Below are 115,343 nucleotides of genomic sequence, written 5' to 3' on the forward strand. Positions count from 1 at the left end.
TATTGGTCGGGGCCTTCGACGTTTTCACGAGGGTATAGCCCGGCCACTACGGCCGGGCTTTCGACGTTCTCCAGCATTGACCGGTAGGCCTGGCCCTGGCTGCCGGCGGTCGGCGTTTCAGGGGTTGGATGGTGAAGCCCGGCCAGTGCGGCCGGGAGTTCGAGGTTCCACGGGGTTGATTTCATGAGCCCGGCCATCGCGGTCGGGCTTTCTGCGTTTCTGGCCACCTCTCATGCCTTCTGGGCACACAGGCATCAATGACCCCAGGAGTATCCCCGCCACCGGCCGGCGGGGACGATCTCCGCTGGCTCCGCTCCGAGGAGGAGGCCCGGCAAACGTCCTCGGTGGCGTACAGGGCAATCTGCGCAGTCTGCGCTCTCCGGCCACGGCCAGACTGGGCGGATTGTCTAGGTTGAGCTGCGGATACTTGCTCTTCTGCCTCCCTTCTTGTTGTCATTTGTAGATGTTTGAGGAAGCGCAGTACTTCGCTCCTGTCGCCGCCAACGAGGACGGGTCTGTCACCGTTGAGCTCGCCAGGAGCCATCCGGGGTTCGCCGACCCCGTATATCGGGCGCGGCGTAACGCCATCGCCGGGCATGCCGTGGGTTACCGGCGTGGGGAGCCGATTCCGCACGCCGAGTACACCGACGAGGAGCAGGAGGTCTGGACTCTCGTCACGCGGGAGCTGGCCGCCAAGCACCGGAAGTACGCGATCAAGGAGTTCCTCGACGCCGCCGAGGAGCTCGGGCTGCCGAAGGATCGGATCCCGCAGCTCGAGGAGGTCAGTGAGCTGCTGAAGCCGCTCACGGGGTTCCGCTACCTGCCGGCCGCGGGGCTGGTGCCGCTGCGGGAGTTCTACGGGGTGCTGGCGGACTCGTACTTCCACTCGACGCAGTACATCCGGCATCACTCGGTGCCGTTCTACACCCCGGAGCCCGACGTCATCCACGAGGTCATCGGGCACGGCAACACGCTGGCCTCCCCCCGGTTCGCCGCGCTCTACCGGGTCGCCGGGGAGGCCGCCCGCAGGGTGGAGACCAACGAGGCGCTGGAGTTCGTGTCCAAGGTCTTCTGGTTCACCCTGGAGTTCGGCGTCATGCGGGAGGGCCGCGACCTGAAAGCCTACGGGGCCGGGATCCTGAGCTCGTACGGCGAGATCGAGGAATTCCGGGGCATGGACATCCGGCCCCTGGACGTGACGGCCATGGGCACGACCGCCTACGACATCACCAAATACCAGGACGTCCTCTTCGAGGCGGCCTCCTTCGACCACCTCGAAGACGTCGTCGGTCAGTTCTGGGCGAGCTGCGATGACGAGATGATCGCCAAGCTGCGTACTACGGCCTGATCAGCAGGGCGTCGCCGACGGCGCGCTCCGCGCCGTCCGAGGGCCTGTTGACGACCTTGCCCTTGACGACCATGGCGCTGGAGCCGCCGCCGTCGAGGTTGATGGCGTCGCGGGCGCCGAGCCAGCGCATGACGCTGGCGGCCTCGTGGTAGGAGGCGCCCACGGTGTGGCCGGGGTCGCGTCCGTCGATGACGGCCAGGATCAGCTTGCCGTTCTTCGTCACGCCCGCGAGGGTGCGCGGGTGGCGGCGGACGATCATGTTGATGTTGGCCATGCCGTCGGCCGAGGCGGTGATCCAGGTCTTGCCGTTCTTCACCAGGCCGACGCCGCCGCCGACGATGTGGGTGTCGGGCGTCAGCGGAACGGTCCGCTTCTTGCGCAGGTCGGTGACGGTCGTCTTGATCTGGACGGTGCCGCCCTCCGGGGCGTAGGCGGCGAGCCAGTCGGCGGCGGTGCCGGCGCCCTGGAGCACGCGCATGCCCTTCATGATCTTGGCGCCGGGTGAGCGCATCGCCTGGACGACGCCGTTGGCGTCGATGACGACCTCGGTGGTGCCGACCTTCGGGGTGCTGGCGCCGAACTCCTCGGTGTAGAGGACCAGTTCGCCGTCCTTGGCGACCCGGTTCACCCCGGCCACGGGGGCCTGCGCGCCGCCGGCGGCCACGGTGACCGACGACTTCAGCTCGGTGATGCGGGCGCTGCGGCCCTTGAGGACCACGCCGGTGCGGCCTTCGACGGCCTCGCTGAGCAGCCGGCCGCCCACGACCGAGATGCCGGTGGGGTCGCCCCGGTAGGCGGCGCCGGTGTGGATGTCGAAGAAGCCGCCGTTGACCCCGGCGATCGCGCCGGCGCCCTTGGCCATGTCGGTGACGCGTTCCCGGACGGCGGTCTTCTTGCCGAGGCTGGCGGCGAAGCTGCCCCGGAAGGTCCGCGGGTCGACCATGAGGATCTTCATCGACCACGGGCCGGCGGTGACGAAGCCGTCGTCGCCCGTGTAGTCGGTCTTGGCGCTGATGCCCGCCTTCTTGAGCTCCTTGACGACCTTGTCGGCCTCTTTCGCCTTGCTGAAGGGCCACTGGCCGATCCGGACCATCCAGTAGTCCAGGGCGGGGTAGTCGGCCACGGCGGGGCGGGTGAACTTCACGATCACCGGCTCGAACCCGGCCGTCTGCACGGCCAGGGCCTGCTTCTCCGCGGTGCGCTGGGTGTACGCGTCCTTACCCGCGACCAGCACCGTGACGGTGTAGCCGTCCTTGTTGGAGCCATGCCGCAGGGTGATGAGCTCGATGCCAGGGACGACCATTTTCGACGACGTCTTCGCCACCGCGGGAACACCCAGCGGGAAACTCGACGTCGGAAGTGCGGTGGTCTTCTGGCTGTCAGCAAAAACCGGCAAAACGGGCAAAAGGGTTGCCGCTGCGGTAATTGCGACGGTCAGACGGCCTCTCATATGGTCTCTCCCCAATAGTGGTCGTGAGTGACCATCGTGGCGAGAATGGCGCATTTAGGGGGGCGAAACACGCCAATCAGTATGAGAAATCTCGACCGAAACGGGTATTGAGCCAGGTCAATACCCGGTCGTGGCCTGACGGACGAACTCCTGCGGGGAGAGCGCCTCGATGAAGCCGATGCGGCCGTCGTCGAAACGGCGCAGGCCCCAGTAGTGGCCGGTGGCGGAGCCGTACCAGATGCTCCAGTGGGGGAAGCGCGCCGACAGGGCGCGCACGATCGCGCGGTGGTCGGGGGCCGGGAAGGCGCGGGCGGGTGTCTCGGGCTCGGTTATCGTCACGGTCCGAGACAACCACGTCCCGGAGGGTGAACCCGGAATGCCCGGTTCGCGGGGTGGGGCAGGTTTTACACATGGAGCAAACGCGGCTTATCGCGCCTTGTCGCGGGGCGTCGGATTTACCCCCGGGCCAGTAGGGACGCCAACCGGGCCCCGTCAAGTCCCTCCACCGTGAGCCCCCGGAACCCCGTCATGGGGCCCGCCGCGACGAGCGCGTTGACGATCGCCTCCTCGGTGGCCTCGATGACGGCGTGGTAGAGCGGGTCGAGGTGGTCGTCGGCCATGACGGTGACCGGATAGGTCTTCGGGGTGACCGCGTCCAGGACGTTCAGCGGCAGGTCGCGGTTGCCGGTGCTGAAGCAGAGGAAGCCGTCGCCGCTGGAGTTCTCGCCCGCGCCGCCGGTCCGGCCGACGCCGAGCGAGGCGCGGCGGGCCAGGCGGGCGCACTGGTGCGGGAGCAGCGGCGCGTCGGTGGCCACGATGCCGATGATCGACCCGGCCCCCTCGTGGGGGACGCCCGAGGTTCCCAGGGAGCGGCCGACGTTGACGCCGTTCACGGTGAGCCGGTCGCGGTGGCCGTGGTTGGCCTGCACCAGCACCCCGACCGTGAGGCCGTCGACGACGCGGGAGGCGGTGCCGACGCCGCCCTTGAAGCCGTGACAGATCATCCCGGTGCCGCCGCCGACCGAGCCCTCCGCCACCGCGCCTCCGGAGGCGGTCGAGAAGGCGTCACGCACGTGCCCGGACGTCACATGGCGGCCCGCGATGTCGTTCAGGGAACCGTCCCAGGTCTCGCCGACCACGGGGAGCGACCACCCCTGGCCGCCGGGGTCGAGGGCCGCCAGGGTGTCGCGGACCACGCCGACCGACGCGGTCGAGGTCAGGCCGATCGGGGAGGCGAGCATGCCGAGTTCGCGCAGGTAGGCCATGCCGGTGAGCTCGCCGTTGCCGTTGAGCCAGTGGTATCCGGCGAACACCGGCTCGGCGAACGGCTCGCCGTCGTGCGGCACGATCACCGTCACGCCGGTCCGCACCGAGTCCCCTTCGATCAGGGTCGTGTGCCCGACGCGGACGCCCGGCACGTCGGTGATCGCGTTCCAGCGGCCCGTCTCGGCAAGCCCGATCACGATCCCGTGGTCACGTGCCCTCATCGGTTCTCCCGCCGGAACGACTCCAGCGCCATCAGCGCCACGTGGAGGGACAGGCACGACTCGACGTCGTCCAGGTCGGTCGACAGCACCCGTTCCAGGCGGCGCAGCCGGTCGTAGAAGGCCGGGCGGGACAGGTGGGCGCGCTGGGCGGCGACCGCCTTGTTGCGGCCGGCCTCCAGGTAGATCCGCAGGATGCGGGTCAGGTCGGTGTTCCGCTGGGCGTCGTGGGCCAGCAGCGCGCCGAGCTCGCGTTCGGCGAACGTCTGGAGCCGGGCGTCGTCGCGCAGCAGGTGGAGCAGGCCGCGCAGGCGCAGGTCGGGCAGCCGGTAGTAGGGCCGCCCGTCGGGCTGGCGGACGGCCACGTCGGCGACCTGTTCGGCTTCGAGGAAGCTGCGGCGTACGTCCCGGAGGGAGTCGACCGTCGAACCGGCGGCGAGGACGGCCCCGGCGGCGCGGAGCCGCTCGGCCAGCGTGGTGAGCGCGGCCTCGGCGCTCACCCGGGGCGGCAGCGGGAGCAGCACGCCGACGTGGGTCTGCCCGAGCGCGCCGACCAGGGCGGGCAGGCGGGCGTCGCGGCAGGCGACGGCGGTGAGGTCGGCCAGGTCGGCGAGCCTGATCTGTTCGTCGAAGGTGCCGTCGCCCGGGGTGATCGGCCTGATCGCGATGCTGACGAGCTTGCGGCCGGTCAGCGGCACGCCCACCGCGCGGGCGCGGGCGGCGGCCTCGTCGGGGTCGGCGTAGGCGTGGGTGAGGATCCCGGTGAGGATCGTGCCGTGGGCCTGGCGCTCCAGGGAGAGCTGGTGGCGTTCGAGGAGACGTCCGAGAGCGAGGGTGGTCGCGGCCCGTTCGGCCAGCACGATGTGGCGCGGACCCGGCGGCCGGTCGGTGAGCAGGATCAGCCTTCCCCAGTCCTGGCCGCGCGCGCCGACCACGGTGACCAGCCAGCCGGCCGCCTCGTCGTAGGCGGTGCGGCCCTCGGGGGAGACGGCCCGGGAGCGGGTCTCCCAGCTGGCCAGCAGCGCGCCGACGTCCTGCCCGGCCGAGTCGCAGGCGAGCACCTGGTGGGCCAGGTTCTCCAGCATCACCGGGCGGCCGGAGAACCGCGCCACCTGGGCGAGCACCTCGGCGGGCGAGGCGCCCTCGACCGAGAGCTCGGTGAAGATCTCGTGGAGCTGCTCGGAGGCGCGCAGCTCCTGGATCTGCGAGTCGATGATCATGTTGTGGACGGACTCGGTGATCTGCACGAACGGCGTCTCGCGGGCCAGCGTGATCAGCGGCAGCCCGTGGTCCTCGGCCGAGGCGACGACGGCGGCGGGCAGCTCGCTGACGAACCGGCGGCCCAGTTCCACCACCAGTCCGGAGGCGCCCACCTGGGCCAGGTCGGCCACGTAGTCGGCCAGTTTGTCGGGCTCGGGCGGCAGCGCCACGCCGGTGGTGAGCACCAGTTCGCCGCCGCGCAGCAGGGGCGCGATGTCGGTGATCTCGCCCACGTGCACCCAGCGGACCCGGCCGTTCAGCCGGTCGGCGCCCGCGACCACGGTGGGGTCGCCGCGCCGGACCGTGTCGAGGGAGAGCACGTCCGCGACAGTGGGGAGCATGTCAGCGAGACTAGCCGTTCAATGTGTCAGTTTGTCGCCTGGTTTGCTGACATGTCGGGGTTGCGGGTGAGCTTCATGGCCAGGCCGTCGAGCACCGCGAGCAGCCCGAAGTCGAAGGACAGCTGCCGGTGGACGAGCGGGTCGATCGACGATCCGGCGGACTCCTGGAAGCGCGCGTGGATCTCGGGGTGGGCGCGGGTGGCCCGCTCGACCGCCGGCGCGAGGTCCCGGTTGGCCTCCGCCATGGTCAGGCCCCGGCTCTTGAGCGCCGAGGTGTAGGCGGCCTCGGGTGCGGTGGCGCCGATCGTGTACGACAGCACCGCCGCCCCGGCGTAGTCGATGTCGGTCCCGGTGAAACCGGCGCGCGCCAGGGCCGCGCAGAGCGTCGCCGAGCAGTTGAGCGCGTTGGGGCCGAGGGCGGGGAGGGTGCCCAGCACGAAGGTGAACCAGGGGTGGGCCATGATCGCGGCCCGCAGCCCCCAGGCCACGTTGCTGGTGACCTCCCGCCAGCTCTCCGACTCGGGGATGCGGACCGCGCCGAAGACCTCGTCCATGGCCAGTTCGAGCAGTTCGTTCTTGTTGGCGACGTGCCAGTAGAGGCTGGTGGCCCCGGCGCCCAGCTTCGCGCCGAGCTTGCGCATGCTGAGCGCCTCCATGCCCTCGTCGTCGAGCAGCTCGACCGTCGCCCGGACGATCTGCTCGCGGCTGAGGCCCTGCTGCGCGCGGCGGGGCTTGGACTCCCGCGTCCACACGCTGGTGAAGCGCTGTTCCGGCATCCCTCCACAGTAAATCGCTCGCACACTGTTCGAGAATCGTCGTACAGTGTGCGAGTGACCTCGAACACTGTACGAGACCCCCGGCGTTGGTGGATTCTCGTCGCCCTCTGTCTCGCCGTGCTGGTTCTGGTGGTGGACAACACCGTGCTGAACCTGGCCATCCCGGCGCTCATGCGCGACCTCGGCGCCACGCCCGCCGACGTCCAGTGGATCATCGACGGCTACATCCTGGTCTTCGCCGGGCTGCTGCTGACCGCCGGATCCCTCTCCGACCGCTACGGCCGACGCAAGGCCCTGGTCTTCGGCCTGGTGATCTTCGGCGCGGCCTCCGGCCTGGCCATGCTCGCGACCGAGCCCTGGCACCTCATCGGGGCCCGCGTCCTGATGGGCGTGGGCGGGTCGTTCATGATGCCCTCGACGCTGTCGATCCTCATCACGGTCTTCGACGAGGAGGAGCGCCGCACGGCCATCGCCGCCTGGAGCGCGGTCGCCGGCGTCGGCGTGATCGCCGGGCCGACCCTGGGCGGCTTCCTGCTGCACAACTACTACTGGGGGTCGGTCTTCCTCCTCAACATCCCCATCGCGATCGTCGCGATCATCGCGGCGTTCCTGCTCATGCCCGAGTCGAAGGGCGAGCCCCGGGGCTTCGACCCGGTCGGCGTGGTGCTCTCGATCACCGGGCTGAGCTCGGCCGTCTGGGTCGTCATCATGCTGCCGCAGGAGGGTTTCGACCCGATCATGACGGCGGTCGCGGTGCTGGCGATCGGCGGGTTCGTGCTGTGGGAGCGCCGGGCGAGGCATCCGCTGCTGCCGCTGGAGCTGTTCCGCGACCGCTCCTTCTCCGGGGCGTCGTTCTCGATCGTGCTGCTCTCCTTCGGCGCGGGCGCGCTCATGCTGGCGCTCACGCAGTACCTGCAGTTCGTCCTCGGGTACGAGCCCCTCCGGGCCGGGCTCGCCCTCGTCCCCTACGTGGTGGCGTCCTTCGTCTTCAGCGGCGTCGGGGCGGCCCTGGGCAAGAAGGTGTCCAACAAGACCCTGATCGTGGTCGGCCTGACCGTGCTCGCCGCCGCCTTCGGCCTGCTGTCCACGCTCGACGTCGCCGACGGGTACGGCTTCCTCATCGCCTGCCTGGTCGTCATGGGCGTCGGCGGCGGCCTGGCCGGTCCGGCGGCCTACGCCACCCTGATGGGCGCGGTGCCGCCGCAGCACGCCGGGGTCGGCTCGGCGCTCAACGACACCGTGCAGCAGGTCGGCGCGGCCCTGTCGATCGCGGTGCTGGGGAGCGTGCTGGCGGCGGCGTACACGGCGGCGATGCCGGCCGACGCGCCGGAGGCCGCCCGGGAGTCGGTCAACGCGGCGCTGGACAGCGGGGTGGCCGGGCTCGTCCAGGCGGGCAAGGAGTCGTTCCTGTCGGCGATGTCGATCGGGTCGTGGGTCGGGGCCGGGTTCACGCTGCTCGCGGCCCTGGTCGCGATGGTCGTGCTGCCCCGCAAGGCCCCGGTTCCCGAGCCCGTCGCCGAGCCCGTCAATATGTAAGGCGATGCGTGGATGGTCCGACATGATGTGGGTATGGCCCGACCTTATGAGCCGGGATACTCAAGGCATGTCGGACCTTCTTGCCCGCCACCGCGCGGTGATGCCCAACTGGCTGGCCCTCTACTACAACGAGCCCATCGAGATCGTCGGCGGCAAGGGCAACCGCGTCGTGGACGCGAGCGGGAAGTCCTACCTCGACTTCTTCGCCGGCATCCTGACGAACATGATCGGCTACGACGTCGCCGAGGTCCGCGACGCCGTGGAGCGCCAGATCGCCACGGGGGTCGTGCACACCTCGACCGTCTACCTGCTGCGCGGCCAGGTCGAACTGGCCGAGAAGATCGCCCGCCTGTCGGGCATCCCGGACGCCAAGGTCTTCTTCACCAACTCCGGCACCGAGGCCAACGAGACCGCCCTGCTGCTGGCCACCTACGCGCGCAGGACCGACCAGATCCTGGCCATGCGCCAGAGCTACCACGGCCGCTCGTTCGGCACGGTCGCGGTCACCTCGAACCGCTCGTGGAAGAACAACTCGCTGTCGCCGCTCAACGTGCACTTCCTGCACGGCGCCGACCGGCACCTCACGCAGTTCAGGGGCATGAGCGACGAGCAGTACATCGCGGCCTGCGTCGACGACCTCAGGCACGTGCTGGCCACCGCGACCGGCGGTGACGTCGCGGCGATCATCGCCGAGCCGATCCAGGGCGTCGGCGGCTTCACCATGGCGCCCGACGGGCTGTTCCGCGCCTACCAGGAGGTGCTCGCCGAGCAGGGGATCCTGTTCATCTCCGACGAGGTGCAGACCGGCTGGGGCCGCACCGGCTCGGCGTTCTTCGGCATCCAGAACCACGGCGTGACGCCCGACATGATGACCTTCGCCAAGGGCCTGGGCAACGGCTTCGCCGTCGGCGGCGTCGTCGCGCGCGGCGACCTGATGGACAACCTGCACGCCGTCGGCCTGGCCACCTTCGGCGGCAACCCGGTCGCCATGGCCGCCGCCAACGCCACGCTCGACTACGTGCTCGACCACGACCTCCAGGCCAACGCCGCCAGGACCGGCGCGATCATCATCGACGGCCTGCGCGAGGCGGCCCCGCGCCTGCCGGTGGTGGGCGACGTGCGCGGCAAGGGCCTGATGTTCGCGGTCGAACTGGTCGCCCCCGACGGATCGCCGTCGCCGGAACTGGCGGCCAAGTTCATGGAGGAGACCAAGAAGCTCGGCCTCCTGGCGGGCAAGGGCGGCCTCTACGGCCACACCATCCGCATGGCCCCGCCTCTCACCCTGACCGAAGAGGAGGCCCGAGAGGGACTGGGCATCATCATCACCGCCCTGGAGAACCTATGAGTGACAAGCGCATCACCCACTGGATCGGCGGAGCCCCCCGGGACTCCGAGCGGTCCGGCGACGTGTACAACCCGGCCACCGGCGAGGTGAGCGCCCAGGTGGCGCTGGCCTCCGCCGACGACGTCGACGCCGCGGTGGCCGCCGCGAAGGCCGCGTTCCCCGCCTGGCGGGACGCGTCGCTGGTCAAGCGCGCCCACGTGCTCTTCAGATTCCGGGAGCTCCTGTACGCCAACCGCGACGCCCTCGCCGCCCTGATCTCGGCCGAACACGGCAAGGTCCACTCCGACGCCCTCGGCGAGGTCGCGCGCGGCCTGGAGGTCGTCGAGTTCGCCTGCGGCATCCCGCACCTTCTCAAGGGCGGCTTCTCGGAGAACGTCTCGACCAACGTCGACTCGTTCTCCCTGCGCCAGCCGCTCGGCGTGGTCGCCGGGATCACCCCGTTCAACTTCCCGGCCATGGTGCCGATGTGGATGTTCCCGGTCGCCATCGCGTGCGGCAACGCGTTCGTCCTGAAGCCCTCCGAGCGCGACCCCTCGGCCTCGCTCCTGATGGCCGACCTGTGGAAGCAGGCGGGGCTGCCCGACGGCGTCTTCAACGTCGTCCAGGGCGACAAGGTCGCGGTGGACCGCCTGCTCGACCACCCCGACGTGAAGGCCGTCAGCTTCGTCGGCTCCACCCCGATCGCCCGCCACGTCTACGAGACCGGCACCGCCCGCGGCAAGCGCGTCCAGGCGCTGGGCGGCGCGAAGAACCACATGCTGGTCCTCCCGGACGCCGACCTCGACCTGGTCGCCGACTCGGCGGTCTCGGCGGGCTTCGGCTCCGCGGGCGAGCGCTGCATGGCCATCTCGGTCGTCCTCGCCGTCGACCCGGTCGGCGACGAACTGGTCGAGAAGATCGCCGCCCGCGCGCGCAAGATCAAGGTCGGTCCGGGCGACGACCCGGCCTCGGAGATGGGCGCGCTGGTCACGAAGGTCCACCGGGACAAGGTCGCCTCCTACCTGGACCTCGGCGAAGGCAAGATCGTCGTGGACGGCCGGGAGAACCTCCCCGACGGCGGCGGCTTCTGGCTCGGCCCGACCGTCGTCGACCATGTGCCGCCCGGCTCGCGCACCCACCGCGAGGAGATCTTCGGCCCGGTGCTGTCGGTCATCAGGGTGTCGTCCTACGAGGAGGGCCTGACCCTCATCAACGAGGGCGAGTACGGCAACGGCACCGCCATCTTCACCAACGACGGCGGCGCCGCCCGCAGGTTCCAGAACGAGGTCGAGGTCGGCATGGTCGGCGTGAACGTGCCGATCCCGGTGCCGATGGCCTTCTATAGCTTCGGCGGCTGGAAGGCCAGCCTCTTCGGCGACACCCACGTGCACGGTGTCGAGGGCGTCCACTTCTACACCCGTGGGAAGGTCGTCACCTCACGGTGGCTCGACCCTTCCCACGGGGGCGTGAACCTGGGCTTCCCGACGAACGGCTAACGGGACTTGCGGGCCAGGAACACCAGCGCCACGACGATGGAGACGGCCATCAGCCCGGCTCCCACCAGGAAGACCGCGCTGTAGCCCGCCTTCGGGGCGTCGAAGGTCGCCGCGACGGTGGCCAGCGCGGCCAGCCCGAGCGAGCCGCCCACCTGCCGGGACGCCCCGAGCAGGCCGGAGACCAGCCCCGACTCCTCACGCCGCACCCCGTTGGTCGCCAGCACGACCAGCGGGGTGAACGCCAGCCCGGCGCCCGCGCACATCAGGATGCCCGGGATCATCACGCCCAGGACGTAGCCGTCGAGCATGGCCGCCTGGAGCAGCATCCCGGCGATGGACACGACGGTCGCCCCGAGCAGGAGCGTGCGCGGGGTCATCCGGCGCAGCAGGTAGGGCGCTCCGCGCCCGGTGGCGATCAGGGTCAGCGCGTGGGGGAGGAATCCGAGGCCCGCCTGCAGCGGCGAGTAGCCGAGGTCGCCCTGAAGGTAGAGCGACAGGAAGTACCACATCGCGAAGAAGATCCCGCCGGACAGGATCTGGATGATCGTGGTCCCGGCCACGGTCCGCCGGGTCAGCAGCGAGAGAGGCACCAGCGGGCTGGCCGTCCTCGACTCGACCAGCACGAACACGCCGAGCCCCAGCACGCCCAGGACCAGCGGCACCAGCGCGACCGGCGACCCCCAGCCGTGTTCGTGGGTCTCGACCGTGCCGTAGGCGATGGCCGTCAGCGCGCCGGTGACCAGCACCGCTCCGGGCAGGTCGAGCCGGGAGGAGCCCTCGGGCCGGTCGCGGGCGATCACCCGCAGGCCGGTGACCACGATGGCCAGCCCGATCGGCACGTTGATCAGCAGCGTCCAGCGCCAGGACAGCAGCTCGGTGAGGGTGCCGCCGAGGATGCCGCCCGCCGCGCCGCCGGCCGCGCCGACGGCGTTCCACGCGGAGATGGCGGCGGTGCGGCGCGGACCTTCGGAGAACGTCGTGGTCAGGATCGTGAGGGTGGTCGGGGCCAGCACGGCCGCGCCGACGCCCTGGAGCACCCGCGCCGCGATCAGCAGCCCGGGATCGGTCGCCAGGCCGCCGAGCAGGCTGGCCAGGGCGAAGACCGACACGCCGGTCAGGAAGACGCGCTTGCGGCCGAACAGGTCGGCGGCCCGGCCACCGAGCAGCATCAGCCCGGCGAACGTCAGCGCGTAGGCGTTGACCACCCACTGGAGGCCCGTCTCGGTGAAGCCGAGCTCGGCGCGCATGGCCGGGAGCGCCACGTTCACGATCGAGACGTCGAGCACGACCATGAACTGGCCGAGACAGGCCAGCACGATGACGGCGATCGCGGTGCGGCCGAGGGGCGGGTCTTGGGTGACGCCGGGAGCGGGGGAGACGGCGGCGCTCACGAGGCCGCCCCTGAGAGCGGCTGGAGACGGGTCGCTCCCGCTGTTCGGCCGGGTGGCGGATCCTCGGTGACGCCCGGGGTCGCGGTGGTTCGGTCAAGGGGTGTGTCGCCGGGGTCGCCAGGTGTCCGGGAGGGGGTGGAGCTCATGAGCTCGACTCTATTGATGCGCACCGACAGAACTCACTCGGATATTGGTCCTAGGACCTGCGAGTAGGCTTCCGGGGAGTCCGGTTCCAGGCGGTGGAGGATCGTTGGCGTCGCGTCGTGTTCTTCGGGACAACTCCACAGCCCGCCCGCGGCAGTCCACGTCGCGCTTTCTCCGGGGCAGTTCCACAGGCGCTCTGCGGCTGACCGGTTCTCGCCTTCCTCAAGGCGGGTTCGCTGTGCGAGCCACGACCGTCGCGGGGGTCGCCGCCGTCCTGCTGCTGGCCGGTTGCGGCCGGCAGGTCGCCTCCGCGCCGGTCGCCGGGCCGGTGCGGTCGGCGACGCCGTCCGCGTCCGCCGTGTCCGCCACGCCGTCCGCCTCGCCGACGCCGTCCCCCGCCGCTTCGGGGACGGGTGAGGGGGCCCTCACCGTCCTGGCGCCCCGGGGGTTCGTCGAGTGGGGCGGCAACGACCGCAAGGTGAACTGGGTCGCGCCGTTCGAGCAGGAGACCGGCTGCCGGGTCACCTACCGGCCGTGGGAGTACGTCGCGGGCAACCCCGTCAACGTCGACACCTTCGACGTGGTCGCGGCCGGGCCCGACCTGGCCGGGAAGCTGGTCGCCGAGGCGGGCGCGGCCCGGATCGACACGGGCAAGGTCGCCGGATACTCCTCGCTGCCGAAGTGGGCCCGCGAGCTGGTCGGCGACCACGGCGTGCCCTACGTGTGGGACACCACCGTCGTGGCGGTGAAAGACGGCGCCAAGGGTTCGATCTTCGAGACCGACGGCCCCGTGCTGCTCCGCGACACGCCGCTGACCATCGCCGACGCCGCCCTGGCGCTCGGCTTCGACGACCCCTACCAGCTCAGCCCCGCCCGGCTCGCCGAGGCCGTGGCGCTGCTGGAGAAGCACAAGGACGGCCGGACCTACTGGCGCGACCCGGTCCAGGTGATCGAGGGGTTCGCGGGCGGCGCCACGATGGGCCAGTCGACGCCCTACGTGCTCGACGGCATGGCCGGGGCCGGGGTCGACGTCACCCGGGCCGAGGGCCCGGCGACCGGCTGGGTCATGTCGTGGATGGTCTCGGCCCGCGCCGCCCATCCCGAGTGCGCCCGCAGCTGGCTGGAGTACTCGCTGCGGCCCCAGGTGCAGCGCGAGGTCGCCTGGTGGACGGGCACCGCCCCGGCGAACACGAAGGCGTGCGCCTACCAGGACCCCGCGAAGACCCCGCCGCCCGACGAGGGCGTCAAGCGGAGCCGGATCGCGACGCTCTGCGACGAACACCGGAGCAAGGGTGTGGTGTTCGCCACCTTCCCGGCCAGGGACTGCGGCGGCGACGCCGGTTCTTGCACGGCATACGAGGACTGGATCAAGGCCTGGGACGCTCTCAAGGAGCAGTAGGTCCCGCGATTCACTGATTGGTGGACCAGTCGAATTCGTCCATCTTATTGAATGGTCAACCAGTCAGCTGTTAGCCTGCTCTCCATGCGGATCCTCCTTGTTGGCGCTGGTGGCGTCGGTTCGGCCATGCTGGCCATCGCTTCGCGGCGCAGTTTTTTCGACCACATCGTTGTTGCTGACTACGACGTCAACCGGGCCGTTTCCGCATGTGCCCGGATCGAAGACCCCCGTTTCTCGGCGATCGCCCTCGACGCCTCCGACGCGACCGCGGTCGAGGCGGCCCTGCGCGCCCATGAGTGCGACGTGCTCTTCAACGCCGTCGACCCGCGCTTCGACATGCCCCTGTTCACCGCCGCGCTGAACGCCGGCGTGACCTACCTCGACATGGCGATGTCGCTCAGCGCGCGTCACCCCCAGCGCCCGTTCGAGGTGCCCGGCGTGAAGCTCGGCGACGACCAGTTCGCGCTGGCGGCCAAGTGGGAGGAGCGCGACCTGCTGGCGCTCGTCGGCATGGGCGTCGAGCCCGGCCTCGCCGACGTGTTCGCCCGCTACGCCGCCGACCACCTGTTCGAGCGCATCGACGAGATCGGCATCCGCGACGGCTCCAACCTGTCCGTCGACGGCTACGACTTCGCCCCCACCTTCTCCATCTGGACCACCATCGAGGAGTGCCTGAACCCCCCGATCGTCTGGGAGGACGGCGACTGGCACACCACCGAGCCGTTCAGCGAGCCCGAGGTGTTCGACTTCCCCGAGGGCATCGGCCCGGTGGAGTGCGTGAACGTCGAGCACGAAGAGGTGCTGCTGGTGCCCCGGTGGGTCGACACCCGCCGGGTCACCTTCAAATACGGCCTCGGCAACGAGTTCATCGAGGTCCTGAAGACCCTGCGCAAGCTCGGCCTCGACTCCGCCGGGACGGTGAAGGTCAAGGGCCTGGCCGTCTCACCGCGTGACGTCGTGGCGGCCTCGCTGCCCGACCCCTCGACCCTCGGCGACCGGATGCGCGGCAAGACCTGCGCCGGCACCTGGGTCAAGGGCCTCGGCAAGGACGGCCGGGAGCGCGAGGTGTACCTCTACCACGTGGTCGACAACGAGTGGTCGATGCGCGAGTACGGCTGCCAGGCCGTCGTCTGGCAGACCGCGGTGCACCCGGTCGTGGCGCTGGAGCTGCTGGCCAACGGGGTCTGGAAGGGCAAGGGCGTGCTCGGCCCGGAGGCGTTCGACGCGGTGCCGTTCCTCGACCTGCTCAACGACTACGGCTCTCCTTGGGCGCTCCGCGAGCAGTGAGCTGCCGCTCGCCGCGTCTCGGGACGACCGGGAGAAGGGCTTCGGCGCACTCGTCACACGCGTGGACGGTGGTGTCGTCGGGCAGCCGGCCGACTCGGACGCGGGGGCGGGGCCATTTCTTGTGGCAGACCACACAGGCGTCCCCGTCACGCTGGACGGATGTGAGACCTGCCGGGTCGAACGTCAGCAAACCTGTCCGCCTCCTCGGTCATGTGTCGGAACCGTTATAACGCGACTACCCGGTGTGATCGACTAGTGCGACGCCAAGTCAGGGTTAAATGAGTGGCATCCGACCGGTCGTACAACAACAAAACGGGCACCCGGCCACAAGCCGGGTGCCCGCTTTGATATGAATCACACCTCAGTGACCACTTTTTCGAGGATGGTCAAACCCTCATCGAGCAGGTGGTCCGGAATCACCAAAGGCGGGAGGAACCGGAGCACATTGCCGTAGGTCCCAGCGGTCAGCACGACCAGCCCCTCGGCGTGGCACCGCTTGGCGATCTCGGCGGCGGCGGCCGGATTGGGGTCCTTCGTCCCCGGCACGACCAGCTCGATCGCGGTCATCGCGCCACGTCCCCGGACGTCCCCGATGATCCCCGAGCGCTCCTGGAGGGCGCGCAGGCGCGGCAGCATCACCTCGCCGATCACGCGGGCCCGCTCGACCAGGCCGTCCTCCTCGATCGTCTCCAGGACGCCCAGGGCCGCCTCGCAGGCCAGCGGGTTCCCGCCGTAGGTGCCGCCCAGGCCGCCCGCGTGGACGGCGTCCATGAGCTCGGCCCTGCCGGTCACGGCGGCCAGGGGGAGGCCGCCCGCGATGCCCTTGGCGGTGGTGATGATGTCGGGCACGACGCCCTCGTCCTCGCAGGCGAACATCTGGCCGGTGCGGCCGAAGCCGGTCTGGATCTCGTCGGCGATGAACACGATCCCGTTGGCCTCGCAGAACTCCGCGATGCGCGGCAGGAATCCCTTGGCCGGCACGATGAAGCCGCCCTCGCCGGCGATCGGCTCGATGATCACCGCCGCCACGTTGTCGGCGCCGATCTGCTTGGTGATCTGGTCGATGGCCTGGGCGGCGGCCTCCTCGGCGGCGTTCTCGCCCGGCCACCGGAACGGGTAGGCCAGCGGCATCCGGTAGACCTCGGGGGCGTACGGCCCGAAGCCCTGCTTGTAGGGCATGTTCTTGGCCGTCAGGGTCATCGTCAGCAGGGTGCGGCCGTGGTAGCCGTGGTCGAACGCCACGACCGCCTGGCGGCCGGTCGCCGAGCGGGCCACCTTGACGGCGTTCTCCACGGCCTCGGCGCCGCTGTTGACCAGGAACGTCCGCTTCTCGTGGTCGCCCGGGGTGATCGCGTTGAGCTTCTCGCAGACGGCGACGTACGACTCGTACGGCGTGATCATGAAGCAGGTGTGGGTGAAGTCGGCGACCTGCCTCTGGACCCGCTCGACCACCCTCGGGGCGGCGTTGCCGACGTTCGTGACGGCGATCCCGGAGCCGAAGTCGATCAGGGAGTTGCCGTCGGCGTCGACCAGCACGCCGCCACCGGCCTTCGTCACGAAGACCGGCAGCGTGGTGCCCACACCGGCGGGCACCGCCGACTGCTTGCGGGCGAACATCTCCCGCGACTTGGGGCCGGGGATCTCGGTGACGAGGCGGCGCTCCTGCGGGAGCCCGGGGCCGCCGTGGGTCGGTGTGGTCATGTGTCCGACGCTACGTCCCCCCGTGCGAAGTCTCGATGCTCCGACGTGGCAGAATCGGGGATCGCCACGTGCCAGGTTGGACAAACAGGTGGACAAACGGGTGGACAAAGGGGGGCCGACGGTGGCGCCGTCCCTGCGCAGGATCGCCTCGATGGCCGGGCTCCGGGTCCTGGTCGGGGCCGGTGCGCTCGACCGTCCGGTGCGCTGGGTCGCCGTGAGCGAGCTGGAGGACCCGACGCCGTTCCTCGAAGGCGGGGAACTGGTGCTCACCACCGGGATGCGGACCGCCTCGTGGCGGCCGTACATCAACCGGCTCGTGCACCGGGGCGTCGCGGGCCTCGGCTTCGGTGTCGGCCTCAGCCACGCGCGGGTCCCCGCCGACCTGGTCACCGCCGCCTCGGAGGCGGGGCTGCCGCTGGTCGAGGTGGCCCAGGAGACCCCGTTCATCGCCATCGGCAAGGCCGTCAGCGACCTGCTGGCCGCCGAGCACTACGAGGAGATCAGGGGCGCGTTCGAGGCCCAGGGGCGCCTCACCAGGGCCGCCCTGCGCGGTGACGGCGCGGCGGCGGTGGCCGACCGGCTGGCCCGCGAGATCGGCGGCTGGGTGGTGCTGCTCGACGAGACCGGCACGGTCCGCCACGCCACCCCGCCCGAGGCGGGCGGGCGCGCGGCCGGGCTGCGGGGGGAGTTCGCCCGGCTCAAGAGCGGCGCGGCGGCGATCGCGCTGGCCGGGCCGGAGGAGAACGTCGTCGTCCAGCCCCTCGGCGGGCGCGGCTTCTTCGCGGTGGGCGCCGGCCACCCGTTCACCCCGATCTCGCACGCGATCGTCAACGCCGCCGCCTCGCTGCTCACCCTGGCCCTGGAGCAGGGCACCGCGCCCGAACGGCTGCGCTCGGCGGTGCTCCGCCTGCTGATCGCGGGGGAGACCGGCACGGCCCGCGAGGTCCTCGCCGACGTCGGCGTGACGCTGCCGGACGACCCCGTGGTGGCCCTGGCCGTCAGCGGGAGCGGCCCCTTGCGGGCCTTCCACGCGCCCCACGGCGACCTGACCGTCGTGATCTGCGCCGAATCCGAGCTGCCGGACGTGCTCGACGCCCTCGACGAGCCGGTGGGCATCAGCCTCCCCGGGCCGCTGACCTGCGTGGCGACCGCCGTCGACCAGGCGGTCCGGGCCTACCGGGCCGACCGGGGCAAGCTCGGCTTCGCCGACCTCGCGGGCCAGGGGCTGCTCGGCCTGCTCGACGCGGGCGCGGTCCGGGCCTACGCCGAGGTACTGCTGGCCCCTCTCGGCGAGCGGCGCGGCGACCTGCGGGAGTCGCTCCAGGCCTATCTGGCCTGCAACGGCCACTGGGACGCCGCCGCGCAGCGGCTCGGCGTGCACCGGCACACCCTGCGCTATCGCATGAAGAAGGCGGCCGAACTGCTGGGGCGCGACCTCGACGACCCGGCGGCGCGGGCCGAGCTGTGGATCGCGCTCAGTGCTCCCGGGTCACCAGGAACTGGTTGATCGTGGCGTTGGTGACCACGGTGTAGGTCTGGGCGTCCGGCAGATGACCGGCACGTTCCAGAGAGATCGCCCCCTGGGCGGCGGCCCAGAGCGCGTCGGCGACGCGGCGCGGCTGGGTCGGGATCAGGTAGCCGGCCGAGATGCAGTCGGCGATCACCCGGTCGAACAGGTTGAGCGCGGCGCGGGCGAGAGTGCGGGCCCGCTCGGAGGGGACGAAGCCCGGGATGGCGCACTCGAACATCAGGCTGTAGTAGCCGGGCTCGGCTAGGGCCGCCTCGCGGTAGGCCGGGCCGAGCGACTGGAGGTACTCGAACGGGTCGGTGCGCTGCGGCACGGCCGCCAGGCGGCGCTGGAAGCGCTCGAACCCCTCAAGGTAGAGGGCCTCGGCGAGGCCTTCCTTGCTGCCGAACATCGTGTAGATGACGGTGGTCGCGCAACCGGCCTCGGCGGCGATGCGGCGCACGGTTAGGCTCTCGGGCCCGGCGGTGATCAGCAGTTCGCTCGCGACGTCGAGGAGTTTGGTGCGGAGCTCATCGTAGGTACTCCGCTGGCCGAGAGCGTATGCGCCCTGCAATCCGAGCGGGACCGGCGTGGCCATGAGCGACGAGCCCTTCTCATCAAGGGGTCCTCGCATCGGACCCGAACCTTGACTTAACCACGCCACTCAGTCTTCAAACCGCCCCGCAATGGAAAACATCCTGAAATTGCGGCGCAACCGTGACATGGGCTTGGAACGCGGACACTTGTCCGCAATGGCCACGTGATTGCGGCCGATTGTGCGATGCGGAGTAAGGCCCGTCACACGATAGTGGCATAGCGTCGGATCTATGACCGAAGCCATGCCTTTCTGGATCGCCGGCCGTCCCGCGACGGGGGAGGCCGAGCTGACCGTCACCAACTCCCACGACGGCCGGACCGTCGGCGTCACCTCCGTGCCGGCCCCCGATCAGGTCGAGGAGGCCGTGGCCGCCGCCCACGCCGTGGCGCGTGAGGCCGCCGCGCTGCCGATCCACGTGCGCGCCGAGGCGCTGGCCCACGTGTCCCGACGGCTCGCCGAGCGGGCCGACGAGATCGCCGCCCTGATCAGCGGTGAGAACGGCAAGCCGATGTTCTGGGCCAGGGGAGAGGTGAGCCGGGCCGTCTCCACCTTCCGGTTCGCCGCCGAGGAGACCCGCCGGTTCAGCGGCGAGGTGGTGCGGCTCGACACCGAGGCCGCCGCCACCGGCCGGATGGCCTACGTCTCCCGGGTGCCGCGGGGGCCGATCCTGGCGATCTCGCCGTTCAACTTCCCCCTCAACCTGGTCGCCCACAAGGTCGCCCCGGCCATCGCGGTCGGCGCGCCGGTGATCGTCAAGCCCGCCCCCAAGACGCCGCTGTCGGCGCTGGTGCTGGGCGAGATCCTGGCCGAGACCGACCTGCCCGAGGGCATGTTCTCGATCCTGCCGGTGCCCAACGAGCGGGCGTCCGCGCTGGTCGACGACCCGCGCCTGCCGGTGGTGTCCTTCACCGGTTCCAGCCCCGTCGGGTACGCGATCATGGACCAGGTCCCCCGCAAGCACGTCACCCTGGAGCTCGGCGGCAACGCCGCGGCCCTGGTCCTGGCCGACGCCGACCTCGACTGGGCCGCCACCCGGATCGCGCTGTTCTCCAACTACCAGGCCGGGCAGAGCTGCATCGCCGTCCAGCGGGTCATCGTCGACGAGAGCGTCGCCGACGCCTTCGAGAGCAAGCTGGTCGCGGCCGTGGGCACCCTGGTCACCGGCGACCCCGCCGACGAGAAGACCCAGGTCGGGCCGCTGGTCTCGGTCGAGGCGGCCGAGCGGGTGGAGGCCTGGGTGACCGAGGCGGTCGCCTCCGGCGCCAGGGTTCTGGCGGGCGGCACCCGCGACGGCGCCACCTACGCCCCGACCGTGCTGACCGACGTGCGCAAGGACGCCAAGGTCGTCCGCGAGGAGGTCTTCGGGCCGGTCCTGGTGATCTCCCGGGTCTCCGGCCCCGACGAGGCGTTCGCCGAGGCCAACGACTCGGCCTACGGCCTCCAGGCCGGCGTCTTCACCCGCAGCCTCGACCTGGCCTTCAGGGCCAACCGCGAGCTGGAGGTGGGCGGCGTGATCATCGGCGACGTGCCGTCATACCGGGCCGACCAGATGCCCTACGGCGGCGTGAAGGACTCCGGCGTCGGCCGTGAAGGGCTGCGTTCTGCCATGGACGATTACACCTACGAGAAAGTCATGGTCCTTACAGGCTTGACGATCTGACGAATTTTGGGTGACAAAAACGGGCATAGGGGATTGGGTCTTCCGTTTCAGGTAAAGGCTTCGGCTATGAAGGCGGATGATGTCGTGGACCTCCTGGGCCGCACCCCAGGGCTGTGGGTCAATGACGAAGACGGCGACGACGACCCCGTGCTGCTGCGCTCCGACGGCAGCCCGGTCGACACCTGGCGTGAGCACTACCCCTACGACCAACGTCTCGAGCGGCCCAGCTACGAGCGGGACAAGCGCCTGCTCCAGATCGAACTGCTCAAGCTGCAATATTGGCTGAAGGACACCGGTGGCCGCCTGGTCATCCTGTTCGAGGGCCGCGACGCCGCCGGGAAGGGCGGCACGATCAAGCGCTTCATGGAGCACCTCAACCCCCGCGGCGCCACCGTGGTCGCGCTGGAGAAGCCCAGCGAGCGCGAACGCACCTCGTGGTACTTCCAGCGCTACATCAGCCACATGCCCGCCGCCGGGGAGATCGTCCTGTTCGACCGGTCGTGGTACAACCGGGCCGGCGTCGAACGGGTGATGGGCTTCTGCACCGACGAGCAGTACGAGGAGTTCATGGTCCAGGCCCCGATGGTCGAGCAGCTGCTCGTCCGCGACGGGATCAAGCTGGTGAAACTCTGGTTCTCGGTGTCCCGCGCCGAGCAGCGCACCCGGTTCGTCATCCGGCAGGTCGACCCGGTGCGCCAGTGGAAGCTCTCCCCGATGGACATCGCCTCCCTGGACAAGTGGGACGAGTACACCCAGGCCAAGGAGCGCATGTTCGTCAGCACCGACACCGACGACGCCCCCTGGACGGTCATCAAGTCCAACGACAAGAAGCGCGGCCGCGTCGAGGCGATGCGTCACGTGCTGAGCCTGTTCGACTACGACGACAAGGACAAGACCATCGTCGGCACCCCCGACCCCCTGATCGTCCGCAAGGCGGCCGACATCGTCGACGAGGACATGTCCGAAGAGGGCGACGAGTTCAGGTACTAGGCCTTCTCCGCCATGTCGAACACCTGCTTGGCGGCGCTGCCGAAGTAGGGGCCGTACATCATCGTGTTGTCGTCGCTGTACTTGAAGCTGCTGACCGACGTCACCGTGCCACGCCCCGTGGCCGGGTCGAAGCCGGACAGCCACGGCCCCCCGCTCGCCCCCGCCGTCAGATCACACCGGAGCCCCTGGTCGTGGGTCTGGCTGTGGGGGTCGGGCCTGGCCGCGCCCGCGCAGTACATGAGCCGCTCGCCGTCGTAGGGCGGGTCGGCCGGGTAGCCGAAGCCGTGGGTCTGCTGGCCCCGCTTCACCCCGAAACCGATCTCCAGCGCGCCCGCCACGTCGTTGACGTGGCGGCCCAGCTGGGCGTTGAGGGCGACCATGCCCACGTCGTAGCTGTCGTCGGCGGCCCTGGACCAGGGCCCGGCGACGAACATGCGGCGGGCCGAGAACGTGCCCAGCGGGCGGGCGCCCTCGTCGTAGGCGGGCACGAACACCCAGTTGCGGGCCCACGCGCCGGTGCCGTCCTTGACGCAGTGCCCGGCGGTGACCACCACGTCGCGGTTGGCCGACCGGACCGACCCGGCCGAGCAGACGAAGTCGACGCCGTCCATGGTCAGGAAGACCCGGCCGGCGGCCCGCCCCACCAGGCCGCCGGACTGCCACCGCGCCGAGGACGTCGGCGCGGCCTGACGGGCCCGCGCCGGCGCCGCCTGCCTGCGCCTCTGCGGGCCCTGCCGCTCCTCCGGCCCGATGCCGGAGGTGAGCTTCCGCACCACTTCCAGGAGCCCTATGGGCAGGGCCTTCGCCATCCGCTCCTGGGTCCAGTAGTTCTCCGGGACGGCCGCCGCCCTGTGGTGAGCGACATCGTGGTGGACGACATCGGGCGGCGGCGCGGCGGCCGGGGTGAGCGAGGCGAGGGCGAGCGTCAGAGCGGCCAGGACGGGGGTCATGGCCCCAGATTCTGGACCACGCAGAGTGTGCAGATGACTACTTTTGGTAAATCAGGTGAGCGAGGTCCGCTGGGCGGCGTTGTAGAGCGCCTGCGCCTCGCCGCCGAAGTAGGGACCGAACATCCAGAAGCTGGCGAAGTTGTACTTGAAGCTGTTCACCGAGTTCAGCAGGCCCGCGCCGGTCTTCTCGTTGAAGCTGGAGAACCAGGGGCCACCCGAGGAGCCGCCGGTCATGTCGCAGTCGAGGCCGAGGTCGTCGGACAGCAGGAAGTCGTCGAAGACCCGCCCGCTGCAGTAAGTGAGCTTCGAGCCGTTGTACGGCGCCGCCGCCGGGAAGCCGAAGGCGTACATCTGGCGGCCGCGCGGCTGGTTGAAGGCGATGCCCTGGCCGCCGACCACGTCGGTCAGGTACTCCCCGTCGAGCGGGGCCACCACGGCCGCCGCGACGTCGTGGTTCATGTCCTCGCTGCGGCTCCACTGCGGCGTGGTGAGCAGGGTGGTGGCCACCCAGGTGCCATAGGGACGCTTGCCGTTGTCGTAGCCGGGCACGAAGGCCCAGTTCTTGTGGAACGCTCCACCCAGGCGCACACAGTGACCCGCGGTGATGACCACGCTCTTGTTGGCGCTCGTCACGGCGTTGCCCGAGCACGAGGCGTTCTTCCCGGCGCTCGCCCCCGACGCGACGGTGAAGAAGACCCGGCCCGAGGTCTTCACGACGGCGCCGCCGCCGTTCCAGGGGGCTCCGTCGGACTTGGGCGAGGCGGCGTCGGCGTCCCCGGCGGCCGCGTCGGCCGTGAGGGTGGGCTTGACGGAGGCGGGCTTGGCGTCGGGCAGGTCGAGGAAGGCCGCCGCGCCGCTGGCGAACCGCTGCGCGCTGGCCGCCGGGGCGTCGAGCGGCTTGGCCGCCTCCATCCGGGCCTCGGTCCAGAAGTTCTCCACGGCGCGCTGCTCGCTCTTGCTGTCGGCGGCCGCCACGACGACGGGCTTGGGCTCCGCGCCCTGGGCGGCCGAGGCCGGCAGCAGCGCGGCCACGACCGGGACGGTGACTAAGGGAGCCAATCGGATCAGGCGGCGGGGCGCCGAGCCTTGCATGCGTACCTCCGTTGACGGATGTCCTGACGGGCGAAATTAGCGACCCCGGTGTCCCTCTTTCTCCTTTATGTACATACGGATATAGCTGGATTTGGGCATAGATAACGTGGAATCACCCTGGGCTCAGGCGTACCGGGACGTGGCGCACAATGGTGCGGTGAACCGACCGGACATCTCCCCTCGCTCGATCATGGTGCTCGGCTCCACCGGATCCGTCGGCACCCAGGCTCTCGACGTCATCGCCCGCAACGGTTTCCGCGTCGCCGGGCTGGCCGCCGGCGGGGGCCGTCCCGACCTGCTGGCCCGGCAGGCCGCCGAGTTCGGCGTCCCCGTGGTCGCGGTGGCCGACCCGGCCGCGCTGCCCGCCCTCCGCGAGGCGCTCTCGGCGCTCGGTCTCGCGCCCGAGGTCCTGGTCGGTCCCGAAGGGGTGGCCGAGCTGGCCTCCCGGCCGTGCGACATCGTGCTCAACGGGATCACCGGGGCCCTCGGGCTGACCTCGACCCTGGAGACGCTGAAGGCCGGGACCACCCTGGCGCTGGCCAACAAGGAGTCGCTGATCATCGGCGGCCCGCTGGTCAAGCGGCTGGCCGCGCCCGGGCAGATCCTGCCGGTCGACTCCGAGCACTCGGCGCTGGCGCAGTGCCTGTGGGCGTCCGGTCCCGCCGGTCACCGGCCCGAGGCCGTGCGCAAGCTGGTCGTCACGGCCAGCGGCGGGCCGTTCCGGGGGCGGCGGCGGGCCGACCTGGCCGACGTGACGCCCGAGATGGCGCTCAACCATCCGACCTGGAACATGGGGCCGGTCATCACGATCAACTCGGCGACCCTGGTGAACAAGGGCCTGGAGGTCATCGAGGCCCACCTGCTGTTCGACATCGGGTTCGACCGGATCGAGGTGGTCGTCCATCCGCAGTCGATCATCCACTCGATGGTCGAGTTCGTCGACGGGTCGACGGTCGCGCAGGCCAGCCCGCCCGACATGCGGCTGCCGATCGCGCTGGCCCTGAGCCACCCCGGCCGCTTCCCGCATGTGTCCTCGCCGGTCGACTGGACCCGGGCCCACACGTGGACGTTCGAGCCGCTCGACGTGGAGGCGTTCCCGTCGGTGCCGTTGGCCCGTCACGTGGGCGAGCAGGGCGGCACCGCCCCCGCGGTCTACAACGCGGCCAACGAGGTCTGCGTCGAGGCCTTCCAGAAGGGGACGCTCCCGTTCCTCGCCATCGTCGACACGGTGGCCGCCGTCGTGGCCGAACACGAGGTCGGCCGGGCCGAGTCGATCGAGGAGGTCCTGGCGGCCGACGCCTGGGCCCGCGTCAGGGCGGCTGAGCTGACGGCTTAGACGTCGCGGCGCCCGGCCCGCGCGGCCGGTCGGCGCCGGGGGCGGGCCTTCGCCGGTGGCGGTGGTCGAGGTCCGGGCAGGCGGAGCCGTAACGGAGAAAGCAGGGAGAAGGCCCGGGGCGGTCAGATCCCCGGGCCTTCTCAGATCACATCAGGTCACGCTGCGGTGCAGGTGAGGGTCGGGATCGGGTTGGTGCCCGACTGGGAGGCGAGGAAGCCGAATGTGGCTGTGGCGTTCGCCGCCAGGTTGCGGTTGTAGGCCTCAGGCACGGCCGTCACCTGGCCGCCCGAAGAGGTCTGGGTCGCGCCCCACATCTGGCTGATGGTCTGGCCGTTGGCGAAGGTCCACCTGACCGTCCATCCCTGGATGGCGGAGTTGCCGGCCTTGACCGTCACCGAACCGTTGAAGGCCCCCGGCCAGAAGCTGGCGATCGAGTACGTCGCCGTGCAGCCGCCGTTGCCGCCGCTGGGCGACGGGGAGGGGGTCGGCGACGGGGACGGGGTCGGCGACGGGGACGGGGTGGGCGACGGGCTCGGCGTCGGGTTGGGCGACGGGCTGGGGTTGCCGCCGATGCCGGTCACCTGGCCGTTGCCGCCGTCGAAGACGACGTCGGAGCAGCCGTAGAACGTCTCGTTGCTGTCGGAGCGCTGCCACACCGAGTAGATGATGTGACGGCCGCTCTTGCCCGACGGCAGGTTGGCGTTCCAGTAGTAGTAGGCGTTCTCGTTGCCCGGGTTGCCGACGCTCGGCGGGTTGGTCGACGAGTCGAACGGGGCCGACTCCAGGTCGCTCCACGCCAGCGGGCGGGTCGGGCTCCAGGAGTCCTTGGTGATGTAGAGACGGAACGTGCCCGGGTGGGCGGCCCACTTGTTGTACCGCATCTGGATGCTCGCACCCGAGGTCAGGTGCGTCACCGGCCAGTCGTTGCGGGCCAGGTCGAAGCCGCTGAAGTTGTAGACGACCGCCGCGCCGGAGCACAGGGAGCCGTCAGGGATGAAGCCGGACATCCGGCCCGCGCCGTCCGAGCGCAGCGTCGCGAACCAGTTGTAGAGGGAGTTGGTCCCGCTCTGGGCGACCGCCGCCGCGCAGGCGGGGTTCTTGGGCTGGATGGCGCCGCTTCCGTTCAGGCCGTCCTTCCAGCACAGGTAGGTGCGACTGCCCGGCACCATCAGCGCGCCATGGGCCTGGGCGGGGCTGGAGACCAGCACGGTCACCGCCGTGGCCGCCAGTGCCACGACTGCGGTGGCGATGGCGGTGAGTCTGAATCTGATCGTTCTCTTACGTGGTCCGACCACGGATGTCCCTTTCACCTGGCCATGGCTGCCGGGGCCGGAGGCCTTCCGGCCGCTGCCAGCCTTTTATGAAGCGGCCAAACGCCGCATTGCCGCGGGAGCGCTCACGCGATTCGGAATGTAAACCGGGGATTTCCGGGTGCCCAGGTCACGGCGGCCGGATGCGGCTTTTGCCCAGGTGGGGGATGAATCATTCATCGGAAGCTGGGGCTGCGGGTGACCGCGCGGGTTTGGGTGATCCGCCGCCTGCCTAGACTGAGGGACGTCAGGGACGACCCTTAGCGCAAGGTGCTGAAATGTCTGTTGATCTCGGGATTCCCTCCCTACCGGTCAAGCCGATCTCCCCCCGGCGCCGCTCGCGTCAGATCATGGTGGGCTCGGTTCCGGTCGGCGGTGACGCCCCGATCTCCGTGCAGTCCATGACCACCACGCTGACCTCCGACGTCAACGCCACGCTCCAGCAGATCGCCGAGCTGACCGCCTCGGGGTGCCAGATCGTCCGGGTCGCCGTCCCGTCGCAGGACGACGCCGACGCCCTCCCCGCGATCGCCCGGAAGTCCCAGATCCCGGTCATCGCCGACATCCACTTCCAGCCGAAGTACGTCTTCGCCGCCATCGAGGCGGGCTGCGCGGCGGTCCGGGTCAACCCCGGCAACATCAAGAAGTTCGACGATAAGGTCGGCGAGATCGCCCGCGCCGCCAAGGACGCCGGCGTGCCGATCCGCATCGGCGTCAACGCCGGCTCCCTCGACCCCCGGCTCCTGGCGAAATACGGCAAGGCCACCCCCGAGGCGCTCGTCGAGTCGGCGCTGTGGGAGTGCTCCCTGTTCGAGGAGCACGACTTCCGCGACATCAAGATCTCGGTCAAGCACAACGACCCGGTCGTCATGATCAAGGCCTACCGGCTGCTGGCCGAGAAGTGCGACTACCCCCTCCACCTGGGCGTGACCGAGGCCGGGCCGGCCTTCCAGGGCACGATCAAGTCGGCGGTCGCGTTCGGCGCGCTGCTGGCCGAGGGCATCGGCGACACCATCCGGGTGTCGCTGTCGGCGCCGCCGGTCGAAGAGGTCAAGGTCGGCAACCAGATCCTCGAGTCGCTCAACCTCAAGCAGCGCGGCCTGGAGATCGTCTCCTGCCCGTCGTGCGGCCGGGCCCAGGTCGACGTCTACACCCTCGCCGACCAGGTCACCGCCGGGCTCGACGGGCTCAAGGTGCCGCTGCGGGTGGCCGTCATGGGCTGCGTCGTCAACGGCCCCGGCGAGGCCCGCGAGGCCGACCTCGGCGTCGCCTCCGGCAACGGCAAGGGCCAGATCTTCGTCAAGGGCGAGGTCGTCAAGACCGTGCCCGAGTCGCAGATCGTCGAGACCCTGATCGAAGAGGCGCTGCGCCTGGCCGAGGAGATGGGCGTCGACGTCGACCTCGACGACGACGACGCTCCTGGGCCGCAGGTCATCGTCCGCTAATGATTCGGTAATCCGCCACGGCGACTCGCTGTAATCGCCCCGTCACTTAGGGGAAGCTGGCCTCTGTCTTGTGAGCAGAGGAGAGAGCGCGTGAAGCGAGTCGTCGGGGTGGTCTCGGGTGTCACGATCCTGTCCACCGGGTTGGTGACAGCACTGATGGCGGAGCCCGAGAAGGCCGATGCCGCGCCGGCGCTGCCCCCGCAGCGGATCGTCTGGGGGCCGTGCGCCGCCACCGGCCCCAAGCTCGCCCCTCCGGCCACGCTGGCCGAGATCCTGAAGGAACTCACCGGGAACGGCGTCGGGCAGAGCATGCCGGTCCGGCGGGCCGGGACCCCCGAGTGCGCCAGCGTCCGGGTGCCGCTCGACCCGGCCCAGCCCGGCGGGCAGCAGATCACCATCGCGATGAACCGCATCAAGGGCACCGCGCCGCGCGACGGCAACCACCTGGGGCCCCTGCTGGTCAACCCCGGCGGTCCCGGGGCCTCCGGGCTGGCGCTGGCCCGCCACGTCGCGGCCTCGCTGCCGCCCGAGGTGGCCGCCCGCTACGACGTGATCGGCTTCGACCCGCGCGGCGTCGGCGCCAGCAGGCCCGCGCTGACCTGCGTCGACCCCAAGCGCTACTACGCGCCGCCGCGCCCCGACAACGTGCCGGCCGACGAGGCCGCCGAGCGGGTGCTGCTGACCCGGGCCGAGACCTACGCCGCCGGGTGCGGCAACAAGTTCGCCTGGCTGCTGCCGTACATGACCACCGAGAACGCGGCCCGCGACGTCGACGCGATCCGCCGCGCCATCGGCGAGGAGAAGATCAGCTGGCTCGGCTACTCCTACGGCACCTACCTCGGCGCGGTGTACGCCACCCTGTTCCCCGACCGGGTGCGCCGGATGGTGCTCGACAGCGTGGTCGACCCCACCAAGGTCTGGTACGCCGCCAACCTCGACCAGAACGTCGCCTTCGACGAGCGCCACCGCGACTTCCTGGAGTGGGTCTCCGACAACAACGACATCTTCCGCCTGGGCAACACCGAGGAAGAGGTCTCCTTCGCCTGGTACGGCATGCGCAAGCGCCTGGCCGAGCGCCCGGCCGGCGGCGTGGTCGGCCCCAGCGAGCTCGACGACACCTTCACCGTCGGCGGCTACAGCGACGCCGTCTGGGCCACCTTCGCCCGCGCCTTCTCCGACTACGTCCGCAAGGGCGACGTCACCGCCCTGGTGAACGCCTACCGCCAGCACGGCGAGACCGACGCCGCCGACGAGAACAACTACGCCGTCTACCTGGCCACCCAGTGCCGGGACGCCGCCTGGCCGCGCGACTGGAGCACCTGGCGGGCCGACGCCCGCCGCATCTACGCCCGGTCGCCGTTCATGACCTGGAGCAACACCGTCTACAACCTGCCCTGCGCCTTCTGGCCGAACGCCGGGGGCACGCCGGTGAACGTCCGGGGGGCCAAGAGCTTCACCCCGGTCCTGATCCTCCAGTCGCGCCGCGACGCCGCCACGCCGCTGCGCGGGGCGCTGACCGTGCGCGACCGGTTCCCCTCGGCCCGGATGATGCTGGTCGGGGGCGGCAACCACGGGGTCAGCTTCGGCGGCAACCCCTGCGTCGACCGGCAGGTCGCGGCCTACCTGAAGGACGGCGTGCTGCCCGGGCGGCGGCGCATGGGCGGCGAGGGCGACCTCACCTGCCCCTCCTCCGACGCCCGCACGGCGACCCGGATGGCCTCCACCGGCGGAGGTAACGATCACGCGCGGTTGACCGAAGTGCTCCTCGGTCGCTGACCAATCGGGGGGTCTGGCGTAGGCTGGGCGGGTGATGCTGCGTACGTCGGCGTCGCGCGTGCTGGACGACAACGATCGTGACGAGGTGCTCCGGATCCTCGACGCCGATCCGGTCGCCAACGTCTTCGTCGCCTCCCGGGTCAGGTCGGTCGGCCTGAGTCCCTCCCGGCTGGGCGGCCAGATGTGGGGGTTCGGCCCGCGCGGCGGGCTGACCTCCCTCTGCTACGCCGGTGCCAATCTCGTGCCGGTCAACGCCTCTCGCGAGGCCGTCCACGCCTTCGCCGACCGGGCCCGCAAGCAGGGCCGCCGCTGTTCCTCGATCGTCGGGCCGTCCGTGGCGGTGGAGCACCTCTGGGAAAGACTGGAGCCCCACTGGGGCCCGGCGCGGGCGATCCGCTGGGCCCAGCCGGTCATGTCGATCAGCGCGGCGCCCCTGGTGGAGCCCGATCCGCTGGTCCGGCGGGTGCGGCCCGAGGAGTTCGGCACCGTCCTGCCCGCGTGCGTGGCGATGTTCACCGAGGAGGTCGGCGTCTCGCCCGACAACGGCGACGGCGGCGCGCTCTACCGGTCACGGGTCGCCGAGCTGATCCGCATCGGCCGCTCCTACGCCCGCGTCGACGAGGGCCGCGTGGTGTTCAAGGCCGAGATCGGGGCGGTCACCCCGCAGGCCTGCCAGATCCAGGGCGTCTGGGTCGACCCGCTCTACCGGGGGCGCGGCCACGCGTCGTCGGGCATGGCGACGGTGGTCGAGCAGGCGCTCAAGTTCTTCGCCCCCGTGGTGACCCTCTACGTGAACGACTACAACCTCCCGGCCCGCGCGGCCTACCGCCGCGTGGGCTTCCGCGAGGTCGACACCTTCACCTCGGTGCTCTTCTAGATTCTGACGAGCCGGTCGAGCAGCCGGATCAAGGATTCCTCCGGATCCTCCGTGAGACCCGCGTGGACCGGGCCGGTGCGCACGATGGTCGAGCGTGGCGCGGTCAGCCAGCGGAACCTGCTGCCCAGCGGCTCTTGGTGGAGGGGGCCGTCTTCGGCCGAACAGCTCAGCTCATAGGCCGTCAGCGAGTGCAGCACCCCGGGCAGGTTCGCCGACGGGCACAGGGTCTGGAGGCGGGCGGCGTCGAGATCGGTGCGGGCGCAGAGGTAGTCCCTCGGCTGGCAGTAGACGATCACGCCGGCGTTGATCAGTTCGCCGCGCTCGATGTCCGGGACGACCTGGATCAGCGCGTACTCGTAGACGTCGCGGGTCATGAGCGCCAGAATCCGCCGATCGTGTTGGTCCGCACGGGAGTCTTGGGTGCCGCGGTCAGGTCGGGATACCAGGCCGTCGAGGCGGCTCTCGTCAGCAGGTGGTCGACGTAGGCGTCGCGGGAGTCCTCGCCCAGCCACTCGCCGGGGACCTGGGCCACGGCATGGCGCAGCAGATCGCCGGTCACCTCCGACGGCACCAGCTCGGTCGCGAAGCGGGTCATGATGTGGTCGCTCGCGTCGAAGGGCCGCAGCGGGTCGGCTCTGGGCCAGTTGTGGTGGAACCAGAGGGCAGCGCCGTGGTCGATCAGCCAGATGGCGTCGTGCCAGACCAGCAGGTTGGGGTTGCGCCACGAGCGGTCGACGTTGTGGATCAGGCCGTCGAACCAGATCAGCCGCCCCGCGAACTCGGGGTCGGGGTTCCAGACCGGCGGGTCGAAGCCCAGCGCCCCGGGCAGGAAGTCGATGGCCAGGTTGTCGCCCGCGCTGGCGTTGAGGAGGTCCTGGATCTCCTCGTCGGGCTCGCGACGGCCGAGCTGGGGATCGAGGTCGATCACCTTCAGGTCGGGGGTGGCGAAGCCCAGGCCACGGGCGAGCTCGGCGCAGATCACCTCGGCGACCAGCACCCGGCGGCCCTGCCCGGCGCCCCGGAACTTGACGACGTGGGTGCCGAGGTCGTCGGCCTCCATCACACCGGGCAGCGAGCCGCCCTCGCGCAGCGGTGTGACGTAACGCGTCGCCGTGATCCGTTCCAGCACGCCGGACAGGGTAGCGGACGGGCGGCCGCAAGGGAGACGGGCGCCCAGGGGGTGGTCAGCCGGGTGTCACCGGTCCTGCGGCCGGTCGTGGGCGGGGATCCACCACATCCGGCCGTCGGACACCTCGTGGTAGACGTCGAGCAGGTCGCAGCCGGTGACCTTGCTGCGGGACTCGGCGGCGGCCCAGGCGTAGACGCCCCGGGCCATCGCGCCGCGTTCCTGCTGGACGCGGAGGGCGTACACCCTCGCTCTGATCTCGTGGATCTTGTGGTCGTCGGGCTCCGCCTGGACGGCGAGCTCGGCCAGCTGGCAGGCCAGCCGGAGATCGCCCTCCGCCGCGGCGACCACCGCGCGCCCCGCCACGGTCCCGGCGCCCGCCGCCAGGTCGGCGATGGCCCTGGCGAAGACGGCGTCCGGGGCGGGCTTGAGGCTCGCCGGGTTGCCGTCGTGCCAGCCGCCGTGCAGGCGCCAGATGTTGCGCACGATGAACTCGGGCTCGTCGTAGTAGGGCTGCAGGTAGGGGCGCTGCGACAACTCCAGCGGTGGCTTCACGGTGTGCAGGATCTCGTCGAGGCGCGCGCCCGCGTTCATCAGGTCGAGCGTCTGCTCGACCAGACTGTCGAGGTAGTCGGCCGTGTCGATCAGGGCCCGGCGCACCCGCAGCGCGCCGGTGATCGGCAGGCCGTGGCCGGGCAGCAGGATCTCCGCGTCGAGTGTGGCCATCGTCCGCAGCGCGACGGCCCACTCGTCGGGGTAGCGCTGCACCCGCTGCGGGTTCCCGGCGCTGGGGGTCACCCAGACGAACAGGTCGCCGGTCAGCAGGATGTTCCGTTCGGGGATGTGCGCCCACGTCGCGTCGTCGGTCTCGCCGCGCGCGTGGTGGAGCTCGAAGGTGACGTCGTCGAGCGTCAGCGTCAGCCGGTCCTGGTAGGTCAGGTCGGGCACCCGGTAGGTCGTCGGCCACTGGGTGTGGCCGAACCCGAACTGGCGCTGGTTGATGACCGCGTTGTAGCCGGCGGTCCGTGCGTATCGGGCGAACCGGTTCGCCACGCCCTCATGTGCGACGACGATGGGCCGCGTCCCCTGCTCGTCGTCGAAGCACTCCATTCCCCCCACATGGTCGAAGTGCCCATGAGAAAAGACGGCGTAGCGAACCGGTTCCTCCGACCAGGCCCGGATGGCCTGGTGCATGGCAGGGGCGTCGATGGCGTTGCCCGTGTCGAACAGCGCCAGCCCGGTCTCACCCTTGATCGCGTAGACGTTGCCGAACGCGGGCCACATGGCCACGCCCTCGGCGACCTCCTGCACGCCGTCGGCCCGGAGCTCGGCGAGGGGCACCTCGTGCGCCCGCACCGCTCCGCGCCAGACCTTGTCGGCGTACTCCAGGATCCCCATGGAGCAGATCCTGGCGTGCTGACTTCGTTTGTCGCAGTAGGGAGCTCCCTACAGCTCCCCGCGCTCCACGGCCAGGGCCACTTCGAGGCGCGAGCGCAGGCCGGTCTTGGCGTAGACGCGGCTCAGGTAGACCTCGACGGTCTTGCGGCTGTAGTGCAGCTCGTCGGCGATCTGCGGGTTGGAGCGGCCCTCGGCGACGAGTTCGATGACGCGGCGTTCGGCCTGGGTGAGGGTGGCGCTGGGCGCGGGCGCGATCCCGGCCTCGCGCATGTGCTGGAGCGTGCGGTCGCGCCACGGGACCGCGCCGAGCGCGGTGAACGCGGTGTGCGCTTTAGCGAGCTGCGCCGGGTCGGCGTACAGACCCAGCAGGAGGCGGGCGCGGGCCTCCTCGTAAGGGAGGCCGCGGGCCTTCTCCAGCGCCGCCTGCGCCCGGTCGGCGTCGCCGAAGGCCCAGGCCATGCCGAGGTCGGCGGCCATCTTCGTGCGCGGGGTGCCGTTGCGGGCGGCCTCGTCGAGCCGTTCGGCGGCGGGCCGGCCGCCGACCTCGTCGCCCGCGACGGCGTGCCAGAGGACCTCGACCGCCAGCGCCCGGTGGAGGACCTCGGGCACCTCGGTGGCCTTGGCCCGCTCGATCGAGCGCAGCGAGGCGGCCCGGTCGCCGGTGCCGAGGAAGAGCCGGGCGTTGTACATGTGGCGCAGGCCCTCCTGGGTCGCGCTCGCCGGGGGCGCGTCGGCCAGGATCGCCCGCGCCTCGTCGTAGCGGCCCTGGTCGAGCAGGATGTCGGCCTCGACGTTGCGCAGCAGCGCGTGGTTCTCCAGCAGGCCCGCCTCGGCCAGCGGCCCGGCCGAGGCGCGGATGTCGGCCAGCGCCTTCTCCCACTCGCCGTTCAGGCGGCGGACCACGGCGGTGGTGCGGGCGTTCTGCCCGGCGATGTCGTGCCAGCCGAGGCCGCGGTGGATCTGCTCGGCCTCCTCCAGCAGCTTCAGCGGCCGGGCCAGCTCGCCGCCGGTCGCCAGCACGTGGGCGGCCGACTCCAGCGCGGCCAGTCGCGCGCCCGGCGGCATCGCGGCGGCGAACGTCAGCAGGAACGACACCGCCCGTTCGGTCTGCGGCCAGTCGCCCTCGACCAGCGCCCACATGGCCAGCGCGCCGGCCGTGATGGCACGGTCTTCGGGCGGGCAGCTCGCCAGGCCCGCCCACGCGAGGCGCGCGGCGTCCTGCGGCGGGCGGCGCAGCTCGGCCAGCAGCAGCGCCCGCTGGGCCTGCATCGCGGTCGGGTCGTCGGCCCGGGGGAGCTGCCTGTCCAGGATGGCGAGTGCGACGTCGTACCAGCCCATGGCATGGGCGGCGCCGGCGGCGACATAGGAGGTCCGGGTGTGGCGGCGGCCCGGGGGCAGCAGCGCGAGCGCCCGCTGCGCGGAGTTCAGCGCCAGCGCCGGGCGCGAGCCCTTCCAGTAGGAGAGGGCCTGCAGCGCCAGCAGGCCGCCCTTGTCCTCGGTGATCTCGGCGGCCCGGCCGAACCAGTGGGCGGCCGACAGCGGGGCGGTCCAGCGGGTCACCTCGGCGGCCCTCAGCATCGCCGTGCGGGCCTCGTCGGGGGCGCCGCCCTCAGCCATGTGGGTGGCCCATTCGAGGACCCTGCGGGCGCCGCTGAGGCCCTGCCGCTGCAGCATGGCGGCGATGCGGGCGTGCAGGCGGCGGCGTTCCCCGGCGTTGAGGTCGGCGTGCAGCGCCTCGGCCACCAGAGGATGGGCGAAGGCGTAGCCGTCGCCGGTGTCGACCAGCACCTCGTCGCGCACCAGGGCGACCAGGGCCCGCTCGGCGGCGCGCTCGTCGAGCCCGGCGAGCTCGGCCACCGCCTCCAGGGTGCCCGGGGTGTCGATCGCGGTGGTGTCGCGGGTGCGGCCCAGTGTCGCCAGCACCCGCGCCAGGTCGCGGCCCGCCTTGTCGCGCTGGAAGATGCGGCTCAGGATCGCGCCCCGGCGCGCGCCCGGGTCGGGGGAGCGGACCGCCCCGCCCTGGACGAGCGAGAGCACCGCCTCCTGCACGAACCAGGGGTTGCCCTGGCTGTCGGCCAGCACCCGGTCGAGCATGCTGTCGCTGGGCGCCCGGTCGAGCAGCGACGCGATCAGGTCGCCGACCTCGGCGCGGGACAGCGGGTCGAGCGTCACCGCCATGTCGACGTCGAGCGCCGGGGGCCGCCGCCCGGTCATCACGATCGCCAGACCCGGGCAGCCGCGCGGCAGCGACTTGAGCAGCCGGATCGTGTCGGCGTCGGCGTGGTGCACGTCGTCGATGGCCAGCAGGGTGCGCCCCGGTAAGTCGGCGAGCAGCTGGGCGGCCAGCGCTCCCGGCGCGGCCACCGGGTGACCCGCCTGATGTCCCAGCGCGGCCCGGTCGATGGCGTCGTAGAGCTCCCAGAGGCGCTGCTGCGCCCTCGGCTCGCGGCCGAGCGACTCCAGGGCGTCGACCAGCGGCGCGTAGGCCAGACCCTCGTCGAGCTCGCGGGCCCGGCCCTTGAGCACGCGGAAACCCGCCGCCTGCGACGTCAGCTCACCCAGCAGGTGGGTCTTGCCGAGACCCGCGGCACCGGTGATCAGAATGGTGCGCGGCGTTTCCCGCAGAGCCGATTCCAGCTCACGCAGGAGCTGGACACGGCCGAGGCCCCTGTTGACGGGACGTCACCCCCTTCACGTGCGTCACAGAACTGACGCGGTGATGTGGTTGCACGTTCACCCGAGATGTGCAGAAATCGTAGATTGCCATGGCGGTCGTGACCAGAGCGACGGCCTCACTGTCAGATTCGGCGATTAGTGACATGGCGGACGGGGCGCGCCGGAACGTACATGTCGAGACGTGGCTTTCACCGATGAGCAGCTCGGCCTGGCCGCCGTGGTCCGGGCCGCCCTTTCCCCGTTACCGAAGGACGTGCGGCTTCCCGGGTGGGACGCCCTGACGGCGACCGGTTTCCTCGGCTGCCTGGTGCCCGTGGAATCGGGCGGGCTGGGACTGCGGTTCGCCGACACGGTGCCGGCGTTCGCCGAGACCGGCCGGGTCGCGCTGCCGGGTCCGCTGGTGGAGACGTGCGTGCTCGGCCCGCTGCTGCTGCCCGAGCGCTTCCACGGCCCCATCGCCCGCGGCGAGGTGCGGGTCTCGGCCCGCATCGGCGACACCGTGTACGCCCCCGACGCCGACGCCGCCGACCTCCTCGTGGCCGAACGCCCCGGCGGCCTCCTGGAGGCCGTTCCCTCCTCTTCTGTACGGCTCACGCCGAGCCCCGGCCTCGACCCGCACCGCCGCCTGTTCAGCGTGTCGATCGAGCACCCCGGCATCCCCCTGGGCACCCGCACCGCCGCCCTGCCCGCCCTGCGGATCGCGACGGTCGCGGTGGCCGCGCAGCTCGTGGGCCTCGCCCGGCACCTGTGCGCCGCCACCGGCCTGCCCACGGGCGGGGCCGACTGCGCGGGCTCTCTCGTGTACGAGGCCGCAGTCATCGCCGGCGACCACGAGTCCAGGACCGAGAGCGAGGTCGTCAGGGCGGTCAGCGCCGCCAAGGCCGCGGCGGGAGAGGCGGCGGCCGAGGCGGCCCACGCGATCCTGCGGCAGGGAACGCGTGGGCACGACCTCTGGGTCGCGAGGGTGTGGTCACTCGGGTCGGCGTACGGGGACACCGGTCTGCACCGGGCGCGGCTGCGCGCCGCGAGCCTGGGGAACCCGGAGCTCTACCGCCGGTGACGGCCCCGATAGTCCTTCGGCGTCGAGGAGCGCGCCGGGCGCCGGTGGTTCATCAGGAAGACCACCGCCAAGAGCACCACCAGCAGCGGCGCCACCAGTCCCTGCGCGCTCAGGGCGAGCGGGGCGGACTGGTGCGACATCTGCCGGGCCGCGGCCACCGGGAGGGTGCTGATCTCCGGAGCCGTTTCGGTGTGATTGGTGAGAGGCGACTCCGCCGCCATCTCCTTGAGCAGGATGACCTTCGGAACGGGCCCCCGATGCACGGGCTGCCCTTCGGCGGGAAGCGAACCGTTGCCGGTACAGCCACCCTTGTCCGCCCCGGGACACCCGCCGTTGTCGGACGTCAACCCGGGCCGACCCTCGGGCCCCGTGTCGGACCCGTCACCGGGCCCCAACTCCGAGCCCCCACCTGACCGGGTGTCGGCCCTGGGCCCGAACTGTGAGCCTCCACCTGACTGGGTGTCGATCCTGGGCCCGAACTGTGAGCCTCCGCCTGACTGGGTGTCGGTCCTGGGCCCGAATTGTGAGCCTCCACCTGACCGGGTGTCGACCTTGGGCCCGATCTCGGATCCGAGGCCGGACCGGGAAGCGAACCCAGGGCCGGTTGTGTGCTCGTATCCGGAGTCGGATCCCGTGTCGGATCCCGGTCGCGGCCCGATGCCGGTGCTGATGCCCGCGCCGGTGTTGGTCCGGATACCGGGCCCGATGTCGGTGCCCGTTCCGGTACGGGTGCCCGGCTCGTTTCCGGTACCCGCGCCGGTGTCAGTGCCAGCACCTGTCCCAGTGTCGGTACCTGTTCCGGCGTCGGTACCTGTGCCGGTTCCAGCTCGTGTGCTGGGCTCGGTGCCGGTACCCGCGCCGGTGTCAATGCCAGTGCCGGTACCTGTTTCGGTGCGGGGACCGAGCTCGGTGCCGGTTCCCGTCCCGGAATGGGAGAAGGGGCCGGTGCCGGTTCCGCTCTCTGATCCGGTGTCGGACCTGAGCTTGGGGCCGATATCGGGCCTGGCGAAAGGCCCGGGGTCCGAGCCCGTGTCAGCGCCGGTTCCCGGCTTGGCGTCCGAGCCGGAATCGGATCCGATGCCGGGCTTGGCGTCTGTCCCCATGCCGGGCTTCGTGTCGGTCCCGGGCCGTGTGCCGGTTCCGATCCCGGGCGGTGTGTCTGGTCCGGTGCCGGGGCGTGTGTCCGTTCCGAGGCCGGGTCGGGTGTCTGAGCCGTGGTCCGGTCGTGGGCCGTGGCCGGTGTCCGGCTTGTCGGTCCCGGGCCTTGTCTCGGTGTCGGTGCCGTTGGTGGTTCCGGGCTCTGTGTCGTCGCCGGTGTCGGTGCCGGGGCGGTTGTGGGAGCCGCCGCCCTGTCTCGTGTCGGCTCTGTCGTTCGAGTCCGTGCCGGACGCGGTGGTGGTGGAGGTCCGGTCGAGGATCTCCTCCGGGTAGCCGAACCCGACGACCGTTCCCATGTCGTGGGACCGCTCCATCACCTGGTTGCTCGTGTTGCCCTCGATCGAGGTGAACGTGTCGCCGTTCACCTTCGTCACCAGGCCCACGTGGTCGATGCCGTCGACGCTCCCTCCGCCGCTCCAGTCGAAGAAGACGACCGCCCCCGGTTCCGGTTCGCGGCCCCAGGCCCCCCGTGCCTGGAACCACTGTGCGTGGGCGACCGTGTAGGAGAACTCTCCGAACCAGTCGCTGTAGCCGAGGTGGTTGGCCCCCCATGAGAGGAACATGTCGCACCAGGGCTGGTCGGAGTAGTCACTGTCCGTCTCGACGGCGTTGTACCAGTCCCCGAACTTGGTGTAGCCGCCGGCTTGCTCTTTGTAGCCGATCTCCTGTCTGAGCAACGTGATGAGCTTCTGCATCTCTGGGGTCATATGGGACATCCATTACGCTTCGGGGTAAATCTGCGTGAAATGGATGTTCAAGGACCTTTAAGGCACAGGTCAACTCACTTTACTTAAACATGACCAAACTGGACATTGGGATGACGGTGCAGGTCAGAGGGCCCGGCCGGGCTCGGAGTCCGTGGGCGCAGGGGTTTCCGACTCCTCCTCGGTCGGGCAGGCGGCGGCGTCGAGCGTGATGGTCCGGGTGGCCGAATCTCCTCCGGGTGAGGCGCTGACGCTCACCTGGCGGACGTCCCGCGTCCCACACGGAGCGGCCCGGTAGCCGGTCTGGAAGTCCCGGCTGTACTCCTTCGAGCCGCTCAGGTCGGCCGTCGAGGTCGTCACGATGGGGTTGGTCTCCCGCTCGCCCGACCGGATCGTCCGGGTGAACGTCACGGTCAGCGTCACCGCCGCGGTGGTGCCCGAGGTCACCCTGACGCTGGCCACGGTGCCGTTCCACCCCTCCAGGCTGACCTTCGGGGGCGCGCACTCGGGCCCGGTGACCCGCCGCTCGGCCGACACGGGGCCGTTGGCCGCCTTGGGTTCCGTCGTGATCTGGACCGAGTAGGTCATCGTCTGGCCGCACGGCGGCTCGCCCAGGTCGGTGCGGGCGGTGAAGGAGTATTCGCGGTGGCCGGAGAGCGACGTGCTGGCCGATTTGGTGAGCTTGCCGTCGCGGCCGAACCTGGCCAGCACCTTGACCGGGCCGGTGCCGCTCGCCTTCAGCCGCACGCCGGCCGCCTTGCCGTCCCAGCCGGAGATCGTGACCTCCTCGACCGCCGGGGGCGGGCACGGGCCGCCCTTGACCGAGACGGTCTTCGCCGCCGCCTTGCCCGCCGACGGTGAGGTCTCGACGGTGATGCGCCGGTAGGAGGTCGTACCGCAGGCGGGTGGGGTGAAGGCCTGCTGCACGACGGGGGCGTAGGCGGTCGCGCCCGCGAGCGGGACCACCTGCGGCGGCAGCGTGGTGAGCGACGACTCGTCGGCGCCCTCGGCGAAGCGGACCGTCATGGTCACCTGCGCCGGGGTGTTGGTCACGATCCGGACCGTGGCCGACTGCCCGTCGAACGCGTGGATGCCCAGGCTGGAGACCTTGAGCGGCGGCGGGGGCGCGGTCGCCGTGGCGGTCGCCGTCGCGGTCACCGTGGGCGTGACGGCGCCAGGCGGCTGGACGGTCGACGGCTGCTCGGTGGTGGCCTCCTCCGACGGCCCCTCCGTCGTCGCCTCCTCCTCGGAGGTGGCGGGCGCGGTGGACTCCTCCGTCGGCAGGACCGGCGGCGCCGGCTCCGTGGGGGTCGGGGTCTGGGTGGGCGGGCGTAACGTGGTGCCGCCCGCGACCGGGGTCTGGCCGTTGGCCGCCACCACGATCGCGATCACGGCCGCCGCGACCAGCGACCCGGCGATGGCGAACCTCGGCGCGAACCGGGTAAGCCGCTGGCTCAGGATCGTGCGCGCCAGCGACGTGTTCACCTGGGGCGTCGGCGTCGACTTGGCCAGCGGGAACATCAGCGCCATCAGCGTGGCGAGCTCGGCCAGGTGCCGCCGGCCGCGCTCCTCCCAGTCGCGCCCGTAGGCGGCCAGCGCCGCGAGCTCCAGATCGGCGACGAACTGGTCGGCGGTCGGAGGCCGGGCCATCGGGTCCTTGGCCATGCCGCGCCCGACCAGCGCCCGGACCGACGCCGGGACCTCCATCGTCGGGATCGGCGCCCCCTGGTGGGCCCGCCGCAGCAGCCCCGCGTCGAGCGAGGCGAAGGGCCGGTGGCCGGTCAGGCACTCGAAGAACACGCAGGTCGCGGCGTAGACGTCGGTCGCCGGGCTGGCCGGGTTCCCGGCCCACTGCTCCGGAGCCATGTACGACGGCGTCCCCGTCGCCTGCCCCGCCTCGCCGACGTGGCTGGCGATGCCGAAGTCGGCCAGCTTGCTGGCGCCGTCGGCCTGGACGAGCACGTTCTCCGGCTTGTAGTCGCGGTGCACCACGCCGTGGGCGTGCGCCGCGGAGAGACCGAGGAGCGACCCCTTCAGCACGACCAGCGCCGCCTCGGGCGAGGTGTTGCCGTGCTCGGCCAGGATGGCGCGCAGCGACACGCCGTCGACCAGCTCCATCACGATGGCGGCGTCGCCGTGGGGGGACTGCACGTATTCGTACAGCCGCACCACGTTGGCGTTCTCCAGCTCGACCATGAGCCGGGCCTCGCGCTGGAAGCTGGCCAGGAAGCCGGGGTCGCGTCGCAGCGTCTCGCTCAGATACTTGATCGCGACGTAGGCTCCTGTGGTCTCATACGTCGCCAGCACGACCCGGCCGCCGCCCCCGGCACCGAGTTCGCGTACCTCCCGGTAGCCCGGAACCGTCCACGTGCTCAACTGCGAAGCCCCCTCCTTCGGGCACCCGGCGCGAAATGTCACCTAACGCCGCGTACTCATACGAAGGTCTCACCGCATCGTCAGCTTGTCACCGGACTAGAAATGTCACCTTGTCGCTGCAAACCCGTTGGGCATAAGGCGTAACCGAGCGTCGCCACAGCTCTGACCTGGGACGTTGGCGGAAACTTGACGAACACGGCTCCAGCATGGATGTCCGTTGGTGATACTGGATGTCAGAGGTGACCGGTATGCCCGGTCCGCGTCATGGACGCGCGTAAATAGCGAAAAAGTTCGTCCGGATATCCCCTTGTCGAGGGCCGTATCGCGTGTCCAGAATCTAATTTTGGGGGTGGGACACCATGATCAGAGTCGCAGTCGCCGATGATCACCCGCATGCACAGGCCGGGATCCGCCGTCTGCTGGCCCGGATGCCCGAGGTGGGGTCGGTCGTCGCCGCCCCCTCCGCCGAGGCGCTGGCCCGCACCGGCGCCGAGGTCGACGTCCTCCTGCTGGCTCTCTACCGCGTCGACCGCGAGCCGGCCCTCGCCGAGATCGAGGACTGGACGTCCCGCGCCCGCGTGCTCGTCTTCTCCCACTCCCTCGGCATGACCGGCGACCCCGCCGACGTCGTCGCCGCCCTCCAGACCGGCGCCTCCGGCTACCTCCTCAAGAACACCCAGCCCGACGAGTTCCGCGACGCGGTCCTCCACGTCGCGGCCGGCGGATTCGTCCTGGGCCAGGGCCTGGCCACGGTGCTGCGCGGCCAGTTCGCCCTGGCCACCTCGCTCCTGTGCCTGCGCCCCGCGCTGTCCCCGCGCGAGGCGGAGGTCCTGCGCCTCATCTCCAAGGGCTGCACGCCCGCCGAGGCCGCCAAGTCCATGAACATCGAGGAGATGTCCGTCGACCTGCTGGTGACCCGCATCCAGGTCAAACTCGGATTCGGCCACCCGAGGGACCTGCGGCGCGTCACGGAAGACTTGGGGCTCCAGAAGCTCTGAGGGTTGCAAGTGGCCTGGCGCAGGAAGACGCTGGGACACAGTGAATTCGAACGATTACGAGGAGCAGGTCCGCCTGCACCTCGCGGCAATCGCACGTGGAGCGGCTGGCACCGAGGTGGTCGACGCCTTGCTGGCGCACGCCCGGGTGTCCCGTTCACCGGCCTCGGTGGACGGAGCCGTCCGAGCGGCCCGCACCCTCTGCGAACGCGACGCTCTCGAACACGGCACGACCCTGGTCCGAGCCCTTCGTTCAGGCGCCGACACACTCATCCGCCGCCCCGCTTCCGCCTTGCCCCTGGCCGAGGAAGCGGTGTCCCTGGCACGCGACCTGGGCGGCCCCCCTCTGATCGTGTCGTTGGCGACCCTGTCCCGGGTGCTCCGGGCAGCCGGGCGCGGGGCCGAAGCAGATGCGGCGGAGGCAGAGGCGGAGTCGCTATCGTGACGCGGTGACCCATTCCTTGCCCGGTGTCTCTTTGACCGACCACGTGTTCACCGTGCCGCTGGACCACTCCGACCCCTCCCGCGGGCTGATCGAGGTGTTCGCGCGGGAGGCCCGCGACCCGCGGCGGGCGGGGGAGGACCTGCCCTGGCTGGTGTACCTGCAGGGCGGTCCCGGCGGGAAGTCACCCCGGCCGACGGCCGGTGACGGCTGGCTCGGGTACGCACTGCGCACCCACCGCGTCCTGCTGCTCGACCAGCGGGGAACGGGCCGCAGCAGCCCCGTGACCGCGAAGTCCCTGCCCCACCCCGACGGGCCCGAGCTCGCCGCCTACCTGAGGCACTTCCGCGCCGACGCGATCGTGGCCGACGCCGAGCACATCCGGCGCGCGCTGGGCGTCGAGCGCTGGTCGACCCTGGGCCAGTCCTACGGCGGCTTCGTGACCCTGACCTACCTGTCCAACGCACCCGAGTCGCTGTCGGCCTGCTACGTGACGGGCGGGCTGGCGGGCCTCCACGCCGACGCCGACGAGGTCTACCGGCGGACCTACCGTCGTGTGGAGGACAAACTCCGCCGCTACTTCCACCGCTACCCGGACGACCGCGCCCGCCTCGAAGGCCTGCTCGCCTACCTGGACCAGAACGACATCCGCCTCCCCGACGGCGACCGCCTGACCCCTCATCGGTTCAAGATGCTCGGTATGGAACTGGGCACCGGCTCCGGGGCGGAGTCCCTCCACTGGCTGCTGACGGAGGCGTGGATCGGGGGCGAACTGTCGGATGAGTTCCTCCACCAGGTGATGGCCGAGACGTCGTTCGCCGGGAATCCCCTGTACGCGGTCCTGCACGAGCCCATCTACTCGCAGGGCGCACCGTCGAACTGGGCCGCCGCCCGCCTGGCCCCGGACCTCCCTCTGACCGGAGAGATGATCTATCCGTGGATGTTCGAGGAGATCCGGGCGCTGCGGCCGTTCAGGGAGACGGCGGAGTGCCTGGCCCGGATGAACTGGCCCGCGCTGTACGACCCCGCCCGGCTCGCGGTGAACGAGGTGCCGGTCGGGGCGGTCGTCTACTACGACGACATGTACGTGGACGAGGGGCTGTCGGCGCGGACGGCGCGCGAGGTGGCCAACGTGACGACGTGGGTCACGAACGAGTGGGAACACGACGGGTTGCGGGTGTCGGGGGAGACGGTCATCCGGAGGGTGATGGGGCTGATCCAGGCCAGATGAGCCGATAGCGACCGCCTTCGGCGCGGATGATGCGCCGTGCCCGGTAGAACAGGTGGGGGTCCGATCGGGCGATGTCCTCGAAGTCCTCCGGCGTCATCCGCCGCACGACGTCGAAGGCGGTCGCCGGGATCTCCGAAGGGTCGATCTCCAGTTCCATCAGGGTGATGGCCGCCATCAGGAACACCCCGTTGCCACGGTCCTCGACCCCGCGGAGAACGTCGTCGACCAGCCCCAAGTAGTTACGATCTCGCGCCACCACGTAGAAGACGGAACGGAGTAGTTCGCGGGGTCGACGCGATCGGACCGCGAGGAGCCGGCAGATCTCCGCCAGGAGGTGAAGGGGCAGTTCGTTCCGGTGGCCGTGGAGAAGTTCGGTGAGGCGCCGTTCGTGCCAGGCGTCGATAGTCGCGGCGGCTCGCGCCAGCCGCTCGGGATCGATGCGATCGGACAACCATGAGCTCAGCAGGTCGTCGAGCTCTGACCGGGCCCTCTCACCTGGGCCGCGGGTGAATTCGGAAGCGAGATGGAACCGGTGCCGGAACACGGGATCGGTCACCGCGCTGGCCATCGCCCGGCTGAAGCCGACGTCGAGCGACGTCTGAGGCGGGGCCGCCCACCACTTCGCGATCTCGACGTCCGGGAGCACGCCGTGCTCCCACCCCAGCAGGTCGCCTGACCCTTCCGAAGCGGACGCGTGCTCCGAATTCTGACGCATGACGAAGACCTCGCGCGTCTCGCCCTCCCAGGTCCGGGCGATCGACAGGTACTCATTGATCGCGGGCCATTCCTCTCCCGTCGTCCCCGCCCGCCACAGGTCGACGAGGGTCTGCCACAGCCGCACCGGGGACTCGGCGCCGCCGAACAACTCGCGTGCGGAGGTCCGGCCGGTCAGGGTGACGACGAGGAGCACCAAGTTGGCCGTTCGGCTGGCCACGCTCTGCATCGCGGAGACGGGGGCGGGCCGGTAGGTCCCCTCACCGGCGGTCGCGCCGAAATAGGCGGCTTGAAACAGACGCACTAAGGCGGGCCGGGTATGCGGGTCGTCGTCTTTCATCTCGACGAGGAATCGCAGGATAGGTGCCCGGATGGCGAGGACCGCGAATGACAGCAACTCGGCCAGGTTCGTAGTGGACTTGGGCTGGAACGGTCGGCGGCGGGTCTGATGGTCGGCTTCTTCGCGGAGCAGATCCCGGATCAACCGGGCGACGAGATATTCGCCGAAGGTGGCGTGCAGGAACTCGTAGGTGCTGATCTCCTCGGAATCCTGCCGCGCCTCGGCCTTGTGAATGAAGAAGAACCTGCCGAACAGGGTCTGCGCTGCGGTCAGTGGACGCTGGAAACCACGGGACGCCACAGTCGTCGCGGGCATCAGCGCGGTGAGATCGCGGTTCAGTTCGTCGTGGGTGACCCACTGCTGACCACGGTTGAACATGGCGAAGGCCGCCACCGACAGACGCAGTAGCTCGAATTCGACGGCTTCGTCGAGGGCGGCATCGGTGAGACCAGCCTCGTGTTTGCGAATCTCGCGTAAGGCGAATCTGCACAGCAACCGTTCGTACAACTCCGAGGCGAGCAGGCGGCCCGAGAGGCTCGCGCCGTCGGCGTCGTAGAGGGCGAGCATCAGCATCAGCAGCGGTTGCCTGGCGAGATCGGGGTAGCGGAGAACGTTTTCCAGAGAGAGGCCGGCTCCGGTGCTGCGGTTCCATGTGGTGACCCAGGCGGCGACCTGCTCGTCGGAGAACGGCTCAAGCCTGAGCGCCACCGACCCCGGAGGGACCCGGCTGCGGTCGGCGACGGCGGTCCGGGTGGTGACGATCACCACGACCGGGTTTCCGGCCGATTCCTCGCGCTGCTGGAACTCCACTACCTGCTCCAGGTAGTCGGCCCGGTTGACACCGGTCGCCTGCAGCAGTTCGTCGAGGCCGTCGAGAAGGATCACCGGCAGCGCGCCGTTCGTCGACCGGGACAGGTCGGGCCACGAGATCGTTTCTCCCGTCGTCGCATGGACGCCTGCCTGGATCTGCACCTGGATGCCCGCATGGCGGGCACCTGCCGTAACGGCACGCGGATCGGCAGGAAGTCACCCTGGGGCAGCCGGGCGGCGAGCATCTTGGTCAGCACCGACTTGCCCGCGCCGGGCTGGCCGAGGATGAGCATCGGCGCCTGGCGAGCCTCTGGGGAGGTCAGGTGAGCGGCGAGCACCTGCCCCAGGTCGCCGCGGCTCGTCTGCGCTTCCCACGAGGACTCCGAGCTCAGGTCGTGGTGGGTCGGGTCGGTCATCTGCCGGAAGAGCGGGACCACATATCCCTCGCCGAGGCTCGGCATCCGCAGGTCGCCGACCTGGTCTTCGCTCTGGCTGATCGGTCTGGTCAACGCGGCCGCGTTGAGCGCGTGGAGACGCGCCATCTGAGCCGAGGGAATCCGCCCGGCCGTCACCTCCATCAGCATCTTCTCCAGTCCGACGAGTCCGGCCTGGGTCGACTCATGGGCCCGCATCTGCGCCCAGAATGCGAACTCGGGGAACTCGGATGCCAGCCGGTGATAGAGGTCCTGGTAGCGGCGGACCGCGGCCTCGTGAAGCTGACCGTGCAGGGCGGTCGTCACCGCCTCCCACTGCTCGGAGTAGAGCACTTTGGCCAGGGGAAGCGCGTGAACGAGCCCGCTCAGGTTCGAGGCGGCGATCTGGTAGTTCAGTCGGAGCTCGTGCAGGTCGAGCGAGGTGGGTGTCATCGGTCTCCGCGTCAGCAGACATGTCCGCAGACCGGTGACCTCGTTCAGGAAACGCCTCAGATCAGGTCCCTGGATCCGCATGTCCTCCACGCGGAACGGCAGCTCGACATCGTCCAGCGCCTCGAAGAACGCCGTCGTCATGATGACCTCATGGGCCGCGACCAGCAGCTCGGTCCGGGTCGCCCGAGGAGCCACGACGACCTTTTCGCGCAGACTCCCGACAGCCTGGTGAAGCAGCCGGATGGCTTCGTTCTTGGCGTCGATCAAGCTCCAGGTGATCGGGCCGCCGAACAGCAGTCCCCATCCGAGAGCCGTGTCGAGGGCCCTGATCGTGCGGGATTCGCCGCTCAGCAGGTCCACGGCGTCGGTGTAGCTGACTGGCTTGGCCATTCCCTGATCCTAGGGACCTGTGATTCGGTGGCGTCCATGGCGCGAAATTTGATTCTTTCCGGAGGGGTCGCCCACGACTTTGCGGCCACGTCACAAACGCTCGCCGAGGTCCTGCTCGAAGCGGGGATCGAGTCGGAGGTCACCGAGGACATCGCGGGCGCGCTCTCCGAGCCCCCTCAGGTCGATCTCATCACGATCAACGCGATGCGCTGGTGTCACCAGAGCGGTCACTTCGAGAGCCAGCGGGACGTCTGGCAGTTCAGCCTCAGCCAGGACGCCCGTGCGGTGCTGCTCGACCATCTCAACAAAGGCGGCGGGGTGCTCGCCATGCACACCGCCTCCATCTGCTTCGACGACTGGCAGGGGTGGCCGCGAGTTCTGGGGGCCTCGTGGAAGTGGGGCAAGTCGCATCATCCGCCGATCGGCTGGACGACCGTCCACGTCAACCGCGACCACGCGATCACCGACGGCTTACGGGACTTCGACGTCGTCGACGAGGTCTACAGCGACCTCGACGTCCTTCCCGACGTCACCCCGCTGGCCACCGCGATGGGGCAGCCCGTGCTGTGGGCGCGGAACGTCAGGCGGGGGCGTCTGGTCTACGACGCGCTCGGGCACGACACGCGGTCCTACGACTCGCCCGTCCACCGGACGCTGCTGTGCCGGGCGGCCCAGTGGCTACTTCGGCAGCCCGTCGGGATCAGCGAGTAGCCGGGCCGACTCCGACTCCTCGGCGAGGCGGCGGACCACGTCCAGCACCCGGCCGTAGAGCACCGTCCCGATGACGTGGGCTTCGACGGCCGTCTCGCGGGGGCCGTCGAAGGGGATGCGGGACATCTCGTGGTCGCGGACCAGGCCGCCGACCGCCGCCGCGTAGGGGCGCAGGTCGGGGAGGGTGACCTCGTGGTCCAGGCGGCGCAGGGTCACGATGGTCTGGGCGAGTTCGTCGCGGCCGGGGGCGGTGGGTTCGACCTGCCAGCCCCGTTCGCGGATGAGTTCGTCGACCATGGCCCTGGCCTGCGCCCACTCCTCGGTGTCCTCGGGTTCGGTCTTGGGGGACAGGGCGTAGTGGGCGGTGCCGAGCATCTCGTGGACGCCCATCTTCTCGTCCTCGACGGCCTCGATCACGGCCCGGATCGCGGAGATGGGGAGCTTGCCCACTTCGAGGAGGGCGCGGATGAGGCGGAGCCGGCGGACGTGCGGCTGGCCGTACAGGGAACGGGTGGCGGAGGTCTGCTCGCCGGGCGGCAGGAGGCCTTCGCGCAGGTAGTACTTGATGGTCGGGATGGGTACCCCGGTGGCGTCGCTGAGCTGGGAGATCCGCACGCTGGATATGCTAGCTATCCAAACGACCCACTCCGGCCAGGCCGATCGCCCCGCCCGACGGCGTCGCGGGCGCCTCGGCGGCCGGATGGTCGGGCCGCCAGTCGGAGATCCGCACCAGGCCGGGTTCGCAGAGCTCGAAGCCGTCGAACAGCGACAGGACCTCCTCGTGGGTGCGGAAGGCGATGCCGCCGGACGAACTCTTCTCGTAGATCTCCCGGCCCGCCGCCAGGGCGTCGCCGGCGGCCTCGCCGGGGCTCATGTGGGAGATCACCAGGTGGCTGCCGGGGACGACGGCGTCGCGGAACTCGGCGACCAGGCGGCGCGCCTCGCCGTCGTCGGTGACGAAGTGCAGGACGGCGACCATCAGGACGGCGATCGGCTCGTCGAAGTTCAGGTGGGCGCGCACCTCGGGGTGGCCGGTGATCCAGCCGGGGTCGCGCAGGTCGCCCTCGGTCACGATGGTGCTGGGGTTGTCGGCCAGGATCGCGCGGGCGTGGACCAGGACCATGGGGTCGTTGTCGACATACACGATCCTCGAGTCCCGGGCGTGCCGCAGGGCCACCTCGTGGACGTTGTCGCGGGTGGGCAGGCCCGCGCCGAGGTCGAGGAACTGGGTCACGCCCTGGTCGATCAGGTGGCGGACCGAGCGGCCGAGGAACTCGCGGTTGGCGCGGGCGAGGTCCTTCGCGTCGGGGGAGATGGCGTTGATCGCCTCCGCGGCCTCGCGGTCGACGGCGAAATGGTCCTTGCCGCCCAGGAAGTAGTCGTACATCCGCGCCACGCTCGGCGTGAGGGGGTCGACGCCCGGAGGTGCCTTTTCAAGGGTCACGCCGCGATCTTAAACCGCATCAGATCCACCGGTATGCGGAAAAATAGAACCCTTGAGTGCAAAAACGTCCGGGATTAGCGTGATTCGTACCCGCCGGGACGGATCGCGCCCCGCCCCGGTGGGCCTCAGTAAATAGGTGCGGAATGTCACTATTGGGGCACTTATGGCTCGGGCGACTCCGGAACACCGGTAGCTTTCCTACCCGTGCGCCCACCACGACGCGGCGACCAGCTCGGCGACGAGCGTCTCCGTCAGGAGCGCGACGCCGGGGTCGTCGTCATGCCGGTAGCGCACGCTCCCCGCCTGACCGGCCACCTCGCCGCCGACGGTGACGACCGTCGAACCCCGCTCGCGCACCCATTCCATCGCCTGCTCGTCGTAGGGCGAGCCGGGGAACAGCAGGGCGCGGTAGTCGTAGGTCTTGGTGAGGTAGACGTCGACATGGGCCCAGTCGCCGGTCTCGCAGGCGGTGGCCTGGCGGCGCGGGCCCTCGCGCACCATCAGCGCCGACTGGTCGGCCGACGACAGGCGTTCGGCCGGGGCGATCGTGTAGACGCCGTGGGGGCCGTCGAGCAGCTCCAGCACCCCGGGCAGCCAGTCGCCGCGCCGGTCGAGCAGGTCCTGGGTCGCCTCGGCGGCCCGTCTGACCAGCCCGCCGTCGACTCCCTGGCCGAACATGGCGAGCAGCAGGGCGAGGGTGTGCTGGAAGGTCCGGCACGCCACCCCGCCCTCCTCGGGACCGGCCAGCATCGGGACGACGTGGTCGGCGCCCTTGGTGACGGGCGAGCCGTCCTTGTTGGTCAGCGCGGCCACGAACGAGACGCCCCGGTGGCGGGCGACCGCGTCGAGCGTCTCGCGGCTGCCCCCGGTGGCGGAGATCGCCACCACGAGGGTCGCCGGGTCGGGCGGGTAGCCCAGGCCCGTCGAGGCGTAGTCGGCGGCGGCGTCGATCCCGGCCGCGCGCAGGCGGAGGGCGGCGACGCGGGCGGCGTACCGGGAACTGCCCATGCCGAGGAACAGCACCCGCCGCACGGTGGCCGGCAGGCCGTCGAACAGGCCGCCCGCGTCGAGCGCGGCGGCCAGCCGATCGAGCGATTCAGGCTTTCCGAGCAGGTCGTCGAGGAACTTTCCGGCGTCCATCCCCTCAGCCTCTCAGAACCACGAGCGCAGCACGCCCATGGGGGCGTAGCGCCAGCGCTCCAGGAAACGGCCCGCGTAGATCAGCTCCCGGCACAGCTGCTCGGCCTCGAACGGCCGCAGCAGCGAGCGGTCGAGCAGGTCTCCCCGGCCGGCGTCCTCAAGCCTCTTCGTGTACGCGTGCTCCAGCGCCTCCCGCGCGCCCCACACCCAGGCCGAGATCGCCTGGGGGTCGGCGTCGCGCCGCCTGATCGCGACCTGCCCGGCGTTCTCGATGCTGATCCCGAGCTGGGCCAGGTCGCGGGCGGCCGGCTGGTAGGGCGAGGCGCCCGGCACGGTCGGGTTGCCGTCGAAGTCGATCAGCGCGTAGCCCTCCGCCCATTGGAGGATCTGGCCCACGTGCAGGTCCCCGTGGACGCGCATCACCGGGGTCTCCCCGGCCACCTGCAAGGGCGCGAGCTCCCGCCGCAGGTCGGCGACGTGATCGGCGAGCCACTGCGCGTCGGTCTCGTCGGTCGTCAGGGCCAGGGCCTCGCCGAGGGCCTGTTCCGCCCGCTCCGCCCAGTCGGCGGTGGCCGGCGCGGTGCGCACCGGATCGGGGACGACCTCGGACGGCGTGGCCATCGCCAGGTGAAGATCGGCGGCCAGCGTGCCGAGCTCCGCCGCGAAGGCGGTGCGCCCGGCCACGGCCTCGTCGGCGCACCACTGCCAGCCGTCGCGGGCCCCCGGCAGGTACGCCGTGGCCAGCCCGGCCAGGGCGGTGCCGCAGAAGATCGCAGCGTACGGCTCCGCCGTGCGCGTGAACCCCGTCGCGGCCAGGTGGGTCAGCATCTCCAGACCGGGATGCGGCCCCTCGGCCGGATGGGGGAACCACTTCACGATCACCTTCTCGCCCACGACCACCGACCGGTAGGTCTGGTCGACGGTGATCGGGCGCTCTCCCGCCGGGAAGTCGGGCAGCGGGCGCAGCTCGCGCACCGCGAAGGGCGCCGGCGCGGCGCCCAGGTTCCGGAGGACCTGCTCGGTCACCCCGGGACCGGCCTCAAGCTCGTCGCCGAGGCGGAGGACGACGTTCCCCGGCAACGCCCAGTCTGCGGAACCCACCGCACGCTCCTGAATGTCGATTCAACAGGAAGTACAAACTCAGAGCTCACCCCGTGCGGCACAGTCTTGTCTAATTTGATGTCTCCTGCAACACTCGCCAAACATCAGAAGGGGGGCCCGGTATGTCGCGTGGGCGAGGTTCGATCCTCGCGCGGTTGATCTTCCTCGGACCTGGGCTGATCATGTTGACGCTGCTGGCCGTGGTGCCGATGCTGCTCATGCTCAGCACCATGTTCTTCCAGCGCGGGCGATTTGGTGGGGTGATCTACGAATTCACCACCGCCAACTTCAGCAGGCTGTTCCAGCCGCTGTACCTGAACGTGATCCAGGACAGCCTGGTCGTCGCGGGCGTGGTGACGGTACTGGCGCTCCTGATCGGCTATCCGACGGCGTACGCCATCGCGCTGCTGCCGTCGAAGTGGAAGACGATCGCGCTGCTGGCCGTCATGCTGCCGTTCTGGACGAACTTCCTGATCCGGATGTACGCCTGGACGATCCTGCTGAGCGGTCCAGGCCTGGTCAACGAGACGCTCACCGGAATCGGGCTGATCGACCAGCCGCTCGAACTGCTCTACAACCGGGGCACCGTCGTGGTCGGCCTGCTCTACGGCTACCTTTCGCTCATGATCCTGCCGATCTACTCGGCGGTGGAGCGGCTCGACCCGCGCCTGCGGGAGGCCAGCGCCAACCTCGGCGCCTCCCCGGTCCGCACGTTCTTCAGCGTCACGCTGCCGCTGACGCTGCCGTCCGCGCTGATCGGGGCCGTGCTGGTGTTCGTGCCCAGCTTCGGGAACTTCGTCGTGCCGGAGATCCTCGGCGGCGGCAAGGCCATCATGATCGGCAACCTGATCCGCGACCAGTTCCTCAAGGCCCGCGACTGGCCCTTCGGCGCCACCATCGCGCTCGTGATGATCCTGGTCACGGTGGTCCTGCTGCTGGCCCAGGCGGTCGTCTCGCGGAGGACGCGCAGTGCCTAGGAAAACGTCCCGGCTGACCTTCCTGCCCCTGTGGCTGGTCTACGTCTTCTTCTACGTGCCCATCGCGGTCGTGGTGTTCATGTCGTTCAACGCGGGCGACTCGCCCTACAGCTTCGAGGGGTTCAGCCTCGACTGGTACGGCAAGCTCGCGGGCAGCGCGACCATCCTCGAAGGGCTCGGCAACACCCTGATCGTCGCGGTCGGCACCTGCCTGATCTCGACGGTCGTCGGCACCCTGCTGGCGGTCGGGCTGGCCCGGCACACCCGCTCGAAGGTGCTGGAGGCCGTCGCGACGCTGCCGGCCATCCTGCCCGAGCTGATGCTGGCCATCGGCCTGCTCATCTTCTACACCGCGGTGAACTTCACGCTGGGGCTGACCTCGATCCTGCTGGCGCACCTCACCTTCGGCATCCCGCTGGTCGCCGTGGTGGTCCGGGTGCGGCTGGCCTCGATGGACACCTCGCTCGAAGAGGCCTCGACCGACCTCGGCGCGAGCCCGCTCCAGACGTTCTTCCGCATCACCCTGCCGGGCCTGGCCCCCGGCATCGCCGCGGGCGCGCTGCTCGCGTTCACCTTCTCGCTCGACGAGTTCGTGCTGGCCTTCTTCTCGGCCGGCCCGACCGACCCCACGCTGCCCATCGTGATCTACTCGATGGTCAGGTTCGGCGTGACCCCCGACATCAACGCCCTGGCCACCATCCTGCTGACCATCAGCGTGGTCGCGGTGCTCGCCGTCCAGCGCATGACCCGACTCACGGAGTCCCTCAAATGACACTGCTTTCCATCGAGGGGGTGTCCCGTAAGTTCGGGAACGTCACGGCCCTCTCGGACGTCTCCATCGACATCCAGCAGGGGGAGTTCTTCGCGCTGCTCGGCCCGTCGGGCTGCGGGAAGACGACGCTGCTGCGCATCCTCGCCGGGTTCGAGACGCCCGACCAGGGCGGAGCCCGCCTCGACGGCGTCGACCTGCTCAAGCTCGCCCCGCACAAGCGCCCGATCAACCTGATGTTCCAGTCCTACGCGCTGTTCCCCCACATGACCGTCGCCAAGAACATCGCGTACGGCCTGGAGCGCGAGAACCTCCCCAGGGCCGAGATCAAGGCCCGGGTCGGCGAGGTCCTGGAGAAGGTCGGCCTCGACGCGATGGCCAACCGGCGGCCCGCGCAGCTGTCCGGCGGCCAGCAGCAGCGGGTGGCGCTGGCCCGCGCCATCGTGAAGCGGCCGAGGCTGCTGCTGCTCGACGAGCCGCTGTCCGCGCTGGACAAGAAGGTCCGCGCCGAGATGCAGCTCGAACTGAAGCGCCTGCAGAACGAGGTCGGCATCACCTTCGTCGTGGTCACCCACGACCAGGAGGAGGCCATGTCGCTGGCCGACCGCATCGCGGTCATGGACCAGGGCAAGGTCGAGCAGGTCGACGCCCCCGTGACCCTCTACGAGCGCCCCCGCACCTACTTCGTGGCCGACTTCATTGGCGCGAACAACCTGTTCACGGGCGCGATCCGGGGCGGGGTCTTCTCCGCCGACGGCCTCGGCCCGCTGCCCTCCAAGGCGACGACCGCCGACGCGCCGGCGGCGCTGGCGATCCGTCCGGAGCGGGTGCGCCTGACCGAGCCGACGCCCGGGATGGTGCAGGGCGTGGTCGTCGACGTGAGCTTCTACGGCGGTGTGTCGCACATCGCGGTGGAGGTGCGCGGGCTGGGCCGCAAGGTCCTGGCGGCCACTCAGGGCTCGGCCCGGATCACTCCCGGGACCGTCGTGGGCGTGACGTGGCGTCCGGAGGACGCGGTCCTCATCGCGAACTGAACTCGGCTTCACCACCGCGCCCCGTGAGTCTTTCCGGGGCGCGGTTGCCGGTTGCGGACGCACAGGCCCGCTGCTCACGGGCGGCTTCAGAAGGTTTCCCAGCCCAGCCCGGTCCGGCGTGGCGTGGTCCGGCGTGGCGTGGTCCGGCATGCCCTCGGAACGGCATGCCCTCGGAACGGCGCTACGTGCCGGGCCTGGTCAGTCGGCGTCCTGAGGGCCCGCGGCCGGAGTGTCGGCTGTCTTGCCGTTGGCCCTCGGCCTGGTCGTCCGAGTCGAGCGGGTCGCTTTCGGGCGCGGTGCGGCCGGGGTCTCCTTCAGGGGGTGGCCGGTGGCCATGCGGGCGAAGTCGAGGATGAGGCCCACCGCCTCGTCGGGGCCGATCGAGTGGTGGCGGGCGATGATGCGGTAGCCGTAGGCGTCTTCGAGGGCGACCAGGTTGCGGGCGATCTGCTCGGAGTCGCCGGTCAGCGTGAAGACGCCCTGGGCGGCGCCGATCTCCAGGATCATCTGGTACATCGCGACCTGGCGGTCGTAGAGCGTGGTCAGCAGGGTGCCGTAGACGCGGTTGCGGCCCGCCGCGCCGCCGAGCTCGCACAGCAGGCGCACGCCCGAGTCGTCGGGCCCCTCGGGGAGCCCCGACCGGATCGTCGTGATCAGCTTCTGGGCCGGGTCGGCGATGCCGCTGATCTTCTTGACGCGCTGCTCGTAGAACCGCTCCATGCCCGCGTGGTGGGCCTCGATCAGCAGGTCGCGGAGGTCGGGATAGTGGTAGAGCACCGCCCCGGACGTGAGCCCCGCCTCTTCTGCGATCTGGTTCAGATGGACACCCTCAGCGCCGTGCTGGATCATCGCGCGCCTGGCCGCGTCGATCAGCTCGACCCGTCGGTCTGCCCTGCTCTTCCGCTGAGTCATCGCACCCCGCTGCGTATGGAGGATCTCACAACAAGTGTCGCAGGTCTTGACGTGGTTGCTCGATAAGTATTTGAATCACGATTCAACAAATATCGGTCGGAGGGGATCGTGATTACGGACGCACTGCCGAGGGTCTTCTGGACCGACCGGCCCGCTCCCGCCGCGTATCCGCCGCTCACCGGGGCGACGACGGCCGACCTGCTGATCGCGGGCGGCGGCTTCACCGGCCTCTGGGCTGCTGTGCTGGCCAAACAAGAAAACCCCGCCTGCGACGTCGTTCTGGTCGAAGCCGAACGTATCGCGTTCGGCGCGACCGGCCGTAACGGGGGCTTCATCGCCGACTCGATCACCCACGGCCTGACGCACGGCGCACACCGCTGGCCTGGGGAGATCGATCTTCTGCTGGCGCTCGGCCGGGAGAACCTGGCCGCCATCGCCGACTTCGTCGCCGAACACGACATCGACGCCGATCTCCGGCTCTGCGGCAAGACGACGGTCGCGGTAGCGCCCCATCACGTCGACGAATTGCGGTCCGCCGAAAAGCGCCACCGGGACCATGGCGAGGACGCCACATTCCTGGACGCCGGGGACATGCGGGCCGACGTCCACTCCCCGACCTACCTGGGCGGACTGCGGCTGCGCGGCACCGGCGGGCTCGTCGACCCGGTGAAACTGGCCTGGGGCCTGCGCCGCGTCGCCGAGAACCTGGGCGTGCGGATCTACGAGCACACCCCGGTGGCCGGCATGGAACGCTCCGGTCCCTCGGTACGCGTCCCGACCCCCCACGGCGTGATCAACGCGCGCCAGGTCCTCATCGCGACCAACGCGTTCCCGTCGCCGCTGCGCCGGCTGCGCAACTACGTCCTGCCCGTGTGGGACTACGTGCTGGTGACCGAGCCCCTCGACGCCGAGCGAAGGGCGTCGCTGGGCTGGCTGGAGGCGCAGGGCATCACCGACGCCGGGAACCAGTTCCACTACTACCGCCTGACCGCCGACGACCGCCTGCTGTTCGGCGGGTACGACGCCGTCTACAACTTCGCCGGCGGCGGCAGCGACCAGCGCCCCGAGTCCCACGCGCTCCTGGCCCGCCACCTGCTGGAGACGTTCCCGCAGCTCGAAGGGGTCCGGGCCACCCACCGCTGGGGCGGCCTGATCGACTCGACCAGCCGCTTCACCCCGTTCTTCGGCACGGCCATGGGCGGCCGCGTCGCCTACGCCCTCGGCTACACCGGCCTCGGCGTGGGCGCCTCGCGCTTCGGCGCGCTGGCCGGTCTCGACCTGCTGGCGCGGCGGGAGACCAGACGTACCGGACTGAAGATGGTGCGCCGCCGCCCGGTGCCCTTCCCACCTGAGCCGATCCGCTGGCCGGTGGTCGAGTTCACCCGCCGGGCCCTGGCCCGCGCCGACGCGAACGAGGGCAGGCGCGGCCCGTGGCTGCGCGTCCTCGACCGCTTCGGCATCGGTTTCGACAGTTAGAAGACCCAGACATGACGACTTTGATCAACCCCGCGACCGGCCAGGTCATCGAGGAGATCCCGGACAGCACCGACGTCGCCGCGAAGGTGGCCGCCGCCCGGTCGGCCTTCGAGCAGTGGCGCGAGGCGACCCCGGGCGAGCGGGCCCGGGTCCTGCTGCGGCTGGCCGACCTGGTGGAGCGGGACGCCGACGAGCTGACCCGCCTGGAGGTCGAGGAGACCGGCAAGCCTGCGGCGGTGTTCCGCGACGGCGAGCTGCCCTTCGCCGCCGACAACCTGCGCTTCTTCGCCGGGGCGGCGAGGTCGCTCGACGGCACCGGCGCGGGGGTGCTGAGCTCGGGCTACACGTCGATGCTGGTCAAGCGCCCGGTCGGCGTGGTGGGCTCGATCGCGCCGTGGAACTTCCCGTTCATCATGGCGGTCTGGAAGGTCGGCCCCGCCCTGGCCGCCGGGAACGGCGTGGTCGTCAAACCGGCCCCCCGCACTCCTCGCTCGACGCTGAAGCTGGCCGAGCTGCTGGCCGAGGCCGGGGCCCCGGCAGGTCTGCTCGGCGTCGTCACCGGCGGCGCCGACGTGGGCCAGGCGCTGGTCACCGACCCCGGCGTCGACATGGTCAGCGTCACGGGTTCGACCGCGACAGGCAAGGCCGTGATGCGGGGCGCCGTGGAGGGCCTGAAGCGCGTCCACCTGGAACTGGGCGGCAAGGCCCCCGCCCTGGTGTTCGCCGACGCCGACCTGGAGGCGATGGCCTTCGGCGTCACGATGGGCGCGACCTACAACACCGGCCAGGACTGCACCGCCGCGACCCGCGTCTACATCGAACGTTCCCGCTACGCCGAGGGCGTCGACGCGCTCGCGGCCGCGCTGGAAAAGGTACGTCCAGGCGACCCCTGGGCCGACGGGACCGACATCGGCCCGTTGATCTCCGCCGAACACCGGGACAGGGTGCACGGCTACGTCGCGCGCGCGTCGGGCCGGATCGTCCGTGGGGGCGATCCGCTCGACGCGCCCGGCTACTACTACCCCCCGACCCTCGTCGCCGACGCGGAGCAGGGGAGCGAGATCGTCCAGGGCGAGGTGTTCGGCCCGGTTCTCGTCGCGCTGCCTTTCGACGGGGAGGACGAGGCGGTGCGCCTGGCCAACGACACGCCCTACGGGCTGGCGTCCTCGGTGTGGTCGACCGACGTGTCGCGGGCGCTGCGGGTGTCACACCGGCTGGACGTGGGCGTGACGTGGGTCAACGACCACCTGCCGATCGCCTCGGAGGCGCCGCACGGCGGGGTGAAGGGGAGCGGGTTCGGCAAGGACATGAGCCAGGAGGCGGTCGGCGAGTACTCGGTGACCAGGCACCTTATGATCAAGCACGCCGCCCCGGTCGCCCGGGACTCCTTCCGGCCAGCCTGACCGAGGCTCGGGCGGGTCTCATGGTGGCCCGCCCGATCGGTGTTCAGTCAGCGGCGAGGACCGCCAGATATCCGGCGACCAGCAGGGTCAGCAGGACGAGCAGCATGCTCGTACCGCTGACCACCACGACGAGACGGGTCCGCTTGAGCGTCCAGCGGATGGCTCCCGTCACCAGCGTGATCGCGGCGACGAAGATAAGGAGAGTCAGATCCCGGCTCTCGCCGGTCGACGTGGACATTGCCACCATGAGGTGAAGGGCTAATGTGTTCATTGAGGTCTTCCGATACAGAGAAGCGCTGTAACCGAACCTTGATGTCACGGGCATTTCTGCACCTCTGGCCAGGTGTGGGGGTGTCCGTGACGCGTTGAGGAGGGAAGCTGCTCGTCGCATCGACTGTTCAGAGGGTGGTCCTCGCGTCTGTGCCATGACGCCTCACTGAATTTAACTTAACTTCATTCGGTATGGACTCTTACATCAGTTGTTCCCGAATTGAAGCGCGCCTATCTCTATACTCGCTGACCTGGTGACCTTCGTTTGAGGCTGTGTTCGCCGACTGGGATCGCCTAACCTGCTTGTTCTTATATTTGTCGCGCTTCAGTCGATAGGCTGAAGTTCAGCTGAATGGAGCGACGGTGATCAGCGAGCGAGCCACGGCGTTGGCGCTGAGGTTGCGCGAGCTCCGTGAGGCTCATTGGCCCGGTGTCCGGTTGACCCAGCATCAGCTGTGCGCCGCGCTGGAAGTCAGCGCCCCGCTTGTCTCGTCATGGGAGAGCAGGAGAGCGCCGAAATTACCGCCGATGTCGCGGCTGGAGGGCTACGCGGCGTTCTTCGCGACCAGGCGATCGATGGATTACGATCCGCCGCGTCTGCTGCCGCTGTCGGAGCTCGACCCAGAAGAACTGGAGAAGTACCGGAAACTGCTCGGCGAATTGGGCCGGCTCAGAAGACAGGCAATGGGTGGTCAGCACGAGCACGGCGAGGCTCACCATGACCTCGGCGCGGACGCCTTCGCGGGCAACCCGTTCCAGTTCCCGCCCGGTGAGTCGGTGACGATCATCTGCTCGGAGGTCCCCGAGGATGATCTCGCCCGGATTCGCTACAGCGATCCGGCCAGCCTCGACTACATCGATCTGTACAAGTACTCCGACCTCGGGGCCCTCTTCGAGGTGCACGGGCACGTACGGGCCGCCAATCCGCGCAGCCTGGTGACCCGCCGGGTACTGCGTGAGCTGCAGGAAGATGATCTGACCACCCACCTTGTGCTGCTCGGCGGGGTCGACTGGAACGTGATCACCCGAAGGATGCTGGGCATCATCGGGACGCCGGTCCTCCAGGTGGCCGACTGGGACGATCCCCGGGGCCCGCACTTCCAGGTCGCCGCCGGTGGCCGGACCGAGGCTCACTACACCGTTGTGGAGCAGGTCGACGACCGCGCTGAGCTGGTCGAGGACGTGGCGTTCCTGTACCGGGGCCGGAATCCGAACAACAGGCTACGCACTCTTACGATCTGCAACGGCATGTACGCGCGTGGCGTCTATGGGGCTGTCCGGGTTCTCACGGACGAGACGTTCCGCGGGCGCAACGTGGAGTACCTGCGCGACCGCTTCGGTGACGCGGAGGAGTACAGCGTGCTGATGCGGGTGCGGATCCAGGGGGGCCACGTGGTCACGCCCGACCTCACCGACCCGGGAACCGTCCTGCACGAATGGCCCGACCATGCCGCATGAGGTCGCTGTCCATCACGGTTCGCACCGGCATCTCGTGGAAATCGTCGAAGGGCCGGCCGGGCACGCAGCCACAGTGGACGCGATCGTGGTGCCCACCATTCGGTCACCCGAATGGCTCCTCCATGCCGCCGACCTGGCCTGGAAACTGGGCTGCCCGCTGGTCTCCCTGCACAGCCGGACCCGAGGACGGGCTCAGCACACCGCCGACCTCATGCCGGACGGCGTCAGATACCTCGCTGTCGACCTCACCCGGCCGGAAGTGGTGAACCTGCCGACGCTTATGACGTCGCGGCTGCTGGAGAACACGATCTTTCACCGCACCACGGATCTGAGCGTGAAGCGCAACGCCGGTCTGGTCCTGGCCAGGTTGATGGGCTGGGAGCGCATCGTCTTCCTGGACGACGACATCACCGTCGGCGGTCATCGGCAGCTTCTCAACGCGGTCGCCCTGCTCGACCGTTTCGAGGCCGTGGGGATGAACATCGGCGGTTTCCATGACAACTCGGTGGTCTGCCACGCGCATCGCAAGACCGGGGGTGATCAAAGCTCCTTCATCGGTGGCGGTGCCTTGGCCGTCCACACGATGCGGGACGAGACCGCCTTCTTCCCCAACGTCTACAACGAAGACTGGTTCTACCTGCTCGAGGACACGAAACTGCGGTCGCTCGCGATCACCGGGGAAGTCAGCCAGCGGAAGTACGACCCCTATGACCGGCCCGAACGCGCCCGCGACCAGGAATTCGGCGACGTGCTCGCCGAAGGCATCTACTGGCTCCTTGACGCGCAGACGGGAGAAGACTGGCGCCGCGCCGCGGATCATGCCCACTGGACGAGGTTCCTGCGCAGACGGAAACTCTTCATCGAGAACGTGCTGCGACGCTCGGCGCTGATTCAGGAGTCTCAACGCCGCCATGCCGTGCAGAGATCACTGCTGGCCGCGCTCCACCGGTTGAATCAGATCGAGCCGGAGTTCTGCGTCAGGTATCTCGACGCGTGGGCCGCCGACCGTGAGCGCTGGGCCCAGCACCTCAGGGCGATTCCCCTGATAGGAGCCGACGAGACCCGCCTGCCTGACGTGATGAAGTGGATGACCCGCCATTTTGGCCCCCAGTTGATATCGGCGGCACGAATGAGTATGTGATTTGGCTGTGGTTCATCCGGGAATGTGAGGTCCGTGGGGCCACCTGACATTCGCCAAGCGACTGAGGCGGACCTTCCGGCCCTCATCGAGACCCTGCAGCAAACCGCCTATTTCGCCGATCGGCTTCACCGCCAGGCGGCCGGGCATGGCCTTTTGCTGGTCGCGTGGGAGGGTGACCGGCCCGTTGGGGACGTCTACTTATGGATGGGCGCGGCCGAGGAGGCGGCGCTCCGCCGCCATCTGCCCGATGTCGCACTGATCACCCATCTCGAAGTGGTGGCCCATCGCCGGGGCAACGGGATCGGGACCAGACTTCTGGCAGAAGCCGAACGGCGTCTGTGGTTCGCCGGGCGCAAGAAGGTCGCGCTCGGTGTCGACCTGGGCAACCACCGAGCGGAGAAGTTGTACGCGAGGGAAGGCTACAAACGGTGGGAGTACGGGCTGGTCGAGACGGTGGGAATCTTCTACCGCCCGGACGGTTCGCCGGAGCAGCGGCCGGAGCTGTGCCGGATCATGGTCAAGGAATTGCGCGCCTAGGAGCAGCTCACCCGGACTCGGCGTCGAAATAGAGTTCCGAGGTCACCCGGTATCGATCGCCCCGGTAGATCGATCGGGTGAACTCGACGATGCGGCCGTTCACGTCGCGCGTCGTCCGCTCCACCAGCAGGGCCGGGAAGTGTTCCGGCACGTTCAGCAGCTCTGCCTCCGTCTCGTCGGTGACCGTCGCCTCGATGGTCTGCACGGCGCTGCGGACGTCGACCCCGAAACGTTCCCGCAGGACCTTGTAGAACGACCCCGTCTCCATGTCCGCCGGTACGAGGCCCGGCACCAGCTCATGGGGCAGGTGGAGCCGTTCGATCGCCATCGGTTCGTCGTCGACGACGCGGAGGCGGACCACGCGCAGGACCGGGGTCGCGGGGGCCAGTTGCAACCGGCTGGTCAGCTGGGGGCCGGCGGGGGAGGAGCCGAACTCCAGGATGGCGCTCAGCCATTTTCCCTCGGCCGGGGGCGCGTAGAACGATCCACTTGGGGTCGCGGCCAACGCCTGGGTGACGCGCTGGGGGCCGGTGAAGGTGCCCCGGCCGTGTTCGCGGACCAGGACGCCCGACCGTACCAGGTCGTCTATGGCCGCCCGCAGGGTCGGGCGGGAGACGCCCAGTTCCTTGCACAGGTCGCGCTCCGACGGGATGGCCTCGCCGGGTTTCTTGTCGGCCACGTAGTCGAGCAGGAAGTCGCGCACCCGGTCGCGCTTCAGCCCTGCCCGCATGTTGACAGTCACATCTGCGACCTTACCAGCGTCTTACCAGTTGTCGAAGGTAAACACTGAATAACGGGTCTTGACGGGTCTACTGGTTAAGACCACTCTAGCGCCAGCAGGCAGATTTCTTACCAATATCTGACCACTGGGAGAACCAATGGCCCCCCGGTTCCTCGCCGCGGCAGCGGTCCTGGCGCTCGCCGCCGGGCTCACCGCTTGCGGCTCTTCGCCCACCGAGAGCACCACTCCGGAAGCGCCCGCCGCGACCGCGCTCACCGTCTGGATCATGCGTGACAGCATGTCGGACACCCTGCTCAGCACCTTCGAGCGCGACTTCGAGGCCGCGCGCCAAGGGGTCACCCTCGACATCCAGATCCAGGAGTGGGACGGCATCGGCCAGAAGGTGACCAGCGCCCTGGCCAGCAACGACGCCCCTGACGTGATCGAGGTGGGCAACACCCAGGTCGCCGAGTACGCCGCCAGCGGCGGCGTGAAGGACCTGACCGACAAGGTGGCCGAGCTCCAGGGCGCCGACTGGCTGCCCGGTCTCGCCGACCCCGGCAAGATCGACGGGCGGCAGTACGGCATCCCCTGGTACGCCGCCAACCGCGTCGTCATCTACAACAAGGACCTGTTCGACAAGGCCGGCGTCGCCCCGCCCACCACGCGGGACGAGTGGATCGACGTGACCACCAAGCTCAACGCCGACGGCAACCAGGGCATCTACCTGCCCGGACAGAACTGGTACACCCTCGCCGGCTTCATCTGGGACGAGGGCGGCGACCTGGCCGTCAACGAGGGCGGCACCTGGAAGGGCGGCCTCGACAGCCCGCAGGCGCTGGCCGGGATCGACTTCTACAAGAAGCTCCAGGCGCTGGGCGAGGGGCCGAAGGACTCCGACGAGGCCAACCCGCCGCAGGCCGACGTGTTCGCCAAGGGCAACGTGGCGCAGCTCATCTCGGCTCCGGGCGGCGCGGTGGCGATCGAGAAGGCCAACCCCGAGCTGGCCGGGAAGCTCGGCTTCTTCCCGATCCCCGGCAAGACCGCCGCCACCCCGGGCGCCGTCTTCACCGGCGGCAGCGACCTGATCGTGCCCGAGGCGTCGAAGAACCCCGATCTCGCGTACGAAGTCATCAAGGCCCTCGCCGGTGAGAAGTTCCAGACGGACATGGCCAAGGAGATGTCCTACGTCCCGAACCGGGTCTCCCTGGGCGGCGTGCTGACCAGCGAGGGGGCGTCGGCTATGGCCAAGGGCGCCGCCAACGGCCACGCGACGCCGAACTCGGCGAACTGGGCGGCGGTCGAGGCCAAGAACGTCATCAAGGAGTACATGACCACCTACCTGACCGGCACCGACGGCCCGGCCGAGGCGGCCAAGGCCTCCCAGGTCATCGCGGACATCCTCAACACCAAGTCCTAACGGGGGGAACGCCCACCCACCCTTGGGCCTGCGGCCCCGGGCGGGCCGCTCCTCGGCCCCTCCGGCGAACAAACCCAGCTCGCAGGCCCAGCTCGAGTCCCAGCTCGAGTCCCAGCGCAAAAGCCCCGCGCAAAGGTCCCGCGCAAAGGTCCCGCGCAAAGGTCCGGCGCAAAGGGCCCAGCGCAAAGGCCCAGCGCAAAGGCCCAGCGCAAAGGCCCAGCGCAAAGGCCCAGCGCAAAGGCCCAGCGCAAGCGGGCGAGCTGGGTCCCGGCCGCCCGGCTCACCACACAAGGACCTCGTCCAGCACGTACAGAACAGAAAGGACACCTGTGGTCACGCAGGCTCCCGAGCGGCCCGTCCCCGTGGCGGCCCCACCTCCGCCGAGGAGGAGACCCGGCGCGGGGGCGCTGTGGCCCTACCTGCTGGTGGTCCCGACCGTCGCCGGCACCGCCTACCTGCTGTTCTATCCCCTCATCCGGAGCGTGGTCATCTCGTTCCAGCACTTCAGGACCGGTGAGCTGATCCGCGGGGGAGCGGCGTTCGTCGGGCTGGAGAACTACCACGACGCGCTCGGCTCGGCGGAGTTCTGGGCGGTCGTCAGGAGGACCCTCGTCTGGACGGCGGTCAACGTCGTCCTGATCATGATCCTGTCGACGCTGGTCGCGCTGATGGTCGCGCGGCTGGGGAAGAGGCTGCGGCTGGCGGTGCTCGGCGGGCTGGTGCTGACCTGGGCCACGCCGGTGCTGGCGGCGACCACGATCTTCCAGTGGCTGTTCCAGTCGAAGCTCGGAGTGGTCAACTGGCTGCTGACCAGCGTCGGTCTCAGCCGGTTCGACGGCTACACGTGGTTCGCCGACGGGACGGCCACGTTCGCCATCATGGTGCTGCTCGTCGTCTGGCAGTCGGTGCCGTTCGCGGCGCTCACGCTCTACGCCGGTCTGACCACCATCCCGCAGGAGCTGTTCGAGGCGGCCCGGATCGACGGCGCGACCGGGCGGCAGGTGTTCCGAGACGTCACCTTCCCGATGCTGCGGCCCCTGTTCGGGCTCATCACGTCGCTGGAGATCATCTGGGTGTTCAAGTGTTTCGCCCAGATCTGGGCGATCAGCCAGGGCGGGCCGGACGGCGCGACCACGACCCTTCCCGTGTACGCCTACCAGGTCGCCCAGTCGCTGCACAAATACGACCTCGGCTCGGCCATCTCGACCCTGACGGTGCTGATCCTGCTGGTCGTGCTGATCCCGCACCTGCGCCGCATGTACCGGCACGAGGGCGAGGGCCGGTGAGACGGATCCCCCTCACGCTGGCCGCCCTCAGCGTCATCGCCTTCTCGGTCTTCCCCGTCTACTGGATGGTCGTCACGGCCTTCAAGCCGACCCGCGACATCCAGGCGGACACGCCCCAGTTCCTCCCGCTCCATCCCACCCTCGACCACTTCGAGACCGCGATCGCCAGCGAGGGGTTCGGGCTGTTCTGGCGCAACTCGCTGCTGGTCTCACTCGGCGCGGTCCTGCTCAGCCTGGTGGTCGCGCTGCTGGCGGCGTTCGCGGTGGCGCGGATGCGGTGGCGGGGGCGCAAGGCGTTCATCCTCATGGTCTTCATCGCGCAGATGGCGCCGTGGGAGGCGCTGCTCATCCCGATGTTCATCATCGCCCGCGACACCGGCATGCTCGACAAGCTCTCCATGCTGACGCTCATCTACTTCATCAGCACGCTCCCCTTCACGATCGTCACCCTGCGGGGGTTCCTGGCGGCGATCCCGGAGGAACTGGAGGAGGCCGCGCAGATGGACGGCGCCAGCAGGGCCGCGGCCTTCCGGAAGGTCGTGCTCCCGCTGCTCGCGCCGGGGCTGATGTCCACGTCGCTGTTCGGGTTCATCACCGCGTGGAACGAGTTCGCGTTCGCCAACGCGCTGATCATCAAGAACCAGGACGACCGCACGCTCCCCGTCTGGCTCTCGTCCTTCTCCAACGTCTTCGGCACCGACTGGGGCGCCACCATGGCCGCCGCCACGCTCTTCATGCTGCCGGTGCTGCTGATCTTCCTGATCCTCCAGCGCCGGGTGACCTCCGGGATCATCGCCGGCGCCGTCAAGGGCTGAGAAAGGAACTCCAACGTGATCATTCCGCGGCCACGCGACCTGGCCGTCCTCGGGGGCTCGATCGCATTCTCCGAGGATCTCGTCCGGCTGACGCCCGACCCCGGCCTGCCGGGTGAGGGCTACCGCCTCACCCTCAAGGAGGGCCGGATAGAGCTCTCGGCGGGCGGTCCCGCCGGTGCGTACTACGGCCGCCAGACGCTGCGTCAGCTCGGTGAGCGGCTCCCGGAGGGGGTGATCGAGGACGCGCCCCGGTTCGGGTGGCGCGGGGTGATGCTCGACGTGGCGCGGCACTTCATGCCCAAGGCGTTCGTCCTGCGGCTGATCGACCTGATCGCCGAGCTGAAGCTGAACGTGCTGCACCTGCACCTCACCGACGACCAGGGCTGGCGGCTGGAGATCCGCCGTTACCCGCGTCTCACCGAGGTCTCGGGCGACCACTACACCCACGAGGACATCCGGGAGATCGTCGCCTACGCGGCCGAACGGTTCGTCCGGGTCGTCCCGGAGATCGGCATGCCGGGCCACGTGCAGGCGGCGCTGGCGGCCTACCCGGAGCTGGGCAACGACCCGTCGGCGACCTACGAGGTCTGGACGGACTGGGGCGTCAGCGAGCACACCCTCAATTTGGAAGAGGAGACCATCGCCTTCTTCCGCCACGTCCTCGACGAGGTCTGCGACCTGTTCCCGGGCGAGTACGTCCACGTCGGCGGCGACGAGTGCCTCAACCACGAGTGGGAGCGGACCCCGCGCGCCCAGGAGCGCCTGCGGGAACTCGGCCTGCCGGGCGCGCACGCCGCCCGCGCCTGGATCACCGGGCGGATGGCCGACCACCTGGCGGCGAAGGGCCGCAAGCTCGTCTACTGGTACGAGAAGCCCGACGGTCCGCCCGGCGCCACCACCATGACGTGGCTCGACGAGGAGAGCGGCACGCTGGCCGCCCTCGAAGGGCGCGACGTCGTGCTCGCCCCGCACTTGCGCACCTATCTGGACTATCCCCCCGAGCAGGAGGCCGGTCCGTTCTTCCCCGACCGGGTCCTGTCGCTGTCGAACACCTACCACTTCGTCCCGCCGAACGCGCCGGGGATCATCGGCGTCCAGGCCCAGCTCTGGACCGAGTACATGCCGACCCCGGCCGACGTCGAACGCCAGGCCTTCCCCCGGCTGCTGGCGTTCGCCGAGGTCGCGTGGGGTTCGGCGGGCGACTACTCCGACTTCCTGCGCCGTCTCGACCCCCATCTGACCCGCCTGGCCGCACAGGGCGTCTCGGTGGGTCCGCTCATCCCATAGAGAAAGGAACGATGTGTCCAGCAAGAAGTGGTTAGCCGGCGGGCTCGTGTCCGCCCTCGCCGTCATCGGACTGGTGGCGCTGCCGGCCGAGGCCGCGACCGCCCTCAAGGTGCAATACAGGACCAGCGCGTCCGGGGCCCAGGCCGACCAGGTCGAACCCTGGCTGAACCTGGTCAACACCGGCACCAACGCCGTCCCGCTGAACACCGTCAGGATCCGCTACTACTTCAAGGCCGACTCGGCGTCGCAGCAGTACCGCTTCGCCTGCTCGTGGGCGGTCGTCGGCTGCTCGACGGTCACCGGGACGTTCGGCGCGATCTCTCCCGGCACGGCCACCGCCGACCGCTACCTGGAGATCGGCTTCACGAGCGGCTCGCTCGCCCCGGGCGCCTCGACCGGCGACCTGCAGCTGCGGTTCTACCGGGCCGACTGGCAGCGCATCACGCAGAGCGACGACTACTCGTTCGGCGCGCAGGCCTCGTACGCCGACTGGAACAAGATCACCGTCTACCAGTCGGGCGCGCTGCTCTGGGGCAACGCCCCGGCGGGCGGCAACCCCAGCCCGTCGCCGTCGCCCTCTCCCAGCACGTCACCTCCGCCCGGCGGCAACAACGGCGTCGTGTTCGACGACTTCAGCTACTCCTCGCACACCGACCCGAACATCGCCGCGCACAACTGGACGATCCGCACCAACCAGGGCGGCCCCGGCATCCCGGGCGCGACGTGGCCGGCGTCCAACGTCACCTTCCCGACCGTGAGCGGCGCCAACAAGGCACTCCAGCTCAAGTCGGTCACCGACGGCACCTCCTCGGGCACCCAGCAGTCGGAGGTCCTCCACCAGCGCAAGTTCCTGGAGGGCACCTACGCCGCCCGGGTCTTCTTCACCGACGCCCCCACGACGGGCCCCGACGGCGACCACATCGTGCAGACCTTCTTCACGATCACCCCGCTCAACCAGGACCTCGACCCCAACTACAGCGAGCAGGACTTCGAGTACCTGCCGAACGGCGGCTGGGGCGAACCCGCCAACATCATGTACGCCACCTCGTGGGAGACCTACCGCAACGAGCCCTGGCTCGCGGTCAACACCCACACCGAGAACCGCATCAGCTACGCGGGCTGGCACGACCTGGTTCTCCAGGTCTCCGGCGGTGAGATCAAGTACTACATCGACGGCAATCTGTTCGCCACCCACGGCGGCGACTACTACCCCGAGACCGTGCAGTCGGTGAACTTCAACCTGTGGTTCATCAGCGGCGGCCTCGTCGGCAGCAGCACCCAGCGCCAGTGGATCCAGCAGATCGACTGGTTCTACCACGCGAAGAACGAGGTGGTCGCGCCCGCCACCGTGATCCAGCGAGTCAACACCTACCGTTCCGGCGGTACGAGCTGGGTCGACACCGTGCCCATGAGTTAAAGACGTGAACGGCGGCTCGCGCGCATTCGGGGCGCGCGAGCCGTTTCACCCGGTGCCCGGCACGTTCTTCAGCGCCTCACGGCGCGACAGCCCGCTGAGCCGCTGGTGCTCGACGTAGCGCACGACCTCGCGGGGGTCGGTCTTCGCGTACTCCCGTAACGCCCAGCCGATGGCCTTGCGGGCGAAGAAGTCGGTGTCCGACAGGCTGGGCTCGATGCAGGCGTAGAGCAGCGCGCTGTCGGTGCGTTCCTGGAAGGTGTTCTGCGACAGGATCGCGGTGCGGCGCTTCCACAGGTTCTGGTCGTGGGCCCAGTCGAGCATCGTCGGGCGCATCGTCTCGGGGAACTGGCGCAGCAGCCCGCCCACGCGGTGGACGGCGAGTTCGTCGACCAGGTCCCACCAGGCGCCGGTGACGATCATCTCCTCGTACATGGGCAGGGTGTAGAGGGTCTGCCACGTGCGGTAGAGCCGGAAGCCCGCCAGGTCGATCGCCGCGTAGCGCTCCTCGCGATATTTGGCCTCGCGCCACAGTTCCAGGACGGTGCGCCGCCACACCGGGGCCGACTCCAGGCGGTGTTCGGCGAAGACCTTCTTCAGCGCCAGCCGCCGGGGCCCCGACTGCACGCCGAGGAACGGCATCTCGGACTTCATGTAAGCCCGCATCACCGGCGCCTTTTCCGGGTCGGCGAGTTCGCCGAGGGCGGCCCGGACCGCGTCGACGAGGCTCATCCCGGCTGGCTGGTCCGGGCTCCGGTCGCCAGGCCGTCGAACAGGACCGTGATGTAGTGGTCGGCGAGGGCGGTGGTGTTGAGCCGCCCGCCCGGACGGAACCAGCGCACCGCCACCCAGATCGAGTCGCGGATCATCCGGTAGGTCAGCTTGGGGTCGACGTCGGCCCGCAGCGCGCCGCCGGCCTGGCCCTTCTTGATCTGCTCCAGCCACATGCGCTCGATCTCGTCCTCGGCCTTGACGAGGTAGTCGAAGCGGTGGTGCTCGAGCGAGCGCAGGTAGTTCCAGTCGTTCTGCATGACGGTGATGGCCGCCCGATGGGGTTCGAGCGTGGCGAACCCGATGCGGATCATCTGGGTCAGCACCTCGGTCGGGCTCCTGCCCGAGTCGAGGATCACCCGGTAGCGCGCGGTCAGGTCGTCGAGGAACGTGCGCAGGACCTCGTCGACGATCGACTCCTTGGAGTCGAAGTGGTGGTAGAGGCTGCCGGACAGGATGCCGGCCTCGTCGGCGATGTTGCGGACGGTGGTGGCCTGGAAGCCCTTGCGCGCGAACAGTTCCGCCGCCAGCTTGACCAGGTGGTCGCGGCGCTCCGAGGCGGGTCCCACGTGGGTTCTGCGCGCCGTCGCGGTGTTCTTGCGCTGGTTCACCCACCCATTATGGGCCGTTGCGCCGTTCGGGCCATTCACAGTGTCGAATCGGCGATGATCGAGGATGGCGAAAATCAAATTCCCGTTCACGTTGGGCGTCGCCTCGGGGGAGCCCGCGCCCGACGGCGTCATGCTCTGGACCCGCCTCGCGCCCGACCCGCTGAACGGCGGCGGCATGCCCGCGAGCTCCTTCGACGTGCGGTGGGAGGTCGCCGAGGACGAGGCGTTCGGCAGGCTCACGGCGTCGGGGACGGCCAGGGCCCAGCCCGCCGGGGCGCACAGCGTCCACGTGAAGGTGGCGGGCTTACGCCCGTCCTCCGTCTACTTCTACCGCTTCCGCGTGGACGGCCACACCTCCCGCGTCGGCCGTACGAAAACCGCGCCGGCGGCGGGATCGACGGCGCCGGTGCGGATCGCGGTGGCGAGCTGCCAGCGCTACGAACACGGATATTTCACCGCCCTCAAGCACCTGGCGGCGGAGCAGCCCGACGTCGTCCTGCATCTCGGCGACTACATCTACGAATACGGCAAACCGGCCGCCCCCGCCCCGGGCCGCTACGTCCGCCCCCTCAAGGACTCCACCGCCGCGTGCACCACCCTCAACGCCTACCGCGAGCGCTACGCCCTCTACCGCCTCGACCCCGATCTCCAGGCCGCCCACGCCGCCGCCCCCTGGCTGACCATCCCCGACGACCACGAGGTCGTGAACAACTACCAGGGCAAGACGGGTGACGCGAAGCGCCGCCGGGCCGCCTACCAGGCGAACTACGAACACCTGCCCTACCGTGTCAAGCCGGGCGGCGACGCGATGCAGTTCTACCGCTGGCGGCCGTTCGGCAAGGTCGCCGACCTGCTGCTGGCCGACGTGCGCCAGTACCGGACCCCCGGCGACATGCTCGGCCCGGCCCAGACGACCTGGCTGCTCGACCGTCTCACCACCTCGGCGGCCCGCTGGACCGTCCTGGCCCAGCCGCTCTTCTTCGCCCCCCGCAACCCGCCGAGCGCGGACGCCTGGGACGCCTTCCCGGCCAGCCGTGCCAAGATCCTCCAGGCCGCTCCCGACGATCTGGTGGTGCTGAGCGGCGACGTGCACAACGCCTGGGCGGGCGAACTTGACAGGGGCGTGGAGTTCGTCGCGACCGCGGTGTCGAGCGCCCCGCCCGCCGTGCGCGACGACGCGCTGGAGCGCAACCCGCACCTCCGCTTCTTCGACGGCCACCGCGGCTACCTGGTCGCCCACGCCTCGATGGAGGAGTTCACCGTCGACTACCGCACCGTCGCCTACGTCGACCGCCCCGGCGCCCCCGTGTCCACGGCAGCCTCCTTCCGTGCCGTCGGTAACAAGCTCGTACGAATCGACTTGTGAAATTGCAGGTAAGACCTCTAGCGAATAGGAAACTTTCCTATTAGATTTCGGGCATGCCCAAGTGCGGTGCCGCATGACGCGAAGCACGGAGCTGCTGCGTCTGGCTGATTCGGTCATCCTCCCCGGCTTCGTCGGGACCTCGCCCCCCGACTGGCTGCGCAGGCGTCTCGCCGACGGCCTCGCCGGGGTGGTCTTGTTCTCCCGGAACGTCGACACGCCGGACCAGCTGGCGGCCCTGACGGCCGCCCTGCGCGCGGACAACCCCGCGCTGCTGGTCGGCATCGACGAGGAGGCGGGCGACGTCACCCGGCTGGAGGCCCGGACGGGCAGCTCCCGCCCCGGCAACTACGCCCTCGGCGTGGTCGACGACGTGCATCTCACCGAGGAGGTGGCCAGGGACGTCGGACACGACCTGGCCGCCGCCGGCGTGACGATCAACTTCGCCCCCGCCGCCGACGTCAACTCCAACCCCGACAACCCGGTGATCGGGCTGCGCTCCTTCGGCGCCGACCCGGGCCTGGTGGCCCGCCACACGGCGGCCTGGATCAGAGGGTTGCAGTCGGCGGGCGTGGCGGCCTGCGCCAAGCACTTCCCCGGCCACGGGGACACCGCCGTCGACTCCCATCACGGCCTCCCGGTCGTCGCGGTCAGCCGCGAGGAGCTCCACGAGGTCGAGCTGTGGCCCTTCCGCGCCGCCATCCAGGAGGGCGTCCGGGCGATCATGACGGGCCACCTGGTCGTCCCGGCCTACGACGAGGGGATGCCGGCCACCCTGAGCCCCCGCATCCTCACCGACCTGCTCCGGGGCGAACTCGGCTTCGACGGCGTGGTGATCACCGACGCCATCGAGATGGCCGCCGTCTCGGCCTCCTACGGCATCGGCGGCGCCAGCGCCCGCGCCATCGCCGCCGGGGCCGACTCGGTCTGCGTGGGCGGCGAGCACGCCGACGAGGCGACCTTCGACCACATCCGCGAGGCGATCGCCGACGCGGTGGCGAGCGGCCTGCTGCCCGAGGCCCGGCTGCACGAGGCGTGCGCCCGGGTGGCCAAGCTGGCCGCCTGGCGGCTGGAGCCGGCCGCGCGGATCCTGAACGGCGGCCCGGTCGGCCTGGCCGCGGCCCGCCGCGCGATCAGGGTCCAGCACCACGACGGCGCCCGCCTGCCGCTCAGCACCGCCCCGCACGTCGTCGAGCTGGCCCCGGAGACCAACCTGGCCATCGACAAGGGCCAGCCCTGGGGCGTCGCCGACCCGCTGGGAGCGCTCCTCCCGGGCACCACGGTCACCCGCCTCGGCGAGGCCGAACTGGCCGACGGCATCCCCGCCGACCTGCTCGACCGGGCCGCCGACCGCCCGCTGGTCGTGGTCGTGCGCGACGCCCACCGCCACGCCTGGCAGATGGACGCCCTCGGCCACATGCTGGCCGCCCGCCCCGACGGCGTGGTGGTCGAGATGGGCCTGCCCGGACGGACCGACCTGGGCGCCGTGCACATCGCGACACACGGGGCGTCGCGGGTCTGCGGCCAGGCGGCGGCCGAGACCTTGACCGGTCGTTTGCCCTGAAATCCCCATAAGCAACGGCCTCGCGGGCGCAGCCGCGGGGCCGTTTCCATGTCCAGACCAAAATTCTGATCACAGAGTGCTATCAAACAACTACGCAGAGCTATATGCTCGGCAGTGCTTTGACCGGCCAGTCAAACAGACCGTCAAGGAAAGCGCGAGAAGGAGCCGTAGTGATCAAGAAGATCTGCGTGACCAGTGCGATGCTCGCCGCCGCCGCCGGTGCGAGCCTCATCGCCACCCCGGCGCAGGCCGACACGTGGTCCGACAACTGGAGCGCCAACATCGGTTCGGCGCAGTCGGGCAACAACTTCGGCTGGGTCGCCGCGCGCAACGCCGGCTCCGGCCGTTCGACCAACGTCAACACGATCAACGGCATCTCCGCTACCGCCACCGGCGGCAGCGTGACCGTGGTCTACATCTTCAAGTAAACCGCGGTCGCGTCCCCAGCACTCACCCCACCCGAAGGAGAGAACATGTTCAAGAAGCTCGCCGTGACCGGTGCCGTCATCGCCGCCTGCGGCGCGAGCCTGATGGCCGCCGCCCCCGCCCACGCCGACACCTGGATCAGCAACGGCAGTGTGAACCGCGGGTCCGCCCAGTCGGGCAACGTGTTCGGCAACGTGGCCGCCACCAACATCGGCAGCGGTTCGTCCACCAACTCGAACACCATCAACGGTGTCTCGGTCACCGCCCGCAACAGCGTCGCGGGCCTCGCCTACCGCTTCGACGACTAGTCGTCGACTCCGGCGCGCGCCGGGCTCTCCTTCCGGGCCCGGCGCGCGCCGTCGCGCGTTGCGGCCATGATGGGTGCTTGTACGTCATGCCGCACATGCAAGGGGAAAAGTTCGATGAAGGCCGCGTATGTCACCTGGGACGGTCCCGATCCGGAACGCGAGGTCGTGCTGACCGCATGGCTCGCCGAGGGCATCGAGGGCGCTCCCGTCCGCTGGGACGACCCCGAGGCCGACTGGTCGTCCTTCGACGCGGCGGTGGTCCGGTCACCGTGGGACTACGTGGGCCGCCGTGACGAGTTCATCGACTGGGCCTGGCAGGCCGAACAGCACACCCGGCTGCTGAACCCGGCGTCCGTGCTGGCGTGGAACACCGACAAGACCTATCTGAAGCACCTGGGCGTGCCGACCGTGCCGACCCACTGGAGCTCGCTCGCGCTGCCCGACTGGCCCGAATACGTCGTCAAGCCGACCATCTCCGCCGGGGCCCGCGACACGATCCGCACCGCCTCCGTGGAGGAGGCCACGGCGTTCGCCGCCTCCCTTGAGGAGCAGGGCCGCCCGGTCATGGTCCAGCCCTACGTCGAGAGCGTCGAGCACGAGGGCGAGATGTCGCTCCACTACTTCAACGGCCAGTTCAGCCACGCCGTCCGGCGCACTCCGCTGCTCGTCGCGGGCGTCGGCGACCTCAACGACGCCGGGGCCAAGGCCACCCTGCGCGACCCCGACGACGACCAGTTCGACCTGTCCGAGGAGATCCTGGGCAAGGTGGCCGAACCGCTCCTCTACGCGCGGGTCGACCTCGTCCGGATGCCCGGCGGCGAGCCGGTGCTCATCGAGCTGGAGCTCACCGAGCCCTACCTGTATCTCGACGCCGAGCTGGAGGCCCCGGCGTTCTTCGCGCGGGCGCTGAAGGAGATGCTCGCCTAACCGTGCGCGGTGATGCCGCCGTCCACCGGGATGACGGTTCCGGTGAGGTAGGAACCCGCTCGTGACGCCAGGAAGAGGGCCGTCCCGGCCATGTCGTCGGGGCGGCCGATCCGGCCCAGCGGGACGCTGTCGGCGACCATCTGCCTGGCCTGCGGGTCGTCGAGGACGAACGACATCATCTTCGAGTCGAACGGGCCCGGGGCGATGGCGTTGACGGTGATCGACTCCTTGGCCAGGCGGTCGGCCAGGTGCCGGGTCAGCATGTGGACCGCCGACTTGGTGGCCGAGTAGGCGTAGCTCTCCATCGCCGGGGTCCTGATGCCGTCGACCGATCCGATGTTGATGACCCGGGCCGGGTCGTCGGGGGTCGCCGACTTCCGCAGCAGCGGCAGGAAGCGCTGCGTCAGGGCGAAGACGCCCTTGACGTTGATGTTCCAGAGCTTGTCGAAGGCCGACTCGGGATAGTCGTCGAGGGGCGCGCCCCAGGCCGCGCCGGCGTTGTTGACCAGCACGTCGAGCGAGTCGTGGCGGGCGGCGACCAGGTCGTGCACGGCCTCGATCCCCTCCCGGGTCGACAGGTCGGCCTGGACCGAGCCGCAGCCCAGCGCCGAGGCGGTCTCCTCCAGCTGGTCCTTCTTGCGGGCGGTGACGTAGACGGTCGCGCCGCCGTCCACGAACCCCTGGGCGATCATCCGCCCGATCCCGCGGGACCCGCCGGTCACCACGACGGTCTTGCCTTCGACGGAGAAGAGAGTCATGCGCCTGAGGGTACCGACCGGTCGGTCTGTTCGGAACAGGCGCGACCGCGCGAGGGCCGTCGTGCTAGCGTTCGAGGCATGCAGCGCGCCTACATGACGACGACGCCGGACTCCGTCCCGGCGCGCTGACCACTGCCTTACTTCGAAGCCCGGGGCGCACGCCCCGGGCTTCGGTGCTGTGCGCCCCCTTTTCACCTGGGGAGACGCATCGTGTACGACCACCGCAAGCTCGGCCGTGAACTCGACCTGTTCGACGGCGATCCGCTGATGGGCGCGGGGCTGCCCTTCTGGCTGCCCGGCGGCGCGGCCGTCCGGATGGCGCTGGAGGACTACGTCCGCGACGTCGAGAGACGCAGCGGTTACCAGCACGTCTACTCGCCGATCATGGGCAAGCGCGAGCTCTACGAGATCTCCGGGCACTGGGACCACTACCACGACGACATGTACCCGCCCATGTCGATCGGCGGGGAGCAGGTCGTGCTGCGGCCCAGCCTGTGCCCGCACCACGCGCTGATCTACCGGTCACGGGGGCGCAGCTACCGCGAGCTGCCGCTGCGGCTGGCCGAGCTCGGCGGGATGTACCGGTCGGAGCTGTCGGGAGTGCTCGGCGGGCTGAGCCGGGTGCGGGCCATCCAGCTCAACGACGCCCACATCTTCTGCACCGCCGGCCAGGCCGTCGACGAGGCCCGCGCCGCCCTGGAGCTGATCGGCGCGGCCCACGCCGCCATGGGGATCAGGCCGGTCCGCCACCGGCTGTCGCTGCCGGGGTCCTCCGGGAAGTACGTGGCGGATCCCGGGCTGTGGGAGCGGGCGGGGGAGATGCTGCGGGAGGTCCTCGACGGGATCCCCTACGAGGAGGCCGAGGGGGAGGCCGCGTTCTACGGGCCGAAGATCGACGTGCAGATCGCCGACAACCTCGGGCGGGAGTCGACCCTGTCGACCGTCCAGATCGACCTCTACCAGCCCGCGCGGTTCGGCCTTGAGTACACCGGGCCCGACGGGGCCAGGCACCGGCCCGTCATGGTCCACCGGAGCATCGTCGGGAGCGTGGAGCGGGCCGTGGCGCACCTGATCGAGGTGCACGGGGGCGCGTTCCCGGCCTGGCTGGCGCCGGTGCAGGTGGCGGTGCTGCCGCTGGGGGAGGACGCGGTGGCCTTCGCCGACGCGGTGATCCGGCGCTGCGTGGACCTCGGGCTGCGGGCCGTGGTGGCGGGACCGGAGAAGGGCAGCCTGGGAGCGCGGATCCGGGAGGCGCGGCTGGTGCCGTACCAGCTGGTGGTGGGCTCCCGCGAGGCGGCGGCCGGCTCGGTGTCGATCCGGCTGCGGGACGGGCGCAGACTCGGCCCCCTGGGGCTGCCCGAGGCGCTGGGGAAGATCGCGGAGATCACCTCGCGACGGGAGGGCGAGCTGTGGTGACTAAGCTTTCGCTGTCCGCCCATTACTACCGAGGGAACCCGCGATGAGCGACGTGCGCGCCGAGTATGAGGAGCTGAAGGCAAGGGGACTGAAGCTCGATCTGACCCGGGGCAAGCCCGCCTCCGACCAGCTCGACCTCTCCACCCCGATGCTCTCCCTGCCCGGAACGTCCTTCCGCGCCGCCGACGGCACCGACACCCGCAACTACGGCGGCCTCAACGGGCTGGCCGAACTGCGGGCGCTGTTCAGCGGTTTCCTGCAGGTCCCGGCGTCGCAGATCATCGTCGGGGGCAACTCCAGCCTGGCGCTCATGCACGACGCGATCGTCCACAGCCTGCTGGGCGTGCCCCTCGGCGCCATCCGTGGGTGGGCCCGCGAGGAGCGGGTGGCCTTCCTGGCGCCCGTGCCCGGCTACGACCGCCACTTCGCGCTGTGCGAGCGGTTCGGCATCGAGCTCATCCCCGTCCCGATGACCCCGGCCGGCCCGGACATGGACGAGGTCGAGCGCCTCGTCGCCGCCGACCCGGCGATCAAGGGCATCTGGTGCGTGCCGAAGTACTCCAACCCCGACGGCACGACCTACTCGGCCGAGACCGTCGCGCGGCTGGCCGCCATGCCCGCCGCCGCGCCCGACTTCCGGATCTTCTGGGACAACGCCTACGCCGTCCACCACCTTTTCGACCAGGAGGCGGAGCTGGCCGACGTGCTCGCGCTGGCCACCGAGGCGGGCAACGCCGACCGGGTGTTCGTGTTCGGGTCGACGTCCAAGGTGACGCTGGCCGGGGCCGGGGTGTCGTTCTTCGGCGGGTCGCCCGAGACGATCGCCTGGTTCCTCGGCTACATGGGCAAGGGCACGATCGGCGCCGACAAGGTCAACCAGCTCCGCCACGTCGAGTTCCTGCGCGACGAGAACGGGCTGCGGGCCCACATGCGCGCCCACGCCGACCTGATCCGGCCCAAGTTCGAGGCCGTCGACCGGATCCTGTCCAAGGAGCTGTCGGGGCTGGCGACGTGGTCGTCGCCGCTGGGCGGCTACTTCATCTCGCTGACCGTGCCCGAGGGGTGCGCGAAGGAGGTCGTCCGCCGCGCCGCCGAAGCGGGCATCGCGCTGACGCCCGCCGGCGCCACCCACCCCTACGGGCAGGACCCGACCGACTCGGTCATCCGCATCGCGCCCACGTTCCCCGGCATGGCGGAGCTGGAGGCGGCGATCAGCGGCCTGGCCGTCTGCGTGCGGCTCGTGGCGGCCGAGCGCGCCTAACCCCGGGTGACGGCTCGATGACTGATAGACATCGAGCATGGCGTTGCACTCCGGACATGCGCACAAACACCCGGCGTCGCGATCGGTCAACCCGGTCACGGCGCTGGGTCTCGACCTGACCGCCCCCACCCACCGGCTCTTCGACACGCCGGTGCCCGCCGAGGCGGCCTGGCAGTTCGTCCACGACGAGCTGATGCTCGACGGGAACGCCCGGCTCAACCTGGCCACGTTCGTGACGACGTGGATGGAGCCGCAGGCGGCCCGCCTGATGGCCGAGTGCGCCGACAAGAACATGATCGACAAGGACGAATACCCGCAGACGGCCGAGTTCGAGCGCCGCTGCGTCTGCATCCTGGCCGACCTGTGGAACGCCCCCGCGCCCTCCGACGTGATCGGGACCTCGACGACCGGGTCGAGCGAGGCCTGCATGCTGGCCGGGATGGCCCTCAAGCGGCGCTGGACCGGCTCCGGAAGGCCCAACCTGGTCATGGGGGCCAACGTCCAGGTCTGCTGGGAGAAGTTCTGCAACTACTGGGAGGTCGAGCCCCGGCTGGTCCCCATGTCGGGAGAGCGCTACCACCTGACCGCCGAGGAGGCGGTCAAGTACTGCGACGAGAACACCATCGGCGTGGTGGCGGTCCTGGGGTCGACGTTCGACGGTTCCTACGAGCCGGTCGCTGACATCTGCGCGGCGCTCGACGCCCTGCAGGACGCGAAGGGGTGGGACATCCCGGTGCACGTCGACGGTGCCTCCGGGGCGATGGTCGCGCCCTTCCTCGACCATGACCTCGTCTGGGACTTCCGGCTGCCCCGGGTGGCGTCCATCAACACCTCCGGGCACAAGTACGGGCTGGTCTACCCCGGGGTGGGATGGGTGCTGTGGCGGCACAAGGCGCTGCTGCCGGAGGAGCTCGTCTTCCGGGTGAACTACCTCGGCGGGGAGATGCCCACCTTCGCGCTGAACTTCTCCCGGCCCGGGGCCGAGGTGGTGGCGCAGTACTACAACTTCCTGCGGCTGGGGCGGCGGGGGTACCAGGAGGTGCAGGGGATCTCCCGGGCGGTGGCGACGCATCTGTCGCGGCGGATCGCCGAACTGGGGGTGTTCCGGCTGATCTCCCGTGGCGACGAGCTGCCGGTCTTCGCCTTCACCACCGCTGATTCCGTGACCGCGTTCGACGTGTTCGACGTGTCGCGGCGGCTGCGGGAGCGGGGGTGGCTGGTGCCGGCGTACACATTCCCGAAGGATCGGGAGGATCTGGCGGTGCTGCGGATCGTGGTGCGGAACGGGTTCACTCATGACCTGGCGGATCTGCTGCTGGCTGATCTGGAGCGGGTGCTGCCGGAACTCCAGCAGCAGCCGCATCCGATGCACCGGGACGTGAAGGCGATGGGCTTCCACCACTGACGAGGCGACGAGCAGGCCCGCGTCGCCGTGGCCGGGGGACCGTCGCGGAGCTTCACGACGGTCATGTTCGCGGCGGTCGATCACCGCGAGAAGTGTTCACGGACGCGACCCACTTCGATCTGGAAGTCCTGCGAAGGCGGAAAGGAGAAGACGAACTCCCGCAGGCGATCGGCGCCTGATCCCCGTTCATCGTCTTCCGTGATGTCGCCGCAACACGCGTCCCTCATGGCGAGATACAACCGGGTGGGTCCTTCTCCGCCGTACCCCCAGGTGAACGGGGGAGGGAGAATCGCATCCCGAGGGACCGGGAGCAGGTCGTACGTGCCGTCCGGGAGACGTACGTAGACGGGTCGGCCACCGGCTCCCCCGGGATCCCGGGGGGAAACGATCACTGCCTCGTCCGGGAAGGCCGGATCGGGGCGCTGACATGGCCATTCGACGACGTAGTGGGCCACGCTTCGGCCGCCCGGACTGGTCACCGTCCACTCGGCCACCTTCCTTCCCCACGGGTCGACGCCTGCCCGGAACTCGCCGGGTCCGGGGAAGTGCCGGGCCCGTTCGCGGAGAGGGGCCAGCACCTCGGTGAAATCGGGGTCGGGGCCGGTCTGCCAGGTTACGGTCTGCAAATAATCGGAGTCCGCGGCGCCGATCACCCGGATGACGTCGCTGAGCACGTGGTCCCGGCGCCGGGAACGCCTGGCCTTGTCCGCTGGCGTTTCGGCCCACCACGATATGTGGCCGTACGCGAACCTCAAGGCGGCGACGAAGTCGTCGTCCTGCCGGAACACGTCGATGATGTCGAGTATGTCCGCGCAGATGGTCGCGCGTCGGGCCGGTGGGACGCCGGGCAGTTCGCCGCACTCCACGACCAGTGCGCGGTCGGTCTCCGGCAGCCGGGGGCAGGTCTCCTGGAGGACTCCCTGGGATTTCCGGCGCGCGGCCGAACAGGAGTAGGCCGATTCGATCGCCAGCGCCGCTCTGGCGATCACGCCAAGCGCCATGAGCACCACGTCGGCGACCGGGCCCGGCGGTGAGTTCCGCAGCACGGATCCCAGGGTCTTCAGATGCCGCACCGAGTCGCGGAGGTGATACGGATCCACGAGGACGGCGACCGGCGCGCCGGTGGCGATGTATTCCCTGACGGGATCCTTCTTGTAGGTCGATGCGACGAAGTGCTCCAGCTCCAGGCCGGTGTGCAGCCTGAACTCGTCGAGGGAGAGGTCTCGCCACTGCGGATCGGAGAACGCCGGGTGCTGGGACGCCTCCTTCTCGAGCTGATCGAGGCCACCGGCCAGTTGCCCGATCCGGGTGATCAGCGCGGCCCCTTTTCTCGCATCCTGGTCCAGGGTGAAGGTCACCCGCACCAGGGGATGCGTGGCGCGACGTGAACCGTCCTGCGGATAGTGGAGGTAGAACTCGAAGTCCTCCCCTCTGGGGAGATGGATGCGCGCTATCTCGGAGACGCAGGTCTCGATGATGCCCTGAGGTGTGATCGGCCGGTCCTGCAACTGCCCGGCGACGACGATCGTCCGCCCGCCGTCGTGCCAGATGCGTAAGTGGCATCCGATGTCCGGCCCGATCGTGTCGAGGAAGACCACGTCGTTGAAGTCAGGCGCCTTCACGGGACTCGCTCTCTCGGACGAAAAGCACGGAGAGACCGGGGGCGAGCGCCTCTCTCACGGCGCGGACCTCGGTCAGCGCCAGGGCGGAGTACAGATGAGCCCCGTTCTCGGACGCATCGGAGAAAGCCGGCTGATCGGCGCACTCGATTTCCGTGAGCAACGCCAGAGTCGTCATCCGGGCGCACCACCGCAGAGTTCTGCGCGTCTGCCAGTCCGCGTTCCGGTGGATCTCCCGATCTGTGGCGGCCCGCACCGAAGCATCCATCGCCAGGGCGAGCCAACCCAGCGGGCTGAGGTGGCCTCGCCGGCCCTCGACCGACCTGATGCCGGAGCGGACGGCTTCGACCAGCTGGTTTCCGCGGTCGAGATCCAGTGAGCTCAGGCGCAGGTCACAGGTGGTGATTCGGGTGCACGCTCTTTCCGCTGCGGCCAGATCCTCCTCGGTGACGCCCAGTTCTGCCGCCGCCTGCGCGGCCAGAGACTCGTCATGGCTGCCGGTGAGGTGGACCGCGAGAGAGGCCAGCCGGCCCGGCGGGAGATCGAGATCCAGGCGGCCGAGGAGCCTGGGGTCGAGCCTCCACGGCGGTCGCTCCGCGAGCACGTCATGCAGGGCGTGCCACATTCTCGTCCGGTGCGAACCGGGCCGGAGGATCACCTGGCACACATCGCGTTCGAGCTGCCGGCGGAGCCCCTGCTCCGCCGAGGTGCCCGGGGCCACGTTGGCAGTGGTGACTTCTCCGTCTCGCTGCCACATGTGGACTGGCTGATCACTGGTGAGGAGGTCTCTGGCCCATGTCGCCTCCGAGGTGGTCGGCAGGCGGAACCGGAATCGATGACCGTAGGACTTCTCGGCCCACGCGGCCAGATCGTCCAGTTCGGACGAGCGGATTCCCGACGCCGGGCCGCCGGGCCGTTCTGGAGAGCCGTCCGGCCAGTGGTCCAGAGGCTGGCGGCTGAACGACCGGTAGTCGTCGTTCGAGAGCGGACGCACCATGATCTGGCGCCTGGCGTCGAGGCTGACGACGCGGTCCAGATCGGCCGGCCAAGTCTCTTCGCGCAGGTGAACGGCGTCCCCCTCGTTCGATTCCGCGTGGCTGAGCAGTGGCTGCCGCCACCATGGGTCGGAAGGATCCGCCTCGGACACACCGGCCGTGTGCAGATGGCGAGCAGCGAAATGGTCCTGGAGCGCGGAAAGGGCGAACGAGACGTGCGGAACGGCGCCGACGTGCCGGACCTGGAGCACTCCGGCTCTGACCAGGGCTGCGGTGCGCCTGTCCTCGGCCATCGGAATGTGCAGGGTGTGCCGGCGCGTGGCTGTCACGGCGATCTCGGCCAGGAAGTCCATGGTTTCCGCGTCGAGGCGAAAGAGCCGGGCCGACAGTTCATCCCAGTATTCGGAGGCCGACGGAAGCCTGGACCGGCTCTGCCGGTATGTATCCGCGAAGGCCACCAGGTGATTCAGCATGGCCGGGTTTCCCACGCAGGCCCATAATCCCGGAAGACGGCGAACATGGTTCAGGAACTCGGCTGAGAACGCCTCTTCGACGCCGAGTGCGGTGGCGCATCGCCGCAGGAACCCTTCGACGTGTTCCGTCGTCAGCGGCTTCGTGGTCAGCCGGAGCACGGTGCCCGGGGGGACGAAGGCGGGGGCGTCCTCGAATCCGTCCGGGCGGCGATATGTGGTCACGAACGACTGCCGCGAGTACAGGGACATCTGTCTCCGCAGCCACGTGTGCACCGTGGTCTGGTCGTCCTCGCCGACATGTTCGAGCCCGTCGACCATGATGAGGGCGTGCCTTGTGCTGAGCCGTTTCTCGAACCACCGCGGCGGGACCGCGACCGGTAGCCCTCGGACCGCCGTGCTCAGCAGCGAGGCCAGGGAGGTCTCCGGATCCCGCGTTATCTCCGCGACGCTCTGTGGATTCAGTTCGAGCAGCAGGGGGAAGCGCCGCCGCGGGGTTTTCTCGTCCGCCGCCTGGACCATGACCCGGCTCAGTGCGGTGCTCTTCCCTGATCCGGGCGCTCCCGTCAGCAGGATCCGGACCGGTTCGGGTCCATGAATGAGGTCGGGAAGCGAGACGATCTCACCGTCGCCGATCTCCGGGGCGCAGAACAATCCGTTCGTCGGCGACGTTCCCGGCTTCAGGTCGACGTCGAGTTCGCTGACGGGAATGGTCGCTCGTCCCGCGACCACCGCGTAGCGCCGCATTTCCGCGATGTTCTCGCGGTAATAGCGCCCGTAGCCCGCCTCTGACCGGTTCCATCGAGGTCCGGCGGCTGCTTCCGGTGTGCCGCCGCTTTGACGTTGGGACATCACCTCGTAGGCACTCAGCCCAAGGCCTGCCACGGCGATGACCGCGGCCACGACGCTGCCTACCTGGTCGGCCACCTCGAGGTCCGCCGCAACGAAATAGGTGGAAAGGGCCGCCACGGCGATCACGGTCAATACCACACCGGCGCGCTTGGCGATTCGTGACGGCATGAGGTTATTATTCGGCACTCCGTGATCACCGGGTAGCTCTCCATTCGGCCCGTGACCGGCCCTCCGCCAACGCGCCGAACAGAGGGACGCAACGAAGTTGATCTATCACCTAGAGTGATCGACTATGGTTTTGGACGTCACCGGCCACGAGCCGGACTCTTTCACGTTGCCAGGTCTGGCCGCCGGTTCGTGGCGTGCCTTCGAAGCGCCGGTCCGCCCCGTCGACGTGGCGTCGTTCCGCTCCGGTGTCACGCGGTTGCTGGTGGCCAGCGACGGTTCGACCACCCAGTTGCTGGAGGCGTCCTTCACCGGTCCGCTGTCCATCAAGGTGCTGCGGCAGACGGTCACGCCCTCGGTGCACTCGACGTTGAAGGACCCCGCCCAGCTGCTCGGGCTGCCCGCCGGAGCCCCGGTCGTGAGCCGCTACTCGGCGCTGCTGGACAGCCGGGGCACGCCCGTGACGCTCAACCACGTCGTGGCCGTCCCCGACCCCGACTCTCCGATGGGCCGGATCGTCACCGACCCCTCCTACGGCATCGGCACGGCGCTGGCCTCCCAGCGCATCGAGCACCGCCGCCAGCTGATCTCCTGCGGGCTGGCCGACTGGCCCGGCGCGCTCGACCCCGCCTCGGCGGTGGTCAAGACGTATCTGATCTGGCGGGGTGAACGCCCGCTGATGTACATCCGGGAGCTGTTCAACCCCGACCACGTGTCCGCCTGGACGTACGAGCAGCCCCCGCCGGTCGCGACACCGGACGCGACCCGGGTCCATGACTACCGTCTTGGCTCCTCCGACGACGAGAAACAGCGGCTGCTGGCCCAGACCGACCTCCTCCGCCCGGCCGCGGCCGCCCTGTTCGAACGGCTGCCCCTCCCCGAGGGCGCGCGGGCGCTCGACGTCGGCTGCGGCCCGCTCGGCGTCCTCGACCTGATGTCCGAAGCGGTGGGGCCGGATGGGTGGGCCACCGGCCTCGACACCGACGAGCGCATGATCGGCTGGGCACGCGAGTCGGTGGCCGGCCTCGGTCTCGCCAACGTCGGCCTGGTCCACGGCGGGCTGCCCTCCCCGCAGGTGCCCGACGAGGGTGTCGACCTCACGCACTGCCGGCTGCTCCTCATCAACAACCTGCGGCCGGAGGAACTGGTGCGCGCGATGGCGGCGGCGACCCGGCCGGGTGGCTGGGTCGCCGCCCAGGAGTTCGACTGGGCGTCGTGGCAGTGCGACCCGCCCCACCCCGCCTGGGACCGGCTCAAAGCCCTGATCGCCGAGGTGTTCGGCGGCGACGTCCATGTCGGCGCGCGCCTGCCCACGCTGCTCAGGCAGGCCGGGGTTACCCAGGTCCGGGTGGCCGCGCACGCCTACTACTGGCGACCCGGCGACCGTTACCAGACCCTGCTGCCGCACTTCGCGGGCCTCTTCCACGACCGCATGGTCGCCAACGGCGCCTGCCCCGACACCCTGCACGCCCTGACCGGAGCCCTGCGGGAGCACCTCGCCCACGAGGACACCGTGGTGCGCGAGGCCCTCTTCGTCCAGGCCTGGGGGCGGAAGGGCGCCACGACGCGACCCTGACGCATTCTTCGCCATTGGCGGTTTCGATTCGCGCTGCAATTGACGGGCCGCTCGTTAAGGTGGCGCTAATCGAAAGAGGGGGTGCCGGATATGGGGCGGAAAGTCGTGACGGTATTTGCCTGCGTGATGGGCCTGTCGGCCTGTAGCGCTGCGGATTCTTCCGTTCGGATGCCGATGGAGCGCCCGAATTCAACGGTTTCGTGTACGTCTTTCTTCTGCCATATCGGCACCGATCCCGCCATTGTCGTCCACGACCTGGAACCGGCCAATCTGGGGTCGCTGAAAGCGCGCCTTTCCTGGCTGGAGAAGGAAGCGTGTCTGGTCGCGGTCGCCGACGGCAGGACCGTCGTCCCCGTCTGGCCCAGGAACACCACGCCCGTGCGCGCATCGGACGGCAGGCGCGGGGTGAACGCCCCGGGCCGGGGCGAGATCCTCGAAGGCGACACCTTCGAGCAGGGCGGGTCGTGGATCGCGGGGGCCGAGGTCGGGCAGACCTGCGGCGGTCACGACGAGTTCTTCGCCGTCGACAGTTTCGAGTCGTAGGAGCCGCGCGCGGCCTGCACCTCGGCGATGTGCGTGTCGGCCCAGGCCGTGATGGCGTCGACGACGTCTTCGAGGCTGTGGCCCAGTGGGGTGAGCTCGTAGTCGACCCGGGGCGGCACCACCGCGTGGACCGTGCGGGTGACCAGGCCGTCGCGTTCGAGGCCGCGCAGCGTCTGGGTCAGCATCTTCGGGGTCACCCCCTCCATCTTCCGGGCCAGCTCGGTGAAGCGGAGCGGGCCGCCGCGCAGGTGGGTGACGATCAGCATGCTCCACGCGTCGCCGATCCGGTCGAGGAGCTGGCGGCTCGCGCAGTCTCTCAGGCTGTCCACCTGCTCACTATCCTCCAGGTGCGTACCGCACTTCAAGGTGCCCGGTATCTCTTGGGAAGTATGTTCTGACCTGGTCTGTTCCCTCGTTCACGTGCACAACGAGAGGAACATCATGACTTACGTCGTCACCGGCGCCACCGGGCCCTTCGGGCGGCTCGCCATCCAGAGCCTGCTGCGCCGGGGGGTGCCCGCCGGCCAGATCCGGGGGCTCGGGCGGCAGCTCGACAAGGCGGCCGACCTGGGCGTGGAGATCCGCCACGTCGAATACGAGGACCCGGAGTCGCTCCGCCACGCCTTCGAGGGGGCGTCGAGGGTGCTGTTCGTGTCCGGCTCCGAGGTGGGGCGGCGGGCGGAGCAGCACGCCAACGTGGTGGCCGCCCTGGTGGAGGCGGGGGTGGAGCTGGTGGCGTACACGAGCATCCTCAACGCGCCCGCCTCCGCGATGGCCCTGGCCGAGGAGCACCGGGCCACCGAGAAGGTGCTGACCGAGTCGGGGCTGCGGACGGTGTTCCTGCGGAACGGGTGGTACTACGAGGTGTACACCGCCCAGCTGGCCACCTACCTCGAACACGGCGTCGCGGGGGCGGCGGGGGACGGGCTGATCAGCGCGGCGGCGCGGGCCGACTACGCGGAGGCGGCGGCGGTGGCGCTGACCGGGGAGGCCGAGCAGGACGTGTACGAACTCGCGGCCGAGGTCTTCACGCTGGCGACCCTGGCCGAGGAGGTCGCGAAGGCCTCGGGGCAGCCGGTGGAGTATGTGCCGCTCACCCCTGAGCGGTACCGGGAGGTCCTCATCGCGAACGGGCTGCCCGAGGGGATCGCCGACTTCGTGGTCGACATCGACCGGGGGATCGCGGCCGGGAGCCTGGAGACCACGAGCGAGGATTTGGCCAAGCTGCTCGGCCGTCCGCCGGTCACGCTGCGGGAGGCGCTGGCTCAGTAGGCCCAGGCCGGGCTGGTGCGGGCGGAGGTCCGCACCAGCCATCCGGCGCCGACGCCCAGCGCGGCGGTCAGGTAGGCGGCGATGCCCAGGTCGGTGACGTAGGCGACCGCCCCGGCGGCGGCCACGCCGAGCCACTCCCAGCGCCCGTCGAGGGCGACCAGGGCGACCAGCAGCAGGGCATACCAGGAGTAGCCGGGCGTGAGCAGCAGGAACGCCGCGCCGGTGACGGTCAGCCCGCCCTGCCAGGGCCGCGCGGGGTCGCCGTTCCAGATCGTGTACGCCCCCACCGCCGCCGTCGCCAGCGCGACCACCGGCAGCGCCCAGGCGTCCGGCACCAGCAGCCGGACCAGCCCGTAACGGTCGCCGGACCCGCCGGAGTAGCCCTCCTCGGTCGCGTATCCGCCCAGGTAGCCGAAGACGGACGCCTCCGAGGCCAGCACGTAGGGCAGGTAGGCGACGACCACCGCCGCCAGGGCCGGCAGGAGGACCGGCATGGCGTCACGCGGACGTCGTACACCCGACAGTGCCCCGGGAAGCAGGACGGCGGGGAAGAACTTCGCGGCGACGGCCGCCCCCAGCAACGCGCCTCCGGCGGCGCGCCGCCGGACCAGCACGGCGAGGGCGGCCACCGCCAGGAACACGCTCAGCACGTCGGCGTGGGCGTTGTTGACCGCCTCGACGGGGACCGCCGGGCACCACGCCCACAGGCACGCCCGCCGCGCCCCCGTCACCCGGACCAGCAGCGCCGTCGTCCCCAGCGCCAGCAGCAGACCGGCCACCTGGAGGGGCTTGTGGCGGGAGCCGGGGGGCGACAGCGCGTGGACCGCGAGGAAGTAGGCCTCGGAGACCGGCGGGTAGATGGTGTGCACCCACGGCCGGTTGATGCGGGTGCAGCCGCCGCCCCACAGCCACGACAGGTAGGCGGTGTCGCAGATCGGCCCGTCGGTGAACAGCCAGTCGTCGCGGAGCGCGGCCAGCTCGGAGGAGACCGGCGGATGGTCGTAGGGGGAGATCCCGGCCGCCTGCACCCGGCCGTCCCAGGCGTACCGGTAGGAGTCGGTGCTGGTCCGCGGCACCTCCAGCAGTCCCGTCGCCCCCACCACGAGCCCGCCCGCCACCACCAGCGCGGCGGCCCGGTGGGCGGGCACCCGCCCGAGCGACCACGCCGCCGCGGCGAACAGCGCCCAGCAGACCGCGTACCACCCGATCAGCCCGGCGGGGTCGGCGAGCTGGCCCGCCCGGGTGACGGCGACGGCCAGCGCGGCGGCCAGGGCGGTCAGCAGGGCGACGGTGAGTCTCACCGGGTCAGGGTGCCAGCGCCCCGGCGCGCCGGACGTGCCGCCGGGCCGGGCGCCCGCGTTTCGTGAGCCGTTTTTAGGCTCCGGCGCGATTCCATGGGGAGCTATGAGACCCACGCTTCCGCAGTTCAGAGGCCGGTTGCACGACCCGCGCACCGCCGTGGCGATCGGCAGGTGGCTCGGGACGGCCGTGCTCGTCTGCTTCCTGACGGGACTGATCAGTCACTTCCTCCAGCACCCTCCCGGCTGGATGGCCGGCCTGCTGCCCACCCGCCCCACGTGGGGCTACCGGCTGACCCAAGGGCTGCACGTCGCCTCGGGCCTGGCCGCGATCGTGCTCGTCATGGCCAAGCTGTGGACCGTCTACCCGAGGCTGTTCGCCTGGCCGCCGTTCCGCTCGCCCGCCCACCTCGTCGAGCGGCTGACCATCGCGCTGCTCGTCGCCGCGACGGTGTTCGAGCTGTTCACCGGGCTGATCAACATCCTCCAGTGGTATCCCTGGCCGTTCTCCTTCACCTCCACCCACTACGCCGTCGCCTGGATCGTCGCCGGTTCCCTGCTGCTCCACCTCGCCGTGAAGGCGCCGCTGATCAGGGACAACTGGCGGAGCAGGCCGGGCGTCGACACGGCCGACCGCAGGGCGCTGCTGACCGGGGTCGGCGCGGCCGTGGGCGCGGTCACGCTGACGACCGTCGGGCAGGCGGTCACCCCGCTGCGGGCCTTCGACCTGCTCGCGCCGCGCAACCCCGACGTCGAGACCCAGGGCCTGCCCATCAACCGGACGGCCGCCGCCGCCCAGGTCACCTACGCCTCGTCCGACGGCTGGGCGCTGGAGGTCACCGGCCCCAAGCCCTACCGGATCACGCTGGCGGAACTGAACGCCCTCCCGCAGATGGAGGTGCGGCTCCCGATCGCCTGCGTCGAAGGCTGGAGCGCCAACGCGTGGTGGACCGGGGTGCCCATCCGTGACCTGCTCGACCGCGCCGGGGTGCCGCGCGGCACGTCGCTGCGGGTGGAGTCGCTGGAGGTCTGGGGCTACTACCGGACGATGGAGATGCCCGCCCAGTACGCCGACGACCTGACCACCCTGCTCGCGCTGCGCCTCAACGGCGAGGTGCTCTCGCTCGACCACGGCTATCCGGCGCGGATCATCGCGCCGAACCGACCGGGCGTGCTGCAGACCAAGTGGGTCTCCCGGATCGAGGCGCTGTGAGGGCGCTGCGGCTGGCCCTCGGCGCGGCCGGGGTGGCCGGCATCGTGACCGGGCTGTTCTTCCTGCTGCCGCAGCCCGGCCTGTGGGGCGTGGTGGTCTGGTTCGCCGGGGCCATCGCCCTGCACGACGCGCTGATCGGCCCGCTCGTGCTGGCCGTCGGCCTGGTGGTGGCCCGGCTGCCCGACCGGGCCGTCGTGCGGGGGGCGCTGATCACGATGGGCGGGCTGGTGCTCATCACGGTGCCGGCGCTGCTGCGCCCCGGCCCGTCGCCGAACCCGACGGTCCTGGTCCAGCCCTACGGCCGCAACCTGCTGATCTGCCTGGCGGTCGTGGCCGTCGTCGCGGTCGTGCTGGTGGTGCTGCGCCGCCGGCGCTGAGCGAGCCGGGCGTGGAGGCCGCCGAACACGCCCCACGGGGCCAGGGCGGCCACCGCCTCGGCGTCGCCGGCGGTGTCGACGTCGCGCAGGCCCGGCAGGACGCCGACCGTCAGCCCCTTGTCGCGCAGCCGGGCGAGCTGGGCCGCCCCGGTCTCCGGCGCCGACATGGGCACCCCGAGCAGCAGCGCCGGGTCGGGTTCGGCCAGGCCGAGGGCCCAGAAGCCGCCGTCGTCGGCGGGGCCGAACCAGGCGTCGTGCCCGCCGAAGTCCAGACCGGGGCCGAGCAGGTCGGGCGTGACCTGAGGGGTGTCCATCCCGATGAGCAGCGCGGGCCCGTCGCAGGCCGCGAACGCGGCGGCCAGGCGCTCGTCGAGGCCGCCCTCGCCCTGCGCGCGGACCTCGAACCCGGCGGGCAGCCACTCCCCGGGAGACCCGGCCAGCACCAGGACGTGCCGGTCGGCGGGGGTGCGCAGCGCCGCGGCGAGGGTGTCGGCCAGCGCCGCCTCGGCGAGGGCGGCAGCCTCGACCGGGGTGAACGGCGGGGTCAGCCGGGTCTTCACCCGTCCCGGCACCGGCTCCTTGGCGATCACGAGAAGCGTCGTCACTCGCCCGGCACCCGCCGCTCTCACACCGCCATCCCGGCGGACGCCCGCTGCGGCGAGCGGGCGAACTCGGTCATGCCCGCCGCGAACCCGACCCTCGGCGCCCAGCCGAGCTCCCGCCGCAGCCGCGCCGAGTCGGCCGTGATGTGCCGTACGTCGCCGAGCCGGAACTCGCCCGTCACCACCGGCGCGGGCCCGCCGAACGCGGTGGCCAGCGCCGTCGCCATCTCTCCCACCGTGCGGGGCTGCCCGCTCCCGGTGTTGTACGCCTTATGGCCGCCCCCGGGCCGGTCGCCGATCGCGTCCAGCGCCCGCAGGTTGGCCGACGCGACGTCGGAGACGTGCACGAAGTCGCGCCGCTGGCCGCCGTCCTCGAACACCCGGGGCGCCTCGCCCCGCTGGAGGGCTGACCGGAAGAACGACGCGACCCCGGCGTAGGGGGTGTCGCGCGGCATGCCCGGCCCGTAGACGTTGTGGTAGCGCAGCGAGATCGCGGCGCCGCCGGTCGCGCGGGCCCACGAGGCGGCCAGGTGCTCCTGGGCGAGCTTGGTGGTGGCGTAGACGTTGCGCGGGTCGACGGGGGAGTCCTCGCCGACCAGCCCGGGTTCGAGCTCGGCCCCGCACCACGAGCACCTCGGCTCGAACCGGCCCGCCTCCAGGTCGGCGACGTCGCGCGGCCCGGGCCGGACCACGCCGTGCTGCGGGCAGGAGTAGCGGCCCTCGCCGTAGACGACCATGGATCCGGCCTGGACGAGCCGGTCGATCCCCGCGCGCGCCATCGCGGCCAACAGCACGGCGGTGCCGTGGTCGTTGCAGGACACGTAGCCGGGCGCGTCGGCGAAGTCCTTGCCCAGGCCGACCATCGCGGCCTGGTGGCAGACGGCGTCGACCCCCCTGAGCGCCTTCTCCAGTTCCCCGGCGTCCCGGACGTCGCCGTGGACGAACTCCGCGTCGGGCAGTGCTGGTTCGCCGGGATGGGCGGCGGGCAGCAGGGCGTCGTACACGACCGGTTCGTGACCGGCCGAGGCCAGTGCGGCGACGATGTGCGAGCCGATGAACCCGGCTCCTCCTGTGACGAGAACTCGCATGTCAGAGACGCTACGGAAGCGACGGACCCGGGCCGGGTTCCCGCGCCGTCAGGCCACCGCGGTCTGCAGCAGCGCCAGCCCCGCCAGCAGCGCCGGCCCCCGTGACAGTTGCAGGATCAGACCGAGCGGAGCGGGCCCGAACAGCCCGACGTCGACCACCGGGGCCGAGTAGTCGAGCGGCGGCCGGGTCGCCACCCGATAGACGACCCCGAGCACCCCGGCCGCCGTGATCGCCGCCATCAGCGGGGTGACGCCCGGCACCACCAGCAGCGTCGCGAGCGACCAGACGACCGCCCCCGCGGCGGGGACCACCAGGTGGGCGAGGGCGAGCTCGCGGTCCGACCCGCCCAGCGCCCGCCGCAGCGCGGGCGACCGGGAGACCACGCGCAGCCCGCCCGCCAGCCGGTCGACCGCGAGGAACCCGGCCACGACGTGGACCGCGGGGAGCAGCGGCGTCACCGCCGCGCCGTAGGGCGCCGCCAGCAGCGCCGCCCAGACGAGCAGACCGGTCGGGGTGCGCCGGATCCTGGCCAGCTCAGCCGTGATCAGCGCGGTGAACCGGCCGCCGCGGATGGCCGCCGGCCGGACCCGCCCGAGCGTCCGGGCCCGGCGCTCCAGCACGATCGTCCAGAACATCGTGACGTCGAGGGAGAGCGCGGAGGCCTGCGTCGCCGTGGCGAGCTCCGCCCCCGACGTCAGCCGCCCCCGCGTCATCGCCCCCAGCCGCCACCGCGCCAGCCCCACCGCCGCGAACGCGCACCCCAGCGCGACCGCCGCCGGGACGGCGACCTGAATGCCGGGATCGGCGAGCGCCGCCCCGGCGAGGACCCACGCCAGCACGGTCAGCACCCGCTGGACCGGCCGCGTCCCGAAGGACCCCGCCTGGACCAGCACGCACCCGCACGCCACCACCGCCCCAATCGCCGCCCAGGCGGTGAACCACGGTACGACCGGGACGGTCAGCCGGGTCACCGCGACGAACGCGAACCCCAGGAACAGGCACCCCGCCGCCCCCGCGGCCACCGCGGCGGCCAGATGCCTCCGCAGCGCTCTCCCCCGGTCGGCCGGGGTGCTCAGAACCCAGGTCCGGGCGGGCGCGCCGGCGTACAGAGGACCGAACCCGAGGAGCCCTTTGGCCAGCAGCACCACGCAGAGCCCGGTCAGGGCCGCCGCGACCCCCCGCCCGATCGGCGGCGCGGACCCGCCCGACAGCCCCGACGCCACGACCTGGGCCCCGATCGCGCCGAGCACGACCAGGTAGACGAGCCGCTCGGCGAGCGCCGCGACCCCGAACCGGGTCATGCGATCTCGATCGTGCGGTCGGCGACCGCCGCGATCAGATCGGGGTCGTGGGAGGTGAACAGGACGGCCACCCCGGCCGCCTTCTCCTTGCCCAGACGGTCGGCCAGCCAGGAGCGCCCGGGGTGGTCGAGCCGCTGCTCGGGTTCGTCGAGGAGCAGCAGGCGGCGGGGGCGCACCAGGCAGGAGGCCAGGCCGAGGCGGTGGCGCTGGCCGCTCGACAGGGTGACGGGAAGCTGGTCGGGGGAGAGGCCGAGTTCCCTCATCACGGCCGCCACGACGGCGGCCGGGTCCACGGTCCCGTGGGCGTGGGCGCAGAGGGTGAGATGGTCGACGACCGACAGGTCGGGGAAGTAGTCGGCGTCGTCGAGCAGGCACGCCATCGCGGCCCGGACCTCCGGGTCTGACTCGCGCAGGGCTCTGCCGTCGAGTGCGACGAGGCCGGAGTCGGCTTCCTCCAGGCCGGCGACGCAGGTGAGCAGGGTGGTCTTGCCCGCGCCGTTGGGACCGGCGACGGCGAGGGCCTCGCCGGGGGCCAGCGTGAAGGTGACGCCGGTCAGCACGGGGTGGCCGGCGTAGGACTTGCACAGGCCGGAGACGGTCAGCACCCACCCAGTATCGAGGCGGAGAAGGGCCGGGCGCCCTCCCCGGAGGGAGGACGCCCGGCGATATACGACAAGCGGTTCAGCTCACCAGCACCTGGTCGAAGACCGTCGTGTTGAGCTGTCCCGCCTCGTGCGAACAGACGAACAACCCGATGGTCGCCGCCCCGGCGATGGTCGCCGTGCCGATGGCCGTCCAGTCCTCGCCGTTCGCCGACCGGTAGGTCGTCACGGTCGAGCCGACCCGCGACACCCGCAACCACACCGGCGCGGTGGCGGCTCCGCCGCTCACGTCGGAGGTGAAGTTGGCCTGCTGGTGGATGCCGTTCGCCGGGGTGAGCATCACCGCGGAGTACGGCGACAGCGCCGTGGCGGCCGACTTGATCATCAGGCCCGACTTGGCCCAGTCGTCGGTGTTCTCCTGGCTGATCACCCGGGCCACGATCGTGCCGTTGGCCGGGAGGGCGCGGTAGACGTAGTGCATCTGGTCCGCCGTCCCCCACACGTCGCCGCCCGCGCCGGAGATCGTGAACGTCCGGCCGTTGACGCTCGCCGTGCCCGCCAGCGCGGGGCCGCCCACGTCGACGGAGCTCCAGCCGGACGGCAGCCCGGTCGTGTTGGCGGGGGTCACGGTCACGTCGGAGAACGTCGCCGTCGTCCGCAGGCTCCCGTCGTGGGAGACCGCGAACAGGCCGACCTGCGCGGCGGCGGCCATCGGCACCGTCCGGGCGCCGATCCGTGTCCAGGTCACCCCGTCGGCGGAGTCGAAACCGGTGAAGGTGTTCCCGGCCCGGACCAGCTTCAGCCAGACCGGTGCGTCCACGTCCGACCCGGCCACGTCCTGCTCGCCGGTCGTCTGGAGGTGCACGCCGTGGTCGGCGCTGACCAGCAGCCCGGCGTACGGCGAGCCCGCGACGGCGGTCTCCTTGAACATGATCCCGGCCTTGGTCCACGCCTCGGCCCGGGTCAGCGAGTTCACCTTCGCCACGATCGTGCCGTCGCCGGTGAGCGAGCGGCGGACGAAGTGCATCTGGTCGGTGGCGCCCCAGACGTCGTCGCCGCCCGCCGTGACGGTGAACAGCCCGCCGAGCTCGCCGGACGAACCGGCCAGGACGGGGTTGCCCACGTCGCCGCCGGTCCACAGGGCCGGGAGGCCGTTGTCGTCGGCCGACTCGAACGTCACGTGGTCGAAGGTCGCCGTGCCGAGCACGGTGCCGTCGCGGTGGGCGGTCACGAACATGCCCGCCGAGACGGTCTCCGGCAACCCGGGCAGGGTGTGCTGGCCGACCAGGGTCCAGGTCGCCCCGTCGACCGACCGGAACGCCTTGATCACGTCGCCCTCGCGGGTGAGGCGGGCCCACGCGTCCGGGAACGTGAACGGGCCGCCGACCACCGACGACGGGTCGGAGGTCTGGAAGTGCATCCCGTTCTCGGGGGTGACGAACAGGTCGGCGTACCCGGCGGTGCCTCTGATCATGAGGCCCGCCTTGGCCCACGGCGCGGTCTCCGACTGCGAGGTGACGCGGGCGGTGATCGAGCCGTCCCCGGTCAGCGGGCGGTTGAGGAACGAGTGCTCCTCGGTGTCGGCCCACACGTCGGTGCCGCCGCCGTTGACCGTGTACGTCCCGGTCGCGCTGTCGAAGGTCGCCGAACCCGCCGGGGTCGCGCCGTCGACGTCGGCCCGCGCCCACGGGGCGGGCACCGGGCCGACCGTCGACCCCTGGGTGACCTGGACGTTCTCGAAGACCGCCTCGCTCAGCGCGGTCATGTCGTGGGCGCTGACCCACAGGCCGATCGTCGCCTGGGCGGGCATCGTCAGCGTGGTGGTGCCGATCGCCGTCCACACGACGCCGTCCGCGGAGCGGTAGGCGGTGAAGACGTCGCCGGTCCTGGTCAGCTTCATCCAGCCGCCGAGCGACGGGTAGCCGCCGCCGTCGCCCTGGAAGCCGTACTGGAAGTGCATCCCGTTCGCGGGGGTCAGCGCCACCGCGGCATACGCCGCCATCGGGGTGGCCGACGCCTTGATCATGATCCCGGCCTTGGCCCACGGGTGGGTGTTCGTCTGGCCGGAGAGCTTGGCGATGATCGTGCCGTCGCCCTGGAGGGGCTGGAAGACGTACCGGAACTCGTCGGTCTGGTCCCAGACGTCGTTGCCGCCGCCCTTGATCGTGAACGAGCCCGCGTCGTAGTAGGTCGTGCCCGCGACGGTGCGGGGGCCGATGTCGGCGCTGGCCCACGGGGCCGGGGGCTGGGTCAGCTCCAGGAAGTCGGCCCGGTAGGTGGTGTCCTCGTCGGGCGTGACGATCGTGTGGGTGAGCGCGCCCTCGTCCGACCAGCCCTGCCAGGCGTACTGCTTGCCGCCGTGGAACTGCGTGGCCGGGGCGCTCAGCACCCGCTCGACGCCCACGACCGCCTGCTCCACCTTCGTCCCGGTGAACGGCACGCCGTCGACCGTGTACGTCGGCCCGAGCGGGTCGGAGGTGAAGGTCAGCTCGACCAGGTTGGGCTTCACGTCTGCGTATGAGGTGTGCTTCAGCCCGCCCGCGTCGGTGACCGTCAGCTGCACGCGGTACCACGTCGTGGCCACGTTGTCGGAGACGCGGGGGATGGTGAACGTCCCGCCGCGCACCCCGTCGACCGGCCCGAGGAACGGGTGCACGTGGTCGGCGTGGTGGAAGATCACCGACCACGAGAACGCCGAGGCCGGCAGGGCGCCGTCCTCGGGGTCGGTGCCGGTGGCGGCGTAGGTGATCGTGTCGCCCGCGTCGTAGGTGGACCAGGAGACGGGCGCCGTGATCGTGCCGGTCGGCCTGCGGTTGCCGACGGTGACCCGCACCGTGGCCTGCGTGGACTTCGCGCCGTCGCTGACGGTCAGCGTGACGTCGTAGGTGCCGTTGGTCGTGTACGTGTGGGTCGGGCTCGCCTCGGTCGAGGTCGCGCCGTCCCGGAAGTCCCACGCGTAGGTCACCTCGTCGCCCTCGTCGGGGTCGCCCGAGCCGAGGGAGGAGAAGTGGACCTCCAGCGGCCCGAGGCCGTCCGGCGGCGTCGCCGCGGCCTTGGCGATCGGGGCCCGGTTGCCGCCCGAGGGGGCGATCTTGTAGAGGGCGCCCGGGTAGATGTTGAGCTGGTACAGGTTCCCGTCGGGGCCGGTCGAGATCTGGACCGGCGTGCCCGCGTTCAGGTCGAAGTCGTTGACCGAGATGACGCTCTTGTACTCGGCGTCCATCTTCAGGTACTTGATGAACCCGAGCGTGTAGTCGGCGAAGAAGACCGCGTTCTGATACTCCGCCGGGAAGGTGCTGCCGGTGTAGACCTCCAGCGAGGTCACCGACCCGGCCGCGGCCGGGGGAGCGGTGTGCGGGTAGGTGTAGACCGGGTTGGCGTAGCCGCATCCGGCGCAGAAGCCCTCGGCGAGGGGCCAGCCGTAGTTGCCGCCCTTCTCGACGAGGTTGATCTCCTCCCACTCCGAGCCGCCCACGTCGCCGGTGAGGATCTTCCCGGCGTTGGGGCCGTTGGGCACGACGTCCCAGCGGAAGGGGTTGCGCAGGCCGTAGGCCCAGATGGTCCGTTCGGCCCCCGGCGTGCCGGCGAACGGGTTGTCCGGCGGGATCGAGCCGTCCCGGTTGATGCGCAGGATCTTGCCGTGCGGGGTGCCGAGGTTCTGCGAGTTGGGGTTGTAGGTGTTCATCCCCAGCGACCAGTAGAGCTTGCCGTCCGGGAGGAACCGCAGCTCACCGCCGTGGTGGAAGACGTTCGACGGCTGGTTCGACTGGACGAGCACCAGCTCGGAGGCCGGTGCGATGGTGTCGCCGGTGACGGTGAAGCGGCTCAGCCGGTTGAAGTTGTCGCTGCGGGTGTAGGCGACGTAGATGTGGCCGTTGACCGCGAAGTCGGGGTCGAGTTCGAGCCCGAGCAGCCCGCGCTCGTCGGCGTTGGCCGTCGGCACGGTGATCATCGGCGCGGTCTGCAGGACGCCGTTCTTGATCAGCCGGATCGCGCCGTTCTTCTCGCCGACGACGATCCGGCCGTCCGGCGTGAACCGGAAGGCCGTCGGGGTGTCGAGGCCCTCCGCGAGGAGGGTCTTGTCGAACTCCACCGGCGGCGCGGCGTGCGCCGCCGTGGCGGGGACGAACAGCAGGGCGGCCAGGAGGAGTAAAGCTGCGAGGGTGCGCATGGTGGTACCTAGTCGGTGAGGGCAGGCAGGGGGGCCTTGACGGGCTGGCCGGCGGTCTCTTCCTCGTGCGCCGACGCGTGGTCGACCAGACCGTGCTCGGTGAGCTCCCAGTAGTGGCGGCGCGAGGGGCGCAGGAGCTGGAAGAAGGCCTTGTAGGCCGCGACGCTCATCAGGCCCCAGTAGAGGGGCACGGTCAGCATCGCCCGGACCGCGCGGTGGAGCCCCCGCTCCATGCAGCCCGTCATCAGGCAGTACATCATCAGGAAGTTGCCGAGGATCATCGTGAGCACGCCGAGATAGAGCACGACGGCCGGGAAGAGCGCCTCGATGTACTGGGTGCCGGTGAAGACGTAGATCAGCGTCATCACCCAGAAGAACGGGTTGACCAGCGTGGTGAACGTGGAGAACCCGAGGGTCAGGTGGAAGGCGATCCAGCGGCGGGTGCCGAGCTCACGCCAGAGCTTGACCGGGTGGCGGGTGTGCACCAGCCACGTCTGGATGTAGCCCTTGATCCACCGCGACCGCTGGCGCACCCAGTTGCCCAGGTGGCTGTTGGCCTCCTCCTCGGTGACCGACACCATCATCCGCACGTCCCAGCCGCGCCGGGCGATGCGGATGCCCAGGTCGGCGTCCTCGGTGACGTTGTAGGAGTCCCAGCCGCCCAGCGCGCGCAGCGCGTCGGTCCGGAAGTGGTTGGAGGTGCCGCCCAGCGGGATGGCCAGGCGGTGCCGGTCCAGGCCGCGCAGGGACAGGGAGAAGTTGGTGGCGTACTCGGCCGCGAAGCACTGGGTGAGCCAGTTCGTCCACGGGTTCCAGTACTGCAGTTCGGCCTGCACGCACACCACGCGGTCGGCCAGCAGCCGGAAGGCCAGCACCGACTTGCGGAGCTGGTCGGGGTCGGGCCGGTCCTCGGCGTCGTAGATGACGCAGAACTCGCCGCGCGCCTTCTCCAGCCCGACGTTGCATGCCTTCGGCTTCGTCTTCGGGATGGAGTGGGGGATGATCACGACCTCGAACTGCGGCAGCAGGTCGATGGTCTCCAGGGCGCCCCGGGTGGCGTCGTCGTCCTCCTCGATCAGCAGCAGGATCTGCAGCTTCTCCGGTGGGTAGTCCATCTGGGACAGCCGCTTGAGCAGGAACGGCAGCACCTCCGCCTCCCGGTGCAGCGGCACCAGGACCGTGTAGAGGGGCAGCGCGTCGCGGGGGATCGTGTCGATGTCGGAGGGCTCGAACCGGAGCACCGGCGAACCCCACGCCCCGAACACCATGGCCAGCTTGAACGCGATCACGGCGACGTAGACGGCGGTCACGATCGCGACGGCGGCCTGGCCGTACCAGACGGGGCCGGGGCCCCAGCCGGTGACGACGTGCAGCGCCACGGCCGCGGCCAGCAGGGCGATCACCAGGGTGCCGGTGACCGCCTGGCCCCGGCTGAGCAGCCGGCGCGCGCTCAGTTCGTCGGGGATTTCGGCGGTGGTGTTCATCGCACGGGCTCCGTTCGGATGGCGCGGTAGATCAGTCGGTCGGCGTCCTGGTAGAGGAGCTGGTAGTTCTCGTTGAGGACCGGGGTGGCGTGCAGCGACTTGTAGACGCCGTCCTCCGAGCCCTCGGAGGAGCGCATGTAGATCCAGCGCACCCTGCTCTCGACGGGGTCGGCCAGCGCCGGTTCCCACATCCGGAACGAACCCTCGTAGATGATCTCCCCGAGCGGCAGCTGCGACTGGAAGGTGACGAGCTCGTTGCCGAAGTTCTGCATGAGCACCCGGCCGCCGTCGTAGTTCTCCTTCAGCCACGTCGCCGACCCGACGTCGATCCGGCCGCCGGGGGAGTTGAGATAGGCCACCGGCTCCTCCAGCGTCTTGGTCCCCGGCACCGCCAGGACCGTGGCCGCCAGCGCCACCGCCACGAGCGGGCGGGCGTTCTTGACGTACGCGGCCAGGAAGCCCAGGAACACCGCCGCGCCCAGCGCCATGACCATGCCGAACCGCACGTTGTAGAGGTCGCCGTGGATCTCCGCGACGTGCAGCGGGCGCTGCCCGGCGTACAGCGTGAAGATGTAGAACGGCAGGAACGCCAGCAGCGCGTACGGCGCCAGCGTGGCCGCGTGGATGCGGTGGCGGGCGAAGTAGAGGACCACGCCCAGCGCCGCCAGCCCCAGCGTCACCCAGCCGATGTCGTCGGCCATCGCGATCACGTAGGTCTGGGCCGAGACGACGATGTCGCCGACCGTCTGGTCGCCCGAGGACACCCAGAGGGACGGCTTGGCGTACTCGCCGGTCTGCCAGTAGAGCGGATTGCCGAAGATGATCCAGTTCCAGCCGCACCAGGCCGCGATGCCGCTGTAGGCGATCACCGAGAAGAAGATCAGGTTCGCCTCGATGTGGGTGTAGCCGCGCCAGCGCCGCAGCGCCGTGTAGCCGACCACGCAGGTCACCGCGAGGCAGAGCACCCATCCCTCGTAGCGGGTCAGGGTCGCCAGGACCGTCCACATCGAGGAGAGGGCGATCTGGCCGTAGCGGCCGGTCTGGCACCATTCCTGCAGGTGGTAGACCGCGCCGACGATGCAGGCGAACAGCAGCGACTCGGTCATCGGGGTGGCCTGCAGGTAGAGCGCGTTGGTGTTCAGGGCGAACACCGCGGCCGCCGCGACCCCGGCCCAGCGGGTGCCGGCCATGCCATGGGCGATCTTGTACAGGTACCGGACGGTGATGACGTACGAGGCCATCGAGACGATGCTGGAGGCCATGCCCGTCGTGTAGAACCACTCGATCCACACGAACGGCACGGCCAGGACGTGGGGCAGGGGAAGCCACACGCCGCCGAGCTGGGCGACGCCCGCCGTCGGGCTGTCCACCACGCGCGCCGCGATGAGGACGTGCGAGACCGCGTCCTTGTAGCTGAGGACGACGCCCTCGTTGAAGTAGTAGACCGCCGCCACGACCGACAGCACGGCGGCGACGCCGGTCACCACGGCCAGCAACGGGTCGCCGGGGGTGAGCGCGCGGCGGGTGCGGCGCCACTTGAGGCCGTCTCTGACCAGGTCACGGTAGACGCCGGCCAGGCTGGTGAGCGACCTCAGGATGACCCGCAGCGACGCGCCGGTCTGGTGGCCGTGCTGACGCGGATAGTGGCTGACCGGGTGCTCGACGATGCGCGTGTGGCCCGCGCCGATCTTGGCGAGCAGCTCCGGCGAGATCGCGGCGGCCTCGCCGGTCAGCGTCAGGTCGTCCAGGAGCTTGCGGTCGAGCAGTTTGTAGGCGCAGTCGACGTCCCGGCTGTGGGTGCGCAGCAGCACCCGGTTCAGCTGGGTCCAGATCCAGGCGTTGACCGTGCGCATGAACGGGTCGGCGCGGTGCTTGCGGTAGCCGATCACTCCGTCGGCGCGCTCGTCGCGCTGCACCCGGAGGAAGGTCAGCAGGTCCTCGGCCCTGAACTGGCCGTCGGAGTCGGTGAGCAGGATGCGCCGCATGTCGGTCCGGTCGAGGGCGGTCGCGATGCCGGTGCGGACCGCTCCGCCGTAACCCTGGTTGACCTGGTGGTGGACGGCGATGACGCGGCCGGGGTAGAGCTCGGCGAGCTCGTCGAGCACCCGTCCGGTCGCGTCGGGGGAGCCGTCGTTGACGACGACGATCCGGTGCTCCATGCCGGCGAGCGTGGTGAGGAAGTCCTCGACCGTCGCCCGCAGGTTCTCCTCTTCGTTGTACGCCGGCATGACGACGGTCACGCCTTCGGTGTACAAGCGCGCGGCTCGGGGCGGCGCGCCAGGCATTTCGAGGGTCACGCGAGGGCCTCGGCTTTCTCTGGGGCCTTCTCACGGGTGGCGAATACGAATTTGTCACAGATGAGATAGGTGACAATCGTGCCGATGAGGACACCGGCCGCAGCGGAAATGAGAGTGGGCAGGTATAGGTGTGCGAGGGCGAAAACGCCCGTATTGACAGCGAGTGAGAGCAGTGCGGTGCCGTTGTAGCTCGACCATCGCCGGACGGTGAGCGGGAAGCGGCGGTCCCCCCAGGTGAACTTCGAGCTCAACACGAAGTTGAGCTGTGCTGACAGGAGAAAACCGATGGCATCGGCGGCGGTCCAGGGGACGGCGGCCGATGCCATTGCGGTCATCGCGAGGTACTGGACTCCGAAGCAGAAACCACCCACCAGGAGAAATCGCACCACACGTAAGTGATAATCCGGAACAATCGCCACTCGTCCCCCACGGCTTGTGCCTGGTGATCGCGGATTGGTACGTGCCAAGCGTCATGAAGTTTGGTGACGTACGCGGAATGGCGGCGTTATCGCGGCGTGAACTATAGCTAGCGGCAACTTCTACAGAGAAGTTAAGTATGTGAACCTCTGACACGGGCGGATGACGCACACCCGATTTGTCCTGCCTCCGTGTGGAACGGTCCCGGCAGGTCAGGCCGATGGTCCGGAAGTCGGCGCAGTCAGGGCCGGACTAACGGTGGCGCGTCCTGGCGGGCGTGGGGGACCCGCCAGGACGCGCACCGCTCCGTGCGTCGCGGCGAGGATGCCGACGACCCCGGCGAGGGATGGGGTCGTAGGCGCCGCTAATCGCGCGGAGTCATTGGGGCACCGTCGTCTTCGTCGAGCGGTGCTCGGTAGTGGCGCTGGATCAACCGGGCCGCGCCCACCGGGTCGTCGGAGGGATGTGTCATCTCGCGACCATCCTCATTCCAGACGAAGGACCCGTGCTTGCACCAGACGGTCAGATCGGCCGATACCGACAGAACGGACATGCCATTTGCGTTGCTCTGGTAGGTGTGGGTGAAGCCCTGACGATGCAGCGCGTACCTCAGGAGTCGCGTCGCCTCACAGGGATCGCGCCAGGGCAGGTAAGGCCTACCCGCACGGACCGCCAACACCGGCCCACCCCCATTGGATGGATTTGTACCAACGTTTGGATAATGCGGCGCTCGCGCCGTGGGGTCAAGTGGTTGTTCCAAGTTAGACCGAGATCGTCTAGATTTGTTGGCACAAAAGGGTGGATTGAGGAAAGATGGCACGATCGTCGCTCTACCAGCAGGTGGCCGCCGAACTTCGCCGGGCCATCTACTCGGGCGAGTTCCGTCCGGGTGATCAGATCCCCACCGAGACCGAGCTCATGGACGGCCACCAGGTCAGCCGGAACACGGTCCGGCTGGCCCTGGGCGAGCTGGAGAACGAGGGCCTCATCCTCCGCATGCGCCGGCGTGGCACCTTCGTGCGCGAGCGCCGCCCTCTGCTCATGCGTCCTCAGGACGAGCTGTTACCCCTGGGCGGCGACCTGCCGCGCTTCGACGCGTTCGTGCACGCCGTCACCTCCGAGGGGCGCGTGGCCGAGCAGAACATAGAAGTGCAGATCGTCCAGCCGCCCCATGACGTCGCCACCCGCCTCGCGATGGTCGAGGACGACGCCCTCACCGTGGTGCGCCGCCGCCTGCGTTACGTGGACGGTCAGCCGTACAACACGAACGACTCCTTCTATCCCCTCAGGCTGGTCGCCGACTCCGAGATCGTGCGCCCCGGGAACATCACCCGGGGGGCCAATCGGGTCCTGGAGGAGCTCGGCCACCCCCAGGTCCGCTTTGTCGACGATATTTCGGCACGTATGCCGACTCCAGATGAATCGTCGCGCCTGCAGCTCGAACCCGGTACACCAGTTGTCGTGTATGTCCGAGTTGGGTACGACCTCGAGGAACTGCCCGTCCGGGTCGCCGTGTCGGTTCTCCCCGCCGACAAGCATCTGATCAGGTACGAGCTGGAACGCCATTGACCGAACTCAGGCCGTCCTTCTAGGACCGCCTCACCTGTGGTCGCGCCGCGAGCGCCCCCCGGGCCGCGCCCGGGGTGGCGCCAGCCTGTGCGGGAAACGCCGCCACCGCAGGTACCAGGCCTGCCTTCTCGCGCGAGGCCGGTAATCACGGGCAGTTAGCCCTCCCTTTCGTCCAATCAGGTCGCGCTGTAGAGGCGACGGATGCCGTGCGCACCTAATTGGTCACTCTCAGTAATCACAGGTAAACCCGCAGCAACGAAGGGATCCCCCATGCGCATCGACACCCTCAACCTCTCCGCAGAACTTGTGCTTCGGCGGGCGAGCGGCAGCGACCTGTCCGACGTGCTCACTCTTCTCGCGGAGACGGCCCGGTGGCTCAACGGCCTCGGGGTCCGGCAGTGGCCGACCGGCGGTTTCCCGGCGGCGCGGATCGAACCCCTCATCGACGAAGGAGTCCTCTACGTCCTGACCGACGGTGACGGAACGGCCGCCGTGATGGCCCTCGACGACCACGCCGACCCGGAGTTCTGGACAGCCTCCGACCGTCCGGAAACCGCTTTCTATGTCCACAAGCTGGCGGTCGCCCGCGGCCGTTCGGGCCAGGGACTGGGGGAGGTCATGCTCGACTGGGCCGGCCTGCGGGCCGTGGCGGCCGGGCGGCGGCACGTGCGGCTCGACTGCTCCAAGGAGAACGCCCGCCTCCAGGGCTACTACCTGGGGCAGCGCTTCCGTCACGTCCGCACGGTCGATCTCCCGCACCGCGCGTCGGGGGCGCTGTTCGAGCGTCCGGCGGGTCTGCGGGGCGGCCGGACGGACGTCAGGGTGCGCGATCTGACGTCGGCGGGCAAGGTGCTGACGTCCCTCTGAGAAGGCGCCTCCCGACCCGCTACTGTTCCCCCATGACCGGACCATTGCTTGAAGTCATCGCGCTCGACGTGCGCGACGCCGTGGCCGCGGAGGAAGGCGGCGCGGATCGCCTGGAGGTCGTGGCCGACATGTCCGCCGGTGGGCTCACCCCACCGGCGGAGACGGTCGCCGCGATCGCCGAGAAGTGCACGTTGCCGCAGATGGTGATGGTCCGGCTCGACGCCGGTTACACCGCGGACGACGAGGAACTGGCCCGGCTGCGCGCCCAGGTGCGCGAGATGGCCGAGGCCGGGGCGGCCGGGTTCGTCTTCGGCTTCCTCACCGGCGAGGGCGCCGTCGACCTGGTGGCCACCGAGGCGCTGATCCACGCGGCCGCGCCGCTGCCCTGGACGTTCCACCGCGCGGTCGACCACGCGGCCGACGTCCAGGCGAGCTGGCGGGCGGTGCGGCTGCTGCCCAACCTGGCCACGATCCTGACCTCGGGGTCGCCGCGCGGGGTGGGCGAGGGCCTGCCGGTGCTGCGCACCCGCGCCGAGGCCGGCGACGCCGCGCTGATCATGGCCGGAGGCGGGCTGTCGTTCGACCACGTGCCGGTGCTGCTCGACTACGGGGTCAAGGCCTTCCACATCGGCAGCGCGGCCCGCGAGTCGTGGCTGTCGGCCGTCGACCCCCGGCGGGTGGCCCGCTGGCGGGCGCTACTCGACGCCTGAGTCGAGGCCCAGCCGCCGCAGGCGGGCGCGGAGCTCGTCGCGCTCGCGGCGCAGGGCGGCGATCTCCAGTTCCAGTTCGATGATCCGGCGGATCGCCGCCAGGGTCATGCCCTCGCCCATCATGACGACGACCTGCCGGATCTGGCCGATGTCGTGGCGGCTGTAGCGGCGCTGGCCGCCGGCCGAGCGCTGGGGCGAGACGACCTGCTGCTGGTCGATGCGGCGCAGGAACGCCTGCTGCACCTCCAGCATCGAGGACACCTGGCCCATGCTGAACATGGGGGCGAACTCGTCGTCCATCGCCGACAGGCCGGCCGGGAAGCCTCCCGCGAACTCCTCGCCCGACGGCACGGTGCCGCTCATCCGCCCCCCTGCTGTCTTCAGTTCCGGATGGCCTTGCTGCCGTCGCCGCTGGTGTGGATGGCGATCTTACGGGGCTTGGCCTTCTCCAGAACCGGGATGCGCACGGCCAGGACGCCGTTGTCGTAGGCGGCCTCGATGGCCTCCGCGTCGAGGTGCTCGGAGAGGTAGACCCGCCGGGTGAAGGTGCCCATCACGCGCTCCCGCACGAACGCGCGCTCACCTTCGCCGAACTCCTCCGCGCGGCTGGCCGAGACGGTCAGCACTCCCCGGTCGACGGTGACCTCGACCGAGCCCGGGTCGATGCCGGGAAGGTCGAAGCGCAGGACGACGTCGTCGGCGCGGCGGATGCCGTCCATCGGCATGATCGCGGTCGGGTCGTCCTTCGTGAACTGCCGGGTCAGCTGAGTGAACTGCCGCTCGAACTCCTGCACGAACGGGTCGATCGACGTCAGCAACATCGTGCATCACCTCCGAAGATCCGGGAGCCGGTGCGGCGCCCGTCAACCTGTCTCCTGTCGAAGAGATAACCTGCAACTCAATTTATAGGTTTCCTGCGGACGGGTTGTCAACTCCCAGCGCGAAATCCGCTCGGCGCAGCGCGGCGACCAGCGTCTTCACCGTGGCGGGCTCGTCGAGGACGCCCCCCTCCTGGCGCTTCGCCCGCCAGGCGTCGACCCGGGCCCGGTATTGGGCGTAGGTCGCCAGATGGAAGGCGTAGACGACGGCGTAGCGGCTGACCAGGTGGGAGGGGTGCATGTCCCAGCCCTGGTAGAAGCCGTGGGCCAGCGAGTGGCGGACCGTCTCGGCGTGCCGCCGCCACAGGGCCACCACGTCTTCCTTGGACGCCGAGGCGGGCGCGGCGGCCAGCGACCCGTCGGAGAGCTCGATCCCCTCCGGGAGCAGCACCGTCTGCATGACGTGGCGGGCGTGGTCGCAGGCCGGGTGGTCGAGGCGCTGCTCGTGGGGCGGCAGGCCGCAGGCGGCGGTGTAGTCGAAGACGCCGAAGTGGGCCGCTTTCAGCCGTCCGCGCAGGCCCGCCACCAGGTCGGGGGAGCGCTGGAGGAACAGCACGGTCTGCGGCGCCTCGACCTGCATCTCGAAGCTCAGCGGCGGCAGGCCCAGGTCGCGCTCCAGCTCGGCCAGCGAGCGGGCGAACATCCCGAGGTAGGACTCCATCAAGACCTTCGGAAAGGTGATCACGAAGCCCTCGGGGAGGCCGCCCCTGCGCTCGATGATTGTCGAGAGGAAGCCGTGCAGGGTCCGGAGCGACCGGGCGGGGTCGCCGTCGGCGAACGACTTGACCCGCAGGCCCCAGCGGCGGGGCAGCGCCGGCATGGCCGCGACCGCCTCGGCCGCCCTCACCATGTCGGCGTCCTCGTCGGCGCCCGTGTAGCCGTCTTCGAAGTCGACCCGCAGATCCTGGACGGGCTCACGGGCCAGCGTCCCGGCCACCCGGTCGTAGACGTCGCCGCCGAAGAGCTCGGCGAACTCCTCCCTGGTGACCAGGTCGAGCAGCCCGGCCGCCTCGGCGCCCCAGTCGGCGACCGTGGTGGAGGTCAGAAGATTGGCCGGGACATAGACGGTGTGGATCGGCTGCCAGGCGATCTCCCGCGCCGGGAAACGGGCCTGCTGGATCCGGTGGACGCTCTCGAAACCCGCGACGTTGATCTCCACGAACCGACCCTAACCCCGGCCGATCGCCTCCAGCATGGCCGCCCGGCCCACCAGCTTGACCCGCTCGCCCCGGTCGAGGGTGCGGGCCAGTTTCTCCTCGGCCTGCTCGATCGCCAGCCAGTCGGGATAGGTCACCGGCCGCACGCCCCGCTCCAGCAGCAGGTCGTCGAGGCGCCTGCCCTTCGGCGACCCGGTCACGGTCGCCAGGAGCGTGCGGACGGTCTCGGCCGCGTCGGACTTGTTGGTGCCGATCACCCCGGTCGGGCCGCGCTTCAGCCACCCGGCCACGAACTCGCGGTCGCGGACCTTCCCGGCCACGTTGGGCACGGTCATGGTCTCCTCGGAGAACGGCACGCCGGGCAGGGCCACGCTCTGGTAGCCGACCGAGCGGAGCACCATGTCGGCCGGGATCGTCTCGAACTCGCCCGTCCCCACGACGCGCCCGCCGTCGAGGCGGGTGCGCTCCAGACGCACACCCTCGACGTGGGAGACCCCCATGATCTCCACGGGACGCAGCCAGAAGCGGACCTCCAGCCGGCGCGGCCGGTTCTCCGGCGCCCGCGCCGACCACGACTGGAGCACGTCGAGGTTGCCCCTGGTCTGCCGGGTCAGCTCGGTCAGGTCTTCGCAGGCCACCTCGTGCGGGAAGGTCAGGATGTCCGCGTTGAGCAGGTCGCCGAGCTCGCGCAGCTCCTTGAGGGTGAACTTGGCGTGCTGGGCGCCCCGGCGGCCGACCATGTGGACCCGCTTGACCTTCGAGGCGGCCAGCGTGGTCAGCACGTCGTGGGGCACGTCGGTCGAGCGCAGCTCGTCGGCGGTCTTGGCCAGGATCCGGACCACGTCGACCGCGACGTTGCCGACCCCGATCACCACGACGTCCTCGGCGTCGAGGGTGAACGCGGGGGCGTCGGGATGGCCGCAGTACCAGTTCACGAAGTCGGTGGCCGCCACGCTCCCGGGAAGATCCTCACCCGGCACGCCCAGCTTCCGGTCGACCATCGCGCCGGTGCAGTAGACCACCGCGTCGTAGCAGGTCAGCAGGTCGTCGGCGGAGAAGTCGAGACCGAGCTCGACCCCGCCGAGGAACCGCACCCCCGGTGCCTCCAGGACCCGGCGCAGGTAGGAGGCGATCGACTTGATCGAGGTGTGGTCGGGCGCGACCCCGTAGCGGACCAGGCCGTAGGGCGTGGGCAGGCGCTCCAGGACGTCGACCTCCACGGGACCGGGAGCCTGCTTGGTCAGAGCTTCCGCCGTGTAGATCCCGGCCGGGCCGGAGCCCACCACAGCCACGCGCAACGCCACCACACGCCTCCTCCGGACTCCGTCCGCTCCTTGGATTCTTTACCCATCCGGGGCCCGGTAGCCAGTGCGATATTGGGGGTTGCGCCACATCTGTTCCGCGATCACAGTTGGACCTCGTGGGCGGAGCGGGGAAACGACGACGGCGCACCGGCGAAAATGCGGGTGCTGACCGCACGGGAGATGAAACCCTCCCGGACATGAGATTCCACCGCGACGAGATCGGCGCCCGGCGCTACGAGGCCTTCGGCCGCGTGATGGCGGCCTTCGCGACCGAGCCCGAGATGATGGAGACCTGCCGCGACCTGGGCTGGTGGCCCGGGACCGACGGCTGGGAGATCGAGTGGCGCGAGGGCCCCTACGCCACCGAGGTCGCCGACCTGCTCATCGAGCGGGTCCGCGAGCCAGGCTTCCCCGGCCCGCTGGTCGGCCCGCTGGCCCCCGTCACCCCCCTCTGCGCCCGTCTCGACGTGATGGGCGTCAGCTTCGACCTGCGGGCCATCGACCCGCTCGGGCTGGAGCGCATGCGGACCCGGCCGGGGGTGTGGCGCCTGTCGGAGGCGCTCGACCCGGCACGCCGCGCGGGGTCGCGCCAGCCGTGGGAGGAACTCCTGGGCGGGTGATCATCTTTGTCCGCTTATAGACTGAAAGTGCTGTAGGCGGACATCGCTCGGGGGAATCGATGGTCTGGGCTTTCAGTAGTCGCAAGCACAGCCCGCTAGGACCGGAACAGGAGTTCATCGCACTCGACCGGCGCGACCGGCGCAGCCAGTGGTATCTGCTGGTGGCGCTGATCGGCGGCCTCGTGGTGGGCTTCGTGGGCGCGGGCCTGTCGAGCAGCGCGCCCTTCTGGCTCATGGCCGTCTACGATCCCTACCTGATCATGGTGCTGGCCGTGATCGTCGGTGCCGGCGCGGCCGGATTCGGCTGGTCGCTGCTGAACAGCTCCATGGCCGCGTTCGGAGCCCTGGTCGGCCAGATCACCGCCGACTCGGCGATCCACCACGAGGTTCCCCTGGGCGGGCTCGGCTCCGCGCCCGGCGGCCTGGTCGTGGGCCTGGCCGTCATCGCCCTGCTCGGCCCGCTGGGCTACGGCGCGACGCGGTGCGACCGCCTCGGCGGGGTCTGCTACGGCCTCACCGCGGGCGTGCTGCTCTCGATGACCGCCGAGGAACTGATGGCCATGACGGAGGAGTGGCCCTACGCGCTCAGCGCCTCGGCGCTGCTGTGGGCGGGGTTCCTGCTGCTGTTCCGCCGCCGCATCGGCGACCGGATCTTCGGCGCCGTGGTCGGACTCGCCTACAGCGTCGGGTACGGGTTGGTGCTGCAGGCTCTGTAATTCTCGGTAGCCTTTGACGACTACACCAGCCCAACCAAGGAGTGGCCGTGCTTCTGCGGATGTCGACCCTGTTCCTGCGCACCCTGCGTGAGGATCCGGCGGACGCCGAAGTCCCGAGCCACAAGCTCCTGGTCAGAGCCGGTTACGTCCGCCGCGTCGCGCCCGGCATCTACTCCTGGCTGCCCCTGGGCAAGATCGTCCTGGAGAACGTCGCCAAGGTCGTCCGCGAGGAGATGAACGCCATGGGCGGCCAGGAGGTGCTCTTCCCCGCCCTGCTGCCCCGCGACTTCTACGAGGCCACCGGCCGCTGGACCGAATACGGCGACACGCTGTTCCGGCTGAAGGACCGCAAGGGCAACGACTACCTCCTCGGGCCCACCCACGAGGAGATGTTCACCGACATGGTGAAGGGCGAATACTCCTCCTACAAGGACTATCCGGTCACGCTCTACCAGATCCAGACCAAATACCGCGACGAGGCCCGTCCCCGCGCCGGCATCCTGCGCGGCCGCGAGTTCGTGATGAAGGACTCCTACTCCTTCGACCTCGACGACGAGGGCCTCAAGCGCAGCTACGAGAACCACCGCGCCGCCTACATCCGCATCTTCGAGCGGCTCGGCATCGACGTGAAGATCTGCTTCGCCACCTCCGGCGCCATGGGCGGCTCGGCCTCCGAGGAGTTCCTCGCCCCCGCCCCCACCGGCGAGGACACCTTCGTCGCCTGCCGCACCTGCGGCTACGCCGCCAACGCCGAGGCCGTGACGACCCCGGCCCCCGCCGCGTTCACCGGCGAGCGCGAGGCACTCAAGGTCCTCGACACCCCCGACACCCCCACGATCGACACGCTCGTCTCCTACATGAACGAGCACCACGGCCTCGACATCACCGCCGCCGACACCCTCAAGAACGTGGTCGTCAAGGTCGTCACGCCCGGCGCGAAGGAGGCCGAGACCCTGGTCATCGGCGTGCCCGGCGACCGCGAGGTCGACTTCAAGCGCCTGGAGGCCGCGCTGGCCCCCGGGGAGCCGGCCATCTTCGAGGCGGGCGACTTCGCCCGGCACCCCGGCCTCGTCCGCGGCTACATCGGCCCGCAGGTCCTCAAGGAGCTCGGCATCCGCTACCTCGTCGACCCCCGCGTCGTCGACGGCAGCGAGTGGGTCACCGGCGCCAACGAGCCCGGCAGGCACGCCGCCCACGTCGTCGCGGGCCGCGACTTCGTCGCCGACGGCACGATCGAGGCCGCCGAGATCCGGGCCGGCGACTCCTGCCCGGTCTGCGGCAGCGACCTGTCGATCGACCGCGGCATCGAGATCGGCCACATCTTCCAGCTCGGCCGCAAATACGCCGACGCCGCCGGCCTCGACGCCCTCGGCCCCGACGGCAAGCCGATCCGGATCACCATGGGCTCCTACGGCGTAGGGGTCTCCCGTGCCGTGGCCGTCATGGCCGAGCAGCGCCACGACGCCCTGGGCCTGGCCTGGCCCCGCGAGGTGGCCCCCGCCGACGTGCACATCGTCGGCACCGGCAAGGAGAACCAGATCGAGATCGCCACCCAGATCGCCGAGGAACTGGAGGCCAAGGGCCTGCGCGTCCTCCTCGACGACCGCGCCCAGGTCTCCCCGGGCGTCAAGTTCAAGGACAGCGAACTCCTCGGCCTCCCCACCGTCCTGATCATCGGCCGCGGCCTGGCCAACGGCGTCGTAGAACTCCGCGACCGAGCATCGGGCGACCGCGCCGAGATCCCCCTGTCCGAAGCGGTGGAGAAGGTTTTGGAGGCCTGCGCCTGAGCGGTTCAGAGGGCCAGACACGCCAGTCGTTGAGGTGACCAGGTGACGGCGTGGCCGCGTCCGCGCCTGGACTGAGGAGCGCAGGAGAGCGAAGCGAACCGGAGCGACGAGGGAAGGCGCGGACTGAAGGCGGCCACGCCCGCCGCGCCGGAGGCGCGGCAGTTAGACACAGAGGGGCGGTTCGTCACCACGGGGGGAGTGTGACGAACCGCCCGCTCCAGCCCCCTCCCGCGAGAGGAGGGGGAGCTATCCGCCCTAGCGGCGCTTCAGTGAGCGACGCCAGGAGAAGCCACCTGGCAAATCGACGCTGACCTGCTTTCCACCGTCGGCGCGCTTGGTGTACCGCACGCCGCCCTTGCCGACGCTGTGGCCGACTCCACCGCGCGAGAAGTTGATCCGGAACGGACCGATCTTGATCGTTTTACGGAAGCCCCAACTCATGACGATCTGAACTACCCGAAAAATCGGGAATAAACGGGAGTCGTCAGCCTCGCGAGGTCGTCAGGACGGCGGAGGTTCAGCTGTCCGCCGGGGCCGGAAGCACCGACGGCGCCGACGATGACGAGAGCTCCGGCGGGACGGGCTCCCCGGACGCGGGAGGCGCAGCCGGGGGCACGGAGGCCGCCGGGCTGGCAGGCGTCTTCACCTGGCCGGGCAGGCCGGGGAAGGCGACGATCTCGGGCTGCCAGCCGAAGCCGCGTACCGCGCACTCCTGGGTCGCCAGCACGGCCAGCCGCCGCAGCCCCGGGTCGGTGTCGGCGCTGAGCTCCACGTAGGCCGCGCAGACCCGCTCCTCGATGTAGGCGGCCAGCCGGGCCGCTTGGGCGGCCGTGTTCACGGCGAAGGGAAGCTGGTAGCTGCCCGGCTCGGCCGGGGTCTCGCCCCGGCGGCGCATCAGCGCGCGGAGCTGGTCGCGGCGCGCCCGGTGGGCGTCGAACCCCGTCGTCGCCCGGACCCGCAGGGCGCCGCTGGTCTTGGCCCCGATGACGCCGTAGGCGTAGACGGCGGCGTGCTCGGCGGCCAGCGCCTTCGCCAGCGCGGTCACTTGAACCGTCCGAGAGCCTGGGCGTGGACGGCCTCGCAGGCCCCGATGCTCGCGACGAGCTGGGCCACGACGGGCACGGCGGCGAGCGCCTGGCCGGGCCGGGACGCCGCGGCGGCCCGCTCGGCCTCCTTGAGCGCTTCCACGGTCACCTCCGGATCGACCACGGGGGTCGGGGTCGCGGCGGGGGAGCCGGGCTTGGGAAGGTGGCGGCGCAGCGCCGCCAGATGGGCCAGGTGGCGCTGCTGGAACGGCTGCAGCGCGGGCGCCAGCTTCGCGTCGGACAGCGCGGCCTGCTGGTAGAGCGTGACGAGCTTCTCCTTGCCGGCGATGAGCCCGGCGAGCAGCACCGCCTGCGGATCGGGGGAGGGCGAAGGAGGCGGCGACGCGGACTCCTGGCCCTTCGCGCATCCCGCCAGCACCAGACCGGCCCCGGCACCCAGCAGGGCACGCCGGGACATGTTCAGACCGGACTCTCCCACAGGCACCCGCCCATGGTAGAGCGCTCCAGACCTCACCAGGCCACGCCACACGGGCGGCCCGTGCTCAGAGCGCCGCACGAAGCGGGTCGCGGCGGCACGTCCCGGCCCGGGCCGGGAGCGGGCGGGGCCGGGAGGGCCGTGTCCGCGTTCACGCGGCGCGGCGAGCGGTCCCGGTCTGTCGATAGGCTGTGGGCACGTTGGGCGAGGTACGCCCCCGATGGCCATTGGTAAGGAGGTCACCATGGGCGAATCCGCCCGACGCGACCGCCTCGTGGCGCTGCTCGCCCCGGTCGTCGAGGCCGAAGGCCTCGATCTCGAAGACGTGACGGTCACCCCCGCCGGCAAACGCCGGCTGGTGCGCGTGGTCGTCGACCGTGACGGCGGCATCAGCCTCGACGACGTCTCAGAAGTCAGCCGATCGGTCTCCGAGAGGCTCGACACCAGCGACGCGCTCGGCAACAGCCCTTACGTGCTGGAGGTCACCTCCCCGGGTGTCGACCGCCCGCTGACCGAGCCGCGCCACTGGCGCCGCGCGCGAGGCAGGCTGGTGAAGGCGGCGCTGACCGACGGCACCGAGGTCGAGGGCCGGATCACCGAGGCCGACGACGAAGGTGTGCAGATCGAGACCGCCGGCCGTTTCGCGTACGCGGATCTGGCAAAGGGCAAGGTCCAGGTGGAGTTCCGCCATCTGGACGACGAGGACGAAGATGAAGATGACATCGCAGACGGCGATGAGGGCTGAGGGGAAGCCTTGTGGACATTGACATGAGCGTCCTGCGCAGCCTCGAACGGGAGAAGGACATCTCGTTCGACCTGGTCGTGAAGGCCATCGAAGACGCGCTGCTGATCGCCTACTTCCGCACGGAGGGGGCGGCCCAGAAGGCCCGCGCCGAGCTCGACCGGGTCTCGGGCCACGTCTCGATCCTGGCCGCCGAGATCGGCGACGACGGCGAGGTGCTCCGGGAGTACGACGACACCCCGGGCAACTTCAGCCGCATCGCCGCGACCACCGCCAAGCAGGTCATCCTGCAGCAGCTGCGCGACGCCGAGGACGAGATCAACTTCGGCGAGTTCGCGAGCCGCGAGGGCGAGCTGGTGGCGGGCGTCATCCAGCAGGGCAAGGATCCGCGCGTCGTGCTGGTCGACCTCGGCAAGATCGAGGCCATCCTGCCGCACAACGAGCAGGTCCCCGGGGAGGACTACGTCCACGGGGAGCGCATCCGCTGCTACGTGGTCCAGGTCAAGAAGGGCAACAAGGGCCCTTCGGTGACGCTGAGCCGCACCCACCCGAACCTGGTGAAGAAGCTGTTCGCGCTGGAGGTCCCGGAGATCGCCGACGGGACGGTCGAGATCGCCGCCATCGCCCGCGAGGCCGGCCACCGCACCAAGATCGCGGTCCGCTCCCGCAAGCCCGGCGTCAACGCCAAGGGCGCCTGCATCGGCCCCATGGGCTCCCGGGTGCGCAACGTGATGACCGAGCTCCACGGCGAGAAGATCGACATCATCGACTGGTCCGAGGAACCGGCCGACTTCGTCGGGAATGCGCTGTCGCCCGCACGGGTTTCCCGTGTCGAGGTGGTCGACGCCGACGGCCGGGTCGCCCGGGTGACGGTCCCCGACTACCAGCTGTCACTGGCGATCGGCAAAGAGGGACAGAACGCCCGGCTGGCCGCACGGCTGACCGGGTGGCGCATCGACATCAAGCCGGATACTCATGAGGCACCGGCCGATCCCGCTGATGCGTCGGCAAGGTAAGCTGGAATATGGTGGCCAGGCCGCCCCGCTGAGAACGTGCGTGGGCTGCCGGGTTCGCACGGCCAAGTCCGAGCTACTCCGACTGGTGGTGGCCGGGGATGTGATCATCCCTGACCTGCAGAAACGGCTTCCGGGACGCGGTGCTTCCCTGCACCCCTCCCTGCCCTGCCTGCAGCTCGCAGATCGTCGCCGGGCGTTCACCCGCGCTTTCCGCGCGGAGGGAACGCTCGATCAGACGCGCTTGCGGGCCTACCTGGAGGACTTGACGACGGAAGGCGACGGGTGAATGGTTACCAACTGTTTTGTAAGAAGCCGAGTTGATGGGCGGAGTCAGATTGCTATGAGCGCCTGATGAGCACGCGGCAATGAGTACGTCCAGGTAGCGACGGTCCGGCGGCACAGCCTCCCGGGCCGAGTTAGGGAGTGCAGTGGCGAAGGTCCGGGTTTACGAGCTCGCCAAGGAGTTCGGGGTAGAGAGCAAGGTCGTCATGGCCAAGCTCACCGAAATGGGCGAGTTCGTTCGATCGGCATCCTCAACGATTGAGGCGCCGGTTGTCCGCAAACTGACGGAGGCGTTCGGTAAGGGCGACTCCAAGGGGGGCAAGTCCCCCCGTCCGGCCCCACGGCCGGCACCCCGGCCGGTCGGCAACGACCAGGCCGGCAATGGCGCTTCGGCGCCCGCGACACCCACGGATTTCGGCAACCGGCCGATTCCCAAGCCCGGTCCGCGGCCCGCGCCGCGACCGGTTCCGATGCCGCATCCGGCGCCGCAGCAGCCCGCTCCCCAGAGCGAGTCCGCCCCGCGCCCGGCGGCTGCGCCCGCTCCGGCTCCGCGCCCCGAGGCGCCCCGTCCGGCGGCGGCTTCCAACCCTCCCGCGGCGGCTCCGCAGGCCGGTCCGTCCGCGCCGAGCGGCCCGTCGGCGCCTGCAGGCGGTTCGCCGCGTCCGGGTCCGGGTCCCAAGCCCGGTCCCCGTCCGGCTCCCGGCCCGCGTCCGGCGGGCGGTCCCGCGGCCGGTGGCGGTTCGCCGCGTCCGGGTGGGTCCAACGCGCCCAAGCCGGGTCCGCGCGGCCCGCGTCCGGGCAACAACCCGTTCTCTTCCAACGCCAGCGGCATGGGCCAGCGGCCCGCCCGTCCCGGCGACCGTCCCGACCGTGGTGACCGGCCCGCCGGTGACCGTCCCGACCGGGGCGAGCACCGGGGAGACCGGCCCGACCGCGGTCCT

General features: G+C 70.4%; 102 protein-coding genes (1 of these 102 running past the window's edge). 53 read left to right on the forward strand and 49 right to left on the reverse strand.

Annotated elements, in window-relative coordinates:
• Positions 1-227: hypothetical protein (locus tag AW270_RS40810; protein ID WP_218009396.1), on the reverse strand; the 227-nt coding region annotated here is incomplete at its 3' end.
• A 236-nt stretch (positions 228-463) separates the two neighbouring features.
• On the opposite strand from AW270_RS40810, the gene AW270_RS32085 reads away from it, so the two are divergent.
• On the forward strand, positions 464-1,348 hold the full coding sequence (locus AW270_RS32085; RefSeq protein WP_061299888.1) for a phenylalanine 4-monooxygenase: 885 nt from the start codon (positions 464-466) through the stop codon (positions 1,346-1,348).
• Here AW270_RS32085 and AW270_RS32090 read toward each other — a convergent pair.
• The 5 genes from AW270_RS32090 to AW270_RS32110 all read right to left on the reverse strand — a co-directional run bounded on the left by AW270_RS32090 (position 1,338) and on the right by AW270_RS32110 (position 6,659).
• On the reverse strand, positions 1,338-2,672 hold the full coding sequence (locus AW270_RS32090) for a phosphodiester glycosidase family protein (protein ID WP_245674962.1): 1,335 nt from the start codon (positions 2,670-2,672) through the stop codon (positions 1,338-1,340). The genes AW270_RS32085 and AW270_RS32090 overlap by 11 nt on opposite strands.
• 243 nt (positions 2,673-2,915) lie before the next feature.
• Positions 2,916-3,137 carry a hypothetical protein gene (locus AW270_RS32095; protein WP_061299890.1) on the reverse strand — a complete coding sequence of 74 codons (222 nt, stop codon included), beginning with the start codon at positions 3,135-3,137 and terminating at the stop codon, positions 2,916-2,918.
• A 116-nt stretch (positions 3,138-3,253) separates the two neighbouring features.
• On the reverse strand, positions 3,254-4,285 hold the full coding sequence (locus AW270_RS32100; RefSeq protein ID WP_061299891.1) for a DmpA family aminopeptidase: 1,032 nt from the start codon (positions 4,283-4,285) through the stop codon (positions 3,254-3,256).
• Positions 4,282-5,883: a PucR family transcriptional regulator gene (locus AW270_RS32105; protein ID WP_061299892.1), complete on the reverse strand. Its 1,602-nt coding sequence runs from the start codon at positions 5,881-5,883 to the stop codon at positions 4,282-4,284. The genes AW270_RS32100 and AW270_RS32105 overlap by 4 nt, the downstream gene beginning before the upstream one ends.
• Positions 5,884-5,909: 26 nt before the next feature.
• On the reverse strand, positions 5,910-6,659 hold the full coding sequence (locus tag AW270_RS32110; RefSeq protein WP_061299893.1) for a TetR/AcrR family transcriptional regulator C-terminal domain-containing protein: 750 nt from the start codon (positions 6,657-6,659) through the stop codon (positions 5,910-5,912).
• A 54-nt stretch (positions 6,660-6,713) separates the two neighbouring features.
• Between AW270_RS32110 and AW270_RS32115 the strand changes: the two genes are divergently transcribed.
• From AW270_RS32115 to AW270_RS32125, 3 genes are all read left to right on the forward strand, one after another.
• Entirely contained in the window at positions 6,714-8,195 is a 1,482-nt protein-coding gene (locus AW270_RS32115) for an MFS transporter (protein WP_061299894.1), read from the forward strand.
• A gap of 67 nt (positions 8,196-8,262) precedes the next feature.
• Positions 8,263-9,540 carry an aspartate aminotransferase family protein gene (locus tag AW270_RS32120; protein WP_061299895.1) on the forward strand — a complete coding sequence of 426 codons (1,278 nt, stop codon included), beginning with the start codon at positions 8,263-8,265 and terminating at the stop codon, positions 9,538-9,540.
• The gene (locus AW270_RS32125; protein ID WP_061299896.1) at positions 9,537-11,015 is read left to right on the forward strand and encodes a CoA-acylating methylmalonate-semialdehyde dehydrogenase; all 1,479 of its coding nucleotides are present in this window, start codon (positions 9,537-9,539) and stop codon (positions 11,013-11,015) included. The genes AW270_RS32120 and AW270_RS32125 overlap by 4 nt, the downstream gene beginning before the upstream one ends.
• On the opposite strand, the gene AW270_RS32130 is transcribed toward AW270_RS32125, so the two are convergent.
• Complete coding sequence (locus tag AW270_RS32130) at positions 11,012-12,406, reverse strand: MFS transporter (RefSeq protein ID WP_082801988.1); 1,395 nt, start codon at positions 12,404-12,406, stop codon at positions 11,012-11,014. The genes AW270_RS32125 and AW270_RS32130 overlap by 4 nt on opposite strands.
• Positions 12,407-12,788: 382 nt before the next feature.
• On the opposite strand from AW270_RS32130, the gene AW270_RS32135 reads away from it, so the two are divergent.
• Positions 12,789-13,949, forward strand: coding sequence for a type 2 periplasmic-binding domain-containing protein (locus AW270_RS32135; RefSeq protein WP_061299897.1), 1,161 nt, complete (start codon positions 12,789-12,791; stop codon positions 13,947-13,949).
• Between the two features lie 84 nt (positions 13,950-14,033).
• Complete coding sequence (locus tag AW270_RS32140; protein ID WP_061299898.1) at positions 14,034-15,236, forward strand: saccharopine dehydrogenase family protein; 1,203 nt, start codon at positions 14,034-14,036, stop codon at positions 15,234-15,236.
• 354 nt (positions 15,237-15,590) lie between these two features.
• On the opposite strand, the gene gabT is transcribed toward AW270_RS32140, so the two are convergent.
• Positions 15,591-16,937 (reverse strand): 4-aminobutyrate--2-oxoglutarate transaminase, encoded by a 1,347-nt coding sequence (gene gabT, locus AW270_RS32145; RefSeq protein WP_061299899.1) that lies wholly within the window; start codon positions 16,935-16,937, stop codon positions 15,591-15,593.
• Between the two features lie 100 nt (positions 16,938-17,037).
• Here gabT and AW270_RS32150 point away from each other — a divergent pair, with 100 nt between their 5' ends.
• Positions 17,038-18,444 (forward strand): PucR family transcriptional regulator, encoded by a 1,407-nt coding sequence (locus tag AW270_RS32150; protein ID WP_245674963.1) that lies wholly within the window; start codon positions 17,038-17,040, stop codon positions 18,442-18,444.
• On the opposite strand, the gene AW270_RS32155 is transcribed toward AW270_RS32150, so the two are convergent.
• Complete coding sequence (locus tag AW270_RS32155; protein WP_245674964.1) at positions 18,413-19,078, reverse strand: TetR/AcrR family transcriptional regulator; 666 nt, start codon at positions 19,076-19,078, stop codon at positions 18,413-18,415. The two genes, AW270_RS32150 and AW270_RS32155, sit on opposite strands and share 32 nt — an antisense overlap.
• Before the next feature lie 193 nt (positions 19,079-19,271).
• Between AW270_RS32155 and AW270_RS32160 the strand changes: the two genes are divergently transcribed.
• The gene (locus tag AW270_RS32160; RefSeq protein ID WP_061299901.1) at positions 19,272-20,702 is read left to right on the forward strand and encodes an aldehyde dehydrogenase family protein; all 1,431 of its coding nucleotides are present in this window, start codon (positions 19,272-19,274) and stop codon (positions 20,700-20,702) included.
• Between the two features lie 66 nt (positions 20,703-20,768).
• Positions 20,769-21,692 carry a polyphosphate kinase 2 gene (gene ppk2, locus AW270_RS32165; RefSeq protein WP_061299902.1) on the forward strand — a complete coding sequence of 308 codons (924 nt, stop codon included), beginning with the start codon at positions 20,769-20,771 and terminating at the stop codon, positions 21,690-21,692.
• Here the strand turns inward: ppk2 and AW270_RS32170 are convergent.
• On the reverse strand, positions 21,689-22,642 hold the full coding sequence (locus AW270_RS32170; protein WP_061299903.1) for a trypsin-like serine peptidase: 954 nt from the start codon (positions 22,640-22,642) through the stop codon (positions 21,689-21,691). The genes ppk2 and AW270_RS32170 overlap by 4 nt on opposite strands.
• Positions 22,643-22,693: 51 nt before the next feature.
• Positions 22,694-23,701, reverse strand: coding sequence for a trypsin-like serine peptidase (locus AW270_RS32175; RefSeq protein ID WP_245674965.1), 1,008 nt, complete (start codon positions 23,699-23,701; stop codon positions 22,694-22,696).
• Between the two features lie 223 nt (positions 23,702-23,924).
• Here AW270_RS32175 and dxr point away from each other — a divergent pair, with 223 nt between their 5' ends.
• On the forward strand, positions 23,925-25,070 hold the full coding sequence (gene dxr / locus AW270_RS32180) for a 1-deoxy-D-xylulose-5-phosphate reductoisomerase (protein WP_061299905.1): 1,146 nt from the start codon (positions 23,925-23,927) through the stop codon (positions 25,068-25,070).
• 155 nt (positions 25,071-25,225) lie between these two features.
• Here dxr and AW270_RS32185 read toward each other — a convergent pair whose 3' ends face one another.
• Entirely contained in the window at positions 25,226-26,365 is a 1,140-nt protein-coding gene (locus tag AW270_RS32185; protein ID WP_061299906.1) for a lytic polysaccharide monooxygenase auxiliary activity family 9 protein, read from the reverse strand.
• Between the two features lie 293 nt (positions 26,366-26,658).
• On the opposite strand from AW270_RS32185, the gene ispG reads away from it, so the two are divergent.
• The 3 genes from ispG (at position 26,659) to AW270_RS32200 (ending at position 30,478) form a co-directional block, all read left to right on the forward strand.
• Positions 26,659-27,825, forward strand: a complete 1,167-nt coding sequence (ispG, locus tag AW270_RS32190; protein WP_061299907.1) for a flavodoxin-dependent (E)-4-hydroxy-3-methylbut-2-enyl-diphosphate synthase — start codon at positions 26,659-26,661, stop codon at positions 27,823-27,825.
• 90 nt (positions 27,826-27,915) lie between these two features.
• Positions 27,916-29,601 carry an alpha/beta hydrolase gene (locus AW270_RS32195; protein ID WP_061299908.1) on the forward strand — a complete coding sequence of 562 codons (1,686 nt, stop codon included), beginning with the start codon at positions 27,916-27,918 and terminating at the stop codon, positions 29,599-29,601.
• A 34-nt stretch (positions 29,602-29,635) separates the two neighbouring features.
• Positions 29,636-30,478, forward strand: coding sequence for a GNAT family N-acetyltransferase (locus tag AW270_RS32200; RefSeq protein WP_061299909.1), 843 nt, complete (start codon positions 29,636-29,638; stop codon positions 30,476-30,478).
• On the opposite strand, the gene AW270_RS32205 is transcribed toward AW270_RS32200, so the two are convergent.
• From AW270_RS32205 to AW270_RS32220, 4 genes are all read right to left on the reverse strand, one after another.
• Positions 30,475-30,852, reverse strand: a complete 378-nt coding sequence (locus tag AW270_RS32205) for a DUF3037 domain-containing protein (RefSeq protein WP_061299910.1) — start codon at positions 30,850-30,852, stop codon at positions 30,475-30,477. The two genes, AW270_RS32200 and AW270_RS32205, sit on opposite strands and share 4 nt — an antisense overlap.
• Positions 30,849-31,607 (reverse strand): HipA family kinase, encoded by a 759-nt coding sequence (locus AW270_RS32210; RefSeq protein ID WP_061299911.1) that lies wholly within the window; start codon positions 31,605-31,607, stop codon positions 30,849-30,851. Before AW270_RS32210 ends, AW270_RS32205 begins: the two co-directional genes overlap by 4 nt.
• Positions 31,608-31,673: 66 nt before the next feature.
• Positions 31,674-33,002, reverse strand: a complete 1,329-nt coding sequence (locus AW270_RS32215; RefSeq protein WP_061299912.1) for an alkyl sulfatase dimerization domain-containing protein — start codon at positions 33,000-33,002, stop codon at positions 31,674-31,676.
• Positions 33,003-33,050: 48 nt separating this feature from the next.
• Positions 33,051-35,648 carry an AAA family ATPase gene (locus AW270_RS32220; RefSeq protein WP_275477791.1) on the reverse strand — a complete coding sequence of 866 codons (2,598 nt, stop codon included), beginning with the start codon at positions 35,646-35,648 and terminating at the stop codon, positions 33,051-33,053.
• Between the two features lie 211 nt (positions 35,649-35,859).
• Between AW270_RS32220 and AW270_RS32225 the strand changes: the two genes are divergently transcribed.
• Positions 35,860-36,738: an acyl-CoA dehydrogenase family protein gene (locus AW270_RS32225; RefSeq protein WP_061299914.1), complete on the forward strand. Its 879-nt coding sequence runs from the start codon at positions 35,860-35,862 to the stop codon at positions 36,736-36,738.
• On the opposite strand, the gene AW270_RS32230 is transcribed toward AW270_RS32225, so the two are convergent.
• Positions 36,726-38,591 (reverse strand): CHAP domain-containing protein, encoded by a 1,866-nt coding sequence (locus tag AW270_RS32230; RefSeq protein ID WP_061299915.1) that lies wholly within the window; start codon positions 38,589-38,591, stop codon positions 36,726-36,728. The two genes, AW270_RS32225 and AW270_RS32230, sit on opposite strands and share 13 nt — an antisense overlap.
• A 135-nt stretch (positions 38,592-38,726) precedes the next feature.
• Complete coding sequence (locus AW270_RS32235) at positions 38,727-40,976, reverse strand: serine/threonine-protein kinase (RefSeq protein WP_061299916.1); 2,250 nt, start codon at positions 40,974-40,976, stop codon at positions 38,727-38,729.
• Between the two features lie 359 nt (positions 40,977-41,335).
• On the opposite strand from AW270_RS32235, the gene AW270_RS32240 reads away from it, so the two are divergent.
• Together AW270_RS32240 and AW270_RS32250 are read left to right on the forward strand one after the other, a co-directional pair.
• The gene (locus tag AW270_RS32240; protein ID WP_082801991.1) at positions 41,336-41,974 is read left to right on the forward strand and encodes a response regulator; all 639 of its coding nucleotides are present in this window, start codon (positions 41,336-41,338) and stop codon (positions 41,972-41,974) included.
• Positions 41,975-42,420: 446 nt separating this feature from the next.
• Positions 42,421-43,644, forward strand: a complete 1,224-nt coding sequence (locus AW270_RS32250; protein ID WP_245674966.1) for an alpha/beta fold hydrolase — start codon at positions 42,421-42,423, stop codon at positions 43,642-43,644.
• Here the strand turns inward: AW270_RS32250 and AW270_RS32255 are convergent.
• Complete coding sequence (locus AW270_RS32255; RefSeq protein ID WP_169807402.1) at positions 43,607-45,670, reverse strand: NACHT domain-containing protein; 2,064 nt, start codon at positions 45,668-45,670, stop codon at positions 43,607-43,609. The genes AW270_RS32250 and AW270_RS32255 overlap by 38 nt on opposite strands.
• Positions 45,580-46,764 carry an NACHT N-terminal helical domain 7-containing protein gene (locus AW270_RS32260; protein WP_061299920.1) on the reverse strand — a complete coding sequence of 395 codons (1,185 nt, stop codon included), beginning with the start codon at positions 46,762-46,764 and terminating at the stop codon, positions 45,580-45,582. The genes AW270_RS32255 and AW270_RS32260 overlap by 91 nt, the downstream gene beginning before the upstream one ends.
• A 36-nt stretch (positions 46,765-46,800) precedes the next feature.
• On the opposite strand from AW270_RS32260, the gene AW270_RS32265 reads away from it, so the two are divergent.
• Positions 46,801-47,475, forward strand: coding sequence for a ThuA domain-containing protein (locus AW270_RS32265; protein WP_063819414.1), 675 nt, complete (start codon positions 46,801-46,803; stop codon positions 47,473-47,475).
• Here the strand turns inward: AW270_RS32265 and AW270_RS32270 are convergent.
• The 4 genes from AW270_RS32270 to AW270_RS32285 all read right to left on the reverse strand — a co-directional run bounded on the left by AW270_RS32270 (position 47,443) and on the right by AW270_RS32285 (position 51,160).
• Positions 47,443-48,090: a MerR family transcriptional regulator gene (locus tag AW270_RS32270; RefSeq protein ID WP_061299922.1), complete on the reverse strand. Its 648-nt coding sequence runs from the start codon at positions 48,088-48,090 to the stop codon at positions 47,443-47,445. The two genes, AW270_RS32265 and AW270_RS32270, sit on opposite strands and share 33 nt — an antisense overlap.
• A gap of 10 nt (positions 48,091-48,100) precedes the next feature.
• Positions 48,101-48,919, reverse strand: a complete 819-nt coding sequence (locus AW270_RS32275; protein WP_245674967.1) for an SAM-dependent methyltransferase — start codon at positions 48,917-48,919, stop codon at positions 48,101-48,103.
• Between the two features lie 198 nt (positions 48,920-49,117).
• A complete protein-coding gene (locus AW270_RS32280) occupies positions 49,118-50,059 on the reverse strand; it encodes an SIS domain-containing protein (protein WP_061299924.1) in 942 nt (313 codons plus the stop codon).
• Positions 50,060-50,071: 12 nt separating this feature from the next.
• Positions 50,072-51,160, reverse strand: coding sequence for an aminoglycoside phosphotransferase (locus AW270_RS32285; RefSeq protein ID WP_157522937.1), 1,089 nt, complete (start codon positions 51,158-51,160; stop codon positions 50,072-50,074).
• Positions 51,161-51,282: 122 nt separating this feature from the next.
• On the opposite strand from AW270_RS32285, the gene AW270_RS32290 reads away from it, so the two are divergent.
• From AW270_RS32290 to AW270_RS32300, 3 genes are read left to right on the forward strand one after another with little or no spacing between them, the layout of a single operon-like run.
• On the forward strand, positions 51,283-52,137 hold the full coding sequence (locus tag AW270_RS32290; RefSeq protein ID WP_061299926.1) for an ABC transporter permease: 855 nt from the start codon (positions 51,283-51,285) through the stop codon (positions 52,135-52,137).
• Positions 52,130-52,909, forward strand: coding sequence for an ABC transporter permease (locus AW270_RS32295; protein ID WP_061299927.1), 780 nt, complete (start codon positions 52,130-52,132; stop codon positions 52,907-52,909). Before AW270_RS32290 ends, AW270_RS32295 begins: the two co-directional genes overlap by 8 nt.
• The gene (locus AW270_RS32300; protein WP_082801993.1) at positions 52,906-53,940 is read left to right on the forward strand and encodes an ABC transporter ATP-binding protein; all 1,035 of its coding nucleotides are present in this window, start codon (positions 52,906-52,908) and stop codon (positions 53,938-53,940) included. Before AW270_RS32295 ends, AW270_RS32300 begins: the two co-directional genes overlap by 4 nt.
• A gap of 198 nt (positions 53,941-54,138) precedes the next feature.
• On the opposite strand, the gene AW270_RS32305 is transcribed toward AW270_RS32300, so the two are convergent.
• Positions 54,139-54,852 carry a TetR/AcrR family transcriptional regulator gene (locus AW270_RS32305; RefSeq protein WP_082801994.1) on the reverse strand — a complete coding sequence of 238 codons (714 nt, stop codon included), beginning with the start codon at positions 54,850-54,852 and terminating at the stop codon, positions 54,139-54,141.
• Positions 54,853-54,960: 108 nt separating this feature from the next.
• Between AW270_RS32305 and AW270_RS32310 the strand changes: the two genes are divergently transcribed.
• Together AW270_RS32310 and AW270_RS32315 are read left to right on the forward strand one after the other, a co-directional pair.
• A complete protein-coding gene (locus tag AW270_RS32310) occupies positions 54,961-56,328 on the forward strand; it encodes an NAD(P)/FAD-dependent oxidoreductase (RefSeq protein WP_245674968.1) in 1,368 nt (455 codons plus the stop codon).
• 11 nt (positions 56,329-56,339) lie between these two features.
• Entirely contained in the window at positions 56,340-57,731 is a 1,392-nt protein-coding gene (locus tag AW270_RS32315) for an aldehyde dehydrogenase family protein (RefSeq protein ID WP_061299929.1), read from the forward strand.
• Between the two features lie 43 nt (positions 57,732-57,774).
• Here the strand turns inward: AW270_RS32315 and AW270_RS32320 are convergent, their stop codons facing one another.
• On the reverse strand, positions 57,775-57,969 hold the full coding sequence (locus AW270_RS32320) for a hypothetical protein (RefSeq protein ID WP_061299930.1): 195 nt from the start codon (positions 57,967-57,969) through the stop codon (positions 57,775-57,777).
• A gap of 395 nt (positions 57,970-58,364) precedes the next feature.
• Here AW270_RS32320 and AW270_RS32325 point away from each other — a divergent pair, with 395 nt between their 5' ends.
• The 3 genes from AW270_RS32325 to AW270_RS32335 are packed head-to-tail and all read left to right on the forward strand — an operon-like array spanning position 58,365 to position 61,137.
• A complete protein-coding gene (locus AW270_RS32325) occupies positions 58,365-59,459 on the forward strand; it encodes a helix-turn-helix domain-containing protein (protein ID WP_157522940.1) in 1,095 nt (364 codons plus the stop codon).
• A gap of 34 nt (positions 59,460-59,493) precedes the next feature.
• Positions 59,494-60,600, forward strand: a complete 1,107-nt coding sequence (locus tag AW270_RS32330) for a hypothetical protein (RefSeq protein WP_061299932.1) — start codon at positions 59,494-59,496, stop codon at positions 60,598-60,600.
• A 33-nt stretch (positions 60,601-60,633) separates the two neighbouring features.
• Positions 60,634-61,137, forward strand: coding sequence for a GNAT family N-acetyltransferase (locus tag AW270_RS32335; RefSeq protein WP_169807403.1), 504 nt, complete (start codon positions 60,634-60,636; stop codon positions 61,135-61,137).
• A gap of 7 nt (positions 61,138-61,144) precedes the next feature.
• On the opposite strand, the gene AW270_RS32340 is transcribed toward AW270_RS32335, so the two are convergent.
• Entirely contained in the window at positions 61,145-61,879 is a 735-nt protein-coding gene (locus AW270_RS32340; RefSeq protein ID WP_245674969.1) for a GntR family transcriptional regulator, read from the reverse strand.
• Between the two features lie 136 nt (positions 61,880-62,015).
• On the opposite strand from AW270_RS32340, the gene AW270_RS32345 reads away from it, so the two are divergent.
• From AW270_RS32345 to AW270_RS32365, 5 genes are all read left to right on the forward strand, one after another.
• Positions 62,016-63,278, forward strand: coding sequence for an extracellular solute-binding protein (locus tag AW270_RS32345; RefSeq protein ID WP_061299934.1), 1,263 nt, complete (start codon positions 62,016-62,018; stop codon positions 63,276-63,278).
• A gap of 329 nt (positions 63,279-63,607) precedes the next feature.
• The gene (locus AW270_RS32350; protein WP_245674970.1) at positions 63,608-64,564 is read left to right on the forward strand and encodes a carbohydrate ABC transporter permease; all 957 of its coding nucleotides are present in this window, start codon (positions 63,608-63,610) and stop codon (positions 64,562-64,564) included.
• Positions 64,561-65,379: a carbohydrate ABC transporter permease gene (locus AW270_RS32355; protein WP_061299935.1), complete on the forward strand. Its 819-nt coding sequence runs from the start codon at positions 64,561-64,563 to the stop codon at positions 65,377-65,379. Before AW270_RS32350 ends, AW270_RS32355 begins: the two co-directional genes overlap by 4 nt.
• A 15-nt stretch (positions 65,380-65,394) precedes the next feature.
• Positions 65,395-66,666, forward strand: a complete 1,272-nt coding sequence (locus AW270_RS32360) for a beta-N-acetylhexosaminidase (protein WP_061299936.1) — start codon at positions 65,395-65,397, stop codon at positions 66,664-66,666.
• A 13-nt stretch (positions 66,667-66,679) separates the two neighbouring features.
• Positions 66,680-68,083, forward strand: a complete 1,404-nt coding sequence (locus AW270_RS32365) for a cellulose binding domain-containing protein (protein ID WP_061299937.1) — start codon at positions 66,680-66,682, stop codon at positions 68,081-68,083.
• A 45-nt stretch (positions 68,084-68,128) separates the two neighbouring features.
• Here the strand turns inward: AW270_RS32365 and AW270_RS32370 are convergent, their stop codons facing one another.
• Together AW270_RS32370 and AW270_RS32375 are read right to left on the reverse strand one after the other, a co-directional pair.
• Complete coding sequence (locus tag AW270_RS32370) at positions 68,129-68,812, reverse strand: DNA alkylation repair protein (RefSeq protein ID WP_061299938.1); 684 nt, start codon at positions 68,810-68,812, stop codon at positions 68,129-68,131.
• The gene (locus AW270_RS32375) at positions 68,809-69,462 is read right to left on the reverse strand and encodes a TetR/AcrR family transcriptional regulator (RefSeq protein WP_061299939.1); all 654 of its coding nucleotides are present in this window, start codon (positions 69,460-69,462) and stop codon (positions 68,809-68,811) included. Before AW270_RS32375 ends, AW270_RS32370 begins: the two co-directional genes overlap by 4 nt.
• 64 nt (positions 69,463-69,526) lie before the next feature.
• Here AW270_RS32375 and AW270_RS32380 point away from each other — a divergent pair, with 64 nt between their 5' ends.
• The 5 genes from AW270_RS32380 (at position 69,527) to AW270_RS32400 (ending at position 74,050) form a co-directional block, all read left to right on the forward strand.
• Positions 69,527-70,828, forward strand: coding sequence for an alkaline phosphatase D family protein (locus tag AW270_RS32380; protein ID WP_061299940.1), 1,302 nt, complete (start codon positions 69,527-69,529; stop codon positions 70,826-70,828).
• A gap of 73 nt (positions 70,829-70,901) precedes the next feature.
• Complete coding sequence (locus AW270_RS32385; RefSeq protein ID WP_061299992.1) at positions 70,902-72,389, forward strand: glycoside hydrolase family 3 protein; 1,488 nt, start codon at positions 70,902-70,904, stop codon at positions 72,387-72,389.
• A 170-nt stretch (positions 72,390-72,559) separates the two neighbouring features.
• Positions 72,560-72,817, forward strand: coding sequence for a hypothetical protein (locus tag AW270_RS32390; RefSeq protein ID WP_061299941.1), 258 nt, complete (start codon positions 72,560-72,562; stop codon positions 72,815-72,817).
• A gap of 45 nt (positions 72,818-72,862) precedes the next feature.
• Positions 72,863-73,123 (forward strand): hypothetical protein, encoded by a 261-nt coding sequence (locus AW270_RS32395; RefSeq protein ID WP_061299942.1) that lies wholly within the window; start codon positions 72,863-72,865, stop codon positions 73,121-73,123.
• A 114-nt stretch (positions 73,124-73,237) separates the two neighbouring features.
• Complete coding sequence (locus AW270_RS32400) at positions 73,238-74,050, forward strand: ATP-grasp domain-containing protein (protein WP_061299943.1); 813 nt, start codon at positions 73,238-73,240, stop codon at positions 74,048-74,050.
• Here the strand turns inward: AW270_RS32400 and AW270_RS32405 are convergent.
• Complete coding sequence (locus AW270_RS32405) at positions 74,047-74,808, reverse strand: glucose 1-dehydrogenase (protein WP_061299944.1); 762 nt, start codon at positions 74,806-74,808, stop codon at positions 74,047-74,049. The genes AW270_RS32400 and AW270_RS32405 overlap by 4 nt on opposite strands.
• A 210-nt stretch (positions 74,809-75,018) precedes the next feature.
• Between AW270_RS32405 and thrS the strand changes: the two genes are divergently transcribed.
• From thrS to gad, 3 genes are read left to right on the forward strand one after another with little or no spacing between them, the layout of a single operon-like run.
• Entirely contained in the window at positions 75,019-76,224 is a 1,206-nt protein-coding gene (gene thrS / locus AW270_RS32410; RefSeq protein ID WP_061299945.1) for a threonine--tRNA ligase, read from the forward strand.
• Positions 76,225-76,267: 43 nt separating this feature from the next.
• On the forward strand, positions 76,268-77,485 hold the full coding sequence (locus tag AW270_RS32415; protein WP_061299946.1) for an aspartate aminotransferase type Ic: 1,218 nt from the start codon (positions 76,268-76,270) through the stop codon (positions 77,483-77,485).
• Between the two features lie 37 nt (positions 77,486-77,522).
• Entirely contained in the window at positions 77,523-78,890 is a 1,368-nt protein-coding gene (gad, locus tag AW270_RS32420; RefSeq protein ID WP_061299947.1) for a glutamate decarboxylase, read from the forward strand.
• Between the two features lie 80 nt (positions 78,891-78,970).
• Here gad and AW270_RS32425 read toward each other — a convergent pair whose 3' ends face one another.
• Positions 78,971-80,512: a hypothetical protein gene (locus AW270_RS32425; RefSeq protein ID WP_061299948.1), complete on the reverse strand. Its 1,542-nt coding sequence runs from the start codon at positions 80,510-80,512 to the stop codon at positions 78,971-78,973.
• Positions 80,499-82,994 carry an NACHT domain-containing protein gene (locus AW270_RS32430; RefSeq protein ID WP_082801995.1) on the reverse strand — a complete coding sequence of 832 codons (2,496 nt, stop codon included), beginning with the start codon at positions 82,992-82,994 and terminating at the stop codon, positions 80,499-80,501. Before AW270_RS32430 ends, AW270_RS32425 begins: the two co-directional genes overlap by 14 nt.
• 124 nt (positions 82,995-83,118) lie before the next feature.
• On the opposite strand from AW270_RS32430, the gene AW270_RS38145 reads away from it, so the two are divergent.
• Together AW270_RS38145 and AW270_RS32440 are read left to right on the forward strand one after the other, a co-directional pair.
• A complete protein-coding gene (locus AW270_RS38145; RefSeq protein WP_082801996.1) occupies positions 83,119-84,567 on the forward strand; it encodes a chorismate pyruvate-lyase family protein in 1,449 nt (482 codons plus the stop codon).
• Positions 84,568-84,657: 90 nt separating this feature from the next.
• On the forward strand, positions 84,658-85,110 hold the full coding sequence (locus tag AW270_RS32440) for a hypothetical protein (RefSeq protein WP_157522942.1): 453 nt from the start codon (positions 84,658-84,660) through the stop codon (positions 85,108-85,110).
• On the opposite strand, the gene AW270_RS32445 is transcribed toward AW270_RS32440, so the two are convergent.
• Positions 85,071-85,439 (reverse strand): winged helix-turn-helix transcriptional regulator, encoded by a 369-nt coding sequence (locus AW270_RS32445; RefSeq protein WP_245674971.1) that lies wholly within the window; start codon positions 85,437-85,439, stop codon positions 85,071-85,073. The genes AW270_RS32440 and AW270_RS32445 overlap by 40 nt on opposite strands.
• A 112-nt stretch (positions 85,440-85,551) precedes the next feature.
• Between AW270_RS32445 and AW270_RS32450 the strand changes: the two genes are divergently transcribed.
• Positions 85,552-86,382: an NAD(P)H-binding protein gene (locus AW270_RS32450; RefSeq protein ID WP_061299993.1), complete on the forward strand. Its 831-nt coding sequence runs from the start codon at positions 85,552-85,554 to the stop codon at positions 86,380-86,382.
• Here AW270_RS32450 and AW270_RS32455 read toward each other — a convergent pair.
• A complete protein-coding gene (locus AW270_RS32455; RefSeq protein ID WP_061299953.1) occupies positions 86,376-87,683 on the reverse strand; it encodes a glycosyltransferase 87 family protein in 1,308 nt (435 codons plus the stop codon). The two genes, AW270_RS32450 and AW270_RS32455, sit on opposite strands and share 7 nt — an antisense overlap.
• Positions 87,684-87,786: 103 nt before the next feature.
• On the opposite strand from AW270_RS32455, the gene AW270_RS32460 reads away from it, so the two are divergent.
• Both AW270_RS32460 and AW270_RS32465 read left to right on the forward strand, forming a co-directional pair.
• Positions 87,787-88,893 carry a molybdopterin-dependent oxidoreductase gene (locus tag AW270_RS32460; protein WP_061299954.1) on the forward strand — a complete coding sequence of 369 codons (1,107 nt, stop codon included), beginning with the start codon at positions 87,787-87,789 and terminating at the stop codon, positions 88,891-88,893.
• Entirely contained in the window at positions 88,890-89,270 is a 381-nt protein-coding gene (locus AW270_RS32465) for a hypothetical protein (RefSeq protein WP_061299955.1), read from the forward strand. The genes AW270_RS32460 and AW270_RS32465 overlap by 4 nt, the downstream gene beginning before the upstream one ends.
• On the opposite strand, the gene AW270_RS32470 is transcribed toward AW270_RS32465, so the two are convergent.
• The 8 genes from AW270_RS32470 to AW270_RS32505 form a co-directional block, all read right to left on the reverse strand.
• The gene (locus tag AW270_RS32470; protein ID WP_082801997.1) at positions 89,189-89,875 is read right to left on the reverse strand and encodes a TIGR04282 family arsenosugar biosynthesis glycosyltransferase; all 687 of its coding nucleotides are present in this window, start codon (positions 89,873-89,875) and stop codon (positions 89,189-89,191) included. The genes AW270_RS32465 and AW270_RS32470 overlap by 82 nt on opposite strands.
• A gap of 20 nt (positions 89,876-89,895) precedes the next feature.
• The gene (locus AW270_RS32475; RefSeq protein WP_061299956.1) at positions 89,896-90,960 is read right to left on the reverse strand and encodes an NAD-dependent epimerase/dehydratase family protein; all 1,065 of its coding nucleotides are present in this window, start codon (positions 90,958-90,960) and stop codon (positions 89,896-89,898) included.
• Between the two features lie 48 nt (positions 90,961-91,008).
• Entirely contained in the window at positions 91,009-92,262 is a 1,254-nt protein-coding gene (locus AW270_RS32480; RefSeq protein ID WP_061299957.1) for a DUF6297 family protein, read from the reverse strand.
• Entirely contained in the window at positions 92,259-92,867 is a 609-nt protein-coding gene (locus tag AW270_RS32485; RefSeq protein WP_063819415.1) for an ABC transporter ATP-binding protein, read from the reverse strand. Before AW270_RS32485 ends, AW270_RS32480 begins: the two co-directional genes overlap by 4 nt.
• A gap of 76 nt (positions 92,868-92,943) precedes the next feature.
• Positions 92,944-97,035: a PQQ-dependent sugar dehydrogenase gene (locus AW270_RS32490; protein ID WP_063819416.1), complete on the reverse strand. Its 4,092-nt coding sequence runs from the start codon at positions 97,033-97,035 to the stop codon at positions 92,944-92,946.
• Positions 97,036-97,043: 8 nt separating this feature from the next.
• Positions 97,044-98,519, reverse strand: coding sequence for a glycosyltransferase (locus AW270_RS32495; protein WP_082801998.1), 1,476 nt, complete (start codon positions 98,517-98,519; stop codon positions 97,044-97,046).
• Positions 98,516-100,759 carry a glycosyltransferase family 2 protein gene (locus AW270_RS32500; protein WP_218009398.1) on the reverse strand — a complete coding sequence of 748 codons (2,244 nt, stop codon included), beginning with the start codon at positions 100,757-100,759 and terminating at the stop codon, positions 98,516-98,518. Before AW270_RS32500 ends, AW270_RS32495 begins: the two co-directional genes overlap by 4 nt.
• Before the next feature lie 53 nt (positions 100,760-100,812).
• Positions 100,813-101,235, reverse strand: coding sequence for a GtrA family protein (locus tag AW270_RS32505; protein ID WP_169807404.1), 423 nt, complete (start codon positions 101,233-101,235; stop codon positions 100,813-100,815).
• An 811-nt stretch (positions 101,236-102,046) separates the two neighbouring features.
• Between AW270_RS32505 and AW270_RS32510 the strand changes: the two genes are divergently transcribed.
• The 3 genes from AW270_RS32510 to AW270_RS32520 all read left to right on the forward strand — a co-directional run bounded on the left by AW270_RS32510 (position 102,047) and on the right by AW270_RS32520 (position 104,379).
• Positions 102,047-102,802, forward strand: a complete 756-nt coding sequence (locus AW270_RS32510; RefSeq protein WP_061299959.1) for a GntR family transcriptional regulator — start codon at positions 102,047-102,049, stop codon at positions 102,800-102,802.
• Between the two features lie 270 nt (positions 102,803-103,072).
• Positions 103,073-103,669 carry a GNAT family N-acetyltransferase gene (locus tag AW270_RS32515; protein ID WP_063819417.1) on the forward strand — a complete coding sequence of 199 codons (597 nt, stop codon included), beginning with the start codon at positions 103,073-103,075 and terminating at the stop codon, positions 103,667-103,669.
• Between the two features lie 32 nt (positions 103,670-103,701).
• Positions 103,702-104,379 (forward strand): copper homeostasis protein CutC, encoded by a 678-nt coding sequence (locus AW270_RS32520; RefSeq protein WP_061299960.1) that lies wholly within the window; start codon positions 103,702-103,704, stop codon positions 104,377-104,379.
• On the opposite strand, the gene AW270_RS32525 is transcribed toward AW270_RS32520, so the two are convergent.
• From AW270_RS32525 to AW270_RS32540, 4 genes are all read right to left on the reverse strand, one after another.
• Positions 104,365-104,742 carry a MerR family transcriptional regulator gene (locus tag AW270_RS32525; protein ID WP_245674972.1) on the reverse strand — a complete coding sequence of 126 codons (378 nt, stop codon included), beginning with the start codon at positions 104,740-104,742 and terminating at the stop codon, positions 104,365-104,367. The genes AW270_RS32520 and AW270_RS32525 overlap by 15 nt on opposite strands.
• Before the next feature lie 17 nt (positions 104,743-104,759).
• The gene (locus AW270_RS32530) at positions 104,760-105,200 is read right to left on the reverse strand and encodes an Hsp20/alpha crystallin family protein (RefSeq protein ID WP_061299961.1); all 441 of its coding nucleotides are present in this window, start codon (positions 105,198-105,200) and stop codon (positions 104,760-104,762) included.
• An 82-nt stretch (positions 105,201-105,282) separates the two neighbouring features.
• Entirely contained in the window at positions 105,283-106,416 is a 1,134-nt protein-coding gene (locus AW270_RS32535; RefSeq protein WP_061299962.1) for a DUF6986 family protein, read from the reverse strand.
• 9 nt (positions 106,417-106,425) lie between these two features.
• On the reverse strand, positions 106,426-107,718 hold the full coding sequence (locus tag AW270_RS32540; RefSeq protein WP_082802010.1) for an FAD-dependent oxidoreductase: 1,293 nt from the start codon (positions 107,716-107,718) through the stop codon (positions 106,426-106,428).
• Between the two features lie 197 nt (positions 107,719-107,915).
• Here AW270_RS32540 and AW270_RS32545 point away from each other — a divergent pair, with 197 nt between their 5' ends.
• From AW270_RS32545 to AW270_RS32555, 3 genes are read left to right on the forward strand one after another with little or no spacing between them, the layout of a single operon-like run.
• Positions 107,916-108,338: a hypothetical protein gene (locus AW270_RS32545; protein ID WP_245674973.1), complete on the forward strand. Its 423-nt coding sequence runs from the start codon at positions 107,916-107,918 to the stop codon at positions 108,336-108,338.
• Positions 108,339-108,397: 59 nt separating this feature from the next.
• On the forward strand, positions 108,398-109,054 hold the full coding sequence (locus AW270_RS32550; RefSeq protein WP_061299963.1) for a hypothetical protein: 657 nt from the start codon (positions 108,398-108,400) through the stop codon (positions 109,052-109,054).
• 47 nt (positions 109,055-109,101) lie between these two features.
• Positions 109,102-110,841: a proline--tRNA ligase gene (locus tag AW270_RS32555; RefSeq protein ID WP_174549908.1), complete on the forward strand. Its 1,740-nt coding sequence runs from the start codon at positions 109,102-109,104 to the stop codon at positions 110,839-110,841.
• Positions 110,842-111,096: 255 nt separating this feature from the next.
• On the opposite strand, the gene AW270_RS38150 is transcribed toward AW270_RS32555, so the two are convergent.
• The 3 genes from AW270_RS38150 to AW270_RS41580 all read right to left on the reverse strand — a co-directional run bounded on the left by AW270_RS38150 (position 111,097) and on the right by AW270_RS41580 (position 112,344).
• Positions 111,097-111,282 carry a DUF4236 domain-containing protein gene (locus AW270_RS38150; protein WP_082802000.1) on the reverse strand — a complete coding sequence of 62 codons (186 nt, stop codon included), beginning with the start codon at positions 111,280-111,282 and terminating at the stop codon, positions 111,097-111,099.
• Positions 111,283-111,358: 76 nt separating this feature from the next.
• Positions 111,359-111,886, reverse strand: coding sequence for a ferritin-like domain-containing protein (locus tag AW270_RS41575; protein WP_063819418.1), 528 nt, complete (start codon positions 111,884-111,886; stop codon positions 111,359-111,361).
• Positions 111,883-112,344, reverse strand: coding sequence for a hypothetical protein (locus AW270_RS41580; RefSeq protein WP_061299964.1), 462 nt, complete (start codon positions 112,342-112,344; stop codon positions 111,883-111,885). Before AW270_RS41580 ends, AW270_RS41575 begins: the two co-directional genes overlap by 4 nt.
• 262 nt (positions 112,345-112,606) lie before the next feature.
• On the opposite strand from AW270_RS41580, the gene rimP reads away from it, so the two are divergent.
• From rimP to infB, 4 genes are all read left to right on the forward strand, one after another.
• Positions 112,607-113,107 (forward strand): ribosome maturation factor RimP, encoded by a 501-nt coding sequence (rimP, locus tag AW270_RS32570; RefSeq protein ID WP_061299965.1) that lies wholly within the window; start codon positions 112,607-112,609, stop codon positions 113,105-113,107.
• Positions 113,108-113,130: 23 nt separating this feature from the next.
• Positions 113,131-114,120: a transcription termination factor NusA gene (gene nusA, locus AW270_RS32575; protein WP_218009399.1), complete on the forward strand. Its 990-nt coding sequence runs from the start codon at positions 113,131-113,133 to the stop codon at positions 114,118-114,120.
• A complete protein-coding gene (locus AW270_RS32580; protein WP_082802002.1) occupies positions 114,104-114,406 on the forward strand; it encodes a YlxR family protein in 303 nt (100 codons plus the stop codon). Before nusA ends, AW270_RS32580 begins: the two co-directional genes overlap by 17 nt.
• 142 nt (positions 114,407-114,548) lie before the next feature.
• On the forward strand, positions 114,549-115,343 hold the beginning of the coding sequence (gene infB / locus AW270_RS32585) for a translation initiation factor IF-2 (protein WP_061299968.1). 2,421 nt of this gene lie beyond the right edge of the window; only the first 795 of its 3,216 coding nucleotides appear in the window; the start codon lies at positions 114,549-114,551; its stop codon lies beyond the right edge, outside the window.

Origin of the sequence: Herbidospora cretacea (assembly GCF_001570605.1) — a bacterium.
GTDB classification, from domain to species: Bacteria; Actinomycetota; Actinomycetes; order Streptosporangiales; family Streptosporangiaceae; genus Herbidospora; species Herbidospora cretacea.

Bases quoted from the DNA above. Each gene is read 5' to 3' on its own strand.
- AW270_RS32085 (WP_061299888.1), top strand. From the start codon at position 464: ATGTTTGAGGAAGCGCAGTACTTCGCTCCTGTCGCCGCCAACGAGGAC.
- AW270_RS32100 (WP_061299891.1), bottom strand. From the start codon at position 4,285: ATGAGGGCACGTGACCACGGGATCGTGATCGGGCTTGCCGAGACGGGC.
- AW270_RS32105 (WP_061299892.1), bottom strand. From the start codon at position 5,883: ATGCTCCCCACTGTCGCGGACGTGCTCTCCCTCGACACGGTCCGGCGC.
- AW270_RS32110 (WP_061299893.1), bottom strand. From the start codon at position 6,659: ATGCCGGAACAGCGCTTCACCAGCGTGTGGACGCGGGAGTCCAAGCCC.
- AW270_RS32120 (WP_061299895.1), top strand. From the start codon at position 8,263: ATGTCGGACCTTCTTGCCCGCCACCGCGCGGTGATGCCCAACTGGCTG.
- AW270_RS32125 (WP_061299896.1), top strand. From the start codon at position 9,537: ATGAGTGACAAGCGCATCACCCACTGGATCGGCGGAGCCCCCCGGGAC.
- AW270_RS32140 (WP_061299898.1), top strand. From the start codon at position 14,034: ATGCGGATCCTCCTTGTTGGCGCTGGTGGCGTCGGTTCGGCCATGCTG.
- gabT (WP_061299899.1), bottom strand. From the start codon at position 16,937: ATGACCACACCGACCCACGGCGGCCCCGGGCTCCCGCAGGAGCGCCGC.
- AW270_RS32155 (WP_245674964.1), bottom strand. From the start codon at position 19,078: ATGCGAGGACCCCTTGATGAGAAGGGCTCGTCGCTCATGGCCACGCCG.
- AW270_RS32160 (WP_061299901.1), top strand. From the start codon at position 19,272: ATGACCGAAGCCATGCCTTTCTGGATCGCCGGCCGTCCCGCGACGGGG.
- ppk2 (WP_061299902.1), top strand. From the start codon at position 20,769: ATGAAGGCGGATGATGTCGTGGACCTCCTGGGCCGCACCCCAGGGCTG.
- AW270_RS32170 (WP_061299903.1), bottom strand. From the start codon at position 22,642: ATGACCCCCGTCCTGGCCGCTCTGACGCTCGCCCTCGCCTCGCTCACC.
- dxr (WP_061299905.1), top strand. From the start codon at position 23,925: ATGGTGCTCGGCTCCACCGGATCCGTCGGCACCCAGGCTCTCGACGTC.
- ispG (WP_061299907.1), top strand. From the start codon at position 26,659: ATGTCTGTTGATCTCGGGATTCCCTCCCTACCGGTCAAGCCGATCTCC.
- AW270_RS32200 (WP_061299909.1), top strand. From the start codon at position 29,636: ATGCTGCGTACGTCGGCGTCGCGCGTGCTGGACGACAACGATCGTGAC.
- AW270_RS32205 (WP_061299910.1), bottom strand. From the start codon at position 30,852: ATGACCCGCGACGTCTACGAGTACGCGCTGATCCAGGTCGTCCCGGAC.
- AW270_RS32215 (WP_061299912.1), bottom strand. From the start codon at position 33,002: ATGGGGATCCTGGAGTACGCCGACAAGGTCTGGCGCGGAGCGGTGCGG.
- AW270_RS32230 (WP_061299915.1), bottom strand. From the start codon at position 38,591: ATGCAGAAGCTCATCACGTTGCTCAGACAGGAGATCGGCTACAAAGAG.
- AW270_RS32240 (WP_082801991.1), top strand. From the start codon at position 41,336: ATGATCAGAGTCGCAGTCGCCGATGATCACCCGCATGCACAGGCCGGG.
- AW270_RS32260 (WP_061299920.1), bottom strand. From the start codon at position 46,764: ATGGCCAAGCCAGTCAGCTACACCGACGCCGTGGACCTGCTGAGCGGC.
- AW270_RS32265 (WP_063819414.1), top strand. From the start codon at position 46,801: ATGGCGCGAAATTTGATTCTTTCCGGAGGGGTCGCCCACGACTTTGCG.
- AW270_RS32280 (WP_061299924.1), bottom strand. From the start codon at position 50,059: ATGGACGCCGGAAAGTTCCTCGACGACCTGCTCGGAAAGCCTGAATCG.
- AW270_RS32290 (WP_061299926.1), top strand. From the start codon at position 51,283: ATGTCGCGTGGGCGAGGTTCGATCCTCGCGCGGTTGATCTTCCTCGGA.
- AW270_RS32300 (WP_082801993.1), top strand. From the start codon at position 52,906: ATGACACTGCTTTCCATCGAGGGGGTGTCCCGTAAGTTCGGGAACGTC.
- AW270_RS32305 (WP_082801994.1), bottom strand. From the start codon at position 54,852: ATGACTCAGCGGAAGAGCAGGGCAGACCGACGGGTCGAGCTGATCGAC.
- AW270_RS32315 (WP_061299929.1), top strand. From the start codon at position 56,340: ATGACGACTTTGATCAACCCCGCGACCGGCCAGGTCATCGAGGAGATC.
- AW270_RS32320 (WP_061299930.1), bottom strand. From the start codon at position 57,969: ATGTCCACGTCGACCGGCGAGAGCCGGGATCTGACTCTCCTTATCTTC.
- AW270_RS32345 (WP_061299934.1), top strand. From the start codon at position 62,016: ATGGCCCCCCGGTTCCTCGCCGCGGCAGCGGTCCTGGCGCTCGCCGCC.
- AW270_RS32370 (WP_061299938.1), bottom strand. From the start codon at position 68,812: ATGAGCCTCGTCGACGCGGTCCGGGCCGCCCTCGGCGAACTCGCCGAC.
- AW270_RS32380 (WP_061299940.1), top strand. From the start codon at position 69,527: ATGGCGAAAATCAAATTCCCGTTCACGTTGGGCGTCGCCTCGGGGGAG.
- AW270_RS32385 (WP_061299992.1), top strand. From the start codon at position 70,902: ATGACGCGAAGCACGGAGCTGCTGCGTCTGGCTGATTCGGTCATCCTC.
- AW270_RS32395 (WP_061299942.1), top strand. From the start codon at position 72,863: ATGTTCAAGAAGCTCGCCGTGACCGGTGCCGTCATCGCCGCCTGCGGC.
- AW270_RS32400 (WP_061299943.1), top strand. From the start codon at position 73,238: ATGAAGGCCGCGTATGTCACCTGGGACGGTCCCGATCCGGAACGCGAG.
- AW270_RS32405 (WP_061299944.1), bottom strand. From the start codon at position 74,808: ATGACTCTCTTCTCCGTCGAAGGCAAGACCGTCGTGGTGACCGGCGGG.
- AW270_RS32415 (WP_061299946.1), top strand. From the start codon at position 76,268: ATGAGCGACGTGCGCGCCGAGTATGAGGAGCTGAAGGCAAGGGGACTG.
- gad (WP_061299947.1), top strand. From the start codon at position 77,523: ATGGCGTTGCACTCCGGACATGCGCACAAACACCCGGCGTCGCGATCG.
- AW270_RS32430 (WP_082801995.1), bottom strand. From the start codon at position 82,994: ATGCCGTCACGAATCGCCAAGCGCGCCGGTGTGGTATTGACCGTGATC.
- AW270_RS38145 (WP_082801996.1), top strand. From the start codon at position 83,119: ATGGTTTTGGACGTCACCGGCCACGAGCCGGACTCTTTCACGTTGCCA.
- AW270_RS32440 (WP_157522942.1), top strand. From the start codon at position 84,658: ATGGGGCGGAAAGTCGTGACGGTATTTGCCTGCGTGATGGGCCTGTCG.
- AW270_RS32450 (WP_061299993.1), top strand. From the start codon at position 85,552: ATGACTTACGTCGTCACCGGCGCCACCGGGCCCTTCGGGCGGCTCGCC.
- AW270_RS32460 (WP_061299954.1), top strand. From the start codon at position 87,787: ATGAGACCCACGCTTCCGCAGTTCAGAGGCCGGTTGCACGACCCGCGC.
- AW270_RS32475 (WP_061299956.1), bottom strand. From the start codon at position 90,960: ATGCGAGTTCTCGTCACAGGAGGAGCCGGGTTCATCGGCTCGCACATC.
- AW270_RS32480 (WP_061299957.1), bottom strand. From the start codon at position 92,262: ATGACCCGGTTCGGGGTCGCGGCGCTCGCCGAGCGGCTCGTCTACCTG.
- AW270_RS32490 (WP_063819416.1), bottom strand. From the start codon at position 97,035: ATGCGCACCCTCGCAGCTTTACTCCTCCTGGCCGCCCTGCTGTTCGTC.
- AW270_RS32495 (WP_082801998.1), bottom strand. From the start codon at position 98,519: ATGAACACCACCGCCGAAATCCCCGACGAACTGAGCGCGCGCCGGCTG.
- AW270_RS32510 (WP_061299959.1), top strand. From the start codon at position 102,047: ATGGCACGATCGTCGCTCTACCAGCAGGTGGCCGCCGAACTTCGCCGG.
- AW270_RS32515 (WP_063819417.1), top strand. From the start codon at position 103,073: ATGCGCATCGACACCCTCAACCTCTCCGCAGAACTTGTGCTTCGGCGG.
- AW270_RS32520 (WP_061299960.1), top strand. From the start codon at position 103,702: ATGACCGGACCATTGCTTGAAGTCATCGCGCTCGACGTGCGCGACGCC.
- AW270_RS32525 (WP_245674972.1), bottom strand. From the start codon at position 104,742: ATGAGCGGCACCGTGCCGTCGGGCGAGGAGTTCGCGGGAGGCTTCCCG.
- AW270_RS32530 (WP_061299961.1), bottom strand. From the start codon at position 105,200: ATGTTGCTGACGTCGATCGACCCGTTCGTGCAGGAGTTCGAGCGGCAG.
- AW270_RS32545 (WP_245674973.1), top strand. From the start codon at position 107,916: ATGAGATTCCACCGCGACGAGATCGGCGCCCGGCGCTACGAGGCCTTC.
- AW270_RS32550 (WP_061299963.1), top strand. From the start codon at position 108,398: ATGGTCTGGGCTTTCAGTAGTCGCAAGCACAGCCCGCTAGGACCGGAA.
- AW270_RS38150 (WP_082802000.1), bottom strand. From the start codon at position 111,282: ATGAGTTGGGGCTTCCGTAAAACGATCAAGATCGGTCCGTTCCGGATC.
- AW270_RS41580 (WP_061299964.1), bottom strand. From the start codon at position 112,344: ATGTCCCGGCGTGCCCTGCTGGGTGCCGGGGCCGGTCTGGTGCTGGCG.
- rimP (WP_061299965.1), top strand. From the start codon at position 112,607: ATGGGCGAATCCGCCCGACGCGACCGCCTCGTGGCGCTGCTCGCCCCG.
- nusA (WP_218009399.1), top strand. From the start codon at position 113,131: ATGAGCGTCCTGCGCAGCCTCGAACGGGAGAAGGACATCTCGTTCGAC.
- AW270_RS32580 (WP_082802002.1), top strand. From the start codon at position 114,104: ATGCGTCGGCAAGGTAAGCTGGAATATGGTGGCCAGGCCGCCCCGCTG.